General features: G+C 67.1%; 100 protein-coding genes and 3 tRNA genes. 53 read left to right on the top strand and 50 right to left on the bottom strand.

Annotated features, from left to right (window positions below):
* The first annotated feature begins 87 nt into the window (after positions 1–87).
* The 9 genes from bioA (at position 88) to ARC78_RS08260 (ending at position 8,656) form a co-directional block, all read left to right on the top strand.
* The gene (bioA, locus tag ARC78_RS08295; RefSeq protein WP_241772704.1) at positions 88–1,374 is read left to right on the top strand and encodes an adenosylmethionine--8-amino-7-oxononanoate transaminase; all 1,287 of its coding nucleotides are present in this window, start codon (positions 88–90) and stop codon (positions 1,372–1,374) included.
* Positions 1,371–2,021: a dethiobiotin synthase gene (gene bioD / locus ARC78_RS08290; protein ID WP_054660356.1), complete on the top strand. Its 651-nt coding sequence runs from the start codon at positions 1,371–1,373 to the stop codon at positions 2,019–2,021. Before bioA ends, bioD begins: the two co-directional genes overlap by 4 nt.
* A gap of 85 nt (positions 2,022–2,106) precedes the next feature.
* On the top strand, positions 2,107–2,397 hold the full coding sequence (locus ARC78_RS08285; protein ID WP_054660358.1) for a hypothetical protein: 291 nt from the start codon (positions 2,107–2,109) through the stop codon (positions 2,395–2,397).
* 86 nt (positions 2,398–2,483) lie between these two features.
* On the top strand, positions 2,484–3,566 hold the full coding sequence (locus ARC78_RS08280; RefSeq protein ID WP_054660360.1) for an SPFH and helix-turn-helix domain-containing protein: 1,083 nt from the start codon (positions 2,484–2,486) through the stop codon (positions 3,564–3,566).
* The gene (locus ARC78_RS08275; protein ID WP_057506073.1) at positions 3,563–4,768 is read left to right on the top strand and encodes a TFIIB-type zinc ribbon-containing protein; all 1,206 of its coding nucleotides are present in this window, start codon (positions 3,563–3,565) and stop codon (positions 4,766–4,768) included. Before ARC78_RS08280 ends, ARC78_RS08275 begins: the two co-directional genes overlap by 4 nt.
* Before the next feature lie 159 nt (positions 4,769–4,927).
* Entirely contained in the window at positions 4,928–5,074 is a 147-nt protein-coding gene (locus ARC78_RS16760) for a hypothetical protein (protein WP_157722938.1), read from the top strand.
* Positions 5,075–5,364: 290 nt separating this feature from the next.
* The gene (locus tag ARC78_RS08270; RefSeq protein WP_057506072.1) at positions 5,365–6,696 is read left to right on the top strand and encodes a c-type cytochrome; all 1,332 of its coding nucleotides are present in this window, start codon (positions 5,365–5,367) and stop codon (positions 6,694–6,696) included.
* Between the two features lie 11 nt (positions 6,697–6,707).
* Positions 6,708–7,610 carry a c-type cytochrome gene (locus tag ARC78_RS08265; RefSeq protein ID WP_054659880.1) on the top strand — a complete coding sequence of 301 codons (903 nt, stop codon included), beginning with the start codon at positions 6,708–6,710 and terminating at the stop codon, positions 7,608–7,610.
* A 29-nt stretch (positions 7,611–7,639) separates the two neighbouring features.
* Positions 7,640–8,656 carry a hypothetical protein gene (locus ARC78_RS08260; RefSeq protein ID WP_054659878.1) on the top strand — a complete coding sequence of 339 codons (1,017 nt, stop codon included), beginning with the start codon at positions 7,640–7,642 and terminating at the stop codon, positions 8,654–8,656.
* 76 nt (positions 8,657–8,732) lie between these two features.
* On the opposite strand, the gene ARC78_RS08255 is transcribed toward ARC78_RS08260, so the two are convergent.
* On the bottom strand, positions 8,733–9,122 hold the full coding sequence (locus tag ARC78_RS08255; RefSeq protein ID WP_054659876.1) for a DUF6165 family protein: 390 nt from the start codon (positions 9,120–9,122) through the stop codon (positions 8,733–8,735).
* A 146-nt stretch (positions 9,123–9,268) separates the two neighbouring features.
* Here ARC78_RS08255 and ARC78_RS08250 point away from each other — a divergent pair, with 146 nt between their 5' ends.
* Complete coding sequence (locus tag ARC78_RS08250) at positions 9,269–9,706, top strand: hypothetical protein (RefSeq protein ID WP_054659874.1); 438 nt, start codon at positions 9,269–9,271, stop codon at positions 9,704–9,706.
* Between the two features lie 75 nt (positions 9,707–9,781).
* Here the strand turns inward: ARC78_RS08250 and ARC78_RS08245 are convergent, their stop codons facing one another.
* Entirely contained in the window at positions 9,782–9,979 is a 198-nt protein-coding gene (locus tag ARC78_RS08245; protein ID WP_054659872.1) for a heavy-metal-associated domain-containing protein, read from the bottom strand.
* A 135-nt stretch (positions 9,980–10,114) separates the two neighbouring features.
* Between ARC78_RS08245 and ARC78_RS08240 the strand changes: the two genes are divergently transcribed.
* The 3 genes from ARC78_RS08240 to ARC78_RS08230 all read left to right on the top strand — a co-directional run bounded on the left by ARC78_RS08240 (position 10,115) and on the right by ARC78_RS08230 (position 13,857).
* Positions 10,115–12,598, top strand: coding sequence for a heavy metal translocating P-type ATPase (locus tag ARC78_RS08240; RefSeq protein ID WP_057506071.1), 2,484 nt, complete (start codon positions 10,115–10,117; stop codon positions 12,596–12,598).
* 11 nt (positions 12,599–12,609) lie between these two features.
* The gene (gene cueR / locus ARC78_RS08235; protein WP_241772703.1) at positions 12,610–13,080 is read left to right on the top strand and encodes a Cu(I)-responsive transcriptional regulator; all 471 of its coding nucleotides are present in this window, start codon (positions 12,610–12,612) and stop codon (positions 13,078–13,080) included.
* A 204-nt stretch (positions 13,081–13,284) separates the two neighbouring features.
* On the top strand, positions 13,285–13,857 hold the full coding sequence (locus tag ARC78_RS08230; protein WP_057506070.1) for an OmpO family porin: 573 nt from the start codon (positions 13,285–13,287) through the stop codon (positions 13,855–13,857).
* Between the two features lie 94 nt (positions 13,858–13,951).
* Here ARC78_RS08230 and ARC78_RS08225 read toward each other — a convergent pair whose 3' ends face one another.
* Positions 13,952–14,425, bottom strand: a complete 474-nt coding sequence (locus ARC78_RS08225; RefSeq protein WP_054659195.1) for a YehS family protein — start codon at positions 14,423–14,425, stop codon at positions 13,952–13,954.
* Between the two features lie 187 nt (positions 14,426–14,612).
* On the opposite strand from ARC78_RS08225, the gene ARC78_RS08220 reads away from it, so the two are divergent.
* Entirely contained in the window at positions 14,613–14,936 is a 324-nt protein-coding gene (locus tag ARC78_RS08220) for a DUF6122 family protein (protein WP_054659197.1), read from the top strand.
* 16 nt (positions 14,937–14,952) lie between these two features.
* On the opposite strand, the gene ARC78_RS08215 is transcribed toward ARC78_RS08220, so the two are convergent.
* The 3 genes from ARC78_RS08215 to ARC78_RS08205 form a co-directional block, all read right to left on the bottom strand.
* On the bottom strand, positions 14,953–15,390 hold the full coding sequence (locus ARC78_RS08215) for a hypothetical protein (RefSeq protein ID WP_054659199.1): 438 nt from the start codon (positions 15,388–15,390) through the stop codon (positions 14,953–14,955).
* Positions 15,391–15,495: 105 nt separating this feature from the next.
* Complete coding sequence (locus ARC78_RS08210) at positions 15,496–16,707, bottom strand: NAD(P)/FAD-dependent oxidoreductase (protein ID WP_054659201.1); 1,212 nt, start codon at positions 16,705–16,707, stop codon at positions 15,496–15,498.
* Positions 16,708–16,749: 42 nt separating this feature from the next.
* Positions 16,750–17,244, bottom strand: a complete 495-nt coding sequence (locus tag ARC78_RS08205; RefSeq protein ID WP_054659203.1) for a lipocalin family protein — start codon at positions 17,242–17,244, stop codon at positions 16,750–16,752.
* Positions 17,245–17,765: 521 nt separating this feature from the next.
* On the opposite strand from ARC78_RS08205, the gene ARC78_RS08200 reads away from it, so the two are divergent.
* Positions 17,766–20,150: a DUF3772 domain-containing protein gene (locus ARC78_RS08200; RefSeq protein WP_057506076.1), complete on the top strand. Its 2,385-nt coding sequence runs from the start codon at positions 17,766–17,768 to the stop codon at positions 20,148–20,150.
* A gap of 23 nt (positions 20,151–20,173) precedes the next feature.
* Here ARC78_RS08200 and ARC78_RS08195 read toward each other — a convergent pair whose 3' ends face one another.
* Both ARC78_RS08195 and ARC78_RS08190 read right to left on the bottom strand, forming a co-directional pair.
* Positions 20,174–22,276, bottom strand: a complete 2,103-nt coding sequence (locus ARC78_RS08195) for a phosphoglycerol transferase I (RefSeq protein WP_057506069.1) — start codon at positions 22,274–22,276, stop codon at positions 20,174–20,176.
* A gap of 190 nt (positions 22,277–22,466) precedes the next feature.
* Positions 22,467–24,119: an ABC1 kinase family protein gene (locus ARC78_RS08190; protein WP_083468518.1), complete on the bottom strand. Its 1,653-nt coding sequence runs from the start codon at positions 24,117–24,119 to the stop codon at positions 22,467–22,469.
* Between the two features lie 179 nt (positions 24,120–24,298).
* Between ARC78_RS08190 and ARC78_RS08185 the strand changes: the two genes are divergently transcribed.
* Complete coding sequence (locus ARC78_RS08185; protein WP_057506068.1) at positions 24,299–25,210, top strand: DUF808 domain-containing protein; 912 nt, start codon at positions 24,299–24,301, stop codon at positions 25,208–25,210.
* A 151-nt stretch (positions 25,211–25,361) separates the two neighbouring features.
* Here the strand turns inward: ARC78_RS08185 and ARC78_RS08180 are convergent, their stop codons facing one another.
* Genes ARC78_RS08180 through ARC78_RS08170 form a run of 3 tightly spaced genes read right to left on the bottom strand, consistent with a single transcriptional unit; the run spans position 25,362 to position 28,174 of the window.
* Positions 25,362–26,024, bottom strand: coding sequence for a hypothetical protein (locus ARC78_RS08180; RefSeq protein WP_054660574.1), 663 nt, complete (start codon positions 26,022–26,024; stop codon positions 25,362–25,364).
* 10 nt (positions 26,025–26,034) lie between these two features.
* Positions 26,035–26,574 carry an RNA polymerase sigma factor gene (locus ARC78_RS08175; protein WP_096144929.1) on the bottom strand — a complete coding sequence of 180 codons (540 nt, stop codon included), beginning with the start codon at positions 26,572–26,574 and terminating at the stop codon, positions 26,035–26,037.
* Between the two features lie 55 nt (positions 26,575–26,629).
* Positions 26,630–28,174, bottom strand: coding sequence for a GGDEF domain-containing protein (locus ARC78_RS08170; protein WP_057506067.1), 1,545 nt, complete (start codon positions 28,172–28,174; stop codon positions 26,630–26,632).
* Positions 28,175–28,288: 114 nt separating this feature from the next.
* Between ARC78_RS08170 and ARC78_RS08165 the strand changes: the two genes are divergently transcribed.
* Positions 28,289–28,921: a Rossmann-fold NAD(P)-binding domain-containing protein gene (locus ARC78_RS08165; RefSeq protein WP_057506066.1), complete on the top strand. Its 633-nt coding sequence runs from the start codon at positions 28,289–28,291 to the stop codon at positions 28,919–28,921.
* Positions 28,922–28,942: 21 nt separating this feature from the next.
* Here ARC78_RS08165 and ARC78_RS08160 read toward each other — a convergent pair whose 3' ends face one another.
* From ARC78_RS08160 to pdhA, 7 genes are all read right to left on the bottom strand, one after another.
* The gene (locus ARC78_RS08160; protein ID WP_057506065.1) at positions 28,943–29,701 is read right to left on the bottom strand and encodes an SDR family NAD(P)-dependent oxidoreductase; all 759 of its coding nucleotides are present in this window, start codon (positions 29,699–29,701) and stop codon (positions 28,943–28,945) included.
* A 51-nt stretch (positions 29,702–29,752) separates the two neighbouring features.
* A complete protein-coding gene (locus ARC78_RS08155) occupies positions 29,753–30,145 on the bottom strand; it encodes a VOC family protein (protein ID WP_054660678.1) in 393 nt (130 codons plus the stop codon).
* A 28-nt stretch (positions 30,146–30,173) separates the two neighbouring features.
* Complete coding sequence (locus tag ARC78_RS08150; RefSeq protein WP_054660680.1) at positions 30,174–30,515, bottom strand: hypothetical protein; 342 nt, start codon at positions 30,513–30,515, stop codon at positions 30,174–30,176.
* A 174-nt stretch (positions 30,516–30,689) separates the two neighbouring features.
* Complete coding sequence (locus tag ARC78_RS08145) at positions 30,690–32,030, bottom strand: dihydrolipoamide acetyltransferase family protein (RefSeq protein ID WP_057506064.1); 1,341 nt, start codon at positions 32,028–32,030, stop codon at positions 30,690–30,692.
* Positions 32,027–32,380, bottom strand: a complete 354-nt coding sequence (locus tag ARC78_RS08140) for an SH3 domain-containing protein (protein ID WP_054659864.1) — start codon at positions 32,378–32,380, stop codon at positions 32,027–32,029. Before ARC78_RS08140 ends, ARC78_RS08145 begins: the two co-directional genes overlap by 4 nt.
* 1 nt (position 32,381) lies before the next feature.
* Positions 32,382–33,461, bottom strand: a complete 1,080-nt coding sequence (locus ARC78_RS08135) for an alpha-ketoacid dehydrogenase subunit beta (protein WP_057506063.1) — start codon at positions 33,459–33,461, stop codon at positions 32,382–32,384.
* Positions 33,454–34,542, bottom strand: a complete 1,089-nt coding sequence (gene pdhA, locus ARC78_RS08130; RefSeq protein ID WP_054659868.1) for a pyruvate dehydrogenase (acetyl-transferring) E1 component subunit alpha — start codon at positions 34,540–34,542, stop codon at positions 33,454–33,456. The genes ARC78_RS08135 and pdhA overlap by 8 nt, the downstream gene beginning before the upstream one ends.
* Before the next feature lie 285 nt (positions 34,543–34,827).
* Here pdhA and ARC78_RS08125 point away from each other — a divergent pair, with 285 nt between their 5' ends.
* The 4 genes from ARC78_RS08125 to ARC78_RS08110 all read left to right on the top strand — a co-directional run bounded on the left by ARC78_RS08125 (position 34,828) and on the right by ARC78_RS08110 (position 39,335).
* A complete protein-coding gene (locus tag ARC78_RS08125) occupies positions 34,828–35,688 on the top strand; it encodes a tryptophan 2,3-dioxygenase (protein ID WP_054659870.1) in 861 nt (286 codons plus the stop codon).
* Positions 35,689–35,964: 276 nt separating this feature from the next.
* A complete protein-coding gene (locus ARC78_RS08120) occupies positions 35,965–37,476 on the top strand; it encodes a peptide MFS transporter (protein WP_057506062.1) in 1,512 nt (503 codons plus the stop codon).
* A gap of 10 nt (positions 37,477–37,486) precedes the next feature.
* The gene (locus ARC78_RS08115) at positions 37,487–38,083 is read left to right on the top strand and encodes a thioredoxin family protein (protein ID WP_057506061.1); all 597 of its coding nucleotides are present in this window, start codon (positions 37,487–37,489) and stop codon (positions 38,081–38,083) included.
* A 139-nt stretch (positions 38,084–38,222) separates the two neighbouring features.
* On the top strand, positions 38,223–39,335 hold the full coding sequence (locus ARC78_RS08110; protein WP_054659313.1) for a hypothetical protein: 1,113 nt from the start codon (positions 38,223–38,225) through the stop codon (positions 39,333–39,335).
* Between the two features lie 13 nt (positions 39,336–39,348).
* Here ARC78_RS08110 and ARC78_RS08105 read toward each other — a convergent pair whose 3' ends face one another.
* On the bottom strand, positions 39,349–39,843 hold the full coding sequence (locus ARC78_RS08105; protein WP_054659311.1) for a MarR family winged helix-turn-helix transcriptional regulator: 495 nt from the start codon (positions 39,841–39,843) through the stop codon (positions 39,349–39,351).
* 125 nt (positions 39,844–39,968) lie between these two features.
* Between ARC78_RS08105 and hppD the strand changes: the two genes are divergently transcribed.
* From hppD to hmgA, 3 genes are read left to right on the top strand one after another with little or no spacing between them, the layout of a single operon-like run.
* The gene (hppD, locus tag ARC78_RS08100; RefSeq protein ID WP_425478340.1) at positions 39,969–41,078 is read left to right on the top strand and encodes a 4-hydroxyphenylpyruvate dioxygenase; all 1,110 of its coding nucleotides are present in this window, start codon (positions 39,969–39,971) and stop codon (positions 41,076–41,078) included.
* Between the two features lie 32 nt (positions 41,079–41,110).
* Positions 41,111–41,575 (top strand): hypothetical protein, encoded by a 465-nt coding sequence (locus tag ARC78_RS08095; protein ID WP_054659310.1) that lies wholly within the window; start codon positions 41,111–41,113, stop codon positions 41,573–41,575.
* A gap of 41 nt (positions 41,576–41,616) precedes the next feature.
* Complete coding sequence (hmgA, locus tag ARC78_RS08090) at positions 41,617–42,921, top strand: homogentisate 1,2-dioxygenase (RefSeq protein ID WP_054659308.1); 1,305 nt, start codon at positions 41,617–41,619, stop codon at positions 42,919–42,921.
* A 1-nt stretch (position 42,922) separates the two neighbouring features.
* Here hmgA and ARC78_RS08085 read toward each other — a convergent pair whose 3' ends face one another.
* Positions 42,923–43,399, bottom strand: a complete 477-nt coding sequence (locus ARC78_RS08085; RefSeq protein WP_054659306.1) for a hypothetical protein — start codon at positions 43,397–43,399, stop codon at positions 42,923–42,925.
* 130 nt (positions 43,400–43,529) lie between these two features.
* Between ARC78_RS08085 and ARC78_RS08080 the strand changes: the two genes are divergently transcribed.
* The 3 genes from ARC78_RS08080 (at position 43,530) to ARC78_RS08070 (ending at position 45,605) form a co-directional block, all read left to right on the top strand.
* The gene (locus ARC78_RS08080; protein ID WP_096144928.1) at positions 43,530–44,114 is read left to right on the top strand and encodes a lectin; all 585 of its coding nucleotides are present in this window, start codon (positions 43,530–43,532) and stop codon (positions 44,112–44,114) included.
* 75 nt (positions 44,115–44,189) lie between these two features.
* The gene (locus ARC78_RS08075; protein WP_054660106.1) at positions 44,190–45,140 is read left to right on the top strand and encodes a calcium/sodium antiporter; all 951 of its coding nucleotides are present in this window, start codon (positions 44,190–44,192) and stop codon (positions 45,138–45,140) included.
* An 18-nt stretch (positions 45,141–45,158) separates the two neighbouring features.
* Positions 45,159–45,605: a hypothetical protein gene (locus ARC78_RS08070; protein WP_054660108.1), complete on the top strand. Its 447-nt coding sequence runs from the start codon at positions 45,159–45,161 to the stop codon at positions 45,603–45,605.
* A 23-nt stretch (positions 45,606–45,628) separates the two neighbouring features.
* Here the strand turns inward: ARC78_RS08070 and ARC78_RS08065 are convergent, their stop codons facing one another.
* The 7 genes from ARC78_RS08065 to ARC78_RS08035 all read right to left on the bottom strand — a co-directional run bounded on the left by ARC78_RS08065 (position 45,629) and on the right by ARC78_RS08035 (position 52,535).
* Positions 45,629–45,985, bottom strand: a complete 357-nt coding sequence (locus tag ARC78_RS08065) for a Na+/H+ antiporter subunit G (protein ID WP_054660110.1) — start codon at positions 45,983–45,985, stop codon at positions 45,629–45,631.
* Complete coding sequence (locus ARC78_RS08060; protein ID WP_425478351.1) at positions 45,982–46,233, bottom strand: K+/H+ antiporter subunit F; 252 nt, start codon at positions 46,231–46,233, stop codon at positions 45,982–45,984. The genes ARC78_RS08065 and ARC78_RS08060 overlap by 4 nt, the downstream gene beginning before the upstream one ends.
* 29 nt (positions 46,234–46,262) lie before the next feature.
* Positions 46,263–46,769: a Na+/H+ antiporter subunit E gene (locus ARC78_RS08055; protein WP_054660114.1), complete on the bottom strand. Its 507-nt coding sequence runs from the start codon at positions 46,767–46,769 to the stop codon at positions 46,263–46,265.
* Complete coding sequence (locus tag ARC78_RS08050; protein WP_057506060.1) at positions 46,766–48,316, bottom strand: monovalent cation/H+ antiporter subunit D; 1,551 nt, start codon at positions 48,314–48,316, stop codon at positions 46,766–46,768. Before ARC78_RS08050 ends, ARC78_RS08055 begins: the two co-directional genes overlap by 4 nt.
* Positions 48,313–48,693, bottom strand: a complete 381-nt coding sequence (locus ARC78_RS08045) for a Na+/H+ antiporter subunit C (protein WP_054660087.1) — start codon at positions 48,691–48,693, stop codon at positions 48,313–48,315. Before ARC78_RS08045 ends, ARC78_RS08050 begins: the two co-directional genes overlap by 4 nt.
* Complete coding sequence (locus ARC78_RS08040; protein WP_057506059.1) at positions 48,693–51,521, bottom strand: monovalent cation/H+ antiporter subunit A; 2,829 nt, start codon at positions 51,519–51,521, stop codon at positions 48,693–48,695. Before ARC78_RS08040 ends, ARC78_RS08045 begins: the two co-directional genes overlap by 1 nt.
* An 87-nt stretch (positions 51,522–51,608) precedes the next feature.
* A complete protein-coding gene (locus tag ARC78_RS08035; RefSeq protein ID WP_158499980.1) occupies positions 51,609–52,535 on the bottom strand; it encodes a universal stress protein in 927 nt (308 codons plus the stop codon).
* 73 nt (positions 52,536–52,608) lie between these two features.
* On the opposite strand from ARC78_RS08035, the gene ARC78_RS08030 reads away from it, so the two are divergent.
* Complete coding sequence (locus ARC78_RS08030) at positions 52,609–53,514, top strand: NAD-dependent epimerase/dehydratase family protein (RefSeq protein ID WP_054658248.1); 906 nt, start codon at positions 52,609–52,611, stop codon at positions 53,512–53,514.
* On the opposite strand, the gene ARC78_RS08025 is transcribed toward ARC78_RS08030, so the two are convergent.
* Entirely contained in the window at positions 53,508–53,987 is a 480-nt protein-coding gene (locus ARC78_RS08025; protein ID WP_057506057.1) for an Mpo1 family 2-hydroxy fatty acid dioxygenase, read from the bottom strand. The genes ARC78_RS08030 and ARC78_RS08025 overlap by 7 nt on opposite strands.
* A gap of 87 nt (positions 53,988–54,074) precedes the next feature.
* Positions 54,075–55,001, bottom strand: coding sequence for a phosphoribosylaminoimidazolesuccinocarboxamide synthase (locus tag ARC78_RS08020; protein ID WP_057506056.1), 927 nt, complete (start codon positions 54,999–55,001; stop codon positions 54,075–54,077).
* Positions 55,002–55,164: 163 nt separating this feature from the next.
* Here ARC78_RS08020 and ARC78_RS08015 point away from each other — a divergent pair, with 163 nt between their 5' ends.
* The 11 genes from ARC78_RS08015 (at position 55,165) to ARC78_RS07965 (ending at position 64,192) form a co-directional block, all read left to right on the top strand.
* Positions 55,165–55,494, top strand: a complete 330-nt coding sequence (locus ARC78_RS08015; RefSeq protein ID WP_054658250.1) for a J domain-containing protein — start codon at positions 55,165–55,167, stop codon at positions 55,492–55,494.
* Between the two features lie 12 nt (positions 55,495–55,506).
* Positions 55,507–56,181: a ribulose-phosphate 3-epimerase gene (gene rpe, locus ARC78_RS08010; RefSeq protein WP_054658252.1), complete on the top strand. Its 675-nt coding sequence runs from the start codon at positions 55,507–55,509 to the stop codon at positions 56,179–56,181.
* Positions 56,182–56,184: 3 nt separating this feature from the next.
* Positions 56,185–56,676: a GNAT family N-acetyltransferase gene (locus tag ARC78_RS08005; RefSeq protein ID WP_054658267.1), complete on the top strand. Its 492-nt coding sequence runs from the start codon at positions 56,185–56,187 to the stop codon at positions 56,674–56,676.
* 286 nt (positions 56,677–56,962) lie between these two features.
* Positions 56,963–57,892, top strand: coding sequence for a lipid kinase YegS (gene yegS / locus ARC78_RS08000; RefSeq protein WP_054658254.1), 930 nt, complete (start codon positions 56,963–56,965; stop codon positions 57,890–57,892).
* 185 nt (positions 57,893–58,077) lie between these two features.
* Entirely contained in the window at positions 58,078–59,568 is a 1,491-nt protein-coding gene (gene trpE, locus ARC78_RS07995; RefSeq protein ID WP_054658256.1) for an anthranilate synthase component I, read from the top strand.
* Positions 59,569–59,617: 49 nt separating this feature from the next.
* On the top strand, positions 59,618–60,400 hold the full coding sequence (locus tag ARC78_RS07990; RefSeq protein WP_057506055.1) for an SIMPL domain-containing protein: 783 nt from the start codon (positions 59,618–59,620) through the stop codon (positions 60,398–60,400).
* Positions 60,401–60,410: 10 nt separating this feature from the next.
* Positions 60,411–60,995 carry an anthranilate synthase component II gene (locus ARC78_RS07985; protein ID WP_054658260.1) on the top strand — a complete coding sequence of 195 codons (585 nt, stop codon included), beginning with the start codon at positions 60,411–60,413 and terminating at the stop codon, positions 60,993–60,995.
* A gap of 69 nt (positions 60,996–61,064) precedes the next feature.
* Positions 61,065–61,577 (top strand): DUF1543 domain-containing protein, encoded by a 513-nt coding sequence (locus ARC78_RS07980; RefSeq protein ID WP_054658262.1) that lies wholly within the window; start codon positions 61,065–61,067, stop codon positions 61,575–61,577.
* Between the two features lie 14 nt (positions 61,578–61,591).
* Positions 61,592–62,629, top strand: a complete 1,038-nt coding sequence (trpD, locus tag ARC78_RS07975; protein ID WP_054658264.1) for an anthranilate phosphoribosyltransferase — start codon at positions 61,592–61,594, stop codon at positions 62,627–62,629.
* A 52-nt stretch (positions 62,630–62,681) separates the two neighbouring features.
* Positions 62,682–63,476: an indole-3-glycerol phosphate synthase TrpC gene (trpC, locus tag ARC78_RS07970; protein WP_057506054.1), complete on the top strand. Its 795-nt coding sequence runs from the start codon at positions 62,682–62,684 to the stop codon at positions 63,474–63,476.
* Entirely contained in the window at positions 63,473–64,192 is a 720-nt protein-coding gene (locus ARC78_RS07965) for a haloacid dehalogenase-like hydrolase (RefSeq protein WP_054660654.1), read from the top strand. The genes trpC and ARC78_RS07965 overlap by 4 nt, the downstream gene beginning before the upstream one ends.
* Before the next feature lie 6 nt (positions 64,193–64,198).
* Here the strand turns inward: ARC78_RS07965 and ARC78_RS07960 are convergent, their stop codons facing one another.
* Both ARC78_RS07960 and crp read right to left on the bottom strand, forming a co-directional pair.
* Positions 64,199–64,960 carry a sulfite exporter TauE/SafE family protein gene (locus ARC78_RS07960; RefSeq protein WP_057506053.1) on the bottom strand — a complete coding sequence of 254 codons (762 nt, stop codon included), beginning with the start codon at positions 64,958–64,960 and terminating at the stop codon, positions 64,199–64,201.
* Between the two features lie 259 nt (positions 64,961–65,219).
* Positions 65,220–65,909: a cAMP-activated global transcriptional regulator CRP gene (gene crp / locus ARC78_RS07955; RefSeq protein ID WP_054659443.1), complete on the bottom strand. Its 690-nt coding sequence runs from the start codon at positions 65,907–65,909 to the stop codon at positions 65,220–65,222.
* A gap of 152 nt (positions 65,910–66,061) precedes the next feature.
* On the opposite strand from crp, the gene speD reads away from it, so the two are divergent.
* Both speD and ARC78_RS07945 read left to right on the top strand, forming a co-directional pair.
* The gene (gene speD / locus ARC78_RS07950; RefSeq protein WP_057506052.1) at positions 66,062–66,856 is read left to right on the top strand and encodes an adenosylmethionine decarboxylase; all 795 of its coding nucleotides are present in this window, start codon (positions 66,062–66,064) and stop codon (positions 66,854–66,856) included.
* A gap of 144 nt (positions 66,857–67,000) precedes the next feature.
* Positions 67,001–67,315, top strand: a complete 315-nt coding sequence (locus tag ARC78_RS07945) for a DMT family transporter (RefSeq protein WP_054659435.1) — start codon at positions 67,001–67,003, stop codon at positions 67,313–67,315.
* Positions 67,316–67,477: 162 nt separating this feature from the next.
* Here ARC78_RS07945 and coq7 read toward each other — a convergent pair whose 3' ends face one another.
* A complete protein-coding gene (gene coq7, locus ARC78_RS07940) occupies positions 67,478–68,122 on the bottom strand; it encodes a 2-polyprenyl-3-methyl-6-methoxy-1,4-benzoquinone monooxygenase (protein WP_054659437.1) in 645 nt (214 codons plus the stop codon).
* 199 nt (positions 68,123–68,321) lie between these two features.
* Here coq7 and rplM point away from each other — a divergent pair, with 199 nt between their 5' ends.
* Together rplM and rpsI are read left to right on the top strand one after the other, a co-directional pair.
* Positions 68,322–68,750, top strand: a complete 429-nt coding sequence (gene rplM, locus ARC78_RS07935) for a 50S ribosomal protein L13 (RefSeq protein ID WP_054659439.1) — start codon at positions 68,322–68,324, stop codon at positions 68,748–68,750.
* Positions 68,751–68,752: 2 nt separating this feature from the next.
* Complete coding sequence (rpsI, locus tag ARC78_RS07930) at positions 68,753–69,145, top strand: 30S ribosomal protein S9 (protein WP_005411311.1); 393 nt, start codon at positions 68,753–68,755, stop codon at positions 69,143–69,145.
* Between the two features lie 165 nt (positions 69,146–69,310).
* Here the strand turns inward: rpsI and ARC78_RS07925 are convergent.
* From ARC78_RS07925 to ARC78_RS07915, 3 genes are all read right to left on the bottom strand, one after another.
* Positions 69,311–69,385 (bottom strand) — tRNA-Gln (locus ARC78_RS07925).
* 114 nt (positions 69,386–69,499) lie between these two features.
* Positions 69,500–69,574, bottom strand: a tRNA-Gln gene (locus ARC78_RS07920).
* 31 nt (positions 69,575–69,605) lie between these two features.
* A tRNA-Met gene (locus ARC78_RS07915) sits at positions 69,606–69,682 on the bottom strand.
* A gap of 119 nt (positions 69,683–69,801) precedes the next feature.
* On the opposite strand from ARC78_RS07915, the gene ARC78_RS07910 reads away from it, so the two are divergent.
* The 3 genes from ARC78_RS07910 to bfr all read left to right on the top strand — a co-directional run bounded on the left by ARC78_RS07910 (position 69,802) and on the right by bfr (position 71,300).
* Complete coding sequence (locus ARC78_RS07910) at positions 69,802–70,413, top strand: RNA pyrophosphohydrolase (protein WP_057506051.1); 612 nt, start codon at positions 69,802–69,804, stop codon at positions 70,411–70,413.
* A gap of 86 nt (positions 70,414–70,499) precedes the next feature.
* The gene (locus ARC78_RS07905; protein ID WP_054659452.1) at positions 70,500–70,709 is read left to right on the top strand and encodes a (2Fe-2S)-binding protein; all 210 of its coding nucleotides are present in this window, start codon (positions 70,500–70,502) and stop codon (positions 70,707–70,709) included.
* 120 nt (positions 70,710–70,829) lie between these two features.
* Positions 70,830–71,300, top strand: a complete 471-nt coding sequence (bfr, locus tag ARC78_RS07900; protein WP_054659448.1) for a bacterioferritin — start codon at positions 70,830–70,832, stop codon at positions 71,298–71,300.
* 7 nt (positions 71,301–71,307) lie between these two features.
* On the opposite strand, the gene ARC78_RS07895 is transcribed toward bfr, so the two are convergent.
* The 3 genes from ARC78_RS07895 to ARC78_RS07885 are packed head-to-tail and all read right to left on the bottom strand — an operon-like array spanning position 71,308 to position 76,137.
* Positions 71,308–73,632: an ATP-binding protein gene (locus tag ARC78_RS07895; RefSeq protein WP_057506050.1), complete on the bottom strand. Its 2,325-nt coding sequence runs from the start codon at positions 73,630–73,632 to the stop codon at positions 71,308–71,310.
* Positions 73,629–75,458, bottom strand: a complete 1,830-nt coding sequence (locus ARC78_RS07890; protein WP_054659450.1) for an EAL domain-containing protein — start codon at positions 75,456–75,458, stop codon at positions 73,629–73,631. The genes ARC78_RS07895 and ARC78_RS07890 overlap by 4 nt, the downstream gene beginning before the upstream one ends.
* Before the next feature lie 31 nt (positions 75,459–75,489).
* Positions 75,490–76,137 carry a DUF4126 domain-containing protein gene (locus ARC78_RS07885; RefSeq protein ID WP_057506049.1) on the bottom strand — a complete coding sequence of 216 codons (648 nt, stop codon included), beginning with the start codon at positions 76,135–76,137 and terminating at the stop codon, positions 75,490–75,492.
* 168 nt (positions 76,138–76,305) lie between these two features.
* Here ARC78_RS07885 and ARC78_RS07880 point away from each other — a divergent pair, with 168 nt between their 5' ends.
* The 5 genes from ARC78_RS07880 to ampE all read left to right on the top strand — a co-directional run bounded on the left by ARC78_RS07880 (position 76,306) and on the right by ampE (position 79,841).
* Entirely contained in the window at positions 76,306–77,046 is a 741-nt protein-coding gene (locus ARC78_RS07880) for a DUF6776 family protein (protein ID WP_057506074.1), read from the top strand.
* A 2-nt stretch (positions 77,047–77,048) separates the two neighbouring features.
* On the top strand, positions 77,049–77,486 hold the full coding sequence (locus ARC78_RS07875; protein WP_054658944.1) for a bactofilin family protein: 438 nt from the start codon (positions 77,049–77,051) through the stop codon (positions 77,484–77,486).
* A 31-nt stretch (positions 77,487–77,517) separates the two neighbouring features.
* Entirely contained in the window at positions 77,518–77,904 is a 387-nt protein-coding gene (erpA, locus tag ARC78_RS07870; RefSeq protein WP_054658942.1) for an iron-sulfur cluster insertion protein ErpA, read from the top strand.
* A 59-nt stretch (positions 77,905–77,963) separates the two neighbouring features.
* Positions 77,964–78,872 carry an NAD(+) diphosphatase gene (nudC, locus tag ARC78_RS07865; protein ID WP_054658941.1) on the top strand — a complete coding sequence of 303 codons (909 nt, stop codon included), beginning with the start codon at positions 77,964–77,966 and terminating at the stop codon, positions 78,870–78,872.
* Positions 78,873–78,944: 72 nt separating this feature from the next.
* Positions 78,945–79,841, top strand: a complete 897-nt coding sequence (gene ampE, locus ARC78_RS07860) for a regulatory signaling modulator protein AmpE (RefSeq protein ID WP_054658940.1) — start codon at positions 78,945–78,947, stop codon at positions 79,839–79,841.
* Between the two features lie 58 nt (positions 79,842–79,899).
* On the opposite strand, the gene ARC78_RS07855 is transcribed toward ampE, so the two are convergent.
* The 4 genes from ARC78_RS07855 to ARC78_RS07840 all read right to left on the bottom strand — a co-directional run bounded on the left by ARC78_RS07855 (position 79,900) and on the right by ARC78_RS07840 (position 82,982).
* Positions 79,900–80,316, bottom strand: a complete 417-nt coding sequence (locus ARC78_RS07855) for a DUF2752 domain-containing protein (RefSeq protein WP_057506048.1) — start codon at positions 80,314–80,316, stop codon at positions 79,900–79,902.
* Positions 80,317–80,362: 46 nt separating this feature from the next.
* On the bottom strand, positions 80,363–80,644 hold the full coding sequence (locus ARC78_RS07850) for a CD225/dispanin family protein (protein WP_054658939.1): 282 nt from the start codon (positions 80,642–80,644) through the stop codon (positions 80,363–80,365).
* A gap of 21 nt (positions 80,645–80,665) precedes the next feature.
* Positions 80,666–80,899 carry a hypothetical protein gene (locus tag ARC78_RS07845; protein WP_157722828.1) on the bottom strand — a complete coding sequence of 78 codons (234 nt, stop codon included), beginning with the start codon at positions 80,897–80,899 and terminating at the stop codon, positions 80,666–80,668.
* Between the two features lie 193 nt (positions 80,900–81,092).
* Positions 81,093–82,982 carry an MFS transporter gene (locus ARC78_RS07840; RefSeq protein ID WP_054658937.1) on the bottom strand — a complete coding sequence of 630 codons (1,890 nt, stop codon included), beginning with the start codon at positions 82,980–82,982 and terminating at the stop codon, positions 81,093–81,095.
* A gap of 179 nt (positions 82,983–83,161) precedes the next feature.
* Between ARC78_RS07840 and ARC78_RS07835 the strand changes: the two genes are divergently transcribed.
* Positions 83,162–84,355: an MFS transporter gene (locus ARC78_RS07835; RefSeq protein ID WP_057506047.1), complete on the top strand. Its 1,194-nt coding sequence runs from the start codon at positions 83,162–83,164 to the stop codon at positions 84,353–84,355.
* Here the strand turns inward: ARC78_RS07835 and yccS are convergent.
* From yccS to prmA, 8 genes are all read right to left on the bottom strand, one after another.
* Positions 84,352–86,541 (bottom strand): YccS family putative transporter, encoded by a 2,190-nt coding sequence (gene yccS, locus ARC78_RS07830; protein ID WP_057506046.1) that lies wholly within the window; start codon positions 86,539–86,541, stop codon positions 84,352–84,354. The genes ARC78_RS07835 and yccS overlap by 4 nt on opposite strands.
* A 113-nt stretch (positions 86,542–86,654) precedes the next feature.
* Positions 86,655–87,962, bottom strand: coding sequence for a phosphoribosylamine--glycine ligase (gene purD / locus ARC78_RS07825; protein WP_057506045.1), 1,308 nt, complete (start codon positions 87,960–87,962; stop codon positions 86,655–86,657).
* Between the two features lie 22 nt (positions 87,963–87,984).
* Entirely contained in the window at positions 87,985–88,395 is a 411-nt protein-coding gene (locus ARC78_RS07820) for a hypothetical protein (RefSeq protein WP_145974300.1), read from the bottom strand.
* Complete coding sequence (locus ARC78_RS07815) at positions 88,395–89,198, bottom strand: hypothetical protein (protein ID WP_145974299.1); 804 nt, start codon at positions 89,196–89,198, stop codon at positions 88,395–88,397. Before ARC78_RS07815 ends, ARC78_RS07820 begins: the two co-directional genes overlap by 1 nt.
* Before the next feature lie 35 nt (positions 89,199–89,233).
* A complete protein-coding gene (purH, locus tag ARC78_RS07810) occupies positions 89,234–90,817 on the bottom strand; it encodes a bifunctional phosphoribosylaminoimidazolecarboxamide formyltransferase/IMP cyclohydrolase (RefSeq protein WP_054660690.1) in 1,584 nt (527 codons plus the stop codon).
* A gap of 117 nt (positions 90,818–90,934) precedes the next feature.
* The gene (fis, locus tag ARC78_RS07805; RefSeq protein WP_054661077.1) at positions 90,935–91,207 is read right to left on the bottom strand and encodes a DNA-binding transcriptional regulator Fis; all 273 of its coding nucleotides are present in this window, start codon (positions 91,205–91,207) and stop codon (positions 90,935–90,937) included.
* 96 nt (positions 91,208–91,303) lie between these two features.
* Positions 91,304–92,089: a DUF3426 domain-containing protein gene (locus ARC78_RS07800; RefSeq protein WP_057506043.1), complete on the bottom strand. Its 786-nt coding sequence runs from the start codon at positions 92,087–92,089 to the stop codon at positions 91,304–91,306.
* 29 nt (positions 92,090–92,118) lie between these two features.
* Entirely contained in the window at positions 92,119–93,033 is a 915-nt protein-coding gene (prmA, locus tag ARC78_RS07795) for a 50S ribosomal protein L11 methyltransferase (protein ID WP_057506042.1), read from the bottom strand.
* Between the two features lie 148 nt (positions 93,034–93,181).
* Between prmA and ARC78_RS07790 the strand changes: the two genes are divergently transcribed.
* On the top strand, positions 93,182–93,396 hold a 215-nt coding region (locus tag ARC78_RS07790), incomplete at its 3' end, for a hypothetical protein (protein ID WP_425480558.1).

Below are 93,396 nucleotides of genomic sequence, written 5' to 3'. Positions count from 1 at the left end.
GCGGCGCACGTGCGCCGCTGCGGGCGAGGGCGTAAGGTACGCGCCCTGCAAGCCGCCTCCCGCGCGGCGTGGTTCTGGATGATGGTGATGGATCAATTCGACCGTGAGCACCTGTGGCATCCCTACAGTGCGCTGGGCGGCCCGGTGCCGGTGCTCAAGGTCGCCCGTGCCGATGGCGTGTTGTTGCAACTGGAAGACGGTACCCGCCTGATCGACGGCATGGCCTCGTGGTGGTGCGCGGTGCATGGCTACAACCACCCGGTGTTGAACCAGGCCGTCATCGGGCAGCTGGGAAAGATGGCGCACGTGATGTTCGGCGGGCTCACCCATGAGCCGGCGATCGCGCTGGGCAAGGCGCTGCTGGAGATCGTGCCGGCGGGGCTGGAGGCGATCTTCTACGCCGACTCCGGTTCGGTGTCGGTGGAGGTGGCGCTGAAGATGGCGGTGCAGTACCAGGCCGCACGCGGCAAATCCTGCAAGAACAACATCGCCACCACCCGCTCCGGTTATCACGGTGACACCTGGAACGCGATGTCGGTGTGCGACCCGGTCACCGGCATGCATGGCCTGTTCGGTGCGTCGCTGCCGGCGCGCTGCTTTGTGCCGGCGCCACGTACGGGATTTGACGAACCGTGGGATGAGCGTGATATCGCGCCGGTCGCGCAACTGTTCGCCGAGCGCGCTGACACGCTGGCGGCGTTCATCATCGAGCCCATCGTGCAGGGCGCCGGTGGCATGCGCTTCTATCATCCGCAGTACCTGCGCGAGCTGCGGCGGTTGTGCGACGCGCATGACGTGCTGCTGGTCTGCGACGAGATCGCCACCGGCTTCGGCCGCAGCGGGCGGTTGTTCGCCTGCGAGCATGCCGGTATCAGTCCGGACATCCTGTGCATCGGCAAGGCGTTGACCGGCGGTTACATGACTTTGGCCGCGACGCTGTGCACGCGCACGGTGGCCGACACGATCGCCAGCGGCGAGCCGGGCGTGTTCATGCACGGCCCCACCTTCATGGCCAACCCGCTGGCCTGCGCGGTGGCGGCCGCCTCGATCCGGCTGCTGCGGTCGCAGGACTGGCAGGGCACGGTGGCCGCGATCGAACACCGCCTGCACGAGGGGCTGGCGCCGGCACGCGCGCTGCCGCAGGTGGCCGATGTGCGGGTGCTCGGTGCGATCGGGGTGATCGAGCTGAAGGCGCCGCTGCGGCTGGAACGCATCCAGCAGCGCATGCTGGAGGCGGGCATCTGGATCCGCCCGTTTGGACGGCTGGTGTATGTGATGCCGCCGTATGTGATTGAACCGGCGCAGCTGCAACAGCTGTGCGAGGGCATGGTGGCGCTGGTGGCCAGCCTGCAGGACGAGGATATGCGCGCATGAACGGCAAGGTGGTATTCGTCAGTGGCATCGATACCGATATCGGCAAGACCGTGGTCACCGGCTGGCTGGCGCGGCAGTGGCTCGAGCAAGGGGACAACGTCATCACCCAGAAGCTGGTGCAGACCGGTTGCGTCGGTGCGTCCGACGACATCCTGATGCACCGCCGCATCATGGGCTGTGATCTGTTCGAGGAAGACCGCGATGGCACGACGATGCCGGTGCTGTACGCCTATCCGGCCTCGCCGCACCTGGCCGCGCGGCTGGAACAGCGTGAGCTGGATCTTGCCGCGATCGAACAGGCCACCGCGCGTTTGTGCGCGCGCTATGACACGGTGCTGGTGGAAGGTGCCGGTGGCCTGATGGTGCCGCTGACCGCGCAGCTGCTGACCATCGACTATGTGGTCCAGCGCGGCTGGCCGGTACTGCTGGTGACCTCCGGGCGGCTGGGCAGCATCAACCACACACTGCTGTCGCTGGAGGCCATTGCCGCGCGCGGCATCACGCTGCACGGGGTGGCATGGAACTGCCGCGACGACAGCGATGATGAAGTGATCGCCGCGGACAGCCTCGGTTTCATCCGTGCGCATGTGGCGCGCCATTTTCCGCAGGCGCAATGGTACGAGGCGCCGCGGCTGGAGCTGGCCTGACGGCCGCGGCGCCCCGGGGACGCGCTTGCCATTGGCGGCAACGCTGGGTATATGAATGGATCATGTCTGCGGAAGGAGCCCTCTGATGACGTTCGCATTTCCCGCGTTCCACGAACACATCCTGCCCGGTGCACACACTGTCGAAGCCGTGGAAGCGGCCATGCGCAAGGCCGGCTGGCAGGATATCCGCCGCCACGGCAGCACCGTGATCGCCAAGGTCGGGTTGAATCTGTTCTCGTTCGGTGAAACGGTGGCCATCACCCTGGCACCGGGCCACGCGGTATTCCGCAGCACCTGCATCCTGGCCACGCAATGCCTGGACTGGGGCAAGAACCGGCGCAATATCGATACCCTGCTGGCGGCACTGCGCGCCTGATTGCACCGGTACCCGGGGCCGGCGACCCTGCGCTGGCTCTGCTCGTTCCGTCTTAGAATCGGCCCTCAGACGATTCGGGAGGCGGTATGAGCATTCTGGGCTTCATCAAGAAAGAGCTGATCGAGATCATCGAGTGGACCGATGACTCGCGTGACACGCTGTCCTACCGCTGGCCGGACGAGGATCGCCAGATCAAGAACGGCGCGCAGCTGATCGTGCGCGAATCGCAGATGGTGCAGTTTGTCGCCGCCGGCCAGTACGCCGACCTGTTCGGTCCCGGCAAGCACACGCTGAGCACGGCGAACATCCCGGTGCTGTCCACCCTCCTGGGCTGGAAGTACGGCTTCGAGTCGCCGTTCAAGTGCGATGTCTATTACCTCAATACGCGCCTGTTCACCGGCAACAAGTGGGGCACCGCCAACCCGGTGATGATGCGCGACGCCGATTTCGGCGTGGTGCGTCTGCGCGCGTTCGGCACCTACGATTTCCGCATCGTCGACCCGCCGAAGTTCCTCAAGGAGGTGGCGGGTACCGACCAGAATTTCCGTCTGGACGAATTCGCCGACACCATGCGTTCGCGCATCGTCAGCGTGTTCACCGAGGCGCTGGCCAGGGCCGGTGTGCCGGCGCTGGATGTGGCGCAGCGCTATTCCGAACTGGGCGAGGCGCTGCTGCCGATCATCAACCCGGCCATGTCCGGCAAGTACGGCATCGAGATCACCAGCTTCGTGCTGGAGAACGTGTCGGTGCCGCCGGAAGTGGAACAGGCCATCGACAAGCGCTCGAGCATGGGCGTGATCGGCAACCTCAACGACTACGTCAAATACCAGATGGGCCACGGCATGGGCGAGGGCGGTGAAGGAGCCGCTGCCGCCGCGGTGCCGGCGCAGATGGCGATGGGCTTCGGCATGGCGCAGGAAATGATGCGCGGCATGCAGGGCACCGCACCGGCCGCCGCAGGTGCGGCGGTGCCGCCGCCATTGCCGGCCGCCAGCACGGATGCACCGGTGTTGGACGTACTCACCCCCGAGCAGGCCGCGCAGGCCTTGTCGGTGTCGGTGGAGGACGTGATGGCCGCCATCGCCACCGGTGAGCTGAAAGCGCGAAAGATCGGCACGGCCACCCGCATCGCCCGTTCGGCACTGGAAGAGTTCCTGCGCGGCGGATGAACAACGCAACGGTTGGTAAACATCCCTGTCCCGAATGCGGCGGGGATCTGCAATGGAATGCCGGCAAGCAGGCGCTGGCCTGTCCGTACTGCGGCACCGTGGTGCCGCTGGCGCAGGCCGCCGACGGTGTGGGCGATGGCAGTGCCGCTGTGGTCGAACAGGACCTGATGCAGGCGCTGGCGCGGCTGCAGGCGGCCGAGCGCACGCAGCCTCCACCGCTGCCGGCGGAGCAGGCACGCCCGGGTGGTGTGCTGGGCCTGCTGCAGAGCATGGCGGCCACGCCTGCCGCGCAACGCGGCTATGGCGCGCAGTCACGCGAAGTGCAGTGCCAGAGCTGCCATGCGATTTCGGTATTCGTCGCCGGCAAGGTGGCCGACCGCTGCGAGTTCTGCGGCTCGCCCTCAATCATCGATCACCAGTCGTTGGGCGATGCGATCACCCCGCAGAGCCTGCTGCCGTTCAAGATCAGCGACGGGCAGGTCCGTGATGGCATGCGCAAGTGGTACGGCACGCGCTGGTTCGCGCCGAACCGGCTCAAGCGTGCGGCGTTGACCGATACGCTCAAGGGCGTGTACCTGCCCTACTGGACGTTCGATGCGCAGGTGTCCGCGCGCTGGACGGCCGAGGCCGGCTACCACTATTACGTGACGGTGAGTTACCGCGACTCCAACGGCAATACCCGGACCCGACAGGAGCAACGCACGCGCTGGGAACCGGCGGCGGGCTCGCTGCGGCATTTCTTCGATGACGAGCTGGTGCCGGGTACGGTCGGGGTGCATATGGCGCTGCTGCACAAGATCGGCAGCTTTCCGACCACCACCGATCTGAAGGCCTATTCGCCCGAGTTCGTGCGTGGCTGGACGGTGGAGCGTTACCAGGTCGATCTGCGCCAGGCCGCGCAACAGAACGTGGCGCAGATGCAGGCGCAGACAAACGCGCTTTGCGCCGAGCAGGTACCCGGTGATACACACCGCAATCTGCAGGTACAGGCCGATTACAGCGCGCGCACCTTCAAACACATCCTGGTGCCGGTGTGGCTGGTCAGCTACACCTATGGCGCGCGCAGCTACCAGGTACTGGCCAACGGCTACACCGGCGAGATTGCCGGTGAGCGTCCTTACAGTGCGTGGAAGATCTTCTTCGCGGCGGTGACCGCTGCGCTGGCAGTGATGGCATTGCTGTATGTGCTGGGAAATCTCTAGGCCTGCCGGTTGCCGGGATGAGGCTGGCTGCGGCAGCGACCGGACGTGGTCCCGGTGCCGCCGCGGGCGTCTGGTGGTCTCCCCCTTTAAAACCGCTGGAGTGGCCCCCATCTGATCGGCTTGTGGTAACAGCAACAAGGGAGGCTTATGCAAGCCGACATGACTGGATGGATCCAGTGCAGGAAATGCAACGCGGTGTACGAGCCCGCGATCAAGGTGCTTGAGCGGGTGTGTCCGCAGTGCCTGTCGATCAAAACCGTACGTCTGGACGTGGCCACGCTGCTCCAGCATCACGCAATCGCCTGACACCAGGCACAACCGATGGGCCAGGCATTGCCTGGCCTTTTTTCTGCAGCGGCCACGTACCCTCCGGTACCGGTGCAACGCCGCAGGCCAGCCTTCAGTCCGGCGATGTTCCGGCTTTGCCTATGCTGGCGGTTGGATCCTGCGCCGTCCGGGTGGAATGCCGCAACGCCCTTGCCTTTGCACGTTTTGCGCGTTGCGGTGCGGCAGACGCGCGGCGGTGATTGATCTGGATCATGACCCCGCGCAGACGGCCTCGGGAGAATGGCCGCGCTCCCGGTAAGGCAGGTCGCATGAAGAAACTCACGAAGCTGGTGTTGGTGGTGGTGTCGGGGATGGCGGTTGCCTACGGTGTCGCCCGCTCCACGCCACACTGGTTCGCACCGCGGCAGGTGGCCGAGGTCGATATCCACGATCGCGCGCTGATCCAGCGCGGTGAATACCTCTCGCGCGTGGCCGATTGCGCCGCCTGCCACACCGCTCCCGGCGGCAATGCGTTTGCCGGCGGGCTGGGCATGCAGACGCCGATGGGCACCCTCTATTCGACCAACATCACCCCGGACAAGGCCACCGGTATCGGGGGCTACGACTACGCCGATTTCGAACGGGCGGTGCGCCGTGGCATCCGCGCCGATGGCCAGCCGCTGTATCCGGCGATGCCGTATGTGTCCTACATGATCAACTCCGATGAGGAGATCAAGGCGCTGTATGCCTACTTCATGTCCAGCGTGGCGCCGGTGGCGCAGACCAACGCCGCGACCACGATTCCGTGGCCGGCAAGCATGCGCTGGCCGCTGTCGTGGTGGCAGCTGATGTTCGCCCGTCCGCGCGAGCACCGGGTGGATCCGGCACTGGATGCCAGTGCGCAGCGTGGCGCCTATCTGGTGGAGGGCTTGGCCCATTGCGGGGCCTGCCATACCCCGCGCGGGCTGGCGTTCCAGGAGAAGGCGCTGGGCGAGGACGGCAGCGGCCAGTTCCTGTCCGGCTCGGTGCTCGAAGGCTGGTATGCCAAGAGCCTGCGCGATGAGGATATCGGCCTGGCGACGTGGAGCGAGGCCGAGATCGTCGAGTTCCTGCGCAGCGGACGTACCGATCGCACCGCGGCCTTCGGTGGCATGGCCGATGTGGTCCAGCACAGCACCCAGCACATGAGTGCCGAAGATCTGCAGGCGATGGCGCACTACCTCAAGCAGCTGCCGGCGCGTGCCGAACGTGCGCCGCAGTGGAAGCCGCGCGCCGACACCACCACCGCGCAGCTGCGCGCCGGCGACTACAGCCAGCCCGGTGCGCTGGGCTACTCGGAGCATTGCCAGGCCTGCCACCGCGCCGACGGCAAGGGCGCGCCGCGCATCTATCCGGCGCTGGCCGGCAACTCGATCGTGTTCTCCGACGATCCCAGTTCGCTGATCCAGGTGACGCTGGCCGGTGGCCGTACACCGCAGACCGCGCATGACCGCATGGCGTTCACCATGCCCGGTTTCGCCCAGATTCCCAACGCCGAGCTGGCCGACATCCTGAGCTTCATCCGCAACAGCTGGGGCAACCATGCCAGCGAGGTGACGGCCAACGATATCGCCCGCATGCGGCGGGTGATCGCGCACAAGCCCGTGCACTACGTGCCCTAGGAGGCCGCGCAATGAACAAGTCATGGATGGCGGCCGCTGCCGCCCTGCTGCTGGCCGGTGCCGCCGGCGCCTGGCACGCCTACACGCCCCCGGATCTGGATGCGCCCGAGCCGGTGCCGATGGAGGTGCTGGACAAGGATGGCAAGCTGCTGGGCCATCATCTGGCGCCCAGCGCGCAGGAGATCGCCGGGCTGTCCAACGCCGCGCAGGTGATGCTGGGCCGGCGCCTGCTCAATGAAACCGCGCGGCTGCTGCCGGACAACGTCGGCAACGGTCTGAACTGCAACTCCTGCCATATGGCCAACGGCCGCGAGCCGCTGCGCAACCACTACCTCAATACCGGCGGCAACTACCCGCGCTACATGCCGCGGCCGGGCAAGGAGATCGATCTGGCCGAGCGCATCAACGGCTGCTTCGTGCGCTCGATGAACGGCAGGAAGCTGGCGGTGGAATCGGCCGAGATGCAGGGCATGCTCGCCTACATGCACTGGCTGGGCCGCGGGATGGCCAAGGGCGCGAAGGTGTCGGGCAAGACCGAAGGACCGATCGACATGTCGCTGCGGCCCGATCCGGTACGCGGTGAACAGATCTACGCCGCGCAATGCGCCTCCTGCCATGGCAACAACGGCGAGGGCATGAAGGACGCCTCCGGCGACTACCTCTTCCCGCCGCTGTGGGGCGAGGAGTCGTTCAACATCGGCGCCGGCATGGCGCGATTGAGCAAGGCGGCGGCGTTCGTCAAGCACAACATGCCGCTGGCGGTGACCTACGAGCCGCCGTTCGGACAGACGGTACTGCCCGACCAGGATGCGATCGATGTGGCCGAGTACTTCATCAAGCAGCCGCGGCCGGATTTTGCCGGCAAGGTCAACGACTGGCCGCGCGACAACAAACCCAAAGACGCCCGGTACTGATCGTGCCGTTGGCAACCAGGAGTACAGGAATGCAGATTGTTTCCCGCGGAATCCTCGCCATGGCCATCGCGGCCGGCTGCGCGCCGCTGGCGGCGCTGGCGCAGGACAGCGGCCCGACCACGACGCTGTCCACGCAGATCTTCGCCAACGCCAGCCAGCTGGACCGCGATGGTGTGGAGACCGCCGATGAGGGATTGGCGATCGACCTGAAGCGCACCTTCGTGACGCTGGACCACCGCTTCAACGACCGCTGGTCGGCACAGATCACCACCGATGTGCAGTGGAACCGCAACAGCGATCCGACCGATGTGTGGCTGCGCCATGCCTACCTGCAGCGCGGCTTCGGCACGGGCAGCTGGCTGCGGCTGGGTAATGCGCCCACGCCGTGGATCGCGCAGGAGTCCGCGCGCGAAGGGTTCCGGTATGTGGACGCCGGGTTGATCGCACGCACCAAGATGGGCGCGCCGGCCGACTACGGGGTGCATGGCCAGTACCGCCACGGGCCGCTGGTGTATGCGGCCTCGGTGGTGACCGGTGGCGGCTTCCAGAAGCCGCGGCTGGGCAACCGCGCCGATGTGGAGGCACGGGTGGGCTGGACGCCGCTCAAGGGCGTGGAATTGGCCGCCGGTGGCTATCGCGGCACGCGCGCGCAGGATGCCGGCAGCAAGCCGCATGTGCACACCGCGCAGCGCTGGAACGCGATGGCCAGCTGGGTGGGCGAGCGCAGCCGCGTCGGCGCGCAGTACTTCCGTGCCGAAGACTGGACCCGCATCACCGAGCCCGGCAGCGATGACCAGCGCGGTTGGTCGGCGTGGAGCAGCTACCAGTTCACCCCGCAGTACGGCGTGTTCGCCCGCTATGACGAAACCCGTATGAGCCTGGATATCGATCCGATCACGCGCGAGCGCTATCACCAGCTGGGCGTGGAGTGGAAGCCGAACAAGTACCTGCGGCTGGCCGCGGTTGGCAAGCGCGTGGAACAGGCTTCGAAGCAGAAGGCGATGGAAAGCCACGAAGTGGGCGTGTGGGCGCAGCTCGCATTCTGAGCCCGATCAGCGGTGGTGAAACGCGATAGGCCAGCGTTGTGACGCTGGCCTTTGCTTTCCGGACCAGGCCGTGGGCTTACTCGCCCTGGTACTGCTTCTCTTCCACCAGCGCCGAACCGGCCACCCGGTTGATCTGGTTCTTGACCGCCACGCGCTCGCCATTGGTGCCATAGACACCGCGGGCCAAGGCGATGAACTCGGCACCGAAGTCCTGCGCCGCTTCTTTGTCGCGCAGCTGGTCCTGGATGTCCCACATGCGCTCGTTGATGGCCTTGAGCTGGTCCTTCAGCGGCGACAGCTCGGTGCGCGCGCGCTGCTGTTCCAGCCACAGCGGCCACAGGCCATCCAGTTCGGTGCGCACGTTGGCCAGCTTGGCCGCATCGGTGATGCGCTCGGCCTTGATTTCCAGGATAGTGATCTTGTCGATCAGCTCACCGATCGATACCGGGGTCAGGAGGGTCTGCACGTTGCCGCTGCCACTTCAGAAGATGAGGGCCATGATACCGCCGGTCACCGTCGCTTAGCCCCGGAAAGGTTGCCGATGTTTCGGTAGTGGTCGCGCCTGCTTGTGGCCGCGCACAATGCGGGCCCGCCCCTGCCGTGGAGTTGCCGATGTTGTCACCGCGTTCCGTCGCCGTCGCCGTCGCCGTCGCCGTGCTGTTGGGCGGTCTGGCCTGCCTCGCCACTGCTGCCGCGAGCGATGCGCCCGCACTGCAGGGCGCGTGGCAGCTGCAATCGGGTGAATCCGTCAACAAAGAGGGTGCGGTGGTGGACTACGCCAGCCAGAAGCTCGCCGGCACCAAGCTGCTGGCCGACGGCCGCTTCGCCTTCACCACCACCAGCGACGGAAAGTTCTGGGCTGGCGGTTCGGGTACCTATACCACCGAGGGCGGGCGCTACGTGGAAACTCCGCTGATGGCGTCCTATCCGCTGGAGAGCGGCGGCCTCTACGAGTTCCGTTACACGCTGGAAGGCGATGTGTGGACGCTGGAACGCTGGGACGGTGAGCGTCGGGTCGAGCGCGAGGTGTGGCGGCGCGTGGCGCGCTGAAGTGCGCGCATGTCCCTTGCGCCGGACTTGAAGACGGGCTCCGGTGCCGGTTCAGCCCCGACCCACCGGGGCCGGTCAGTCCTGTTGTGCCGGCGGGAAGCCTGCTGCGTCCAGCGCCTCGATGAAATCGGTCGCCGGGTGGCTGGACTGGATCTGCACGGTCTTGCCGGCCAGATCGATGTCGATGGTGGCAGCCGGGTCCACGTCCTTGACGGTCGCGGTCACGCTGCGGGCGCAGCCGCCGCAGGTCATGCTGTCGATATGCAGTTTCATCGGGAATCTCCACTGGGTGGGGGCATGGTGGGGCTTGCCAGTGTGGCAAGGTCAAGCACCGGATAAGGCTTGACCCTGCCATCGTGGGAAGCTTTAAGGTGCCGTCAACAGTAGGCAGGTGGAGATGAGCCGATGATGAGCAAGGTCGATCCGGGCACCCCGCATCCGCCACAACATTCGGAAGAATTGTTGATCGAAGGCATGACCTGTGCCTCGTGCGTGGGCAGGGTGGAGCGCGTGCTGAACGCGCTGCCCGGCGTGCAGTCGGCCAGCGTCAACCTCGCCACCGAACGCGCCAGCGTGCGGACCGACGGCAGTGTCGGGCGGCAGGCGCTGGTGCAGGTCATCCGCAAGGCCGGCTACGAGGTCAGCGCGCCGGCCCCGGTGGAGCTGATGATCGAGGGCATGACCTGCGCTTCGTGCGTGGGCCGGGTGGAGCGCGCGCTGCAGGCGGTCCCCGGCGTGCAGTCGGCCAGCGTCAATCTGGCCACCGAGCGCGCGCGGGTGCAGGGCGATGCGCCGGTCCAGGCGCTGCTGGCCGCCATCGCCAAGGCCGGCTACAGCGCCCATGTGCTGGACCCGGCCGGCAGCGGCGAGGATGCCCAAGCGCAGCGTCACGCCGAGGAGCTGCGCGTGCTCAAGCGCGATCTGTGGCTGGCCGCGGCGTTGACCCTGCCGGTGTTCGCGCTGGAAATGGGCGGGCATCTGCTGCCGGCGTTCCATCATGTCATCGCCACCACGCTGGGTACGCAGAACAGCTGGCTGCTGCAGTGCGCGCTGACCACGCTGGTGTTGCTGCTGCCGGGTCGCCGCTTCTATCTCAAGGGTATCCCGGCGCTGCTGCGCGCCGCACCGGACATGAATTCGCTGGTGGCGGTCGGCACGCTGGCCGCGTACGGCTTCTCGCTGGTGGCGACCTTCGCCCCGCGCTTGCTGCCGGCCGGCACGGTCAACGTCTACTACGAAGCCGCGGCGGTGATCGTGACGCTGATCCTGCTCGGGCGCATGCTCGAAGCCAAGGCCAAGGGCCGCACTTCCGAGGCGATCAAGCGCCTGCTCAAGCTGCAGGCCAGGACCGCACGCGTGCGCCGCGACGGCGGTGTGGTCGAACTGCCGCTGGAGCAGATCGCCACTGGCGATGTGATCGACGTGCGTCCGGGTGAGCGGATCGCCGTGGACGGGCAGGTGATCGACGGCGACAGCTATGTCGACGAGTCGATGATCAGCGGCGAGCCGGTGCCGGTGCAGAAGGCGCCCGGCAGCACCGTCATCGGCGGCACCGTCAACCAGACCGGCACGCTGGGCGTGCGCGCCACCGCCGTGGGCGGGGCCACGGTACTGGCGCAGATCATCCGCCTGGTGGAACAGGCGCAGAGCGCCAAGCTGCCGATCCAGACCCTGGTGGACCGCATCACGCTGTGGTTCGTGCCGATCGTGATGGCCCTGGCGGCGCTGACCTTCGCGGTGTGGCTGTTGCTCGGCCCGCAGCCGGCGCTGATCTTCGGTCTGGTCAACGCGGTGGCGGTGCTGATCATCGCCTGTCCCTGTGCGATGGGCCTGGCCACACCAACCTCGATCATGGTTGGCACCGGCCGTGGCGCCGAGCTGGGTGTGCTGTTCCGCAAGGGCGAGGCGCTGCAGCTGCTCAAGCAGGCGCAGGTGGTGGCGGTGGACAAGACCGGCACGCTGACAGAAGGCCGCCCGGTCCTGACCGACCTGCAGCTGGCCGACGGCTTTGACCGCGCCGGTGTGCTGGCCAAGGTGGCGGCGGTCGAAGACCGCTCCGAACACCCGATCGCCCGCGCCATCGTCAGCGCCGCGCGGCAGGACGGGCTGACGCTGCCTGCGATCAGTGCCTTCGAATCGGTCACCGGTTTCGGTGTGCGGGCCGAGGTGGACGGCGTGCGCGTGGAAGTCGGCGCGGACCGCTTCATGCACAAGCTCGGCCTGGACGTGGCGCTGTTCGCCGATGCCGCGCGGCGGCTGGGCGAGGAGGGCAAGACCCCGCTGTACGCGGCCATCGATGGCGTGCTGGCGGCGATCATCGCCGTGTCCGACCCGATCAAGCACGACACCCGCCCCGCCATCGCCGCGCTGCACGCGCTGGGCCTGAAGGTGGTGATGATCACCGGCGACAACCGCCGTACCGGCGAGGCCATCGCCCGCCAGCTGGGCATCGACGAGGTGGTGGCCGAAGTGCTGCCCGAAGGCAAGGTCGAGGCGGTGCAGCGGCTGAAGGCCACGCATGGCCGTCTGGCTTATGTCGGTGACGGTATCAACGATGCGCCGGCACTGGCCGCGGCCGATGTCGGCATGGCGATCGGCACCGGTACCGACGTGGCGATCGAGGCGGCCGATGTGGTGCTGATGTCCGGCAGCCTGCAGGGCGTGCCCAACGCCATCGCCCTGAGCAAGGCGACGATGGGCAATATCGGCCAGAACCTGTTCTGGGCGTTCGCCTACAACACCGCGCTGATTCCGGTGGCCGCCGGCGTGCTGTATCCACTGTGGGGCGTGCTGCTCTCGCCGGTGTTCGCCGCCGGCGCGATGGCGTTGTCGTCGGTGTTCGTGCTGGGCAATGCCTTGCGCCTGAAGCGCTTCCAGCCGCCGCAGGGTTGACGGAGACGATCATGGAAGAGGGCATTAACATCGGCCAAGCCGCCAGGGCCACCGGCATCTCGGCCAAGATGATCCGCTACTACGAGGACAGCGGCCTGATCGGGCCGGTGGCGCGTACCGATGCCGGCTACCGCCTCTACAGCCCGCGCGACATCCACACGCTGGGCTTCATCAAGCGTTCGCGCGACATGGGCTTCAGCGTGGAGCGTATCGGCGAACTGCTGGCGCTGTGGAAGGACCACTCGCGCCACAGCGCCGACGTCAAACGCATGGCCAGCGAACACATCCAGGTGCTGCGCGAGCGCATCGACCAGCTGCAGGAGATGGTGCAGACGGTGCAGGCGCTGGTGGATTGCTGCGCCGGCGATGGTCGCCCGGATTGCCCGATCCTGCGCGACATCGAAACCGGCGTGCCGCTACACGGTCCGGCGACGCCGACAACCTTCGGCCAGGCCGCTGCGGGCAAGCGCAAGCACACGTAGATCGCCGCGCTCGCTTGAATCCGGCCAATTGCGCTACACGCGCCACGCGTGCCAGAAAAGGCCTGAATAAACGCCTAAAAACAGCGCTTCTCGCGCATGCCGATTTCAGGATGCGTTGGGGTGGCTAACGGAAAACTTACAACCGGACGCAAGCAGTCGCGCTGGCTGCTGTGCCATCTAGTTAGTAATCCAGAGGTTGTACCCATGAAGAATTCGCTGATTGCCCTGGCGCTGCTTGCCGCCGCTCCGTTCGCCGCCTCGGCCGCCGACGGCCTGTCCTACAACTATGCGCAGGCCGATTACGTCAAGACCGACGCGGACGCCGGCAAGGCCGACGGCTGGGGCGTGAAGGGTTCCTATGAATTCATTCCGCACGTCCATGCCTTCGGTGAATACAACCAGCAGAAGGCCGACCTCACCGACGCCAAGACCGACCAGTGGCGCGTCGGTGTCGGCTACAACCGCGAAATCGGCAACAGCACCGACTTCGTCGGCCGCGTGGCCTACAACAAGTTCGACCCGAAGCAGGGCCTGGACTTCAACGGCTACAGCGCCGAGGCCGGTATCCGCACCGCGTTCGGTGCCCACGCCGAGGTCTATGCGATGGCCGGCTACGAGGACTACACCAAGAAGCACGGCATCAACCCGGAAGGCGAGTTCTACGGCCGTCTCGGTGGCCAGGTGAAGTTGAACCAGAACTGGGGCATCAATGGCGACCTCAAGATGAACGGCGAAGGCGACAAGGAATGGTCGATCGGCCCGCGCTTCAGCTGGTAACCGGCTGAGCTGCTGCCCAGACAGAAAAGCCCGGCATTGCCGGGCTTTTTCTTTATGCAACGGTGGGGCCAGTGCCCGCCACGGTGCTGGTGACTCAGCGGTTGCCGCGCAGGCGCAGGGTCAGGCCCTTGAGGAAATTGCGCAGCATCTGGTCGCCGCATTCGCGGTAGTTCTTGTGGTCGGGCTGGCGGAACAGCGCCGACAGCTCCGGCTTGGACACCGGAAAACCGGCGCTCTCGAAGACATCGTGCATATCGACATCCTTCAGCCCGAAGGCCACGCGCAGCTTCTTGAGGACCACGTTGTTGGTGATGCGCTTTTCCGGCGGGCGGGCCGGCTGCGAGTCGTCGCGGCCGCGGAAGTGGTAGATCAGGCCATCGAGGAAGCGCGACAGCACGGCGTCCGGGCAGGCCACGAACAGCGGCTCGTCTTCCTTGCGCAGGAAATCATGCACCTGCGAAGGATCCACGCTGAAGGCGGGATCGGCCAGCAGGATCGTATCCACCACCATGCCGTCGCTGAGATCGAGCATGTAGCGGATGCTGCGCAGTACGTCGTTGTTGATCATTGCCACTCCGGAACCACCGCGGCGGAACTGCCTGCGGGGGCATAGTGTAACGCCGCACCCTGCGGCCCCGGCCTACAATTGGTGCCCGTTCAGACAGCCCGCCGCGCATGCGCCTCGTACCTGCCGTTCCTTACGCGTCCACCGCTCCGCCGGGGAAGCCACAGATGGTGCTCCACCGGAGCAGCCGGTGAGCCTGCGCGCGATCATCCACCTGTGCCTGCATGCGGCGGTGCCGGCGCTGCTGGCGTGGCTGTTCTGGCGCCCGCAGTTCGGCAAGGCGTGGCTGGTGATGTTGCTGGGCTGGGTGATCGACCTGGACCATCTGTTGGCCGATCCGGTCTACGTGCCGGACCGGTGCAGTGTCGGCTTCCACCCGCTGCATACCGCGCCGGCGATCGCGCTGTATGCCGGGCTGGTGGTGCCCCAACGCACGCGTCTGTTCGGCATCGGCCTGGTGCTGCACATCGCGCTCGATGCGATCGACTGCATGTGGATGCGCTGCAGCAGCTGAGCCGGTCCCGGGAGGCTTACCAGCCGCCGTACCAGGGGCCCGGGCCATAACCGTACGGCCCGATGCCTTCCCCCTTGCTGAGGTGGATGTTGAGGTCCACCCGACGGGTCTTGCCCTCGTCGTTGGTGTAGTTCTTGCCCAGGTTCAGATCCACTGCGCTCCAGTGGCTGTTGCCGGTCTGCTTGGAATAGCCGATGCCGGTACTGATCGCGCCATGCACCTGCAGCTTGTCGTCGACAGCTTCGGCGGCGGGCTGGTTTCTGGACAGCCTGCGACCGCTGTGATCGCCGTAGAACGTGCCTGGTGCATCGGACTGGTAGGCCGGATCACCGAGATACCGCAACGGCGCCTGAGGAACGCTCAGATCCAGCGCCCCCGGGGTGACCGCATCGTTCTGCGCCACCGCGGCAGCGGGCAGCAGCAACAGGGCAAGGATAAGGGAGGTTCGGATCATGGCGGGTACCGCTCCGGAGCACGCGGCATCGTCAGTGATGCCGCTGGTGCAAAACTAGCAGATATGGCTTGAATGATGCCTGTCGTTTCCGCCTGCCCGCGGCGCTCACTCCAGGCGCTGGAAGGAAAACAGCGCAGCCAGCCGGTGCTGGCGCCGCTCGATGGCCGCGCGGATCAGGCCGGCGCCGATCATCGAATAGGTGATGCCGTTGCCGCCATAGGCCAAGGCGAACTGCACCCGTGGCCCCCACTGCGGATGCGTGCCGAAGAACGGCAGCCCGTCGCGGGTTTCGGCGAATGTACCGGCCCAGGCGAAGGCCGGTACCAGCTGGAGGTGCGGAAACAGCGCAGTGACTTTGTCCGCCAGCGTGTGGGCCTTGCGGTCGACACGGGCGTCGCGGCGCGCGGGGATGTCCACCGCGTCATCTTCACCGCCGACCAGCAGACGGTGATCGGCGGTGCTGCGCAGGTACAGGTAGGGCCGCGCGGTTTCCCACAGCATCGTTGCGCGCAACGGCCCCAGCGCCGCGACCGGCAGCGGATCGGTGACGAAGGCGTAGCTGCTGCGGTTGCGCGCGACCCGCTGGTCCAGCCACGCCTCGCTGGCGTAGCCGGCGGCCATCACCACGTGTTTGCAGGTGATGGTGACGCCCTGCTGGGTCCGTGCCTGCACCTGGCGCGCGGAGGGCTCCAGCGCGGTGATGCAGGTGCGGTCATAGACCTGTCCGCCGCGACGTCGCAGCTCGGCCAGCAGGTGGTAGGTCATCCGGTACGGATCCACGCTGGCGGCCAGCTCGCTGACAATGGCGCCCGGTGCGGCGAAACCATAGCGCTTCTGGATTCGCGCCGTATCCAGCCAGCGCACCGCAAAGCCGTGGCGGCGGCGTAGTTCGAACTCGTCGATCAGCGCGGGCACATCGCGCCTACGGCTGGCGTAGTACAGGCTGGAGCGGTGCTGGAAATCCGTGCCGCGCAGCCGCGCGGCGACCTGCTGCAATCCGGGGATGGCCTCGGCACAGGCCTGGTAGGCCAGCACCGCCTGTTCTTCGCCGTAGTGTTTGGCCAGTACCCGCAGCGGCGTATCGATTTCGTACTGCAACAGCGCCGTGCTGGCCGCGGTGGAGCCCCAGCCGATATCACGTTGCTCCACCACGGCCACATCATGGCCATGCCGGCCCAGCTCGTCGGCGATCAGGGCGCCGCTGATACCGCCGCCGATCACCAGCACATCGCAGCGCAGCGACTGCTCCAGCTGCGGGAAGGCCCGCATCAACCCGTTGCGGATGGCCCAGAACGGATAGCCGCTTTTAAGATCCATCGTCGTCGTGTTCCTCGCCTGTAGAGGTTCAGTGGTGCCGGTTCAGGCCGTGCGCTGGCCGGTGTGCGGGGTATGGATCAGCGGCTCGATATCGAAGCCCAGTTGGCGTGCCCGTGCCAGGTAGTGCTCGCGGATGGTCGCGTCCATATCCGGTTGCCGGGCCAGCAGCCACAGGTATTTGCGGTCCGGGCTGCCCACCATCGCCGTGGTGTAGTCCGGAGCCAGTGCGATCACCCAGTAGTCGCCTTTGGTGAAGGGAATCCAGCGCAGGCCCTCGGGCAGGAAGCTGACTTCCAGTTTGCTGTTGGAGGCATCCACCGGCGTGGCCCGGCCGATGGATTCTTCCAGCTCACCGTTGTGCAGGCAGCGGTTTTGCACCCGTACGCTGCCATCTTCATTGAGCGAGTAGTGCGCGCTGACATCGGTGGCGTCTTCGGGCTCATGCCGCATCGGCAGACGATCGATTTCATACCAGGTGCCCAGATAGCGCTGCAGCTCCAGCGAGGGCACGGTAGGCAGGGGCGAATGCTCGGTCATGGATAGCGTCTCCTTGGTGATCGCAAGTTCCGGGAGGCAACGCTATAGCCCGAGTGCGGTGAACGGGTTGTGCGCGGCGGCCGCGCGGATTGCCGGTTGCTCCAGGCAGACCGTGACCTGAATCACTTTTGCTCCGCCTGACGTTACTCCGCTCACATAGACCGCTGCTTGACCAGTGGGCGCGTCACGCGCGCGCTGCAAGCAGGTGACTGCGCTGCTCGACGGCGAAGTCCGCTGTTTGCGGGTGCCGGTCCGCGGCCGGACTCTCAGGGCTGCGAGCCCATGGCAGCCTATGCCCACGATCAGCCCACTGTGGAAGCTCTCCCCGCATTCCCGGACGCAACCGCCCTCACCTGGCGCGGTTGCTTCCGCCGTGCTGCGTGTCGCGACGGTTCGCATGATCTGGATGCTGGCTGATCTATAGTCCGCAGCAGGCGCGGTGTTCCGCGCGATCCGGTGCTTTTGCCTTGCTTGCTCAATGCGTTCTACAGCCGCTGCACGTCGTGCTGTTTGTCATTTTGATGGTGGGAACAGGGCTGTCGGTCGAGCCGGCACGCGCCGCGCCGCAAGCCGCGGCCAGCGCCGGGCTGACCCCGCAGCTGCGGATCGAACAGGCCGGCAAGCTGTTCGCCTCGACGCAGCACGCCATGGATGATGCCGACGCGCCGGAAACCCTCAAGACCCTGTCCGAGCAGGCCGCCCAGGCCCAGCGCGAGGCCGAGAGCAGCGTGCAGGCACTGGCGCCGGAGCTGGCCCAGCTGGACGCGCGTATCGAACAGCTCGGGCCGGCGCCGGAAGGGGGCGAAGTGGCCGATATCGCCCGCCAGCGCAAGGCGCTGGAGCGCCAGCGCGACCAGATCGATGCCGCTATCAAGCGGGGAAAACTGCTGGCCGAGGATGCCCGGCAACTGGGCGAGGCGATCGAGAAGATGCGGGCCCAGCAGTTCGGCGAACAGCTCGGGCGCAAGGTCGGCTCGCCGCTGTCGCCGGCATTGTGGCGCCAGTTCTTCGCGCAGTTGCCTGACGATGTGGGGCGCTTCCAGTCGCTGTACCGGCAGGCCGGCAACGGCATGCGCCAAGCCACCGCCCGGCATGGCTGGGCGGCACCGTTGGTAGGCGCGGCGGTGGCGCTGGTGCTGCTGTTTCCGCTGCGGCTGTGGCTGCGGCATCTGGGGCGCCGCTATGCCGCCTCCGAGCGGGCGCCGGCAGGGCGTCTGCGGCGTACCGGACTGGCGGTGTGGCTGCTGCTGGTCGGTACGCTGATGCCGTGGCTGGCGAGTCTGGCGATGGTGGCGGGGCTGCATGAGATTTCAGCCATCGCACCGCGGTTGGAGCGGGTCGCCGAGCAGTTTTCACTGGCAACCCTGGTGGCTGCCTTCATCGGCGCACTGGCGGCCTGTCTGCTGGTGCCTAAGCGGCCGTCGTGGCGGCTGCTGGATATCGATGACCTGGCCGCCTTGCGCCTGCGCCGCTTCGCGTGGGCGGCGGCAGGCTTGACCTGGCTGACGATGCTGCTGCGGGCGGTGAACGCCGCCGCGCGGACCTCGCAGGTAGGCACGGTGACGCTCGATGGCCTGATCGCGTTGACCTATGTGGTGCTGATCATGTCGATGCTGGTGACCTTGGCCGCGCTGCACCGGCGCCGGGCGGCAGAGGCGGCCAGGGTCGAGCAGGAGGATGCCGGCAGTGGGCGCGCGCCGAGTGCGCCGCGCAGCGGCTGGCTGGTGGTGGCGCGTCTGGGCGGTTATCTGAGCATCGGCGCGGCGCTGGTGGCGACCTTGCTGGGCTATCTCAACTTCGCCATGTTCACCGCCCAGCAGATGGTATGGGGCACGGTCGTTGTGCTGGCGACCACCTTGCTGCTGCGCTTTGCCGATGATTTCGCGCTGTGGCTGCTGGCACCGGGCAGTGCCCTGGGACGCATGCTGCGTCTGTCCACCGGTCTGCCGCCCGGCCGCCTGGAGCAGGCCGGCGTGCTGCTGTCGGCGATCTTGCGGATTGCCGTGGTGATGCTGGGTATCACCGCGTTCATCGCTCCGTTCGGCAATGTCAGCGCCCTGTATGGCTGGCTGGAGACGCTGGCCGGTGGAATCCGGATCGGCGACAACCTGCTGCGGCCGTCCTCGGTGCTGTGGGCGATCGGGGTGCTGGTGCTGGCGCTGGCGCTGATGCAGGTGGTGCAGCGCTGGCTGGTGGATACCTATCTGCCCAAGACCGAACTGGATCTTGGTGCGCGCAACTCGATCAGCACCGTCGCCCGCTATCTGGGCATCGTGCTGGCGGTACTGTGGTCGCTGGCGACGCTGGGTATCGGCTTCGAGAAGCTCGCGTTGCTGGCCAGCGCGCTGTCGGTGGGTATCGGTTTCGGTCTGCAGGCGATCACCCAGAACTTCGTGTCCGGGCTGATCCTGCTGGCCGAGCGGCCAGTGAAGATCGGCGACTGGGTGAAGATCGGCGACCAGGAGGGGGACATCCGTCGCATTTCGGTGCGTTCGACCGAGATCCAGGTGGGTGACCGCTCCACGCTGATCGTGCCCAACTCCGAATTGATCACCAAGACCATCCGCAACATGACCACGGCCAATGCACTGGGGCGGATCCAGATCCAGTTCTCGGTGCCGCTGGGCACCGATATGGGCCGGTTGCGCGCGCTGCTGCTGGGCATCTATGCGGCCAACGAGACCGTGCTGGAGCATCCGGAACCGTCGGTGTTCATCGATTCGATCAGCGGTGGCCAGGTGGCGATCAACAGCTTTGCCTACGTGCCCTCCTCGCGCAATGTCTACGGCACCCGCAGTGAGCTGCTGTTCGAGCTGTTGCAGCAAGCGGCGGCGCAGGGCATCGCGCTGGTCACCCCCACCGATATCCATCTGGTACGCGATCCGGCGGCACCGGCGCCGACCTGAGGCGACGCGGTGACCGCTGCAGATCAGGAACGGGGCCGCTGCGCCGGCGTACGCACCAGCGCGTAGTCGTCCACCGCCAGGGTTTCGGCATGGCTGAGCCAGGCGCGGATTTCCAGATCGTCGATGGCGTGATCCAGTCCCAGCGGCATGCGGATGCGCCCGTCGCTGTCGGCCTGCACCCATTGCTGGGCGACCACCACCTTGCGCTGCGATGACACCGCCTCGACCCAGAACGCGCGTTGCGGGCGCTGCGCGGCATAGATCTCCAGCACATACCGGCCCGGTCCGGTGCGCTGCGGCTGGCGGCTGATCATGCGTGACTGGCGCACGCTCGGGCGCGGGCCCTGGAACGGTTGCAGCGGGGCATCCACGGCGATGCCGCGGCGCAACTGGCCGTCGCGGTACAGGCGCATGCCTTGGTCGCTGTCCACCAGCAGCGCGCACCAGTGGCCCTCGGCCGACCCGTCCTCGAACGCGGTGCAGCGGTCCACGTAGGCCAGCCGGTGCTCGGGATCGGCTTCGTCGAACTTGCGCGAGGTGTTCTCCAGATACACCGACTTCAACTCCCACTTGCGGTCGTACTCGAGCAGCACCGGTGGCTGCACGTTCTGCACGCCGACCTGCACGTGGTCGTCCTGCAGACGCAGCATGCGGTTCTGTTCACCCAGCCACAGCGAGCGGGCGAACGCGCGGTAGCGGGTGTAGCCGTCGCCATCGCCGTGCAAGGCCGCGACACTGGCGCTGGGCGCGCGCTGTGGCGCGACCAGCGAACGCCCGAAGCCGATCGCGTCGATCGCCGGATCGATCAGCTGCAGCAAGGTGGCGCCCGAATCCAACGTGGTGCCGGCATCGCTGTGCAGCTGGCGCGGGGCGATATCCGGGCCGAGGAACAACAGCAGGTTCTCGCGGGTCTGCTTCTCCAGCACATGGCTCAGGTGGTTGGGCATGGCCAGGTGGTCGGAGGCGACGATCACCAGCGTGTTCCCGGCAAAGGCGCTGGCGCGGATGCGATCGACCAGCCGCGAAATCAGCCGGTCGCTGCACTGGAGGGCATGGAGCAGGCCGATATCGCCCAGCGCGCTGCGGTAGCGCAGGTTCCTGCAGGCCACCGGCAGATGGCCGGCCGGATGATGGGTGTCCATGGTCAGTGCGGTTAGCATGAACGGCTGGCCGTTGCGTGAGAGCTCCATGAAGCGCTCGAACGCGTGATCGAGCAGCACATCGTCATGCACGCCCCAGTTGGAGAAATGCTTTTGGGCGATATCCTGTTGCTGGAACCAGGCCAGGTCCCGCACCTCGTCGAAGCCGTGCGTGGACAGGAAATCGGCTTTGGCCGCGAACTGGCCGTTGGCGCCCCCCAGGTAATGGTTGCGGTACCCCTGCTGCTTGAGATAGTCGCCCAGACAGAACGCCTCGGGCAGGAAGCTGGCCATGCGGCCCATGCTGTTCTCATCACCCTGTGCGGTGGTCAGCGGCACCCCACACATTGAAGACACCAGCCCGGCGATGGTCCAGCCGCTGCCGTCGGCCGAGGCGATATTGCGCACATCCAGCGCCTGGCCGGCGAGGCGCCGGAGGTTGGGCATCAGTCCGGGAAACACCGCCTCATCCAGATAGGTGCGCTCCAGGCTTTCGCCATAGATCCAGACGATATTCGGGGTGCGTGCCAAAGGCCGGGATGGCACCACGTATTCGGGCGCGACACTGCTGTAGTCGACCGGTTGCATCTGCTGGTAGATGCGTCGCGCATCCGTGTAGAGCGGGCTGCTTGCCATCGTGGCGATCACCAGCGCGATGAATCCGGTCAACACGGCCCCGCCGCCGCGCCTCCGCTGGAAGCGTTTGATCCGCATCAACAGCAGCGGTGTCAGCGACAGCAGTACCAGGGCGAGGAAGCCGGCGATGTACGCGCCGAAATCCCCCACACCGGCACCTTCCATATCGCTGCGCAGGTGATAGAGCGTGGCGGAGTTGATGCCATCGCCACTGAGCCGATCGATCAGCCACCAGCTGCTCAAGGCCAGCAACAGCACGGACAGCAGTCCCGCCTTGAGGCGCAGTCCAGTGGGCGACAACAACAGCAGGACGACAAGTGTCGCCAGATAGAGCCAGATGATCCAATGCATGCGGTCAGGTGGAGAGTGGAACAGGGCAACGGCCGCGGCCGCAGGCTCCCTGCCATCATGCGGTGTCATGCATGTGACGGAGGGATGTCAGCAGAGTGCCTGCGCGAACCTGACTGGAATGTTTTTTTTGGGCGCAACAGTTTGCCGTGCCGCCGCGCCATGAGCGTGGCGGTGGCGGCGTCATTCCGGCTCAGCGATGTCCGCGTTCCTCGTGCGCACGGGCCCGCGTGCGCCGGTCGAACAGCAGGGCGCTGAGGATCAGCCCCAGACCGATCACCACCGCCACCAGGAACAGCAGGATCGCGAAGGCCGGATAGCCGAACAGCGTCACGCGCGTGGGAACCCGCATCAACAGCACCGAGGACAGCAGCAGCGCGGCGGTGATCAGGGCCGCGGCGATGCGGTTGGCGACCTTCTGGATGTTCTCCATCAGCCGCGATTCTTCCAGCCCGGTCACCTTCATCTGCAGCCGGTTCTCGGCGACCAGGCTGAGGATGTCGGTCAGGCGCCGCGGCCCGTTGCGCAGCAGCTGCTGCATCTCCATCGCCTCGCTGGCCAGATTGGCCACCGACAGCGACTTTTTCAGGCGCGCGCGCATCACATGCTGCAGCTGCTTTTCGACCACACCCCGGGTGTTCATCGCCGGCGCGAGCACGCGGCACACGCCTTCCAGATTCAGCAGCGCCTTGCCCAGCAGGGTCAGCTCCGGTGGGGTGCGCAGGTTGCTGGCGGTGGCGATGCGCACCACTTCCAGCACCACATGGCCTTCGGACATGGTGCCATTGGCGGCGTAGCGGGCGATCATCTGCCCGGTCTCGCGCAGGTAGCGCTCCTCGTCGTAATCCTCCAGCCGCGTACTGATGCTGATGATCTCATCGGCCACTTCCTCGCCACGGCCGTCGATGGCGGCAAACAGCAGTTTGAGCAGGCGCTCGCGCAGCCGCGGCGGCACATGCGCCACCATGCCCAGATCGAAGATGGCCAGTTGTCCCTCGGGGGTGACGCGCAGATTGCCCGGATGCGGATCGGCGTGGATCTCGCCATGGACGAAGATCTGGTCCAGGTAGCCGCGGATCAGCGCCGCGGCCAGCGGCTCCATCGACTGCTCGGTGCGCCGCACCTGTGGAATGGCATCCACCCGCACGCCCTGCACCAGCTCCATGGTCAGCACCCGGCGGCTGCACAGGTCCCACACCGGCTGGGGAACCGTCAGCTCCGGATAGGGCGCCAGATGCTGGCCGAAGCGGGCCAGATTGGCCGCTTCGGTTTCGTAATCCAGCTCCATGCGCAAGGTCTTGGCGAACTCGTCCAGCCAGTCGGAAAAGCGCACTTTGCGGCCGACCCGGGTGAGGTGGTCGGCGGCGGTGGCAAAGCTGCGCAACACCGACAGATCCGAACGCAGCTGCGCGGCCACGTCGGGCTTTTGCACTTTCACCGCCACCTGGCGGCCATCACGCAGTTCGGCGCGATGCACCTGGGCGATGGAAGCGCAGCCCAGCGGTTCCGGGTCGAACCAGACAAACAGCTTGGCCACCGGCGCGCCGAGGTCTTCCTCGATGATCGCGCGGATCTGTTCGGCCGGAATCGGCGCCACTTTTTCCTGCATGCGCTCCAAGGCGGTCACATACTCGGCCGGAATCATGTCCGGCCGCGTGGACAGCACCTGCCCGAGTTTGACGAAGGTGGTGCCGAGCGCCTCCAGATCGGCCACGAACTGGGTGGGGTTGTCGGTGGCGGGAATCCGGTCCAGACGCGGCAGTTCGCCATCAAGCTGGAGGCCGGAAAACACCCCCGAGTTCCGGTAGCGCACCAGCAGGCGCACGATCTGCTGGCGTCGGCTCATGCCGCCGATAGTGGTCGCGGTGGTATCGCTGGATGGCTCGGTCAAGGAGGCGTTCCGGGCAGAAGGGAGGGCCAGTGTGGCCGGCGCCGGGTGGTAGAGGGGTGAACACGCACGGCCTCACGCGCGGCAGGCGCTGAATAGGTGAAAATCGCCGCCTGTCCCATTCCTACGGTGTGCCCATGGCTGGAGCCAGCCTGTTTGCCCTGCTCGACGATATCGCCACACTGCTCGATGACGTTTCCCTGTTGACCAAGGTGGCGGCCAAGAAGACCGCCGGCGTGCTGGGGGACGATCTGGCGCTCAACGCGCAGCAGGTGACCGGCGTGAGCGCCAACCGCGAGTTGCCGGTGGTGTGGGCGGTGGCCAGGGGCTCGCTGGTCAACAAGGCGATCCTGGTGCCGGCGGCGCTGGCCATCAGCGCCTGGCTGCCGTGGGCGATCACGCCCTTGATGATGATCGGTGGCGCCTTCCTGTGCTTTGAGGGCGTGGAGAAGCTGGCGCACAAGTTCCTGCACTCCAAGGACGAGGACGACGCGCACAAGGCCGAGCTGACCCGCGCGCTGGCTGACGAGAAGACCGACGTGGTGGCCTGGGAGAAGGACAAGATCAAGGGGGCGGTGCGCACCGACTTCATCCTCTCGGCCGAAATCATCGTGCTGTCGCTGGGGGTGGTGGCCACTGCCCCGTTCGGCCAGCAGGTGACCACGCTGGTGGTGATCGCGCTGGCGATGACCGTGTTCGTCTACGGCCTGGTGGCTGGCATCGTCAAACTCGATGATCTGGGCATGTGGCTGCTGGGCAAGGGCCGCACGCTGGCCGCGTTCGGACGCGGGCTGCTGTATGCCACGCCGTGGCTGATGCGCGGCCTGTCCATCGCCGGTACCGCGGCGATGTTCCTGGTCGGCGGCGGCATCCTGGTGCATGCGATTCCGGCATTGCACCACTTCGTGACCGGATTGGCGCCGGCGCATCTGCAATGGCTGGCCAACGCGCTGGGCAGCGTGGTGGTGGGCATCGGCGTCGGCGCGCTGGTGCTGGTGGCGGTGACGCTGTTCCAGCGGCTGCGCGGCGGCGGCAAGCCGGCGCACTGAGCACGAATGATGGCGTGATGGGTGCCGGTGCCGGTGCCGGCCCGCGCCCTGCGACACCGGTGGGCGCGATCAGCACCGACGTGTCCCCTGAACCACGGCTTCGCCAAACAGGACGAAGCCCGGCCTGGGACAGACCATGCACGGAACGGGGCTAGTGCAGCGGGTCCTGCAGCTCGCGCAGTTCCTGCTGGGCGCGGGCCAGTGATTGCCCGGACAGGGCCTCGAATCCGCGGTGCAGCCAATGGGAGGCGGGTACCCGGTGCAGCGCCCAGTACGCAAGGACGCTGCCGGCCACTGCCGCGACCAGGCCTGCCCCCAGTGTGGCGAGGAACCAGCGCGGCGCCATCGCATACAGATCCAACCCCAGCCACTGCACGCACAGCCACTGCGTGGCCAGCAGCCACAGACAGGCCCACGGCAGCCCCAGCGCCAGCTCGGTGAGGGCGGTGAAGCGGCGCAGCTGCGCCAGCCGGGTGAGCTGCTGCAATACCGGTGCCTGGGTGTACTGCAGGCGCGCGGACAGCAACGCGCGGGTGATCGACACCCAGATCGCGGCGATGCCGTAGCCGTGCAAGACCAGTCCGGTCAGCAGCAGATGCGGCACCTGCCGATGCTCGATCCAGAAGCGGGCGGCCAGTGCGGTGACCACGATCCACACCGCCAGCCACAGCAGCTGCAACGCGCTGAATCCCCGCAGGCGTTTGCGCACGTCGCGGCGACGCGGCTCACGCCAGGCCTCCAGCGCCCGCGCTTCGATCTGGTCCAGACGCCGGGCCTGCTGCGCCCAGGCGGATTTGAGATCGTCCAGTTCCATGCGCGTGTCCTCAGCGGTCGGGGGATGGGTTGAGCCGCTGGCGCAGTTGCTGGCGCAAGCGGTGCAGGCGGGTGGCGATATTGCCCGGACTGAGGCCCAGCACCTCGCTGATCTGGCGGTGGCTGCAGTCGTCCAGGTGCAACAGCAGCAAGGCGCGGTCCAGGGCCGGCAGGCTGCGGATCAGTGCATTGAGTTGGGCCAGACTGGCCGCATCCTCGGCGCTGTCGGCCACCGCAGCGAGGTCATCGATGCGCGCGGCATCGACATCGTGGTGGTGATGCAGGCGCAGGCGCTGGTGGCGCAATTGCGAGATCGCCACATTCAGCGCGATACGGTACAGCCAGGTGCTGAATTGCGCGCGCTCCGGGGCGAAGGCGGGGAACGCACGCCAGGCCTGGATGCTGATCTCCTGGAGCAGGTCCCTGCGCTCCTCGCTGTCATGGCAATAGGCGCGGGCGACCTTGAGTACGATGCCCTGATGCTGTGCCAGCAGCGCGGCGAAGCGCTGCTGCAGATCCTCGCTCGTCCCGGCCATCATGATGGTATCCATGCCCTGATGATTCGCACCAGCGCAGGAAATATCACAGCCTTTTCCAACTTGCCGCTCAGTCGGCCAGGATCGCCAGGTTGCGGCCGCCGCGCTTGGCGGCATACAGGGCACGGTCGGCGCGTTGCAGCAGCGCATCGGCCGTTTCCCCGGCCACCGCGCTGGCGACGCCGGCACTGAAACGGACCTGCACGCGCTGGTCCTCATGCAGGAATGGTCGCTGGACCAGTGCGGTCTGCAGCTGTTGCACCGTTTCCAACGCCGCACCGCGGCCCAGCTCGGGCAGCACCAGCACGAACTCGTCGCCGCCCAGGCGGGCGATATGATCGCGGCCGCACAACCGATGCTGGATCACCGCCACCAGGTGCCGCAGCGCCTGATCGCCGCCGGCATGGCCGTGGGTCGCGTTGGTCTGGCCGAAGTGGTCCAGGTCCAGCATCGCCACGCTCAGCGGCGTGGTGCCGGCGCGCAGTTCCCCGCCCAGCACTTCTTCCAGGCCACGCCGGTTGAGTGCCCCGGTCAGGGGATCGGTCCGCAGCTGACTGCCGACTTCTTCCAGTTCACGTTCCAGTTGCAGCACCCGCTGCTCGGCGGCGACCGCCTCGGCCCGGGCATTGGCCAGGTGGTCGCGCGCGCGCAGCGCCTGCGCCTGCACGCGCGCGGTGTCCTGCAGCACGTCCTGCAGCAGCTGGCTCAGATCGGCGATGCTGCGTGCCTGGCGGACCGAGATGGCGTAACTGGCCAGACGGTCGTGGTAATCGCCGGTATCGGTGGCCATGCCGTCCACCTGCTGGACGAAATCGATCATCAACTCCTTCATCGCCGTCTTGGAGGCGTCGATGCCCTGCTTGAGCAGGCCCTGGCGGTAGATCACCTCCCGCAGGTTGTTGCGGGTGTGCTCCAGCGAGCTGCGATCCAGCGGGCCGCCCAGCAACTGGCGCACCGCGCTGATCTGCCCCTGCAACCAGCTGCCGCCCTCGAGCAGTTCGGCGATGTTTTCCAGCAGCAGATCGAACAGGTTCAGCAGCAGGTCGTGCTGTTCCTGCAGCCCTTCGCTGCGCACGCCGACCTGGTGGCACAGCTCGCGCAGCTGCTGCTCCACCGGTGCCAGCGACTGGCCCGGCTGCCAGTGGCGCAGTTCGGCACCCATCCGTTCGGTGTGCTGCTGCAGTTCCGGCGCCTGTACCAGCAAGCCGGCCAGCACCGCATCCAGGGTGTTGCGCAGCAGGTCGCGCAGCTTGGCGGCATCGCCGTTCGCCGATGCCGGGGTGTCCAGTTCGACCGTGCGGATGTACTTGTCGATGAGTTGCCGCAGCAGGCGGCCATAGCGCTCCCAGTCGCGCTCGGCCTGGGCGCTGTGCAGGCGCTGGCCCATGTCGCCCAGCTCGCCGGGCAGGGTGGCCATGCCCTGGGCGAAGGCGTGCAGCAGCGCTTCGGGCTCGCGGGCGGCGGCGAACAGCAGCTGCAGCTGCGCCATGCCCTGGGCGCCCTCGGCCGGCCGTGGACTGTTCACCGCCGGTTCGGCGCTTGCCGCCTGCCGGCGTGACAGGATGCGTCCCAGCCCGGCGCCGCGGGGAAGGGGAGTCTCGGTGCTGTCGGCCATTGCGGGAGTCCGGGCAGGAAGCGGGCGCGCTGGCGCCGGGAAGGTGGTAAGCAACCCCCATTATCGGCAAGGTGGGGGCCTGCTTGAACGGCAAGCGATCACGGGAGGTAACTCATGCGGGTATTGCTGGCGGGCGCGACCGGGCTGGTTGGTGCGCAGGTGCTGCAGCAGCTGCTGGACGATCCGCGCTGCAGCGGTGTGGTGGCGCCGACGCGGCGGCCGCTGCCGATGCGCCACGCGCGGCTGCTCAATCCGGTGCACGACTTCGCCGCCTTGCCGTTGGAGGCGCCGTGGTGGCGGGTGGACGCGGCCATTTGTGCGCTGGGCTCGACGATGAAACAGGCCGGTTCGCGGGAAGTGTTCCGGCAGATCGACCACGGCTATCCGCTGCTGATCGCGCAGGCGGTCAAGCGCCAGGGCTGCGAGGTGTTCGCGCTGAACTCGGCCGCCGGGGCCAATGCGCGCTCGCCGCTGTTCTACAACCGGGTCAAGGGCGAGCTGGAGCGGGATCTGCGCGGGTTGGGGTTCAGCTCGCTGACGCTGGTGCGGCCGGGCCTGATCGGCGGGCAGCGCCGTGAGCGTCGCCCGGCGGAGCATCTGGCCGGCGTGGTGCTGGGCGCGTTGGCACCGGTGCTGCCGCGCGGCTGGCGGATCAATCCGGCCGCGCATATCGCCACCGCGCTGGTGCAGGCGGCGCTGCAGCCGCCACCGGGAGAGCAGGTGGTCGGCGCCGCGGCGCTGGCCTGAACCGATTACCCGGCGTGGCGCTTACGCCGGCAGCGACTGGCCGCCGTCCACCGCCAGCACCTGGCCGGTGATCCAGCGGGCGGCCGGTGAGCACAGGAACACCGCCGCGCTGGCGACATCCCCGGCATCGCCGAAACCGCCGAACGGAATCTTCGCGCGGATCTGTTCGTACAGCGCCGGCTCGCTGCTGCGCCGGCGGTCCCACAGGCCGTCGGGGAACTCGATCGATCCCGGTGCGAGTGCATTGACGCGGATGCGTTCGCGCGCCAGTTCGGTGGCCAGCGACACGGTGTAGTAGTTCACTGCGGCCTTGGCGGTGGAATAGGCGGCCGCACGCGGGGTCGGCACCGAGGCGTTGATCGAGCTGATGTTGAGAATCGCCGGCATCGTGCTGCCCCGCAGGTATGGCAGCGCCGCGCGATTGGTCCGCACCGCGGCCATCAGGTCGACCTCGAAGCCGGCTTGCCAGCTGGCATCGTCATTGCCGTTGCCAAACCCGGAGGCGTTGTTGATGACGATATCGATGCCGCCCAGCGCCGCGGCGGCCGCTTCCACCCAGCTTTGGATCTGGGCCGGATCGGCCAGGTCGCAGGGCTGCACATGCACCGGTGCGCCCTCGCGCTGCAGTGTCTGTCGCGCGTGCTGCAGGCCCTCGGCGCCGCGCGCGCACAGCGACAGCCGCGCGCCGGCCCGGGCGAACGCCGCGGCGATGGCCAGCCCGATGCCGCGGCTGCCGCCGGCCACCAGCACCCGGGCGCCGGCAAGGGAGGAATCGGACATCGGGGCATCTCCAGCGGAAAAGTGATTGCCATTATCGGCGCGCCGGCGCGGTTACTCCCAGGTGTTGGGGGTCTGTCCGCGCGCCGGATGCTTCATCGCCACCACGCAGAAGCGGTGACCGGTCGGCGCCTCCATCACCCACCAGCGTTTGACGAAGCCGATGCGGCGCGCGCCCAGTGCTTCCAGCCGGTCGGCTTCGGCGTCGATGTCGTCGGCCTCGATATCCAGATGCACGCGCGAAGGGTGGCTGACCCGCTGCACTTCCACCTGCAGCTCACCGGGCGCATCGCGCAACCGCGTGTACTGCGCGCCGTCGCCGTCGCTGTCGGTCTCGGCCGGCAGCGCCTGCAGGCCCAACGCCGCGCTCCAGAAGGCCGCGGCGGTATCACTGTCGGTGTCCTGGCAATCGATGATGAAACCGGCCAGACGGCTGCGGTGGCTCATGGCGATACTCCCGGTCCGGTGGCGACGTTCAGCGGGGCAGGTTGGACAGGAACAGCTCGACCTTGCCGCAGGCCGGGCAGGCATGCAGCTCGAACTCCTCGCGGTTGACGAACAGTTCGCCCAGATCGCCCAGCAGGAACGGCATGGCCTGCGAACCTTCGTGGAAGCGCTTGCGGCCGATGAACTCCATCCGCGAGCCCGGGCAGCGCAGGCACTGGATCAGGCGCGGCGGCTGCAGCCATGGCGCGCTGGCCTCGGGCCGGAATGGCCGTTCCGGCACCGAGCCGTCGGCATGGGTGCCGCAGTTCCAGCACTGTTCGAAGTTGTCTTCGTTGGCTTCCTTGCAGTTGCTGCAGACCCAGCTGTTCATCAGGCGTACCGTCGGAGGTGGAGGTGGATGTGCGCATCCTAGCGCCGTGACCGCAGACCGGGGTGACAGTGCGCAACGCGGTGCCCGCGCCCTCGGCAACGCAAGACCCGGTTCCTCCGCCCCAAAAAAAAGCCCGCATTGCTGCGGGCTGAAGTCTTGCTGCAAACAAACTGCTCAGTGGGCCAGGGCCAGATCGTCGATCATCGCGCGCAGGAAGCGGGCGGCTTCGCCACCGGTGCAGGCGCGGTGGTCGAAAGTCACCGACAGCGGGATCACCTTGTGCGTTTCCACGCCGCCCATCACCGGGGTCAGCTGGAAGCGGGCGCGCCCGGCGGCAACGATTGCCACGCACGGTGGCACCACCACCGGGGTGGCATAGCGGCCGGCGAACATGCCGAAGTTGGACAGGCTGATGGTGTAGCCGCTGAGCTCGGACGGGGCGATGGAGCGGTCTTCCACCTGCTGGCGCAGGCGGTTGATGCCTTCGCGCACGCCGCGGGCGTCGAGCATGTCGGCATTGCGCAGCGCCGGCACGAACAGGCCGTCATCGGTGTCCACGGCGATGCCGATGTCGACCTGCGCGTGCAGGGTGCGGGTGAGGGTGTCACCGTCGAACCAGGCGTTCATCGCCGGCACCGCCTGGCAGGCGGCGACGATCGCCCGCACCAGCCGCGAGGTCATGTCGTTGCCCGGCATCCAGGCATGGATGTCGGCGTCGTCATTGAGCGTGGTGGGCACGACCTTGCTGTGCGCGTCGGCCATGACCCGGGCCATGTTGCGGCGCACGCCCTTGAGCGGTTCCGGCTGGCCCTTGGCGACCATGCCCGGCGGGGCGGTGCGCATCGGCTTGCCGGCGGCCGACAGCGGCGTACGGGTGGTTTCGGCACGTGCGGCGGCGAGCGGGGCGGCGGCCTGCGGAGCGGGGGCCGGCGTGGCGCCGACCTTGGCGGTGCCGGCCGCGGCGGCCTGCTTCACATCGTTCATCGTCACCGCGCCGTCGGCACCGGTGGCGCGCACGCGGGTCAGGTCCACGCCCAGCTTGCGTGCCATCGCCCGCACCGCCGGCATCGCCTTGACCCCGCCCACGGCCACGGCCTGTTCGGTGTGCACGGCGTTGGAGCTGACCATCGCGCCGACCACGGTGCCTTCATCGGCCCGTTCGGCGGCGGCTGCCGCCGGGGCAGGTGCAGCCACCGGCACCGGCGCGGCTTCGGCCGGCGCGCCGTGGTGGTGGCCGGTGTCCTGGCCTTCGGCACGCTGCGGCAGGTTCGGGTCGATCTCGAAGTGCGCCAGCATGTGCCCGGTGACCACGATGTCACCGGCCGCGCCGGCCAGCTTGAGCACCTTGCCGGAGACCGGCGAGGGGACTTCGACCACCGCCTTGGCGGTTTCCATCGACACCAGCGGCTCGTCCAGCCGGATCACGTCACCTTCCTTGACGAACCATTCGACGATGGTGGCGTCCGGCAGGCCTTCGCCCAGGTCGGGCAGGTTGAAGCTCTTGGTCTGGCTCATGTGCAGTTCTCTTCCAGCAGTTCAAGTTCGCGGGCCGGCAGCCAGCCCTGCACGCCATCGGCGCGTTCGGACCACCACCAGCCGCCATGTTCGTGATGCAGTCGCACCTGTTCGCCGCGGTCCACGTCCAGCTCACGCGCGCTGTAGTCACGCAAAGCCTCGGCGCGGCCGTCCCCCAGCGGCCGCAACCAGTCGGCCGGGGCCCAGCCGGCGGTGCCCTCGGCGGTTTTCACCCAGGCGAAGGCCGGCCATTCCTCGTCGCGGACACCGAGTTCGACGATCTGTCCGGTGCGCAGTTGCACCGGGTTGCGGTACTGGTTGCGGTGACTGCCATGCAGGCGTGCCCGCATGTCAGCCCGCCGCCACGGCGCGCTTGGCCGCCGCCACGATCCGCTCCACGCTCGGCAGGTACTTCATCTCCAGGCGGAACAGCGGGATGTGGGTGTCGTAGCCGGTGACGCGCTCGACCGGGGCCAGCAGGTCGTACATCGATTCCTCGGCCAGGCGCGCGGCGATCTCGGCACCAAAACCGGCGGTCTTGGGCGCTTCCTGCACGATCACGCAGCGGCCGGTCTTGGCCACCGATTCGGCGATGGTGGCGAAGTCCAGCGGACGCAGCGTGGCCACGTCGATGACCTCGGCGCTGATGCCTTCGCCGGCCAGCTTGTCGGCCGCTTCCAGCGCTTCCTTGACCTGCGCGCCCCAGGTCACCAGGGTCACGTCGGTGCCGTCACGCAGCACGAAGCACACGTCCAGCGGCAGCGCCTCGCCATCATTGGCGACCACTTCCTTGTACTGGCGGTAGATGCGCTTGGGCTCCATGTAGATCACCGGATCCGGCTCGCGGATCGCGGCCAGCAGCAGGCCGTAGGCGCGCTGCGGGCTGGACGGCAGCACCACGCGCAGCCCCGGCACGTTGGTGAAGATGGCCTCGTTGGCTTCGCTGTGGTGCTCGGGCGCGCGGATGCCGCCGCCCCACGGCACGCGCAGCACCATCGGGCAGTGCAGGCGGCCACGGGTGCGGTAACGCAGGCGCGCGGCATGGCAGATCACGTGGTCGACCATCGGGTAGACGAAGCCGTCGAACTGGGCCTCGGCCACCGGCTTCATGCCCTGCGCGGCCAGACCGACGGTGAGGCCGGCGATGGTGGTTTCATCCAGCGGGGTGTCCAGCACGCGCTGCGCGCCGAAGCGCTGCTGCAGGCCGGCGGTGGCGCGGAACACGCCGCCGTTGACGCCGACGTCTTCGCCCAGCACCAGTACCGAGGGGTCGTGTTCCATTTCCCAGGCCAGGGCCTGGGTCACCGCTTCGATCAGGGTGATGGGCGTTGCGGTCATGGGCTCTTCTCCGCGCGCGGTGGCGGCGCTGTGCGCCGTGCCGGCGTCGTGGCCGGCGGTGGATTCAGGGGCGGTGCGCTTGAGATCATCCATGGCGCTGCTCCAGGGCGATGGCGTCGGCGCGCTGGGCCAGCAGGTCCGGCGGCGGATCGGCATACAGATAGTCGAACATCGCCTCGACCGGCTGCACCGGGCAGTTGAGGTAGGCGTTGACCTCCTCGTCCACGCGCGCGCCGCATTCGGCGATCCAGCTCTTTTCTTCCTCCTCGCTCCACACGCCCTGTGCGGTGAGGTACTTGCGCAGGCGGATCAGCGGTTCCTTCAACCAGGCCGATTTCACTTCCGCATCGTCGCGGTAGCGGCGTGCGTCATCGGCGGTGGTGTGGTCGGACAGGCGGTAGGTGAGCAGTTCCAGCACCGTGCCGCCCTCGCCGGCCAGGGCGCGTTCGCGCGCCTGTTCCATCGCCGCCAGCACCGCGATCAGGTCGTTGCCGTCCACCTGCAGGCAGAACAGGCCACCGGCGATGCCCTTCTGCGCCAGGGTTTCGGCACCGGTCTGGGCCGAACGCGGTACCGAGATCGCCCAGCCGTTGTTCACCACGCACAGGATCAGCGGCAGCTTGTAGGCGCCGGCCGAGTTCACCGCGGCGTAGAAATCGGTCTTGGAGCTGCCGCCATCACCGCACACGGTCACCGCCACCTGCGGCTTGCCCTGCAGCTTGAACGACAGCGCCGAGCCGGCCGCATGCAGGCACTGGGTGGAGATCGGCACGCAGATCGGGAAGTCGCGGACCGCGTCGCTGTTGCGGTCGTAATCGCTGCCGCGCTCGTCACCGCCCCAGTACATCAGCACGTCGCGCGGGCGTACGCCGCGCATGAACATGGCGCCGTACTCGCGGTAGCTGGGGGCGAACACGTCGCCGGGCTTCATGGCCGCACCAATGCCGACGTGGGCCGCCTCATGGCCCAGGCAGGAGGCGAAGGTGCCGAGCTTGCCGGTGCGCTGCAGGGCCACGGCCTTGGTGTCGAACACCCGGGTGGCCAGCATCTGCTTGAACATCGGCAGCAGCGCCCGCGCATCGCGCAGCGAGGCGGGAAGGTCGTCGCGGACCAGGTTGCCGTCGGCATCCAGGTACTGCAGGTATTCGATTTGGAACTGGGCGGAAACCGTCATCGCATCAACACCTTGAACAGATGGTTTCAAATGATAGGAATTGCCCATGGTAAGGACTCGGACCGGAAAAGCCGTCCTGCGGCGCAGCACAAACCGCCGTGCGAGCGTCCGCCGGGGTCGATAGCCACGGGGCAGGCGCCGCAAACTCAACGTATTCAGTCGCGTTGTCGGGCCTACGTATTGTCGCGCCGGGCGCGCTGGCAAGTGTTGTGTTTCCGTTTGCGCGGGGCCGCCGCCAATGGCCGGGCTGCGTTACGCTTTGCGCCCCGCGCACAGGCACGACCGATGACCGTAGAAAAGAACCAGCGTGAGCTCGAAGCCGGTATCCATACCGATCTGCAGGGCCGGCTCACCTACGGCGGCTACCTGCGCCTGGACCAGTTGCTGTCCGCGCAGCAGCCGCTGTCCAGTCCGCCGCACCACGACGAGATGCTGTTCATCATCCAGCACCAGACCTCGGAGCTGTGGCTGAAGCTGCTGGCGCACGAGCTGCGCGCGGCGCGCGGCTTCCTGCAGCGCGACCAGGTCTGGCAGTGCCGCAAGGTGCTGGCCCGCGCCAAGCAGGTGCTGCGCCTGCTGACCGAGCAGTGGGCGGTGCTGGAAACGCTCACCCCGTCCGAATACATGGGCTTCCGCGACGTGCTGGGGCCCTCCTCGGGCTTCCAGTCGCTGCAGTACCGCTATATCGAATTCCTGCTGGGCAACAAGAACGCCGACATGCTCAACGTGTTCGCCCACGACCCGGCCGGGCAGGCGCAATTGCGTGAAGTGCTGGAGGCGCCCAGCCTGTACGAGGAGTTCCTGGCCTATCTGGCGCGCTTCGGCCATGCCATCCCGGCCACCTACGACGACCACGACTGGACCCGGCCGCATGTCAGCGATCCGGCGCTGCGCCCGGTGTTCGAGACCATCTACCAGGACACCGACCGCTACTGGCGCGAGTACTCGCTGTGCGAGGACCTGGTGGACCTGGAAACCCAGTTCCAGCTGTGGCGCTTCCGGCATATGCGCACGGTGATGCGGGTGATCGGTTTCAAGCGCGGCACCGGCGGCTCCTCCGGCGTGGGCTTCCTGCGCCAGGCGCTGGAGCTGACCTTCTTCCCGGAACTGTTCGAAGTGCGCACCAGTATCCGCGCCGACGGCTGAGACGGGCCACGGGCAGCCCCCCGGCGCCGTTGCCCCGCATCGCGGGCGGAGGGCGGTGGGGTGTGCCGCCACGCGCTGGGCGCTGGCGGCATTGCGGCGCATTCATGAGGTTGCGGCGGCGGCCGGGTGGTTTGCGCGGCGGCCATGGCCGTGCGTGACCGGGACCTGACCGGCGCAACCTCTATTTGACGTGAAGCGGACGCTTCTGTGATCCTCGCCCGTCGCGCCGGTTCCGGCCGATTTCTTTACCCAACGAATTGTTCAGGGGAGTCCCGCATGAGCGCTGCCGCGCCGAATTCCGCATCCACCCCGGCGCCCGTGCCGGAGTTCAAGACCACGCTTGGCCATCCGCGTCCGCTGTGGATGCTGTTCATGACCGAGTTCTGGGAGCGCTTCGCGTTCTACGGCATGCGCTGGGCGCTGGCGCTGTACATCGTGGCGCAGTTCTTCAACGGCGACGCCGCCGGTGAGGGCTCGGCCAGCAAGCTGTACGGCGCCTACCTGGCGCTGGTGTACGCGGCGGCGCTGTTCGGCGGCTATGTCGCCGACCGGGTGATCGGCTACCAGCGCTCGATCCTGCTGGGTGCGGTGGTGATGGCGGCCGGCCTGTTCCTGGTCATGGTGCCGAACGAGATGGTGTTCAAGATCGGCCTGGCCACCATCGTGGCCGGCAATGGCCTGTTCAAGCCCAACATCTCGACCATGGTCGGCCAGCTGTATGCCACCGGCGATGAGCGCCGTGATTCGGGCTTCACCCTGTTCTACATGGGCATCAACGCCGGTGCGCTGATCGCGCCGATCCTGACCGGCTGGCTGGCCGAGAACATGTTCGGCGGCTCCTCGCAGATGCCGGCCTACAAGGCGGTGTTCATCGCCTCGGGCGTGGGCATGCTGATCAGCCTGGTGTGGTTCTGGTTTGGCCGAGCCCAGCTCAAGGGCATCGGCCGTCCGCTGGCCGGCGCGGAAGGTTTCGGACGCCTGCTGCTGGTGGTGCTGGGGGTGCTGGTGGCGATCCCGGCGATCTACTTCCTGCTGACCATCGATGCCAACAATCTGCAGGTGCTGCTGACGATCCTGTTCGTGGGCCTGTGCGTGCTGATCCTGCGCGAAGGCTTCGCCAACGGTGCGGTGGCGCGTGACAAGGCGATCGCGATGCTGATCATCTTCGCCTTCAACGTGCTGTTCTGGATGTTCTTCGAACAGGCCGGCAGCTCGTTCAACTTCCTGGCGCAGAACATCGTCCAGCGCGACTTCGGCGGCTGGACGTTCCCGGTGGGCTGGTTCCAGTCGGTCAACTCGCTGGCCATCATCACCCTGGCGCCGGTCATCGCCTGGATGTGGGTCAAGATGGGCAAGGCCAATCCGTCGATCCCGCGCAAGTTCGGCCTGGGCATCATCTTCAACGGCCTGGCGTTCCTGCTGCTGATGTTCGCGCTGTCCAGCCTAGTGGACCCGCAGAGCCTGAAGATCCCGTTCTGGACGCTGTTCATGGTCTACGTGATCCAGTCGGTCGGCGAGCTGTGCCTGTCGCCGATCGGCCTGTCGATGGTGACCAAGCTGGCACCGGTGCGCCTGATCGGCTTCGGCATGGGCGGCTGGTTCCTGTCCACCGCGATCGGCAACAACCTGTCGGGCATTTTCGCCAGCAGCGTCAGCGGCGAAGGCGGCATGACCGTGGCGTCGGCGCAGGCCGGCTACACCTTCGGTTTCTGGGTGCTGATCGGCGCCGGCGTGCTGCTGTTCCTGATCGCGCCGCTGATCCAGAAGCTGATGCACGGCGTGAAGTAAGGCAGTGCCGATGAAGCGGTTGTCCGGGATGGTTGCCTTGCTGCTCACCGCGGCCTTGGCCGGCTGCAATCCGCCGCCGGCCGCCGCGCCGGCAGCGGTGCAGCCGCTGGACACCTCCGAACAGAAGCCGCCGGTGGCCGATATCCGCCAGCCGGTGGCTTCGGGCAATACCCCTGCCGCGGCGGATATCGCCGCGGTGGCCGGGCTCAATGCGCAGTTCGACCCGGCGCGCGATCCGTTCGCCGATCTGGAAACGGCCAAGGTCGAAGCCCAGCGTGGTGGCAAGCGCATCATCCTGGATGTCGGTGGCGAATGGTGCTCGTGGTGCCACCTGCTCGACGCCTTCATGGAAGGCGATTCGCAGCTGCGCCGCTTCCGCGATGCCAACTACGTGTGGATGAAGGTCAATTACAGCGAGGACAACGAGAACATCGCGTTCCTGTCGCGCTTCCCCGGGATTACCGGCTATCCGCACCTGTTCGTGCTCGACGCCGACGGCCGGCTGCTGCACTCGCAGTTCACCGGCGAGCTGGAAAAAGGCAAGGGCTACGATCGCGCGCGCTTCGAGGCGTTCCTCCGCCAGTGGGCCCCACCTGCCACGCCCTAGGCATGCGGTAACCGTCAGCAACAGCGGCGCCGCAGGGCGCCGTTTTTTATTGGGGCACGCCGGGGCTTCATTTCCGTGCACCCCGGCCGCTATCGGAAAGATAGCCCGGCATCCGGCCGGGGACGCCGGCCCTATCCGCATGCACGCTGCTCCGCCTCCTGTTGATGCGCTTGACGAATCCGCCACTGCCGAGGCCGCCGGTGTGAACCTGCCGACGGTGGAAGCACTGCTGGATGAAACGCCAGACATGCCGCAGGAAGTGCCGCGCTACCGCCTGCCGCTGGCCGCCTCACCGCCGAACATCATGCTGCAGTCGGCGATCACCCGGCTGGTCGAACAGAAAGAACGGATCGATGCGCTGGTACGCGACGGCCTGCTGTCCGGCCTGTTGCCGGCCGAATGGAGCGCGCACCCGGGCAACGAGTTGCGTGCCTTCGTCGCCTCGGTGCTGCCGTTCGCCTCCGATGCGGTGCGCAGCGAGACCGTGCCGGCGCGGGTGCCACTGAAATTCCTGCTTGGCCAATCGCACCGCTGGAGCCGGGCCGAGGTGGCCGAGCCGAAATCGCTGGCGGTCTATCTGGCGGCCGACGAGCGGGCAACGGCAGGCAGCGCCGATCAGGCCGAAGTGATGCTGCTCTCGCCGCTCGGTCTGGCCTGGGCGCAGGAGGGACGCAGCCGGGTCGGCTTCCTGCGCGCGCTGGGCGTCGAGTCGATGGCCGCGCGGGTGACGACGCTGGCATATCCGGAAGCGGCGCAACTGGCGCTGTACCAGGTGACGGTCGATGGCATGACGCAGATCTGGTGCGTGCTGGACAACCGCCGACTGCGTGCGCTGTCGGCCCCGTCGCTGACCTTGCCGGTGTTGACCGCTTATGGCGTCGTCGCGCCACAGCCCTGGCCGGCGCAGTGGCCGGAACCGGCCGACGTTGGCGCCGAGCTGGCGCGGATGCGCGGCGGTCGTGGCGTGGTCGAGGTCGATCTGGTCAAACTGGTGGACAAAATAAGACGTGGCAAAGCCGGCGAGGCCTGGGCCAGCGCAAGTCTGATGCAGCTGCACACCTGGGTACCGCGTTGGCGCTTTTTCCTGGCTTCGTTCATCGGCCTGCCGGCGGCCTTGCTGGTGATCGCAGCACTGGCCCTGCCCGGTCAGATCGAAGCGGCCGCGGTGGCTTCGGCGCTGGGTTTCGCCGGAGGCGCCATCGCCGCGCTGGCCGCGCCATGGATCTATGCGCGACGCAAGTACCTGAGCTGATCGCCGATGGCGATCAAGCCTCGTTCATGCGTGCCAGGCCGGCCTCGGCCAGGCGCGTGATCAGGCGTTCCAGCCCCTGTTCTTCCTCCTCGGTGAGGACCGACATCAGGCGCCGTTCCATCTCGATCACCAGCGGTGCGATGGTCTCGTAGACCTCGAAGCCGGCCGCCGACAGCGCCAGCACCGAGCGCCGGCGGTCATCGCCGTGGGTCTCGCGTTTGATGAAACCGCGTTCCAGCAGGCGCGCCACGGCGCGGCTGACCGCGACCTTGTCCATCGCCGTGCGCTCGGACACCTCGCTGGCCGAGGAACCCGGGTACAGCGCCAGGATCGTGATCACCCGCCATTCGGGGATGGCCAGGCCATAGCGCTCGCCATACAGCCGGGCGATGTTGCCGCTGACCCGGTTGGACAACACGCTGATGCGGTAAGGCAGGAACTGCTCGAGATCCAGCAACACGTGCGAGGCACGGATGCTGGTGGACTTGCTGTAATCGGAAGAGCTCATGCTGCAGTGCACCTTGATGGTGGTTTCATGTGAAACTATAACCTTCGGTCCAGGCCCCCGTTCGGGCGGGCCTTCCTGTCTAGCTCGCCGGTGACCGGCGACTGCCCTGCTTCCGGAGCCAACTCATGAATACCCCCAGCGCCACCCACGCGCCCAATCTGGGCATGCAGGTCACCACCTTCGAAAACCCGATGGGCATCGACGGGTTCGAGTTCGTCGAGTTTGCCGCACCGGCCGGGCAGGGTGCCCAGCTGCACGACTACTTCCAGAACATGGGATTCACTGCCGTGCTCCGCCACCGGCAGCGTGCTATTACCGTCTACCGTCAAGGCGGCGTCAACTTCCTCGTGAACGAGGAGCCGGATTCCTTCGCCGCCGATTTCGCCGCCAAGCACGGTCCGTGCGCCTGCGGCTTCGCGATCCGCTTCGGCAAGCCGGCGGCCGAGGTGCTGGCCGCGGCCATCGGCAACGGCGCCGAGGAAGTGACCCTGCTGGCCGACACCCGCGCGGTGCCGGCGCCGGTGATCAAGGGCATCGGCGACTGCATGCTGTATCTGGTGGACCGCTATGGCGCCGCCGGCAGCATCTACGACACCGATTACGAGCCCATCGAAGGCGCCGAGCAGAACCCGGCCGGCTTCGGCCTGACCTTCATCGACCACCTGACCCACAACCTGTACCTGGGCAACATGCAGCAGTGGTCGGACTACTACGAGCGGTTGTTCAACTTCCGCGAGATCCGCTACTTCGACATCAAGGGCGCCAAGACCGGGCTGGTGTCCAAGGCGATGACCGCACCGGATGGCATCGTGCGCATTCCGCTCAACGAGTCCTCCGATCCGAAGAGCCAGATCAACGAATACCTGGACGCCTACAAGGGCGAGGGCATCCAGCACATCGCCTGCTTCACCGACAACATCTATGAGACGGTCGAGGCGATGCGCGCGCGTGGCATCCAGTTCCTGGACACGCCGGACACCTATTTCGACGTGGTCGACCTGCGCATCCCGGACAACGGCGAGGACGTGGAGCGTCTGCGCAGGAACAAGATCCTGATCGATGCCGATCCGGAGACCAAGCAGCGCAAGCTGCTGCAGATCTTCACCACCAACGCCATTGGCCCGATCTTCTTCGAGATCATCCAGCGCAAGGGCAACGAAGGCTTCGGCGAAGGCAACTTCCAGGCGCTGTTCGAGAGCATCGAGCGCGACCAGATCAAGCGCGGCGTGCTGTAACGTTACCGGCCCCTTCCCCCGAGAAACGCGCGATGCTGACCGAGCTGATCACCCTGCTGACCTGTGACGACCTGCAAGGCAAGGACCTGGCCGCCTGCGTGTCCAGGATCAAGGCCTCGCCGATGGATCCGGAGCTGGACTGGATCGACGGCGACAGCCCGGCGGCGTTCATGCAGTTCGCGGTCCTGGCCGAGCTGGGCGATTACCTCGCCATCGGTGACAAGCTCGATGAACTGCACGAGGAGATCAGCGAGCAGTTCGCCAACCCGCTGCCGGCAATGCCCCACCAGGCGCTGTCGGCGGCGGAGTATTTCCAGTGGCTGGACGGGCAGCTGGCCGCCCGTCCGACCCCCTACGAGATACTGCTGTGGGGCAATCCGTTCGACGACAACCTCTACGCCTTCATCGTCCGTCGCCACGACAGCCCGCGCATTCTTGAACTTGCCGGAGAACTGGGTTTGCTGATCGAACCGGCGACCCGGCGTCAGCTGACCTGAAACCACCCCTCCCGTCCGGGCCCATCCAAGCGAGCGCAGCCATGTCCCAGAGCAATACCGCCTACCAGTCCGGATTCGGCAACGAGTTCGCCACCGAGGCCGTACCCGGCACGCTGCCGGTGGGACGCAATTCGCCGCAGCGGGTGGCCCATGGCCTGTATGCCGAGCAGCTGACCGGCACCGCTTTCACCGCTCCGCGCGGCAGCAACCGCCGCAGCTGGCTGTACCGGATCCGTCCGGCGGCGATGCACGGCGAATTCACGCCGTTCGTGCAGCCGCACCTGCATGGCGAGTTCAGCCACGCGGCGGTATCGCCCAACCAGCTGCGCTGGGATCCGCTGCCGTTGCCCACCACGCCCACCGATTTCATCGAAGGCCTGTACACCATGGGCGGCAACGGCGGGCCTGCGGCGCACAGCGGCGCGGGCATCCATATGTATGCGGCCAACACGGACATGCGCGGCCGCTGGTTCTACAACGCCGATGGCGAGCTGCTGATCGTGCCGCAGCTGGGCCGGCTGCGGCTGCGCACCGAGCTGGGCCTGATCGAGATCGAGCCGCAGCAGATCGCGGTGATCCCGCGCGGCGTGCGTTTTGCCGTGGAGCTGCCCGACGGGCAGGCGCGCGGCTATGTCTGCGAGAACTTCGGCGCACAGTTGAAGCTGCCGGACCTGGGGCCGATCGGCAGCAACGGCCTGGCCAATCCGCGCGATTTCGAAACCCCGGTGGCCGCCTACGAGGACCTTGAAGGGCAGTTCGAGCTGGTCGCCAAGTTCCAGGGCCGGCTGTGGCGCGCGGACATCGGCCACTCGCCGCTGGACGTGGTCGGCTGGCACGGCAACTACGCGCCGTACCGCTACGACCTGCGCCACTTCAACGCCATCGGTTCGATCAGCTACGACCATCCGGATCCGTCGATCTTCCTGGTGCTGCATTCGGCCAGCGACACCCCGGGCACCAGCAACCTGGATTTCGTGATCTTCCCGCCACGCTGGCTGGTGGCGCAGGACACGTTCCGCCCGCCGTGGTTCCACCGCAATATCGCCAGCGAGTTCATGGGCCTGATCCACGGCGCCTACGACGCCAAGGCCGAGGGCTTCGTGCCCGGTGGCGCCTCGCTGCACAACTGCATGACCGGCCACGGCCCGGATGCGGCCACCTTCGACAAGGCTTCCCATGCCGATCTGTCCAGGCCGGATGTGATCACCGACACCATGGCCTTCATGTTCGAAACCCGCGGGGTGATCTGCCCGAGCGAGCAGGCGGTGGCCGCGACGCATCGCCAGCGTGGCTACCAGGCCTGCTGGAGCGGCCTGCGCAACCACTTCACCCCGCCCCGGGGGTGATTCACGCCGGCAGCGGTGCCGGTTCCAGCACCGCTGCCAGCTGCGCCTGCGGCAGCACTTCACGCAGGCGCGCCTGCACCCGCTGCGTGTAGCCTTCGGAAGTCAGTGTCGGCAGGTGTCGCAGGGCCAGCGTCAGCGCCTGCACGGTGTCGGCATCCTCACGCGCGGCCTGCAGCACCCGGTGCAGCTGGGTGGCGGTGGGATGGCGCTGCAGGGCCAGGATATCCAGCACATAGATGCGTGCGGCCAGCAGCGAGCGGCGGTGCGGCTCGGCAGGAGCGGGGCGGTCCGTGGCCAGATAGCCCTCGCGCTGCAGCCCGGCGATCAGTGTGGCCGCGTCACTGCCCAGCAGCAGGCGCAGCTCGTCCAGATCACGTTTGCCATCACACAGGATCAGCGCCCGCCGCTGGCGCAGGTCCAGCGCGCCGGAGGGTGTGTGCAGTTCGGCATGGCCCAGTTCGGTCTTGTGCGGCTGCATGGGGACTCGACGCGGCGCGGAAGGAGATGAGCCTGGCGGTCGCCGGTGAAAGCACCATGACAGGGCGTCGCTCACCTGGCGCGGCCGGTGCGGTCGCTAGACTCCGCCAGGACCTGCCCGGAGTTGCCATATGAACCGCGTCGCCTTGTTTTCGCTGATCCTCCTCGCGCTGCCGGCGGCCTGTGAACGCCCGTCCGAGCCGACCGCATCGCCGTCGGCAACCGGCAGCGTGTCCGCACCGGCCGCCGTGGCTGGGCCTGCTGCGACGACTGCCGGTGCCGGCTGGCAGGGCTATGGGCCGGTGCCACTGGGCAGCGATGCCGCGCAGCTGCACGCATCGTGGCCTGGCGAGCTGCAAGGGGATGCGGTCGCCGACGGCGGCTGCTATTACCTCAGTCCGGCCGGCCAGGACGAGGCCCGGCCATTCTTCATGATCGAGGGCGATCGCTTCGTGCGCTATGACCTGCGTAGCACCGCTGTTCCGGCGCCGGGCGGTGGCACGGTCGGCATGGAGCTGGCACAGCTGCAGGCGTTGTATCCGCACGCCGGCCCCCCGCAGCCGCACAAGTATGTGGACGGCGCCCGGATGCTGCGGGTGACGGCGGTCGACGGTGGTCCGGGCGTGCTGGTGTTCGAGCTGGGCGCCGATGGCAAGGTCGGCGCGTGGCGGGTGGGACTGCCGCCACAGGTGGATTACGTGGAAGGCTGCGGCTGATACCCTGCTGCCGCTAACGGTGGGGCACGCGTTCGGCCCTGCAACCGCCGCCATCATTGCCGGGAGAGATGCGGAATGTTTGAAGCAATCGTGTGGTTCGCATTGGGGCTGCTGCTGCTGGCGCTGGGCGGGGACTCCATCGTCAAGGCCGCCTCCGGTCTGGCCCAGCGCTTCGGCGCCTCGCCGTTCGTCGCCGGTCTGCTGCTGGTGGCGTTCGGCACCTCGCTGCCGGAGCTGGTGGTCAATGCCCGCGCGTTCGTGGTCGGCGCGCAGGAGCTGGCACTGGGCAACGCGGTGGGCAGCAACATCGTCAACGTCGGTCTGACCCTGGGTCTGGCGGCGCTGGCGTTTCCCTTGCTGGTGCGCACCCGGCTGCTGTCGCCGCTGCTGGTGCTGCTGGCCGTGGCGTCGCTGGCGTTGATCGTGTTCGGCCTGGATGGCGTGATCAGCCGCAGCGAAGGCATCGTGCTGCTGCTGGGCTTTGTGGCGGTGCTGGCGTTGCTGCTGACGCGCGCGCGGCGCGAGCCGGTGGAGCTGCAGGAGAGCATCGCCAACTACGCCACCACCCGCACGATGCTGTGGCTCAATATGGTCCGCCTGCTGATCGCCGCCGTGGTGCTGTATTACGGCGCACGCTGGGTGGTGCAGGCCGCACCGGTGATCGGCGCCGGCTGGGGGATGTCGCCGTTGCTGGCCGGCCTGCTGCCGGTGGCTATCGGCACCGCGTTGCCGGAAGTGGTTGCGGCCATCGCCGCGGCGCGTCGCGGCCAGGGCGACATGGTGGTCGGTCATGTGATCGGCTCGAGCCTGTTCAACCTGCTGGTGGTGGTGGGCGGTATGGCGGCGCTGCGGCCGATGCCGCTGCCGGCCTCGTTCGTGCGGCTGGAGCTGCCGGCGGCGATCGTGTTCGTGCTGATGCTGTACCCGATGCTGCGCGGCGACCTGAAGATCACCCGCGGCGAAGGTGCGGTGCTGCTCGTGGCGTTCCTGGCGTGGGTGGGGTTGGAACTGGCGCTGTTGTATTGACGGATCAGGGAGACAGTTATGCGCAAGGGGATGGGCGTTGCGGTGTTGTGCGTTGTACTGGCCGGGTGCGCGCTGCTGCCGCGGCAACAGGGGGCCTGGATCGATCCGGCGATGGCGGTGCAGCTGGCCGCGGCCGCCGGTCCCGGCCGTGGCGTGGATGGCGTGTTCGCACTGAACGTGCGTGCTATCGGGGAAGAGGGTGGCCGCCTGTTCCTGGGCTCGCAGCCGGACTACCGTGACCCGCGCAATCTCAGCGTCGCGGTGGATCCGCAGGCGCGGCTGGCGCTGGCCGAGCGGCTGCAGGCCGATCCGAAGACGGTGTTGAAGGGCAAGCCGGTTCTGGTGCGCGGTACCGCGCGCATGGTGCGGATCGACTTTACCGACGGTCAGGGGCAGCCCAGCGGGAAGTACTACTACCAGACCCATGTGCGCGTCAGCGACGTGGCGCAGATCCAGCTGCGCTGACGCCCGCCGGAAGCGCCGCCGCCTCAGTTGGGCGGAGTGTCGGTGTCGGCCCCGCCGTTACCGCCGGTGGGCGGTTCGGGGCGGCTTTCCATCATCAGCGACAGCGCCGCCTTGGCCATCAGGTGCGCGCTGATCGGGGCGGTGATGAACAGGAACACGGTGATCAGCAGCTCGCGCGGCTGCGGGTCTTCGCCCAGGAAGATGTGATAGGCCACCGAGCACGCCAGGATGCAGCCCACCCCCAGGGTGCTGGCCTTGGTCGGCGCATGCAGGCGCTTGAAGAAATCGGAAAAGCGCACCAGTCCCAGCGCGCCGACCAGGATGAAGAAACAGCCGAACACCAGCAGGGCCGACAGTGTGATCTGCAGGAACGTGATCATTCGACGATATCCCGGCGCAGTACGTACTTGCTCAGCACCACGGTGCTGCCGAAGCCGAGCATGGCGATGATCAGCGCGGCCTCGAAATAGATGGCCGAATCCAGGTACATGCCGAACAGCATCAGCAGCGCGATGGCGGTGACCGAGAGCGTGTCCAGGGCGAGGATGCGGTCCGGCACGGTTGGCCCGCGCAGCAGCCGCCACAGCGCCAGCAGCATCGCCAGCCCGACCACATGCATGCACACCATCAGGGTGGTTTCGAATATCAGATGCCCGTTCACGGGAAGATCTCCATCAGCGGCGCCTCGTAGCGGCTCTTGATCTCGGCGATCAGCGCGTCGGCGTCCTCCAGGTGCAGCACATGTACCAGCAGGTGGCGGCGGTCCTCGGACAGCGCGGCCGACACCGTGCCGGGGGTCAGGGTGATGAAGCTGGTCAGCGCGGCGATGCCGTGGATGTTGCCGATATCCAGCGGCAGCCAGATGAACGCCGGTTTCAGGCGGTCTTCCGGGCCCAGCACCTGTGCGGCCACGCGCAGGTTGCAGATCAGGATGTCCCACAGGATCGTGCAGACCAGCCGCGGTACCGGTCGCAAGGTGCCGATGCGGGCGAACTCGCGGTCCAGGCGCGCGGCGAACAGCGGCACCACCAGTCCGAGCAGCAGGCCCAGCAGCAGCTGCCCCACGTCGAAGGTGAAGGACATCACCATCCAGAACGCGACCACGGTGATGGACAGCACGGGCGACGGGAACAGCCGGCGCAGCAGCGGGCGATGTGGACTCATGGCTGCCTCACTTGCGGGAGGGTGCCGCGCACATCCTGCAGGTAGCGGTCCGGCGCCTGCAGTTGCGTGGCGATGGCCTCGGACTGGCGCATCAGCGGCGCGGCGAACACGCTCATCGCCACCACGTAGCCCAGCAGCAGGCAGGCGGCAGCGGTTTCGAACGGCCGCGCCGGGGCTTCGCTGGGCCCGGGGTGCGGCCCGGCCACCTCGTCCTCGGCGCCAGGCACATGCCAGAACAGGCGGATGCCGGTGCGGGTCAGGCCGATGATCACCAGCAGGCTGCTGCCCAGCACCGCGGTCCATACCACGGCGGTGTGCGCGTCGGGCACGGCCGCCAGCAGCGCGGCCTTGGCCAGGAAGCCGGCCAAGGGCGGCAATCCGGCCACCGCGACCGCGCCGACCAGGAACAGCAGGCCCGGCACGGTCTTGCCCGGCAGTACGGTCTGCTCGCCCTCGCGTCGCTGCCCGGCACGGAGGCGCCGGCGGCGGATCAGGTCGGCCACCAGGAACAGTGCCGCCGCGGTGAAGGTGCTGTGCGGCAGGTAGTACAGGCCGGCGGAAAGGGTGCCGGGAGTGCCCAGCGCGAAGGCGATGAACAGCGTTGCCGCCGAGACCACCACCAGGTAGGCGACCAGCACGCTCAGGCGGGTGGCCGCCAGTGCGCCGAGCGCGGCCACCAGCAAGGTGGCGATACCGGCCCACAGCAGCCAATCGCTGCCATAACCGGCCATCGCACCGGCGTCGGCATCGAACCACAGCGAGGTCACACGCAGCACAGCGTACAGGCCGACCTTGGTCATGATCACGAACAGCGCCGCCACCGCCGCCGGCGCGCGGGCATAGGATTCGGGCAGCCACAGGTACAGCGGCAGCAGCGCGGCCTTGGCGCAGAACACCAGCAGCAGCAGGCCCAGCGCGGCCTTGGCCAGCTTCAGGTGGCTCGGCGGCAGCTCGGCGATGCGCTGGCCGATCTCGGCCATGTTCAACGAACCCAGCGTGGCGTAGAGCATGCCCAGCGCGATCAGGAACAGCGTCGAGGCGGTGACGTTGAACACCACGTAGTGCAGGCCGATGCGCATGCGCAGGCCGCGTCCGCCCGACAGCAGCAGGCCGTAGGAGGCGATCAGCAGCACCTCGAAGAACACGAACAGGTTGAAGATGTCGCCGGTCAAAAACGCGCCGTTGAGGCCGACCAGCTGGAACTGGAACAGCGCATGGAAATGCGGCGCGCGCCGGTCCCAGCCGGTGCAGGCATGCAGCAGGCAGGCGATGGCCAGCAGCAGGGTGGTGGCCAGCATCCAGCCCGCCAGGCCATCGGCCACCAGCGCGATGCCCAGCCGCGCCGGCCAGTCGCCCAGCAGGTAGGCCCAGATATGGCCCTGGCTGGTCTGCGCAAACAGCAGCGCCACCGCCACCGCCAGCGCCGCCATGCTGGCCCAGGCCACGCTGCGCTGCACCTTGGGCCCGTAGCGTCGGTGTTCGATGAACAGCGACAGCGCCGCGCCCAGCAGCGGAATCAGGATCGGCAGGATCACCAGATGGTTCATGCGCCGCGCCCCGGTTTGGCGGCTTGCTCAGCCGGCGGCTCGGGCTCGTGTGCATCCACGTGATCACTGTGGTTGTCGCTGCGGCTGCGCATGGCCAGCACGATGCTCACCGCGGTCATCGCAAACGCAATGACGATGGCGGTCAGCACCAGCGCCTGCGGCAGCGGATCGGTGTAGTGCGCCAGCGTGCTGGCGATCCCGTCCTTGAGCACCGGCGCCTTGCCGATCACCGGCCGCCCGGCGCTGAAGATCAGCAGGTTGGTGGCATAGGACAGGAAGGTCATGCCCAGGATCACATCGAAGCTGCGCGCGCGCAGCAGCAGGTAGATGCCGATGCCGGTGAGCACACCGATCGCGCTTGCCAGGGCCAGTTCCATCAGTGCATCTCCCCGGTGCGGGCCGAACGGCGGTGGATATCGATTTCGCCGTTGCGGGCGTTGCGGCTGCGCGAGGGTTTGACGGTGCCCATCATCGACAGGATCAGCATCACCCCGCCGAACACCACCAGGTACACGCCGGTATCAAAACCGATCGCGCTGGCCAGCGGCACCTCGCCGATCAACGGCAGCTGCAGGTCCAGGTGGCCGCTGGTCAGGAACGGTACGCCGAACAGCAGTGAGCCGGCGCCGCTGAGCAGGGCGATCAGCAGGCCCAGGCCGATGCAGCGGATGTAGTCGAAACCGAAGCGCGATTCCACCGAGGCCGAGCCCTGGATCACGTACTGGATCAGCAGCGGCACCGCCAGCACCAGGCCGGCGATGAAGCCGCCGCCGGGGGCGTTGTGGCCGCGCAGGAACAGGAAGATGGACACGGTGAGCGTGAGCGGGAACATGATCTGCGCCAGATCGGCCGGTACCGGCAGCTTCATCGGCGGGCCGGGCATGATCTGCTCCGGCGCCATCCGCGAACGCCGCAGCAGTGCATGCACCACCAGCGCGGCGATGCCGAACACGGTGATCTCACCGAAGGTGTCGAAGCCGCGGAAGTCCACCAGGATCACGTTGACCACGTTGTGGCCGTAGGCCTCGGGCAGCGAGCGCAGCAGCAGTTCGCCGGCCATGGTGTTGGGCGGCAGGGTCATCAGCGAATAGGCCAGCGCGGCGATGCCGGTACCGGCGACGATGGCGATGGCCGCATCGCGGCGCTTGCGCCAGCGCGAGTGTTCCGGCGGCGACTGTGCCGGCAGGTAGTTCATGCCCAGCAGCATCAGCGCCAGCGTCACCATCTCCACCATCAGCTGGGTCAGGGCCAGGTCCGGCGCGGACAGGAACACGAAGGTCAGTGCCACCATCAGCCCGGTACCGCCGATCACGATCACCGCCAGCAGGCGCTGCCGGAACAGGAACAGGCCGGCAAAGGCGCAGGCCAGCATCACCAGCCACAGCATCCAGCCCAGCAACGGGATCGGTTGCGGCGCCGGCCAGGCCGGCATCGCCGGATTGGCGACATAGGGCGCGGCGGCCACGATCACCGCCACCAGCACCAGCGCCAGCAGCATGCGTTGCAGACTGCCGTTGGCCACTGCGGCGGTGAAGCGCTGGGCAAAGCCGAACAGCACCTCCAGGTTGCGCTGGAACAGCTGCTTGCCGACCGGACGGTTGCGCGCGGCGTACAGGTCGGTGAACCGGCGCAAGCCGAAATACAGTGCGATGCCGCCGGCCACGCCGATGACGCTCATCGCCAATGGCAGGTTGAAGCCGTGCCAGACGGCCAGGCTGTACCCGGGCATCGCGTTGCCGAGAATCGCGCTCGCACCGGCTTGCAGCACCGGGGCGACGGTCAGCGCAGGCACGATGCCCACCGCCAGACAGATCACCACCAGCACTTCCACCGGCACCTTCATCCAGCGCGGCGGCTCATGCGGCACCACGTCGATGTCCACCGGTCCTTTGCCGAAAAAGGTGTCGTGGACGAAACGCAGGCTGTAGGCAACGCCGAGGATACCGGCCAGCAGCGCGGCGGCGCTCACCGCATTGCGCATCCAGTCCGGGCCTTCGGTGGCCAGCGCTTCGGTGAACAGCATTTCCTTGGACAGGAAGCCGTTGAGCAATGGAATCCCGGCCATCGCCAGCGAGGCGACGATGGCCAGCGTGCTGGTGATCGGCATCAGCCGGCGCAGGCCGCCGAGCCGGCGCATGTCGCGGGTGCCGGTTTCGTGGTCGATGATGCCGGCGGCCATGAACAGCGAGGCCTTGAAGGTGGCGTGGTTGAGGATATGGAATACGCCGGCCACCACCGCCATCGGCGTGGACAGGCCGAACAGCAGGGTGATCAGGCCCAGATGCGAGATCGTCGAATACGCCAGCAGGCCTTTGAGGTCATGCTGGAAGATCGCGTTCCAGGCGCCGATCAGCAGGGTGATCGCCCCGATACCGCTGACCACATAGAAGAACAGTTCGGTGCCGGCCAGCGCCGGGTGCAGCCGTGCCAGCAGGAACACGCCGGCTTTGACCATCGTGGCCGAGTGCAGATAGGCCGACACCGGCGTCGGCGCGGCCATCGCATGCGGCAGCCAGAAGTGGAACGGGAACTGCGCGCTCTTGGTGAAGATGCCGGCCAGCACCAGCAGCAGCGCCCACGGATACAGCGCGCTGGCGCGGATCAGCTCGCCCGAGGCCAGCACCACGTCCAGATCGAAACTGCCGACGATGCGGCCGATCAGCAGCACGCCGGCCAGCAGCGCCAGACCGCCGCCGCCGGTGACCACCAGTGCCATGCGCGCGCCCTCGCGGGCGTCCTTGCGGTGCGACCAGAAGCCGATCAGCAGGAACGAGCTGATGCTCGTCAGCTCCCAGAACACCATCAACAGCAGCAGGTTGCCGGCCAGCACCATGCCGAGCATCGCGCCCATGAACAGCAGCAGGTAGCTGTAGAAGCGCCGCGCGCTGTCCTTCGCCGAGAGGTAGTAGTGCGCGTACAGCACCACTAGCGCGCCGATACCCAGTACCAGCCCGGCGAACATCCACGCCAGTCCGTCCAGGCGCAGGCTGAAATCCAGCCCGATCTGCGGCAGCCACTGCCAGCTGCTGCGGACGATCCCGCCATCGAGCACGGTCGGGGTCACGCTGCCCAGCAGCGCCAGCCCCAGCACCGGCGCCGCCCCCGCCAGGCAGGCCGCCGCGCTGCGTGGCAGGCGGCCCAGCAGGGCGATGGCCGCAGCCAGCAGGAAAGGCAGCGCGAGCAGCAACGGCAGGACAGGCGTCATTCAGGAATGAAGGTGCAACGGGAGGATTTCGAGTTTAACAGGCGCTTTTTCCCGGCCCGGCGGTTTTTCTGAACGAGCCGTTCGGATTCAGCCTGCAAGTCCAGCAACGGCGGTGTCTGCGGGCAGGGAACGCGGATCGCGGATCAACAGGGTGTCCGTTTCCAGCACCGCGACCAGCCGCCGGGCGACGCTGCCGATCAGCAGCTCAAACAGCGCGCCGCGGCCGTGCGTGGCGACAATGACCAGCTCCGCGCCGCTGTCCCGGGTATACCGCCGCAGTACCGCCGCCGGCGCGCCGGTATCGATGTGGATTTCCGCCATGGCCTGTGCCAGCAGCGGCCGCAGTTCGGCCAGGAGCTGCTGGGCCTGTCCGCGCGCCGCGTCCCGGGCCTGCTCCTGCACGCTGGCGCGATCGCCGCTGAGCAGGGGGCTGCCCGTGGATTCCAGTGCATGCACCAGCGACAGCCGCAGTGGCGGACCCAGCAGCGACAAGGCCTGGCCGGCCGCCCGGTTGGCGCTGTCGGAGAAATCGCTGGCCACCGCCAGGTGGCGATACGGTCCACGTACCCGGTCATGCACGATCAGCACCGGCAGCGGCGAATGCCGGCTCAGCCACAGCACGGTGGAGCCGGGTACCGGCAGTTCAAACAGCATGTCGCTGGCGATGCCGGTGACCAGTAGGCCGCAATTCTCCTCGGCCGCCAGGCGCAGCAGGGCGCGGCCGACATGGCCCTGCGTCACCCGGACGTCGATCCTGCCGCTGTGGTCTTCCCCGTCCAGCAGCCGTTGCAGGCGACGTTCGGCGGTATCCCGTGGGTCCGGCGCTCCCTGTGGCAGTTCCGCGCCGGCTTCCATGGCGGCATCCGGGAGTACCGTGGCCACTACCAGCCGCGCGTTCCATTGCCGTGCCAGCTGCAGGGCGCGTGCCAATGCGCGGTCGCAACGGGCGCTCATATCGGTGGCGAGCAGGATGGCGGAGGGAACGGCGTGGGAGTGGCTTTCAGGAGAGGGCATGGCGTGCTCGGCGTTGTCCGGTTCGAGTCTACCTGCTGCGGCAAATCGCGATTGATCGCCTATCCTGTGCGGCATGGAAAATGACACCCGCGTTGAAACCGGCCTGCGCAAGGCACTGCTGTTTGGTGCCAGTGGCCAGATCGGTGAGCGCGTACTGGCCAACTTGCTGGCCGCAGGCTGGGAGGTGACCGCGGTGTCACGCCACGCGCAGGTGGCGCTGCCGGGAGTGCGCTGGCAGCGCGGCGACCTGTCCGGCACCTGGCAGGGCGAGGAGGGGTTCGACGCCGTTTTCAGCTGTGGTCCGCTGGACCATTTCGCGCGCTGGTATGCCGCATCGGACGTGCACGCACCGAAGGTGGTGGCGTTCGGTTCGACCAGTGTGGACGTCAAGCAGGATTCCCCTGAGCCGGCCGAGCGCGATGTCGCCGGTCGGCTGCGCCAAGCCGAGCAGGTGCTGTTCAAGCGTGCCAAAGAGCGTGGTGTCGCCGCCACGGTACTGCGGCCGACGCTGGTCTACGGTGCCGGCCGTGACAAGACGCTGAGCGTCATCGCCGCGCTGGCTGCGCGTACCGGTTTTTTTGTGTTGCCGCATTGTGCCAATGGTCTGCGCCAGCCGGTGCACGTGCAGGATCTGGCCGACGCGGCCCTGCAGGTAGTGCGGCATCCGGCAGCGGCCGGTCGCGCCTATGCGCTGGGCGGCGGTGAGGTGCTGGGATATGGCGAGATGGTCCAGCGGGTGCTGGCGTCATTGCCGGCCCGGCCGCGTCTGTGGAGCGTGCCGACGCCGTTGTTCCGGCTGGCCTTGCGGCTGGCGCATGCCAGCGGGCGGTTGCAGGGCATGAACGCGGCCACGCTCGCCCGCATGCGCGATCCGCTGGTCTTCGATATCGAACCGGCGCGACGGGACTTCGGCTATGCGCCGCGTCCGTTCATTGCCGAGGCGACGATGTTCACCACGCCGGCGGCGGCCGATCAGTAACGCCAGCCGAACTGGCGGTACAGCTTGGCCAGCACCCAGATCGGGCCGATCAACAGGTAGGTCAGGTCGGTGAGGAAGCTGGGCCGTCGGCCTTCGATCCTGTGGCCGATGAACTGTGCGATCCACGCCAGCACGAACACGCCGATGCCGATGCGCAGCAGCAGCGGAATGCCCAAGCGGTCTTCCAGCAGCCGGCAGATGCAGCCGGCCACGAAGAAAAGCATCAGCATGCCGATGCCCAGCGGGCGCGACAGGCGGTTGTAATAGGCCCAGGTGCCGAACATCGCCAAGGCCGCCCAGATGCCGTGCTGGAACCACGGCAGCAACGGCGGAACGCACCACAGCAGCGCGATCGCCGACCACAGGATGGCCGGTACCGCGACCACATGGATCGCCTGGTTGGTGGCGTTGCTATGGTCGCCGGAATAACCGGCGAAGTAGCGGTCCAGCGGGCGCGCGCTGCGGATGTCCATGGTCTCTCCCGGCCCTTGGTGGGCAGAGCATAGCGCGGCCACCTGGCGGACGCGCCCGGCAGGCCGCGTCCGTCAGGTGGTACGGCCTCAGTCGATGCTGATGCCCGCCAGCTTGTCCAGCGCCTCGGCGTACTTGGCGCGGGTGCGTTCGATCACCTCGGCCGGCAGCGCCGGGCCCGGGGCGGTCTTGTCCCAGTCCAGGGTCTCCAGATAGTCGCGCACGAACTGCTTGTCGTAGCTCGGCGGGCTGATACCGACCTGGTACTCGTCGGCCGGCCAGTAGCGGGAGGAATCCGGGGTCAGCATCTCGTCCATGATGTACAGGCGGCCATCGGCGTCGGTGCCGAACTCGAACTTGGTATCGGCCAGCAGGATCCCGCGCTCGGCCGCGTATTCGGCCGCGAACTTGTAGATCCGCAGCGTGGCGTCGCGCACCTTTTCGGCCAGATCCGCGCCCACCGCCTTGACCATCGCGTCGAAATCGATGTTCTCGTCGTGGTCGCCCACCGCCGCCTTGGTGGACGGTGTGAAGATCGGCTCTGGGAGTTTCTCGGCCTGCTGCAGGCCGTTGGGCAGGGCGATGCCGCTGACCTTGCCGGTGCGCTGGTAGTCCTTCCAGCCGCTGCCGATCACATAGCCGCGGGCGATCGCTTCCACCGGCACCGGCTTGAGCTTCTTGGTCACCACCGCGCGCTTGGCGTACAGCGCCGGATCGACGCCTTCGGGCAGCACACTGGCCACCTCGATGCCGGTCAGATGGTTGGGCATCAGGTGCTCGGTCTTCTTGAACCAGAAGTTGGAGACCTGGCACAGCATCTCGCCCTTGCCCGGGATCGGGTCGGGCAGCACCACGTCAAACGCCGACAGGCGATCGGTGGCAACCATCAACAGGTAGTCCCCGGGAGGCGTTCCAGCGGGCAAACGTTCGCGCGGGATATCGAACACATCACGCACCTTGCCGCGATGGCGCAAGGGCAGGCCGGGAAGATCGGATTGCAACAGCGTGGTCGGCACGGGCACTCCTGGGGCTTGGCAATGATGCCGCCGGCGTGGAGGACCCGGGTCTGGAGACCCGCAGGGCCCGCTGCTGGACGGCGGGCGGCCTAGTGTAAAGCCGGATCGGGTCGCTGTGGCATAAAATGCGCGTCTTGACGGTCCTCAGGCCATTGGAACCTCCATGCGCTGGTACGGAAAACTGCTTGGTTTCATCGCCGGGGCCCTGCTTTTCAGGCCCAATCCCCTGTTTGGTGCGGTGATCGGCCTGCTGCTGGGCCATGCCTTCGACAGTGACTGGTTCCGCCTGGGCAAAGATCTGCCGTATCGCGAGCTGGGGGTCACCCGCGACGCCACCGATGCCGAGATCGACCTGGCCTACCGTCGCCTGATGTCCCAGTACCACCCCGACAAAGTGGCCGGCGCCGCGCCCGAACTGCGCGCCCAGGCCGAAAAGAAGGCCCGGCAGATCAACGCCGCCTACGACCGCATCAAAACCCTGCGCAAGCGCTGAAAGGCTCCCGTCATGTCCAACTGCATCATCGCCCCGTCCATCCTCTCGGCCAATTTCGCCAAGCTCGGCGAGGAGGTCGACAACGTGCTGGCCGCTGGCGCCGACTGGGTCCATTTCGACGTGATGGACAACCACTACGTGCCCAACCTGACCATCGGCCCGATGGTCTGCCAGGCGCTGCGCAAGCATGGCGTGACCGCGCCGATCGACGTGCATCTGATGGTGGAACCGGTGGACCGCATCGTGCCGGACTTCGCCGAGGCCGGTGCCAGCCTGATCAGCTTCCACCCGGAAGCCAGCCGCCACGTCCACCGCACCATCCAGCTGATCAAGTCGCACGGCTGCAAGGCCGGCCTGGTGCTGAATCCTGCCACCCCGGTCGAAGTGCTGGACTGGGTGCTGGAAGACCTGGACCTGGTGCTGCTGATGTCGGTCAATCCGGGCTTCGGTGGCCAGGCCTTCATCCCCTCCACGCTGGACAAGCTGCGCGCGGTGCGGGCGATGATCGACAAGCTCGGCAAGCCGGTGATCCTGGAGGTCGACGGCGGGGTGAAGGCCGACAACATCGGCGAGATCGCCGCCGCCGGTGCCGATGCCTTCGTCGCCGGTTCGGCCATCTTCAATGCGCCGGACTATGCCGGGGTGATCGCGAAGATGCGCGGCAACGTCGCCGCGGCGCGGGGCTGAGTGGTGGGCGCGGCAGAAGTACGTATCCGCCCGGCATTGGCCGATGACGCAGGCCTGATCCTGCACTTCATCCGCGAACTGGCGATCTACGAGAAAGCAGAGTCGTCAGTGCAGACCGACGAGGCCGGCATCCGTGACAGCCTGTTCGGTCCGGATGCCAAGGCGCAGGCGCTGATCTGCGAGCGCGACGGCAAGGCGATTGGTTACGCCGTGTTCTTCTACAACTACTCGACCTGGCTGGGCCGCAACGGTATCTACCTGGAAGACCTGTACGTCAGCCCCGAGGCGCGCGGCAGCGGCGCGGGCAAGGCCCTGTTGCAGCACATCGCCAGGCTGGCGGTAGCGCAGGGCTGCGGTCGTTTCGAATGGTCGGTGCTGGACTGGAACACGCCGGCTATCGATTTCTACAAAGCCGCCGGAGCGGTGGCGCAGGACGAATGGACGGTGTACCGCCTGCAAGGCGAAGCGCTGCAGAAGTTCGCCGCAGGCGAATGATTGGCTGTTTGCAGGAGCGGCGTACGCCGCGAAGCACGGACGAAACCAGGTCGACAAGAGCTCATCCCCTTTGCCGGGCAACAGGCAGGGCGCGGCTCTGAAGATGAAGCAAAAAAAGGCCGCAGCGTTGCCGCTGCGGCTGGGGAATAGTGCGGAGGCTGATCCTGCCTCCATCCGTCGTCCTTGCTATGGACTTCCATACTCCCGGTCCTCGATGACGGAACGGTGACATTCACCCGCCCGCAGTGACGCGCTTGCTAGGCTGCGCGCGTTTCCGGAGAACAGCATGCAGGCAAGTCCGTGGTTTCTGATCCTCAATGGCAAGTCCGCCAACGATGAGGCGGTGCGCGAGGCTGTTGCGCAGCTGCGGCGACAGGGCCGCATCCTTGCGGTCCGGGTGACCTGGGAAGCCGGTGATGCCGGGCGTCATGTGCGTGAAGCCATCGCGGCCAATGCCGCGGTGATCGTGGCCGGCGGTGGCGATGGCACCTTGAGCGAAGTGGCCGAGGCCATGGCGCAGAGCACGCTGGATGCGGCGCAGCTGCCGGCGCTGGGATTGCTGCCGCTGGGTACCGCCAACGATTTCGCGGCCGCCTCCGGCATGGCGCTGGAACCGTTGGCCGCGCTGACGCTGATTGGCGCCACGGCGGCGCGGCCGATCGATCTGCTGCAGATCGACGGTGACGGGCGAAGCCATTGGTGCGCGAATCTGGCCAGCGGCGGTTTCGGTACCGACGTCACCGTGGAAACCCGCGAAGGATTGAAGAAAATGCTGGGCGGGCTGGCGTACGTGGTCACCGGTATTTCGCGGGTGGGCCGGATCGAGCCGATCCGGGCACGGATCCACGGCGGAGACTTCGCATGGGAGGGAGATTTCATCGCACTGGGTATCGGCAATGGCCGTCAGGCCGGCGGCGGCCAGGTGCTGTGCCCGGATGCGCTGCTCGATGATGGTCTGCTGGATCTGACTGTCGTGCCCGAGCTTTCCGGTGAGGTCCTGTCCACCTTGGGCACTTTGTTCAGCGACGGCAAGCACGCGGCACTGGAGCAGGTCGCGGTACGCGCCCGCCTGCACCAGCTGTGGATCGATGCCATGCAGCCGATGACACTGAATCTGGATGGGGAGCCGCTGCAGGCGCGCCGCTTCCATGTGCGCTGTGTGCCCGGCCGGGTACGCATGCATCTGCCTGCGGACACCGCCCTGCTCAGCCACTGAACCGTTGCTGCTGCAAGCAATTGCCGATGTTGCAGATGCACACCACACCGCGATCTTGCGGTAGAGTTGCCCGGTGCCCATTCTGACGACCAAGCGTTCCCTTTCTTCCGCTCGCCGCTGGTGGCGATGGTGGCCCGTTGCCGTCGTCCGTCCCGCCACCGTCGTTTCCCGGAAGGAAAGCCGTCTTGATCACGCAAGAGCAGTTCCAGCAACTGGCCGCTGAAGGCCGCAGCGCACACCCGCACAATTTCGTCCCCGTCGTCCGTGAAGTGCTGTCCGACCTGGACACGCCGCTCTCGGTTTACCTGAAGCTCGCCGACGGCCCGTATACCTACCTGTTTGAATCCGTCGAAGGCGGCGAACGCTTCGGGCGCTATTCCATCATCGGCCTGCCTGCGCGCCGCACGTACAGCTTCCGCGGGCATACGCTGGAAGTCAGTGAGCTGGGCGAGGTGGTCGAGCGCCGCGACGTGGCCGACCCGTTGGCCGAGGTGGAAGTGCTGCGCAAGCAGTACTCGGTGCCGCAGCTGGAGGGCCTGCCGGGTTTCACCGGCGGCCTGGTCGGCTGGTTCGGCTTCGAGTGCATCCAGTACATCGAGCCGCACCTGGGCGCGGGCGAAAAGCCCGACGAACTCGGTACGCCCGACATCCTGCTGATGCTGTCCGAAGAGCTGGCGGTGTTCGACAACCTCAAGGGCCGCCTGTACCTGATCGTGCATGCCGACCCGGCGCAGCCGCAGGCCTGGGCACGCGCGAACCGTCGTCTCGATGAGCTGGCACACCGTCTGCGCCAGGGCGGCGCCGGTTACCCGCAGTCGCAGGTATCCGACGCCATCGACGAGCAGGACTTCCAGTCCTCGTTCACCCGCGAGGAGTACCACGCGGTGGTGCGCAAGGCGCAGGACTACGTGCGCGCCGGTGACATCTTCCAGGTGGTGCCCAGCCAGCGCCTGCGCGTGCCGTTCCGCGCACGGCCGATCGACGTGTACCGCGCGCTGCGTGCGCTGAATCCCTCGCCATACATGTATTTCATCGATGTCGGTGGCACCCAGGTGGTGGGTTCCTCGCCGGAAATCCTGGCGCGCCTGCGCGATGGTATCGTCACCGTGCGTCCGATCGCCGGCACCCGTCCGCGCGGCGCCACGCCCGAGCTGGACAAGGCGCTGGAAGTCGAATTGCTGGCCGATCCCAAGGAGCGTGCCGAGCACGTGATGCTGATCGATCTGGGCCGCAATGATGTCGGCCGCGTCGCCGAGCCCGGCACGGTGAAAGTGGGCGAGCAGTTCGTGATCGAGCGCTACAGCCACGTCATGCACATCGTCAGTGAAGTGACCGGCACGTTGAAGGCCGGCCTGAGCTATAGCGATGTGATGCGCGCGACCTTCCCGGCCGGCACGGTGAGCGGCGCGCCGAAAATCCGTGCGCTGGAGATCATCCGCGAGCTGGAGCCGGTCAAGCGCAACGTCTATTCCGGCGCGGTCGGCTACATCGGCTGGAACGGCGATGCCGATACCGCCATCGCCATCCGCACCGCGGTGATCCAGGACGGTTACCTGTACGTGCAGGCCGGCGGCGGCGTGGTCTACGACTCCGATCCCGATGCCGAATGGCAGGAAACCATGAACAAGGGCCGCGCGCTGTTCCGCGCGGTGGCGCAGGCGGCGAAGGGCTTGTGAGCGTGCATTGTTTGCGCATCGTGGTGCGCAGGGGAATGGGAAAATCGGGATGAAGAGCAGATTCGTGTTGTCGTTGTTGCTGGCCTTGGCGCCGGTGCTGTCGTTCGCACAAGCCAATTCGATTCCGTCGCAGCCCCATCTGCTGGTGAAGGGGCAGGCCGCGCGTACGGTCGTGCCGGATCACTTTACGGTCGAGTTCCTGGTGCAAGCCACGGACATGGCGCCGGAACAGGCGCGGTCGAGGGTCGAGCGGAACGTGGCGGCGGTACTGGCCGCTTTGAAGAAACACCGCGCGCTGGCGGAAAACACCTACGCCTCCTCCCTGTCGATTTCCGCCGAGAACGCGTACGAGAACGGCAAGCAGGTGTTCAAGGGAACCAAGGTTGTCCGTCGCGTCCGTGGCAGTTTCGATGATCTGGAGAAGCTGCGCGCATTGCTGGCCGACGTGGATGCCGGGCCGGAATTGCAGATCACCTCGTTGCGCTCCGGTTACGCGAAGGCCAGCACGTTGCGCGCCGAACTCAAGGCGCAAGCCGCCCGCCAGTCGCGCCATTCCGCCGAAGGGTTGGCAGCGGCCTACGGCACGCGCATCACCGGCCTGTACACCATCTCCGACGTTGCCCCGAACTTTGCCTACGGCGTGCAGGCCGGTACGTGGCAGTCGGCGAGCGAAGATGCCGGGGACGACGCCATCCCGCCGCCGTCTCCGCCGGCTCCCCCTGCGCCTGCGGCAATGGAGGTATCCGGCTCCCGCCTTGCGCCCGAGAGTCTGGAAACCGGGACGATCACCTTCACCGAAAACGTCTACGCGATCTTCCTGATCGCTCAATGAGTGCCATTCCATGCTGTTGATGATCGACAACTACGACAGCTTCACCTTCAACCTCGTGCAGTACCTGCAGATGCTGGGCGCCGAGGTGAAGGTGGTGCGCAACGATGCGATGAGCGTCGAGCAGATCGCCGCGCTTCAGCCTTCGCATATCGTGGTATCGCCCGGCCCGAAAACGCCGAACGAGGCCGGTGTGTCGCTGGACGTGATCCGCCAGCTGGGTCCCCGCATCCCGGTGTTCGGCGTATGTCTGGGCCACCAGAGCATCGGCCAGGTCTATGGCGGTGACGTGATCCGCGCCGGCAACATCATGCATGGCAAGACCTCGCCGATCCGCCATGAAGGCAAGGGCGTGTTTGCCGGCCTGCCGGACCGCTATGAGGCCACCCGCTACCACTCGCTGGTGGTGGACAAGAACACGCTGCCGGCCGCGCTGGAGATCACCGCCTGGACCGAGAACCCGGACGGGTCGATGGAAGAAATCATGGGCCTGCGCCACCGCGAGTATCCGGTCGAAGGGGTGCAGTTCCATCCCGAATCGATCCTCACCCAGCATGGTCACGCGCTGATGAAGAACTTCCTGGACCGTACATGCTGATTGCACGGACGAGGCTGCTTCAGGCCGATGAGGCCGGTTCGATTCGAGCGCTGACGGAACGCCGGTGTCATGGGTGATATCGAACTGCGCCTGTTCGTGGTGATGCTCGGCGGCCGCCATGCGCGTGCCAATACCGAGGTGCACGACGTGGTGTTCGCCGTTGGCCGGGATATCAGGCAGACCTGGCCGCAGCTGCGCGAGCAGTGGTTCGGCGAGGCCGCCGGCCTGCATCTGGATTCATGGATGACGGTCGATGGGGTCGAGGACTGGCAGGTGCGCCTGTCGCAGGACCCGCCTGCCGCGGACGCGCCGACGCTGTTCTTCGTCAACCTCGGCGGTTATGTCGAAGGTGCATTCGGCGAAGACCACCGGTATCTGCTGGTGGTCGCCGCCGACGCGGCCGAGGCCAAGCGCAAGGCGCTGGCGCAGGCCCAGGCGCAGTGGATCAAGCCACACCGCGATGCGCTGCTGGAAGTGGACCGCTGCCTGCCGGTGGGGCCGATCGGTGGCCTGCATGTGCAGCTTCGGCGTGGCGCACACGCCGGCATCCGCAGCCAAAGCGACTACATCGTTATTTCCTGATTTCTGGAGTTGTCATGACCATCACCGCGCAGGAAGCCCTGCAACGCACCATCGAACACCGCGAGATCTTCTTCGACGAGATGGTCGACCTGATGCGCCAGATCATGCGCGGTGAAGTCTCGCCGACCATGACCGCGGCCATCCTCACCGGCTTGCGGGTCAAAAAGGAAACCGTCGGCGAGATCGCCGGCGCGGCCACGGTGATGCGCGAGTTCGCGCTGCCGGTGACGGTAGAAGACAAGACGCATCTGGTCGATATCGTCGGTACCGGCGGCGATGGCTCGCACACGTTCAACATCTCGACCTGCTCGATGTTCGTGGTGGCCGCGGCTGGTGCCAAGGTGGCCAAGCATGGCAACCGCAGCGTCTCTTCCAAATCCGGCAGCGCCGACGCGGTGGAAGCGCTGGGCGCGGTGATCGAGCTGCAGCCCGGGCAGGTGGCTCGCGCCATTGAACAGACCGGCATCGGCTTCATGTTCGCGCCGATGCACCATCCGGCCATGAAGGTGGTGGCGCCGGTGCGCCGCGAGATGGGCGTGCGCACCATTTTCAACATCCTCGGCCCGCTGACCAACCCGGTCGGTGCCACCAATATCCTGATGGGCGTGTTCCACCCGGACCTGGTCGGCATCCAGGCGCGCGTGCTGCGCGAGCTGGGCGCCGAGCGCGCGCTGGTGGTGTGGGGCCGCGACAACATGGATGAGATCTCGCTGGGCGCCGGCACCCTGGTGGGCGAGCTGCGTGACGGCAAGGTGCGCGAGTACGAGATTCATCCTGAGGACTTCGGTATCGCCATGTCGGCCAGCCGCAACCTCAAGGTGGAGAACCCGGAAGAGTCCATCGCCATGCTGCGTGGCGTGCTCGACAACGCGCCGGGCCCGGCCAACGACATCGTCGCGCTCAATGCCGGCGCGGCGCTGTATGTGGCCGGTGTGGCCGACAGCATCGCCGATGGTCTGGCCCGCGCCCGTGCGGTCATTGCCGATGGCAGCGCCCGTGCGCGCATGCAGCATTACGTGGCCGTCAGCCGTATGCTGGCCGGCCACAGTTGAACGCTTCTCCGCTTCCCGCGTCCGCAGCGCCCGCCTTTCAGGAAACAGATCCATGAGTGACATCCTCAACACCATCCTCGCCCGCAAGATGCAGGAGGTGGCCGAGCGCAGCGCCCGCGTGCCGCTGGCCGAGCTGAGGGCGCGCGTGGCCGAGGCGCCGCCGGTCCGCGGTTTCGCCAATGCGCTCAATGCGGCGATCGCCAATGGCGATCCGGCGGTGATTGCCGAGGTCAAGAAGGCCAGTCCGTCCAAGGGCGTGATCCGCCCGGACTTCCATCCGGCCGATATCGCGGTGAGCTACGAGTTCGGTGGCGCCAGCTGCCTGTCGGTGCTGACCGACGTGGATTTCTTCCAGGGCGCGGACGCCTACCTGCAGCAGGCGCGGGAGGCCTGCACCCTGCCGGTGCTGCGCAAGGACTTCGTCATCGACCCCTACCAGGTCTATGAGGCGCGCGTGCTGGGCGCGGACTGCATCCTGCTGATCGTCTCGGCGCTGGATGACCGCCAATTGGCCGAGCTTTCCGGGTTGGCGATGCAGCTGGGCATGGACGTGCTGGTGGAAGTGCACGACATCGACGAGCTGGAGCGTGCGATCCAGGTGCCGGTGCCGCTGATCGGTATCAACAACCGCAACCTGCGCACCTTCGAGGTGTCGCTGCAGAACACGCTGGACATGAAGGATGCGGTGCCGCGTGACCGCCTGCTGATCACCGAGAGCGGCATTCTCGGCCCGGCCGATGTCCAGCTGATGCGTGAGGCAGGCGTCAACGCCTTCCTCGTCGGCGAAGCCTTCATGCGTGTGGAAGAGCCGGGCGAGGGCCTGCGTCAGCTATTCTTCCCGGCATGACCGATTCATACCCCTTGCCTCCGGACGATGCGCAACTGGTCGTCTTCGACTTCGATCACACCCTCTACGACGGCGATTCCGGCAGTCATCTGTTCGCCTGGCTGATCAGGCGCAATCCGCTGCGACTGCTCGCGGCGGTGCTGGCCACGCCCTTACTGGGGCCGCTGGTGGCGATGCTGCCGACGCGGCGCATCGGCATTTCCGGCTATGTCTGGATTGCCACGTTCGGTCTGCATCAGGCGCGCGAGTTCAACAAGGTCATCGACCGGTACGTGCTCACGCACGAGACGCAGATTCGCCAGAAGCTGCTGCCGCACGCGCTGGAGGTGTTTGCCGCGCATCGCCGCGCCGGCGACCGCGTGGTGGTGGCTACCGGCGCACCGCCGGAGCTGGCCCGCGCCATCCTCACCTTCGTCGCCCACCAGGGTGTGCCGGTGATCGGCAGTGAAGTGGGGCCGCGGCTGGGCGCGATGGGCGCCACCCGGCACTGCCACAACGAGGAAAAGATGCGGATGCTGCGCGAGCGGGGCTACGGCGACATCGCCATCGCCTATTCGGACAGCACCGCCGACCTGCCGCTGCTCAAAGCGGCCAGGGCACCGGTGGTGGTCAATCCCAAGCATTCGCGCGTGGCCTACTTCGGCAAGGTGCTGCCGGCGGGAACGCCAATCCTGAACTGGGGTTGTGCCGGTCGCGGCGGTGATCCGCTGCCCTGAGCCGGCTCAGGCGCCGCGCAGCTTGAGCAGCGCGGTGCCGATCTGGAACAGGCTGATCGACAGCACCAGCAGGCCCACGGCAACCAGCACCCAGCGCTCCCGGACCCGCTTGACCAGCAGCGCAGCCACCGGTGCGGCCATCATGCCGCCCACCAGCAGCCCGGCGACAATGGACAGGTGCTGCAACCCCATCGACAGCAGGAAGGTGGCCGAGATCGACAGGGTGACGAGGAACTCGGCCGCGCTGACCGTACCGATGGTGGTTCGGGCCTGAGCGCCGCGCGCAAGCAGGGTCGAGGTCGCCACCGGCCCCCAGCCGCCGCCACCGCTGGCATCGAGCAGGCCGGCGAAGAAGCCCAGCAGGGGTACCCGCTTTATCTCCCGGCGCGGCGCGAAGCGGCCGGCGGCGCGGGCGAGGATGAACACCGCCAGGGTCAGCAGATACAGATAAATGAACGGACGGATGGCCTCGCCCGGCAGCCGCGTCAGCCCATAGGCGCCCAGCGCGCCGCCGATCGCGCCGGGCACGGCCAGGCGCAGGAACAGGCGTCGGTCGACGTTGCCGGCCACCAGGTGCGAGACGCCCGAGGCGCCGGTGGTGAATACCTCGGCGGTGTGGATGCTGGCACTCACCGCGGCAGGCGGCAGGCCCATGCTGAGCAGCACGGAGGAGGAGATCAGGCCGAAGGCCATACCAAGTGCGCCGTCCACCAGCTGCGCACCGAGCCCGATCAGGATGAACCAGTAGAACTCGCTGCCAAATTCCATATCGCCAGCCTGCGGGCAGAGTCCGGAGCGGTCAAGGAAAGCTCCATCGGCAACGGTTCTCCGGCATCTGCGGTGGCCGGCTGCGGGGAAGTCGGGCGGACAGGGGCGGGTATTTCCGCCGCTGTTCCAGCAGATCATCCGGGCCGCCGGGCAGCGGTGTCGCCCAGACAAAAGCCCCCGGTCGAGAGGGGGCTTTTTTGATGGATGCCGCGATCATCGCGCTGATCGCACAGGCGCTGGCGCGATGGTTGAAGGCGTGTCAGCGGGTTCCGTACAGCACCACGGTCTTGCCGCGGGCGTGAAGGATGCCATCCACCTGCAGCTTCTTCAGCACGCGGCCGGCCATTTCACGCGAACACCCCACCAGCCGGGCGATCTCCTGCCGCGACACGCGCAACTGGGTGCCTTGTGGATGACTCATCGACTCCGGCTCCTTGGCCAGATCGTGCAGGGTGCGGATGATGCGGTCAGTCACGTCCAGGAACGCCAGGCGGCTGGCTTTGCGGCTGGTATGCAGCAGGCGCCGGGAGATCTGCGAGCCGATGGCATACAGCAGTTTCGGGGCGTCGGTGGACAGCGGCCCCAAGAACAGCTGGTGCAGGCGTTCATAGCTGATTTCAGCCAATTCACACGGAGTGCGGGTGCGCAGGATGACCTCGCGCTTGTCCGATTCGATGAACAGGCCCATCTCGCCAACAAACTCGCCGGCGCCGAAATAGCCCAGCACCAGTTCACGGTCGTCGTCTTCCTCGGCAATGATGCTGACCGAGCCGCTGATCACGTAATACAGGGTGCCGGCCGGGTCGCCAGGGCGGAACACATCGGTCCGGGTAGGGTAGCGGCGCCGGTGGCTGTGGGCCAGAAAGCGTTCGATGGTGGCTATATCCAGAGCCAGTGGGCTGGAGGCGAGGCGCGCGTTGGACACGGTGGTGGCGTTCCCTTGGCTCATGATGGCGTTCACATGACGAATGAACATGCTTAACGGACAAGCTTAGCGGCGCTGACCCCACCGGGCAAACCGGGGTAATGTGGGTACGTATCGCAGGGGGGGACTTTGCCCCATAATCGCCACCTTTCCCACCATCTACAGGATCGACCGCCGTGGTCAAGCCGTTGCCTCGCCTGAGGTTGCAAGGATTCAACAACCTCACCAAGGCCTTGAGCTTCAACATTTATGACGTCTGTTATGCGCGTACCGAAGAGGAGCGCCAGCGTTATATCGAGTACATCGACGAGGAATACAACGCCGATCGACTCACGCAGATCCTCACCGATGTCGCTGAGATCATCGGTGCGAACATCTTGAATATTGCGCGCCAGGACTACGACCCGCAGGGGGCGTCGGTCACGATCCTGATCTCCGAAGAACCGGTGATCGACAAGAAGGCCGCCGGCAAGGAGTTGATCTCCGATGCGGTCGTCGCGCACATGGACAAGTCGCACATCACCGTTCACACCTACCCGGAAACCCATCCGCAGGAAGGTATCGCCACGTTCCGCGCCGACATCGATGTGGCCACCTGCGGCGTGATCTCGCCGCTGAAGGCCTTGAACTATCTGATCGAGAGCCTGGAATCGGACATCGTGATCATGGATTACCGTGTTCGCGGTTTCACCCGTGACGTGAAGGGCAAGAAGCACTACATCGACCACAAGATCAACTCGATCCAGAACTTCCTGGCCAAGAACATCAAGTCGCGTTACGAGATGTTCGACGTCAACGTTTATCAGGAAAACATCTTCCACACCAAGATGCACCTGAAGGACTTCGACCTGGACCAGTACCTGTTCGAAGAGAAGGCCAAGAACCTCTCGTTCAAGGAGCGCATGAAGATCGAGGCGCTGCTGCGTCGTGAGATCGAGGAGCTGTTCCACGGCCGCAACCTGGCCGAGTGAGTCTCAACGCGGCGGCGGGCGTGCCCGCTGCCGTGACAACTGGCGGGACGGCCCGCCCTGCAGTGGATGCAGACGATTGCCGACGGCGGCCCGGTGCAGACATCGGGCCGCCGTTTTTTTTTGGATTTGTGGAGGAGTTGTGTGATGCCCTGGATCTATCTGCTGCTGGCCGGCGTATTCGAGATCGGGTTTGCCCTGGGCCTGAAGTACAGCGAAGGCTTCACCCGTCTGTGGCCAAGCGTTCTGACGGTGGTGCTTGCCGCGATCAGCCTGTGGTTGCTGACCCAGGCGCTGCGTACCATCCCGGTGGGTACCGGCTATGCGGTATGGACCGGAATCGGTGCGGTCGGCGTGGCGGTGGCCGGGGTGCTGCTGTTCGGCGACGATGCATCGTGGTCGCGGCTGCTGTGCATCGGCTTGATTGTCAGCGGTGTGGTCGGCTTGAAGCTGGTCTCCTAAGCCGATGCCCCCGTTTGGGCTGCCGGCGCTCCTGGAGGGCCGATGTGCGCCGGAAGGCCGGATGCGTTGGCCGCCGCCCGGTGCAGTGTCGGGTAGTCGGCGTCTCCGGATGCCGTGGCCCGCACATTTTCCGGGGTGGATCCAAGCGCGTGGGCGCTTCACTCAGAGCCGGTAAGCCACGGCCTTCATTGCCTTGGACGCCAGCGCCATCGCCGACGGGATCGGAAACGGCAGTTTGCGTGCGCCGGCATGTTCGGCGTGCTCGGCGTGGCGGGCCTCGTCGAGCTTCATCACCTGCAGGATGGCGCGGCTGCGCTGGTCGGCCGGCGGCAGGGTCTGCAGATGCTCATCCAGATGGGCCTCCACCTGGCGCTCGGTCTCCACCACGAAGCCCAGGTTCCAACCATCGCCGCGCAGGCCGGCGAGGGTGCCGATGGTGTAGCTGCCGGCGTACCACAGCGGGTTGAACAGGCTGGGGCGGCTGCCCAGCTCGTGCAGGCGGTCGGCGCACCAGCTCAGGTGGTCGGTTTCTTCCTGTGCCGCTGCGAGCAGATGGCCGCGCGTGGCGGGGTCGCGGGCAACCGCGGCCTGCCCGAAATACAGGCCCTGCGCGCAGACTTCGCCGACATGGTTGATGCGCATCAGTCCGGCCGCATGCCGGACTTGGTCCGGGTCCAGTGCCGCCTCGGGTGTGTCACCGGCGGGATTGGGCCGGACAGCCATTGGACTCCCGAACACCGTGTCCAGCGCACGCTGTGCTTCGGTCAACAGGTGATCCAGGGGTGTCTGTATACGTGCGGTGGGCATGGGCTGCAGGCGGGTAAGCGGATGCCCGATTCTCGCCGCTGGGTCAGGGTATGCCAAGGCGGAGGCATGTGCCCGGTTGCCAGGTTGCGCAGTCCCGTTGCGGCTGGTAGAATCCCGCCTCTTGCGTTTCACCTTCACAACGCGTGGCAGAGTTCCGGTGGTCCATCGCCGCAATGAGCCCGACCTAACAGAGTTCTTTATGAGCACTTTCACTGCAAAGAACGAGACCGTCCAGCGCGACTGGTACCTCGTTGATGCCGACGGCAAGACCCTTGGTCGTCTGGCTTCCGAACTGGCCCGCCGTCTGCGCGGCAAGCACAAGCCGGTTTACACCCCCCACGTTGATACCGGCGACTACCTGGTCGTCATCAATGCAGAAAAGATTGCCGTCACCGGCAACAAGCTGCAGGACAAGATGTATCACCGTTTCACCGGTTACATCGGCAACCTGAAGAGCGAGAATCTGGCTCAGGCGCTTGAGCGTCATCCGGAGCGCGTGCTCGAGACCGCGGTCAAGGGCATGCTGCCGAAGGGCCCGCTGGGTCGCCAGATGTACCGCAAGCTCAAGGTCTACGCCGGCACTGAGCATCCGCACGCCGCACAGCAGCCGCAGGTTCTGGATATCTAATCATGGCTATCACTCAAAACTACGGCACTGGCCGCCGCAAGTCCTCCACCGCTCGCGTGTTCCTGCGCAAGGGTTCGGGCAACATCACCGTCAATGGTCGTCCGCTGGACGAGTTCTTCGGTCGTGAGACCGCGCGCATGATCGTGCGCCAGCCGCTCGAGCTGACCAAGAACACCGAAAGCTTCGACATCCTGGTCACCGCCGCTGGCGGCGGCACCACCGGTCAGGCCGGTGCGATCCGTCTGGGCATCGCCCGTGCACTGGTCGAATACGACGAAACCCTGAAGTCCGAGCTGCGCAAGGCTGGCTTCATGACCCGTGACGCCCGTGAAGTCGAGCGTAAGAAGGTCGGTCTGCACAAGGCCCGTCGCGCCACCCAGTTCTCCAAGCGCTGATTTCCAGTGCTCTGGATCGGGCGACTCCGGTTGCCCGACTGGTTGCGAAGCAAAAGCCCGGCTCGTCCGGGCTTTTGTTGTTTCTGGCGTCGGTGCAGTGTGGGTGCGCGGGTGGGGTCGGGCATAGAAAAAGGCCAGGTCATTCGATCTGGCCTTTTTGGTATCTGGCAGCCCCGGAAGGATTCGAACCTCCGAATGCCTGAGTCAGAGTCAGGTGCCTTACCGCTTGGCGACGGGGCTAGGTGTGGGCCGGATTATCGCATGCCATGCGTGTGGAAGCCAGATTTCGCATGTTTTGACTGGCATTGATAAATAAAAAAAGGCCAGATCATTCGATCTGGCCTTTTTGGTATCTGGCAGCCCCGGAAGGATTCGAACCTCCGAATGCCTGAGTCAGAGTCAGGTGCCTTACCGCTTGGCGACGGGGCTGTGGTTGCGAGAGTTGCCTCTCTGTTCCCTGTGGTGGCTATGGGTGGACTCGAACCACCGACCCCAGCATTATGAGTGCTGTGCTCTAACCGGCTGAGCTACATAGCCTCAGGGAGCCCGCAATTATTCTTGGACGGCCGGACTATGTCAACAGGTTTTTTCCGTGCTTGTGGCCTGAGGGCGGCCATGGCAGAGTCGCTGCAGTAGATTTTTCAGGAGTCCGCATCGTGATCGATCCGGACGGCTATCGACCGAACGTCGGCATTGTGCTGATGCGTGAGGATGGGCAGGTGTTCTGGGCACGCCGCGTGCGCCGGGATGGCTGGCAGTTCCCGCAAGGTGGAATGAACACCGACGAGACGCCGGTCGAGGCCATGTATCGCGAGTTACAGGAAGAAACCGGTCTGTTGCCTGAGCACGTCGAAGTGCTGGGGGCCACGCCTGGCTGGTTGCGCTACCGGCTGCCCGCCAGGGCCATCCGCCATAACGAGCGCCAGGTCTGCGTCGGCCAGAAGCAGGTCTGGTTCCTGCTGCGTCTGACCGGCGATGAAGCGCATGTGCGCCTGGACCTGACCGAGACCCCGGAATTCGACCATTGGCGCTGGGTGGACTTCTGGTACCCAGTCGAGCATGTGGTGATGTTCAAGCGGGGTGTCTATGCGCGTGCGCTGCGGCATCTGGCGCCGCTGGCGCAGGGGGTGGCGGGGGGCGGTATTCAGGCGATGCCGCGATCCGCACAGGAGGCGTGGTTGCCGGGCAGCAGTGCCGGGCATGAGCGGCCACGCAAGCGAACGCGCCGGACCGGGCCCTGGCCGCGGCGACGGCTCCAGGAGGATTAGGGGCGGTTCACCCCGGAATTGACAACTATTCGCGTTTGCGTTTGAATCTCGATCAGCCGCTTCCGGCTGCTCAAGGCCCACGCATCATGTACGTCTGCATCTGCACCGGAGTTACCGATCACCAGATCCGCGAAGCCGCACTGGCGGGTTGCGAAACGGTGGCAGAGCTGACGATGCGTACCGGGTGCGGGTCCAATTGCGGCTCTTGTCTGGAGATGGCGGCCGGCCTGCTGGAGCAGGCCCGCAACACCCGGGCCCTGCCGCTCCCCGTCCTGGGGATGGCCCGCGCCGCGTAAGTCCCAGCGGGGCTTCCCCCAAGGTGAGCCCGTGTTGGGGCTAATGATCACGATTCGCGTTCCTTCATGCGGCATCCGCAAGCGTTACAGTGCCCGCGTTCAACTGCGGGAGCGAGTGCAATGAAGGGCGACGCCAAGGTCATCGAATTCCTCAACAAGGTCCTCTACAACGAGTTGACCGCCATCAACCAGTACTTCCTGCACGCCAAGATGCTGAAGAACTGGGGGCTGAAGGAACTGGCCGAACACGAATACAAGGAATCGATCGACGAGATGAAGCACGCCGACGTGCTGTCTGATCGCATCCTGTTCCTTGAAGGACTGCCGAACTTCCAGGCGCTGGGCAAGCTGCGCATCGGCGAAAATCCCACCGAGATCCTCAAGTGCGATCTGGCGCTGGAGATCGAAGCGGTGACGGTATTGCGCGATGCGGTGGCCTACGCCGAGTCCATCGGTGACTACGTCAGCCGCGAGTTGTTTGTGAAGATCCTCGATTCCGAGGAAGAGCACATCGACTGGCTGGAAACCCAGCTGGATCTGATCGCGCGCATCGGCGAGCCGAATTATCTGCTGACCAAGCTGGACGACTGATCCGGCTTCAGTGGTCGACGGTGCTGTTGGTTTCGCGGATTCCGGCCTGGTAGCCGGTCAGTGCCAGGCGCGCGCGCGCGAACTCGGCGATGATCAGCGCGACCATCACCGCCGGCCTTTCCAGGGTGCCGGCGCGGGCATCCAGTTCCACCCGGCGCGCCGCGGCTGACAGCGCCAGCGCGCCGACATTGGCGCTGGAGGATTTCAGGCTGTGGGCCAGCTCGCGCAACTGGTCCAGATCGGCGTTGGCCGCCGCGTCCTGCAGTCGACGGACCAGCGGTGCGGTGTCATCGAGAAACACCTCGATGATGGTGGCGGTTTCTCCGCCGGCGATTTCCCGCAGCTCATCGAGCACTTCGCGCTCGAGCACCGGCAGCGAAGTGGCCGGCGGCATGCTGGATGGCGTTTCCACCGGAGGGGGGGCCATCGCAGGGTGCATGTCCGGCACCGCGGAAGCAGTGGCTGCGCAGGCCGGTTTGCACCAGCGGCGCAGGCAGGCGGCGAGCTCGTCACGGGCGATGGGCTTGGACAGGTAGTCGTCCATCCCGGCATCCAGACAGCGCTGGCGATCGCCCGCCATGGCGTTGGCGGTCATCGCGATGATTGGCAGTCGGTGCAGGCCCGCAGCGGTCTCGTGCTCGCGCCAGCGGCGCGTGGCGCTGTAGCCATCGAGCACCGGCATCTGGCAGTCCATCAGCACCGCGTCGTAGCGTTGTGCGCGCATCTTCTGCAGGGCGATCTCGCCGTGGACTGCGGTGTCGGCCGCGCAGCCGAGGACGGCCATCAGCTTCTGCGCGACCAGCAGGTTCACCGGGTTATCTTCGACCAGCAGCACGCGTGCTCCGGCCAGTGCGGTGGGGGTGTCCGGCTCGGCCTGGGCGGCTGCCGATTGCGGGGCGGGCGTCGCCGGTGTTGGCGCCTGAATCACCGGCGCCAGCATTGCGCGCAGATCCGCATCCGGGCTTTGCCGTGACAGCAGGTTGCCATGGGCGCGCAGTTCTTCGGCGACCGGCATATCTCCGTAGAGCCAGATCAGGCGCAGGTCGCCGTGCTCGTTGCGGGCGATGGCGCGCTGCAGTGCCAGGGCGCTCTGGCGCAGGGGTTCCAGATCGCCGATGACGGTGTGATAGGCGTTGGATGCGGTGCCATTGCGCAGGCGCTCGAGCGCCTCCTGCACCGTATCCACTGCGTGGACCGCAAAGCCCCAGTGCGGGAGTGCCAGCTCCAGCCGCTGGCGCAGACGCGGTTCGGGTGTGACCAGCAGTACCCGAGTCTTGTTCTCTACCGGAGCCGTCTGGCGCAGATCGCCGATCACCTTCAGCAGGGGAATCTCGAACCAGAACGTGGCGCCGCTGCCCGGGGTGGAAACCACGCCGATGCTGCCGTGCATCAGGTCGATGATGCGTTTGCAGATGGCCAGTCCCAGCCCGGTGCCGCCATACAGCCGCGTGGTGGAGGCATCGGCCTGGGTGAAGGCGTTGAACAGGCGCTCCTGCTGGGCCGCATCGATCCCGATGCCGGTGTCGTGCACTTCAAAGCGCAGCTGGTGCTGGGCATTGGTTTCGCCCAGTCGTTTGACCTGGATCTGGATGCTGCCGCGCTCGGTGAACTTGATCGCGTTGACCAGCAGGTTGCTCAGCACCTGGCGCAACCGTACCGGATCGCCGCGCACCGAAAGCCGTACCGCCGGATCCAGTGCCAACGTGATGCGCAGGCCCTTGTGCTCGGCCGAACGCTGCATCAGTTGCAGCATCGAATCGAGCAGTTCGCGCAGGTTGAAGGTGGTGATCTCCAGCTCCAGCCGGTTGGCTTCAAGCTTGGAGTAATCGAGGATGTCATCGACGATGCGGAACAGCTGGCGCGAACTTTCGCTGGCGGTGTTGAGCATCTCCCGCTGTTCCGGCTCCAGGTGTCCCTGCGCAACCAGTTCAAGCATCGGGATGATGCCGTTGAGAGGGGTGCGGATCTCATGGCTCATCGTGGCCAGGAACTCGCTCTTGGCCAGGGTCGAAGCCTCGGCCTCCTGCTTGGCCTGCAGCAGCTGCTGTTCGAGCCGGGTGTGTCGCTGCTCTTCCTGCCGCAGTCGCAGCAGTTCGCGCTCGCTCTGTAACGCGCGGCTTCGCTGCAGTGCCAGGGTGTCTGCCAGGTGGCGGCTGGCGAAAACGGCGAACAGGGCGGAGGCGCCAGCGCCGAGCATGGCGCCGGTTGCGGCCAGGGCTGCGAAGCGGGGCGGCAGCAGCCAGACACATGCTGCCGCGGCGATCGCCAGCATCGCCGCGGCGATCGCCCATCCGGTGGCTGACGGTGTGTGCTCGGCCGAGCGCCCGCTCATAGCACCGCGTTCTGGAAATCGAAGTTAAGCTCCGTGCCCACCGACTGCACCACGTTGCCCTGGATGAAGTCGACCCCGCTCATCCACATCGCTGCGGCGGCCTGTGGGTCCTCGATCTGCTGGCCGATGACCTGCAGCCCGGCGTGATGGGCGCTGGTGATGGCCAGCCGCAGCTCATCGCGCAGTTTCTGGCTGCCGGCACTGCCGGCGAAGCGACCGGCCATGCGGACGTAGCTCAGCGGCAACTGGCTGAGCAGTGCATTGGCCTCGTCGCCGGGCTCGAACTGGCTCAGGCAGAACTGCACACCTGCCGGCATCAGCCGGGTACAGAACTGCTGCAGGGTGACCGCATGCACCAGTGCGTCGCCCAGGCGGACATCCACCACCAGCGAGCTGCCGGGCACCTGGCGCTCCTGCAGTGCATTCAACAGCCAGTTGGCGAAGCTCTCGCGCGCCAGTGTGCGCAGCGACTGCGAGACAAACAGCCGCATCGGTGGCGTGGCATGCTGGTACAGGTGCAGCATGCCCAGTGCGTGGTCGAGCATCTGCTGGTCGAGGTCGGCGATGCGGCCGGCGGCTTCGGCGGCGGGAATGACCTGCCCGGCGGACAGCAGGGTGCCGTTGCTCTGGCGCAGGCGCAGCAGCACCTGGTACTGGGCGGTGTCGCCACCGGCGACAGCGACGATGGGCTGGTAGGCCAGTTCGATCTGGCCGTCCAGCAGGGCCAGGTGTTCATGCGTGGCGTCTTCGCTGCCCTGGTAAGCCACCAGACCGTCGGGGTGCAGGCGTGCCAGCAGCGCGGTGCGCTCCACCGCCTCCAGCGCGCTGCCGGCATCGGCGAAGCCGTGTGACAGGCCGGCATAGCCGATGGCGCAGCGCAGGTGGACCGATTCGTCCTCGCGCGCGATCAATGGATGGGCCGACAGCGCTTGGCGCACCGCGCCTGCCAGCGGTGCCAGTGCTTCTTCGTCGATACCGCGGGTAAGCAGCAGGAAGCTGTTGTCGTTCAGACGGGCCAACAGATGCGGCCGCGCCGCCTCGGCCAGGCGTCGTCCGGCCTGCACCATCAGCCGTTCGAAGGCGGCATAGCCATAGCGTTCGCGCAGCCCCAGGGCGCTGGCCACTTCGATGAACATCACGCCACCGGGCTGCCGTTCGGCCAGGGCGGTGTCCAGCTGCAGCATCAGGTTGTGGCGGGTGGGCAGGCCGGTCTCGGGATTGTTCATCACCGGCGCGGTGTCGCTGCGTCCTTGTGCCTGCTGGCGTGAGCGGCGGATACGGTTGGAAACCGCTGCCACCAGATGGCGCGGCCGGATCGGTTTGGTCAGGAAGTCGTCGGCGCCGCTGTCGAGCACCTCGAACTGGCGCTCGGGATCCATATCGCCGGTCAGGAACACGATCGGCAGCAGCTGCTGGTCCGGCCGCTGGCGGATCAGCGCGGTCAGGCGCATGCCGTCCAGGCCGGGCATGTGCAGGTCCATCAGGATCAGGTCCGGGCGGTGCTCGGTGATGGCCTGCTGCACGCCCTCCACTTCCATCTGCACGATGGCCTGCATGCCGGCGCCGTGCAGCACACTTTGTGCGAACAGCGCCTGGGAGCGGTCGTCCTCGACGATCAGCACGCGATACGGTGCTTCGCCGGCGGCCTGATGATTGCTGTTCTCGTTGCGGGCCGCCGAAGGCACCGGGGCGGGTGCCTGCGTCTGTTCGGGCTGGGTGATGCTGGCAGGCACGTTCTCCACACTCCAGCGCTGCCAGTAATTGGCCGGTGGGGTTTCCGCGCGGATCGGTCGTGCGGAGGAAATCACAGTGTCGTTGGTGGCCATCGGTACTCCCGGTCGACCGTGGATTATGCGGTCAAGCCGACGGTGGCAGCGAATGATCGCCCGGTGCCGGCGCTTGTGCGGGCCGCGCAGCGGGCGGGGGGGCGGCGAACAGCCGGCGCAATCCGCGCCAGAGCATGCGCCAGATCAGCCATACCGTCAGCGCACCGATCAGGCTGGCGCCGATCACGAACACCAGCGCCAGCCACGGGTTGGCCAGCGCCAGCGCCAGCCCGCCGATGACCACGCCATCCTCGGCGGTGGATGCGACCCAGTTGCTGGCCGGCTCCGGCGAGGTGTTGAGCAAGGCGCGGGTACCGGCCTTCAGGCCGTGGCTGGCCAGCGCGACCCCGGCGCCAGCGGCGAGCACGCCGGTGCTGAGCTCCCCGTCGCCTGACAGGGTCGCCGCGGCGAGGAAGGCGCCGGCCGGCACCCGGGCAAGGGTCTGCAGCAGGTCCCAGATCGAGTCCACACCGGGAATCTTGTCGGCGAAAAATTCGGTGACGGCCAGTGCGCCGGAGGTGCCCAGCACCCACCAGGACTGCGTGGCCTGCAGCGCCGGCGGCAGCTCGACCCAGCCCAGCAGCCCGGCCAGGCCCACGCCGAACACGGTCAGATACACCCGGATGCCGGCCAGCCAGGCCAGCAGGATGCCGATGACAAAGATATGGGCGTCGGTCACGGTCGTCGGTCCATGAGGAAACTGTGAGCAGGGTCCAACTATCGGGCATGGCCGCGGTGAATGCCAGATCCGGCCTGCCGGCGCCCTGGCCGGGGGTCGTTTACACTGCCGTGTCGTTTCGAACGGAGCAGAAGCGCCCGTCTTCACTCACGGGTGCCGGCCACTGCCATGAACAACCGATCGCCTTCCCGTTTCCAGATCACCCCGCGCGGCGCCGGTGGCACCCGCCCGGGCTGGCTGCCCCTTGCGCTGCTGGCCACCGCCTGGCTGTTGTCGCTGCTGCTGGTGGGCTGGCTGGCCGCCCGTTATGCCTCGCCCGATGCGGGTGGTCTGCGCGAGCGCCTGCGCCAGAGCGAGCAGCAGCTGGAGCAGCAGCGCGGGCAGATCGAAGAATTGCGGCAGAGGCAGGCCACGCTCGAGGCATCGGACAAGATCAGCCGCGCGGCCAATACCGAAGTGCAGGCCTCGCTGGCCGAGCGCGACGAGGAAATCGCCGGCCTGCGCGCCGATGTCGCCTTCTATGAGCGGCTGGTGGGGGCCACCAGCCAGCGCAAGGGCCTGAACGCCCATTCGATCGAATTTTCCGCCGAGGCGGCCGGGACCTGGCATTACAGCGTGGTGCTGACCCAGAACCTGAACCGCGGCGCCATCAGCCAGGGCCAGATGCGCTTCTCGGTAGAGGGCGTGAAAGACGGCAAACTGACCACGGTCAGCTGGGATGAGCTGCACCAGCGCAAGGATGTGCCCGGGCAGAACTATTCGTTCCGCTATTTCCAGCAGCTGGACGGGAGCGTGATGCTGCCCCGGGATTTCACCCCGCAACGTGTGCGAGTCTCGCTGTCGGGGCCCGGGGGAGGCGCCACACAGACATTCGATTGGAAGCTCGCCGGCAACGGCAGAGGGGAGTAATGATGTTCAAAAGCAAATCCAACCGCGACAGCCAGCTGGTCGTGGACGCCCTGATCGGGCCGCAGGTGGTGATCCGCGGCGATGTGGTGTTCAGCGGCGGGCTGTACGTGGAAGGCCGCATTCTGGGCAAGGTCGTCGCCGAAGACGGTGCCGAGGCGATGCTGACGCTGGCCGAACAGGGTCATATCGAAGGCGAGATCCGCGCCGCGGTGGTGGTGCTCAGCGGCCGCCTGGATGGCGACGTGTACGCCAGCGAGCGGATCGAGCTGACCCCGAGCGCGCGGGTGACCGGCAACGTCCATTACCAGGTGGTGGAGATGAATGCCGGTGCCCAGTTGAACGGTCGACTGGTCCATTCCGCCAGCGCGGTCGCCGCGCTGCCGTCGCCGGAGGCCAAGCGGGGCGGAAAGATCCGCCAAGCTGAAGCGGCCGAAGCTTGAATCCTCCCGGCCGCGTCCCCATGCTGACCCCATGAGTACGTTAGTGTCCCTGCCCGGCGCCAAGCCGGCACCTGATTACCAGTCGCTTGATCGTCCGCTCAATTTCACCGGTGCGGCCGCGGCCAAGGTGCGTGAACTGATCCAGGACGAGGGCAGTGACGCGCTGGCGTTGCGCGTCTACATCCAGGGGGGCGGCTGTTCCGGCTTCCAGTACGGCTTCGAGTTCGACGAGAACCGCGAGGCCGACGATCTGGCGGTGGTCACCGACGGCGTGACCCTGCTGGTCGATCCGCTGAGCTTGCAGTACCTGATGGGGGCCGAGGTGGATTACACCGAAAGCCTGACCGGCGCACAGTTCGTGATCCGCAACCCGAATGCCCGCACCACCTGCGGCTGCGGCAGCAGTTTCTCGGTCTGAGTCACCGGCCGCACACGGCGCCCTTGCGATAGGGGCGCTTTGTCGGCACGCTCTGGCCGATGTCAAAGCTCTCCCTACCTTCCTTGGCCGGCTACGCGTTTACCGCCAGCTCCCTTGATCGCGCCGATGCGTTGCGCGATGACCCCGATGCGTTGTCCGGCCTGTGGCCGCAGGCCCGCGTGCTGGTGCTCGATACCGATGGCACGGCCTTGTGCGATGACAGCGGACAGCCGCTCCCGCTCAGTGGCCGGGATCTGGGCGGTGGCCCGGGATCGGCGATCTTTCTGGGCGTGGAACAGGGCCGTGCAGTGTTCGTGGTCGAGGCCGGTGCGGTGACGGTAAGCGCGCCGCAGCGGGTGGATCTGCGCCAGGCCGCGGCGAGCTGGTCGCCGGCCGATTCGGCCGCGTTCTGCTATGCCCGTGGCATGTCGTACTGGCATACGCGCACCCGTTATTGCGGCGTGTGTGGCGGCGCGGTGGATTTCCGTCGCGGCGGTTTCATCGGCCACTGCGGACAATGTGGCACTGAACACTATCCGCGGGTGGATCCGGCGGTGATCGTCGCGGTCGAAAACCAGGGGCGATTGCTGCTGGGACGCCAGGCCAGTTGGGCGCCACGCCGCTATTCGGTGCTGGCCGGTTTTGTGGAACCGGGCGAGACCTTCGAGCAGACGGTCAGGCGCGAAGTATTCGAGGAGGCCAAGGTGCGGGTGCGTGAAGCGCGTTATCTGGGTACGCAGCCGTGGCCGTTTCCGGGCGCGTTGATGGTCGGCTTCTGCGCCACTGCCGAGGACGATGTTCCGGCCGTGGATGGCGAACTGGAAGATGCGCGCTGGTTCAGTGTGGATGAAATCAGCTCGGCAATGCAGCGTGATATCGACGATGACGGGCAGGGTATCTTGCTGCCGCCGCGGATTTCCATCGCGCGGACGCTGATCGGGGACTGGTTCGACCGTCAGCGTCGTTGAGCCGCTGCCAGCGCCATCTGCGCCGGTTCCAAGGGGGAAGGCAATGCCGACAATCGTGACAGGAGAATCCGCATGTTCACGACACTGGTAGCGGTGATCGCCGCGCTGGTACTGGGCCATCTGGCGCCGGCGCAGATGGCCGCGCTGCGCGACTGGCGCTGGTTCGGGCGCTGGCTGGCGTGGGTGCAGGGTCAGTCGGAAACGGCGCAGGACAACCGCCATGCTTTGTGGCTGGCGATCCTTCCCTGCGTGCTGGTGGTCGCCGCGCTGCAGTGGCTGTTGTCCGGGCGGCTGTACGGCTTGCCGTCGCTGCTGTTCGGCATCGCCGTGCTGGCCCTGTGCTGGGGGCCGCGCGATCTGGATCGCGATGTGGAAGCGGTGATCGATGCCGAAGATGCAAACGCCTGTGGTGTGGCGATCTCGCAGCTGCAATGCGCCGGCGGCAGCCTGCGCGAGGATACCCCCTCGCTGGTGGATGCCACGGTGATCAATGGATTGCGTCGCTGGTTCGCCCCGCTGTTCTGGTTCCTGCTGCTGGGGCCGTGGGGCGTGCTGCTCTACCGGTTGCTGGCGCAGGCCGTGCACGGCGCGCAGGGCGCGTTGCTCTCGCCTGCGGCGCGCGAAGACGGCAACACCTTTTTGAAAATCCTGGAATGGCCGGTGGCGCAGCTGATGACGTTGGCGATGGCGCTGGCGGGCAATTTCGACACCGTGTCTTCGGCGTGGCGCCGTGCCGGCGGCAGCCGGGCATCGCTGTCCATCGGCTTCCTGGCCGAGGCTGCGCGCGCGAGTGTGGGGGCCGAGCTGGTGGAAGAAGCCGAAGCGGCCGAAGCGGCGCGATTGGAAGGCATGCTGCCGGCCGACGAGCGCTTTCCCGAACTGCGCGATGCGATGAGCCTGGTCTGGCGCATGCTGCTGCTGTGGATGGTGGTGCTGGCGCTGATGATCATCGCCGGCTGGGTCGGCTAGTCCCGCCAACAGGGAGTGCTGCAGGGCCACCGCGCCAGCCGCGCGGAAGGCGGCTGTATCAGCCCGGCGCCAGCAGATGGAACGGATACCAGGGAAGGTTGCGGGTAACCCAGAAGCCGGCAATCAGTCCCATCCACAGCATCGGCCGCGCAACCGGTCGCAGCATCGGCTGAAGTGCTCTCGGCCACAGACCCGCGCCGTGCAGGGCCATCATCAGCATGGGCAGAATCGACACCACGAGCAGTGGGTTCATCGCCAGGGCCTGGGGCAGGTCCAGCTGGACCAGCGCATGCAGACAGCGGGTGCTGCCGCAACCCGGGCACAGGATGCCGGTGAGCATGTAGAACGGGCAGGCGGGCAGGGGATTGCCGGGTGTGTTCGGATCGATCCGGCCCAGCACGGCCACCGCACCGGCCCCGAGCGTGGCCATTGCGGCCAGCGGTGCATAACGCAACAGGTGCGGGGGAAATCTCATGTCACAGAGCGCAGGCCGGCCGCGGACAGCCGACCTGCGTAATGCATCAGTAACCCGATGCGCCGCTCATCGCACCGCCAACACCCAGCAGCACGAACACGACCACATACAGGATCACGACCACGACCCAGGCCAGGGCCGACCAGATGGCCCACTTCTTGGCCTTCTCCGAGGCGTCACGGGCACCGGCGACGTCACCGGCGGCCAGCAGGCCGTTGACCTTGGCGGCGTGGATGATCGAAACGATGCCCAGCGGCAGGCAGCAGAACAGGGTGGACAGGATCGCCCAGACGAGGTTGTTGGAAACGGCGGGACTGCTGGTGTTCACGAAAAACTCCTTGTTGAAAAATCAGCGAGACTTGCAGGCATTTGCCGCGATCAGCGGCGAAATGATCATGGCGGCGATCCAGCACAGGGGCCAGGTGATCCAACCGATGAACAGGAAAAGCAGCAGGAAATTGACGAAGGCCACGGCCCAGTAGCCGAACATGATGAACAGTCCGGTGGCGACATTGCCAGCGTACATATGGCCGATGCCGAACACCTGGAACAGGCCGGGGAGAACTTCCAGCAACGCCGCCACGCCACCGGATTTGTGCGGATGGTAGTAGTGGTGAACCTGCTGCGGAATGGGCGGCGCCGGCGCTGGTGCCGGTACCGGTGGTGTCGCGTTGTCCATGTATCCCCTGGGTGTCCCTTGCGTCGCATTGTCCCCTGCGATGCGTAAGCGCGATAGCGTAGCCAGTTGTCTTACGTCTGGAAAGCGTGGCGTGTGCTCAGGCCTCGCTGCCGCGCAATGCCCGCACCTTGTCCTCCAGCTGCGCGGCACCGGTAGCGGTTCCCTCCACCGGGGGCGCGGCGATGACGCCGATCTGGGCGCGGAAGCGGCGCGGTACCCGCATCCGCCCCAGCCGGGTGTCGCGCCGGCTCCACATGCTCGACCACATGCCGGTGAGCGCCATCGGCACCACGGGTACCGGGCGCCGCGCCAGGATCTTCTCCACGCCGGACTTGAACGCCGCGATCTGGCCATCACGGGTCAAGGCGCCCTCCGGGAAGATGCAGACCAGTTCGCCCTCGGCCAGCGCCGCATCCACCTCGTCGAACGCGCGCTGCATCAGCGCGGCGTCCTCTTTCGGGCTGGCGATGGGAATGGCCTTGGCGGTGGTGAAGATCCAGCGCATCACCGGGATGTTGAAGATCCGGTAGTACATGACAAAGCGCACCGGGCGCGGGATGGTCGCCGACAGGATCAACGCATCCATGTAGCTGACGTGGTTGCAGACGATCAGCGCCGGGCCCTCATCGGGCACGTGTTCCTCCACGCCGGTCACGCGCAGCCGGTACAGGGTGTGCACCATCACCCAGCTCAAAAAGCGCATCAGGAATTCGGGGACGATGGTGAAGATGTAGACCGCCACCACCACGTTGGCGATGGCCAGCGCCAGGAACAGCTGCGGCACGCTCCAGTCGAGCACGGTCTGGGTCAGCAGGCCCAGCCCGGCGGCCAGCACGATGAAGCCGGAGTTCTGGATGTTGAGCGCGGCGAACACGCGCGACATCTCCGACCTGGGCGAACGGCTCTGGATCAACGCGAACAGCGGCACCACGAAGAAGCCGGTGAACAGGCCGATGCCGAGCAGATCGATGACGATGCGCACGCTGCCGGGCTGTTGCAGGAATCCGGCCAGATCCAGACCGGCCACACTGGCCGTGCCGGTGCGGGCGAAATACAGATCGAACAGGAATGCGCTCATGCCGAACGCGCCAAGTGGCACCAGTCCGATCTCGACGATGCGCCCGGACAGCTTTTCGCACAGCAGTGAACCGGTGCCGGTGCCCAGCGAGAACAGTGCCAGCGCCACGATGTACAGCGTGGAGCCGCCGCCCAGATTGACCTCGGCGTAGGTGGGCAGCTGCGAGGTCAGGATGGTGCCGAAGAACCAGAACCATGACACGCCGAGAATGGCGTTGCGGACCGCCTTCTGCTTCTTGGCCAGGCGCAGCACCGCCAGCGATTCGCGCAGCGGATTCCAGTGGATTTTCAGGTCCGGCGCGCCGGCATCCACGCGCGGGATCAGGCGTGCGGCCAGGTTGCCGGCCAACGCCAGGGTGATGATCGCCACTGCCGCGACGATGGGGCCCTGGCTGCCGGCCAGCGCGAAGATCATGCCGCCGGCGATCATGCCGGTCAGGATCGAAATGGAGGTGCCCATCTCGACCAGGCCGTTGCCGCCGGTCAGTTCCTCGGGTTTGAGGATCGAGGGCAGCACCGAGTATTTCACCGGTCCGAACAGGGTGGACTGCAGGCCGGTACAGAACAGCGCGATCAGCAGCACCGGCATGTTCTGGGTGAGAAAGCCGATCGCCGCCAGCGACATGATCACGATCTCCATCAGCGTGGTGATCACGATCAGCCGCTGCTTCTCCAGCTTCTCGGCGATCTGTCCGGCCAGTGCCGAGAACAGGAAGTAGGGCAGGATGAACAGCGCCGGTGCCAGGTTGGTGTAGAGCGTGCGTTCTTCGGTGCTCACGCCCAGATAGAACAGTAGACCGATGATCGCCTGGCGGTAGATGTTGTCGTTGAACGCGCCCAGTGCCTGGACGATGAAGAACGGCAGGAAGCGTCGCTGCGTGAGCAATGAGAACTGGCTGTGGCCGGACATCGGGACTCCTTGGTCTGCGCGGCACATTAGCAGACCGTGATGGCGGCTGAAGTACCATCCAACGCGGCCTAGGCTTCTGGATCACTGTGTCATGGCGGTGTTTTCACCGCCTGCGCGCAAGCTCGGCAAAAATAGCGGCTCTGCCGCGCCGGACGCGGCCTTGTGCGATATGTCCTGTGATGAACAACTCCGCTCCAGTCGCCGCCGCGTCGCGGCCGCTGTCCTCCGCGCTGGTGCTGCTGCTGGCGATCGCGGTTGGTCTGGTGGTGGCCAGCAACTACTACGCCCAGCCGTTGTTGCAGCTGCTGGCCGGCGTATTCGACGTCAGTGCCGGGATGGCCGGCTGGGTGGTGACGGTGGCGCAGCTGGCCTATGCCGCCGGGCTGCTGCTGATCGTGCCGCTGGGCGACAGGCTGGAGCGGCGAGGTTTGATTGTCGGCCTGTTCGTGCTGGCATCGGTGGGCCTGGGGATCAGTGCCAGCGCCGGCAATTTCGTCCAGCTGCTGGCGGGTACCGCCCTGGCTGGGCTGAGCGCGGTGGCCGCGCAGATCATCATTCCGCATGCGGCCACGCTGGCGCGACCGGAGCAGCGCGGGCGCGTGGTCGGCACGCTGATGGCCGGCCTGCTGCTGGGTATTCTGCTGGCGCGGACCGCCTCCGGGCTGCTGGCGGGCATCGGCTCGTGGCACACCATCTACTGGGTTGCGTGTGTGGCGTTGCTGCTGTGTGCCCTTGTCCTGGCCCGGCTGCTGCCGCCATACAGGCCGACGGCCAGACTGTCGTATCCACGTCTGATCGGCTCGGTGCTGGTTCTGCTGCGCGATGAGCCGCTGCTGCGCCGGCGCTCGCTGCTGGGCGCATTGCTGTTTGCCGGTTTCAGCGTGTTCTGGACGCCACTGGCGTTCCTGCTGTCAGGGCCGGCCTATGGCTACTCGATCAGCACCATCGGCCTGTTCGGTCTGGTGGGCGCGGCCGGGGCGCTGGCGGCCAGCCGCGCCGGGCGGCTGAGTGATCGCGGACTGGGGCGCTGGGTGGCGGGCGGCGGCCTGATGCTGCTGCTGCTGTCCTGGCTGGTGCTGGCGCTGGCGCCGGTCTCGCTGGCAGCCCTGGTCGTTGGCGTGCTGTTGCTGGATATCGCGGTGCAGGCGGTACACATCAACAACCAGAGCGCGATCTACCAGCTGGATGAAAACGCGCGCAGCCGCATCACCTCGGCCTACATGACCTGTTACTTCATCGGCGGCGCCAGTGGCTCGGCGCTGGGCACGGCGGCGTGGACGCGATACGGCTGGAACGGCGTGTGCGTGCTGGGCGGCGGCCTGGCGCTGCTCGGCCTGCTGGTGTTCTTCGTGCCGGCGCGCAGGTCGCGCTAGGCCTTTGCCGGGGGCGCGCTGCCGGCAGTGGTTGTTGCCACCGCTTCGGCGGCCACCGTGCGCAGCCGCGGCAGCAGCCGCAGCATGAGCGCCAGCTGGGTACGTACCAGCTGCGATTTCTCGTTGATGTCCTCGGGTGTCTGCTCCAGTGCATCGGCCAGGGCGATCTCGTCTTCCTGCGGCGTGGCGGCCTCGCGTTTGCCCAGTGCCTGCGCCAGTTGCGACAGCGACTGCTGCAGCTGCTGCTGGCCCTGGTGGACCAGCGGATCATCGCTGACCACCACCGCCTGCGCGCGATGCGCCCCCAGTGCCGACAGATAGCCCAGCAAGGTGTTGGACAGGGCGAGGAAGCGGAAACCCGCATCGAGATTGCCGCGGGCATAGCCCGGTTCGCGCAGCATGTTGGACAGGGCTGCCGACAGGGCGACATCGGCGTTGTGCATGTCGCGTCGGGCGATACGGTAGGGCAGGTCATCGCGCATGCCGCTGCGGTACTGGCCCAGCACCTCCTCCAGATACGCCGCGCCGGTCGCCACCACCTGCGCCATCACCTTGTGCAGCCGCCGGCCTTCCCAGTCCGGCAGGATCAGCAGCGAGGCCAGCGCGGCGATGACGCAGCCGATCAGCGTGTCGAGCAGGCGCGGCCAGATCAGCACGAAGCCATCGCCGAGCAGGTTGAAGCACAGCAGTGCCATCAGGGTGATCGCCGCGGTGGCGATCACATAGCGGTCGGTACGGGTGATGAAGAACAGCAGCGCCGCGGCCAGCGCCAGCAACAGCTGCAGGCCGGTACCGGGAAACAGCTGCATCAATGCCCAGGTCACGCCCAGGCCGAGCAGTGTGCCGGCGATGCGCTGCACCAGTCGCAAGCGGGTCGCACCGAAATGCGGGCGGCACACGAACACGATGGTCAGCAGGATCCAGTAGCCGTTTTCCGGATGCACCAGCGCAAGCAGGGCATAGCCGGCGATCAGGGCGATGCCGATACGCACGCCGTGGCGGAACAGCAGCGAGCCGGGCGTGAGGGCCTGGCGCAGGCGCGTGCCGATCTCGCGCAGGGTATGCGGCGAGGAATCGCGCAGGCGGGTGTCGATGCCTTCCAGCGGGGTGTCGGCCAGCGCGGTTTCCGACAATTGCCGCTCGATGCTGGACAGGTTGGCCGCCAGCAGCTGCAGCGAACCGAGCAGGCGCGTCCACTGCGGGTTGTGCTGCGCGCGCAGGTACTGCAGCGAGGACTGCAGGTCCTGTCCGGCCACGCGGGTGCGCTCACCATAGTCAAAGGGCTGGCGCAGTCGGATGGCCTGGCCCAGGGCCTGGCAGGCCTTGCCCTGCAGCGACAGCAGGCGCCGGCAGCGGTAGAGCACGTCGCTGTGGAAGAAGGCTTCGGCCAGTGCCTCATAGGGGTAGTGCGAGGAGCTGGCCCGCTCATGGAAATCCTGCGCCATGTAGTACAGGCGGAAATACAGACCCGATTGCACACCTGGCCGCCCGGAGCGGCCGAAGCGGCTGAGGATCGCGGTCTTGGCGATGTTCAGCGCCCGCACCACGCGCACGTTCTGCTCGGCCAGCGCCAGCTGTCGCGCCTCCAGGTCGCCCTGCCGTACCGGTTCGAACAGGTCGGCCTTGAGCTGCAGGTACTGGCCCAGCTCGACGAACAGCCGCGCCAGACGCTCGCGCACCGGGCGGTTGGCGAACATCGCCGCCCACAGGATCGACAGCAGTCCGTACCACGCCGCGCCCGCCAGCAATGGCAGCACTTCACCCGTCGCCTGCCACTGGCTGCTGCCAGGGTGCTGGTCCAGCGCGATCATCGCGTAGATCGCCAGTGTCACCGTGGCCTGGCCGATGGAGGCATAACGCTCGCCCAGTGCGCCGAGCAGGGTCAGGCCGAACGCGGTCAGCGCCAGCGCGGTAATGAACGGCAGCGGATGCGGGAACAGCACGACCACCGCGGCGGCGGCCGCGACAAAGCACAGCAGCGACAGCAGCACCGATTTGGTGCGTCCCCACCAGTTGTCATCGGTCTCGGCGATGGCGCTGGCGATGATGCCCAGGAACAGCCCCGGGATCGCCCCGATAGGGCCGTCGTACCAGCCGTAGGCCAGAGCGGCGGTGAGCGCGATGAACACCCGCAGCCCATAGCTGGCTTTCTCGTGGGCCCACAGCCGGGTCAGGCGCGATTCCAAGGCGGGTGGCGCTCGATGATGGGATCAGGGGCCATTATTGCCGGTCCCGGGGACAGACCGGCAATCGTCCGGTGCGACCGCAGGGCGAGCGCACCGGTCTGTTTCAGGGGGGATCAGCCCTGATCCTGCTCGCGGGCGATGGCACGCCAGCCGATGTCGCTGCGGTGGAACGCGTGGGTCCAGTGGATCTTCGCCACACCGGCATACGCGTGCCGCTGCGCGGCGGAGACGCTGTCACCCAGCGCGGCCACGCACAGCACACGGCCGCCGGCGGAAAGGATGTTGCCTGCGGCGTCCTGCGCGGTGCCGGCGTGGAAGACCTTGGCGCCGCCGTGGGAAATATCCCCCGGCACGTCCTGCAGGCCCGAGATCACCTCGCCGGTGATCGGTGTTTCCGGATACGGCCGGGCGGCCATCACCACGCCCAGACTGGGACGTGGATCCCAGCAGGCTTCCACGCCAGCCAGCGCGCCGTCGATGGCCGCCTCGAGCAGCTCGACCAGATCCGACTGCAGGCGCAGCATCACCGGCTGGGTTTCCGGGTCGCCGAAGCGCACGTTGAATTCGATGACCTTCGGCGCACCGCTGGCATCGATCATCAGCCCGGCATACAGGAAGCCGGTGAACGGCACGCCATCTTTGATCATGCCGGCCACGGTCGGCTCCACCACTTCGCGCATCACCCGTGCATGCACTTCAGGGGTGACCACCGGAGCGGGAGAGTAGGCGCCCATGCCGCCGGTGTTCGGGCCGGTGTCGCCATCGCCCACGCGTTTGTGATCCTGTGATGTCGCCATCGGCAGCGCGGTGCGGCCGTCGACCATCGAGATGAAGCTGGCTTCCTCGCCCTCGAGGAACTCCTCGATCACCACGCGTGCGCCTGCATCGCCGAAGGCGTTGCCGCTGAGCATGTCGTGCACCGCCGCTTCGGCCTCGTCCAGGGTCATCGCCACGATCACGCCCTTGCCCGCGGCCAGACCATCGGCCTTGATCACGATCGGCGCGCCCTTCTCGCGCAGATAGGCCAGCGCCGGCGCCACCTCGGTGTGCACCGCGTAGAACGCGGTGGGAATGCCATGGCGGGCGAGGAAATCCTTGGCGAAGGCCTTGCTGCCTTCCAGCTGCGCGGCGGCGGCGGTCGGGCCGAAGATGCGCAGGCCGGCAGCGCGGAAGCGGTCCACCACACCCAGCACCAGCGGCACTTCCGGACCGACCACGGTCAGCCCCACCGCCTCGTCCTGGGCCAGGCGCAGCAGGCCGTCGATGTCGGTGACCTTGACCGCCACGTTGCGGCACTTGGCTTCGGTGGCGGTACCGGCGTTGCCCGGGGCGACGATCACTTCGCTCACGCGCGGCGATTGCGCCAGCTTCCAGGCCAGAGCGTGTTCACGGCCACCGGCGCCGATGACGAGGATTTTCATGGGGTCAGTTCCTGTGGGGCATTCAAGGGGAAGGGCAGTCGGAAGCGCTCAGGGCGACTTCGAAAAACACCGCGCCGTTGGCATCGACGAAGCGGCGGCGCACACCGCCACCGGCCGCGTAGACCGGAGCCAACGCCGGTTCCTGGCACAGCTCGGCGATGGCCTCGGCTTCATCGCGGCGCAGCGCGGCGAACAGGTCGGGCTTGGCTTTGGCCATGGCCACGGTGGCCTCGGGAAAACGGATCATCAGCACCAGGTCATCGCCATGGCGGTGCACCGAATCGATCACCAGGCCATCGCGATAGGGTGCGGGCAGTTCCGTGCCCAGCGTGGCGATGGCCGCGCGCTGGGCACCGGTGAGCTGGTCGCTGCCACAGCCGGGCAACAGGGCGCTGCCGGCAACGGCAGCCAGAAGCAGAACGGTCTTGCGCATCAGCGGCATTCCTCGCGTTGCAGGTCGGCCGGGATCAGGTAGCGCGCCTGTGCCGGATCGTAGGTGACGGTATGGGTCCGGTTGGTCCGGCCGTGGCAGTCGCGCCCGCTTTCGGTCACCCGCAGCGGCCAGTAGGGCACGGCGGGCTGGCTGTCGTCGGGCCGGATATCCAGATCCAGCGCCAGCGTGCCGGGCGCGCAATGGCCGGCGGCGTTGCATTCGATGGCGTTGTGGTTGTCCCAGTGCACACGCAGCCAGCCGGCGTCCGCGAGCCTGTCGCCGCCATCGAACAGCAGCCAGGCGCGGTGTCGCGTTCTGGAGCCGACGGCCACCAGCTCGTCGTCGATCTGGTAGGCCCACGCTCCGGCGCCCACCTGCACCGTGCTGATGCTGCCCGGCTGTCCGTCGGCGCCACTGGCGCGCCCGGGCAACTCGGCGGCAAGGCACATGCTGCCGTCGGCGGCCTCATGCAGCACGATGAAATCGGTGGTGCCCAGCTCGATCGAGGTGGCGTTGGCATAGCCGGTGCAGACGGCCAGCATGCGGTAGCGGTTGCCGCCGAGGGTGATGCCGTGGTCGGCGCACAGCGCGCGCTGGACCGGGCGGGCGCTGCCGGTGCCCGGATCCTCCAGCTGCTGCGCCCATTTCCCGGTCAGCTGTGCTGGCGCGCCGTAGCGCTCCTGCAGCAGCGCCCGTACCGCGTCATCGTGGCGCAGTACCGGCTTTTCCGCCCCGGCGCCGGCGGCCGGCGGCGTGTCCTGCCGGCAGGCCGCCAGCAGGACCACGGCGGCCAGGGAAATCAAGCGTGGAAACATCCCCATGGCCATCGGTGCGCGGCTCAGTGACGGAAATGACGCACGCCGGTGAACACCATGGCGATGCCATGTTCGTCGGCGGCGGCGATCACTTCGGCATCGCGCATCGAACCGCCCGGCTGGATCACCGCGGTGATGCCGGCTTCGGCGGCGGCGTCCAGGCCGTCGCGGAACGGGAAGAACGCATCGGAGGCCATCACCGACCCTGGCACCACCAGACCGGCGTCGGCGGCCTTGATGCCGGCGATGCGTGCCGAATAGACACGGCTCATCTGGCCGGCGCCCACGCCAATCGTGCGCTCGTCCTTGGCGTAGACGATCGCGTTGGACTTGACGTACTTGGCCACGCGCCAGGCGAACAGCAGGTCGCGCGTTTCAGCGGCGGTCGGCGCGCGCCGGGTGACGGTCTTCAGTTCGTCGGCGCTCATGCCGCGGTTGTCGGCGCTCTGCACCAGCAGGCCCGAACCGATGCGCTTGGTGTCGTAGTTGTTGCGCGCATCACCGGCCGGAATGCGCAGCACGCGCACGTTGGCCTTCTTGGTGGCGTAGTCCAGCGCGGCCGGCTCGTAGTCCGGGGCGATCAGCACTTCGACGAACTGGCGGTCGAGGATGGCCTTGGCGGTGGCCGCGTCCAGCGTGCGGTTGAAGGCCAGAATGCCGCCGAACGCGCTGGTCGGGTCGGTGTTGTAGGCCATCTCGTAGGCGGCGCCGACATCGGCCGCCACAGCCACGCCGCACGGGTTGGCGTGCTTGACGATGACGCAGGCCGGCACGTCGAACTGGCGCACGCATTCCCATGCGGCATCGGCATCGGCCAGGTTGTTGTAGCTCAGTTCCTTGCCCTGCAGCTGCACGAAGGTGGCCAGCGTGCCCGGCACCGGGTACAGGTCGCGGTAGAACACGCCGCTCTGGTGCGGGTTCTCGCCGTAGCGCAGGTCCATGACCTTGATGAAAGAGGAGTTCATCTGCGCCGGGTATTCGTTGCGCACCGGCACCGCGGCGCTGGTGTCGGTGACGGCCGACAGATAGTTGCTGATCGCCGCGTCGTACTGGGCGACGCGGTTGAACGCGGCCACCGACAGTTCGAAACGCTTGGCCGCCGACAGCTGGCCATCATTGGCCTCCAGTTCCGCCAGCAGCGCGGGGTACTGGTCCGGGCTGGTGGCCACGGCGACGCGGGCGAAATTCTTGGCCGCACTGCGCAGCATCGCCGGGCCGCCGATGTCGATGTTTTCGACCGCATCGGCCAGGGTGCAGTCGGCCTTGGCGGTGACCGCTTCGAACGGGTACAGGTTCAGCACCAGCAGGTCGATCGGGGCGATGCCGTGCTGCGCCATCACCGCGTCATCGGTACCGGCACGGCCGAGCAGGCCGCCGTGCACCATCGGGTGCAGGGTCTTGACCCGACCGTCCATCATTTCCGGGAAGCCGGTGACATCGGACACGTCCTTGACCGGCAGGCCGGCCTCGCGGATCGCCTTGGCGGTGCCGCCGGTGGACAGCAGTTCGACGTTGCGGGCGGCCAGGGCGCGGGCCAGTTCGAGCAGACCGGTCTTGTCGGAAACAGACAGCAGGGCCCGGCGGACGGGCAGCAGATCAGAAGACATGGGGCGTGGGGATCAGCGGAGCGGGCCGATATTGTAGGCCGAGGCGCTGGTTGCGTGCCGGCCGCGCCCTGCGTGCGGCAGCCCGGCGCCGTCTCCGCCCAGGCCCGCCGGGCGGGATCAGGCCAGCCCGTATTCCTTGAGTTTCTTGCGCAAGGTGGCGCGGTGGATGCCCAGCATCGACGCCGCACGGCTCTGGTTGCCTTCGCAGTGGTTGAGGATTTCCACGAACAGCGGGATCTCCATCTCGCGCAGCACGATCTCGTAGACATCGTCGGCGTCGCAGCCGTCAAGATCGCGCAGGTAGCGCCGCACGGACTGGGCAACGTGTTCGCGAAGCGGCGGCTTCGGAGCGCCGCGACTGGTGTCAGGACGTGGAGGGGCAGCGTTCAAGGGAGTTCCCGGATTCAGCAGAGGCGGGCGCGCGGCCCGTCGTGAGGGGAGGGAGTCTAGCGCGTGGGCCGGCGCGCTGCCACGCCGGTACCGCGGTTACTGGAATTCGAAGTTGAACGCGACCGTGGCCGCGGCCGGTTCGCGCAGCCGGAAGGATACCTGCGCGCTTTGCCCCGGCTCCAGCCGTGCCTGGGGATCGGCGCCCTTGCCGAGGTAGTCGGCCGGCAGCAGCGTGCGGCGGCCGATCACCCGGCCATCGGCGTCGGACAGCGACAGCCGCAGCGCCGGCCAGGCCTGCGCCCAGCGGGCATCGTTGCGGAAGCTGGCCTGCACCTGCAGCGCACCGGGCTGACCGGGCACCGGGCGGATATCGCGGCTGAGCATGGCGAAGGCGGCCGGCTCATGCCAGGCCGGCAGCGCGCAGCGCAGCAGCGTGCAGATGCCGCTGATCAGCGGACGGGTACTGGCGCTGGCGGCGAGCGTGGCGCGGTCGGCGATGAGGATCTGCAGCAGCAACACCAGCGCCAGTGCGCCCAGCAGGCCCCACTGCCAGCGCGGGGTGGGCCGGGCAGTGCCGGGCGTGGCGGCAGCACGCAGGAAACTGGGCGCCTCGACTCCCGCTGGCTCCGGCAAGGCCGCTTCCACGGCATCCTCAAACGGAACGACAGCCGGGTCGCTCTCCGGCGGCGGGGTCAGCACGGCGGTGCTGGCCTCACCGGTCACCGCCGGGTCCTCCCCGTGCTGCCCGTCCGCCGGCGAGGTTTCGACCAGGCAGGCGCCGGCCGGCGCGTCACCGGCGTCGTCGATGGCTGCCGTGCCCTCGGGGGCGGCGCGCAGGAAGGTGGCCAACGGCCGACGAGGCGGAGTGGTTTCTTCGGTCATGGGTGGCAAGGCCGGCGCATTGGCCTCATTCAAGCACGGCGCACGCCGGTGATGCGCATCCAGTCGCCATCGCGCACGGCGTCGAGCTGGTCGAACCATGCCGCATAACGCTGCAGCAGCTCGTCTTCCTGGCCGTGCAGGATGCCCGACAGGGCGATGCGGCCGCCGGGCGCCACGCGCGCGGCCAGCAGCTCGGCCAGCGCATCCAGCGCCGAGGCCAGGATATTGGCCACCACGATCGGGTAGGTCCGCACCGGCTCGTCCTCGGGCAGGTAGGCGGCGATCTGCATGCCGTTGCGCTCGCCATTGTCGGCGGTGGCGATCAGTGCCTGCGGGTCGTTGTCCACACCGGTGGCACTGCCGGCGCCCAGCTTGAGCGCGGCCAGCGCGAGGATGCCCGAGCCGCAGCCGAAATCGAGCACGGCCTGGCCGGCCAGCAGGCCGTCGGTCGCAAGCTGGTCCAGCCAGCGCAGGCACAGCGCGGTGGTCGGGTGGGTGCCCGAGCCGAACGCCAGGCCCGGGTCCAGCCGCACCACGGCCGCATCGGCGGCCTGCGCGTCTTCGGGCAGTTCATGGTTCCACGGCACGATCCAGGTGCGCGCACCAAAGCGCATCGGCTGGAACTGGTCCAGCCAGGCGCGCTCCCAGTCCTCGTCCTGGACCGTGCGGAAACTGACCGAACTCCAGTCCAGTCCGGCATCGAAGGCTTCCAGCGCGGCCAGCAGCGCCAGCGCATTGGTGTCGGCCGGGAACAGCGCCGTCAGTACCAGTTCGTTCCACAGCGGGGTCTCGCCCACGCCCGGTTCCAGGATCGCCCGCTCGTTGCTGGTGTCGGCGTCGGCATCGAGCATGGTCACCGCCAGCGCGCCGACGTCGTCGAGTGCATTTTCGTAGCGGGGCTGTGTGGCTTCGGTGCAGCGCAGGGTGATTTCGAGAAATGGCATGGGCGAGGGACAGCGACAGCGGGACAGACCGCGCATCCTAGACGAGGCGGCGCCCGATTGCGCGTTTTCCGCCCGCCGATTCAGCCGTTCCGCCGCTGTGGTTGCTAGACTTCGCATCCTTCTGCCGCAGCGGTCTTCGCCGGTTTCCATGCTTTCCAGCCTGTCCAGAAAACCCTGGTACCTGTTGGTGCTGCCGGCGGCCGCGCTGCTGGCGGTGCTGGGCTATCGCAGCGGGCTGGCACAGAGCGGTGCCGGGGCCGAGCAGGCTGTCGCCGGGCAGGTCGAGGCGGCGCTGGTGGCGAACGCCGCCTCGCCCCGCCCGACCCGCCCACCGCCGGTGCTGCGTGAGCGTTCCACCTCGAT

It is taken from the genome of Stenotrophomonas pictorum JCM 9942 (assembly GCF_001431585.1).
Lineage (GTDB): Bacteria > Pseudomonadota > Gammaproteobacteria > Xanthomonadales > Xanthomonadaceae > Stenotrophomonas > Stenotrophomonas pictorum.
This window is presented reverse-complemented; position numbering and strand designations above follow the sequence as displayed.

Bases quoted from the DNA above. Each gene is read 5' to 3' on its own strand.
- bioA (WP_241772704.1), top strand. From the start codon at position 88: ATGGATCAATTCGACCGTGAGCACCTGTGGCATCCCTACAGTGCGCTG.
- bioD (WP_054660356.1), top strand. From the start codon at position 1,371: ATGAACGGCAAGGTGGTATTCGTCAGTGGCATCGATACCGATATCGGC.
- ARC78_RS08285 (WP_054660358.1), top strand. From the start codon at position 2,107: ATGACGTTCGCATTTCCCGCGTTCCACGAACACATCCTGCCCGGTGCA.
- ARC78_RS08280 (WP_054660360.1), top strand. From the start codon at position 2,484: ATGAGCATTCTGGGCTTCATCAAGAAAGAGCTGATCGAGATCATCGAG.
- ARC78_RS08275 (WP_057506073.1), top strand. From the start codon at position 3,563: ATGAACAACGCAACGGTTGGTAAACATCCCTGTCCCGAATGCGGCGGG.
- ARC78_RS16760 (WP_157722938.1), top strand. From the start codon at position 4,928: ATGACTGGATGGATCCAGTGCAGGAAATGCAACGCGGTGTACGAGCCC.
- ARC78_RS08270 (WP_057506072.1), top strand. From the start codon at position 5,365: ATGAAGAAACTCACGAAGCTGGTGTTGGTGGTGGTGTCGGGGATGGCG.
- ARC78_RS08265 (WP_054659880.1), top strand. From the start codon at position 6,708: ATGAACAAGTCATGGATGGCGGCCGCTGCCGCCCTGCTGCTGGCCGGT.
- ARC78_RS08260 (WP_054659878.1), top strand. From the start codon at position 7,640: ATGCAGATTGTTTCCCGCGGAATCCTCGCCATGGCCATCGCGGCCGGC.
- ARC78_RS08250 (WP_054659874.1), top strand. From the start codon at position 9,269: ATGTTGTCACCGCGTTCCGTCGCCGTCGCCGTCGCCGTCGCCGTGCTG.
- ARC78_RS08245 (WP_054659872.1), bottom strand. From the start codon at position 9,979: ATGAAACTGCATATCGACAGCATGACCTGCGGCGGCTGCGCCCGCAGC.
- ARC78_RS08240 (WP_057506071.1), top strand. From the start codon at position 10,115: ATGAGCAAGGTCGATCCGGGCACCCCGCATCCGCCACAACATTCGGAA.
- cueR (WP_241772703.1), top strand. From the start codon at position 12,610: ATGGAAGAGGGCATTAACATCGGCCAAGCCGCCAGGGCCACCGGCATC.
- ARC78_RS08230 (WP_057506070.1), top strand. From the start codon at position 13,285: ATGAAGAATTCGCTGATTGCCCTGGCGCTGCTTGCCGCCGCTCCGTTC.
- ARC78_RS08225 (WP_054659195.1), bottom strand. From the start codon at position 14,425: ATGATCAACAACGACGTACTGCGCAGCATCCGCTACATGCTCGATCTC.
- ARC78_RS08215 (WP_054659199.1), bottom strand. From the start codon at position 15,390: ATGATCCGAACCTCCCTTATCCTTGCCCTGTTGCTGCTGCCCGCTGCC.
- ARC78_RS08210 (WP_054659201.1), bottom strand. From the start codon at position 16,707: ATGGATCTTAAAAGCGGCTATCCGTTCTGGGCCATCCGCAACGGGTTG.
- ARC78_RS08205 (WP_054659203.1), bottom strand. From the start codon at position 17,244: ATGACCGAGCATTCGCCCCTGCCTACCGTGCCCTCGCTGGAGCTGCAG.
- ARC78_RS08200 (WP_057506076.1), top strand. From the start codon at position 17,766: ATGGTGGGAACAGGGCTGTCGGTCGAGCCGGCACGCGCCGCGCCGCAA.
- ARC78_RS08195 (WP_057506069.1), bottom strand. From the start codon at position 22,276: ATGCATTGGATCATCTGGCTCTATCTGGCGACACTTGTCGTCCTGCTG.
- ARC78_RS08190 (WP_083468518.1), bottom strand. From the start codon at position 24,119: ATGAGCCGACGCCAGCAGATCGTGCGCCTGCTGGTGCGCTACCGGAAC.
- ARC78_RS08185 (WP_057506068.1), top strand. From the start codon at position 24,299: ATGGCTGGAGCCAGCCTGTTTGCCCTGCTCGACGATATCGCCACACTG.
- ARC78_RS08180 (WP_054660574.1), bottom strand. From the start codon at position 26,024: ATGGAACTGGACGATCTCAAATCCGCCTGGGCGCAGCAGGCCCGGCGT.
- ARC78_RS08175 (WP_096144929.1), bottom strand. From the start codon at position 26,574: ATGGATACCATCATGATGGCCGGGACGAGCGAGGATCTGCAGCAGCGC.
- ARC78_RS08170 (WP_057506067.1), bottom strand. From the start codon at position 28,174: ATGGCCGACAGCACCGAGACTCCCCTTCCCCGCGGCGCCGGGCTGGGA.
- ARC78_RS08165 (WP_057506066.1), top strand. From the start codon at position 28,289: ATGCGGGTATTGCTGGCGGGCGCGACCGGGCTGGTTGGTGCGCAGGTG.
- ARC78_RS08160 (WP_057506065.1), bottom strand. From the start codon at position 29,701: ATGTCCGATTCCTCCCTTGCCGGCGCCCGGGTGCTGGTGGCCGGCGGC.
- ARC78_RS08155 (WP_054660678.1), bottom strand. From the start codon at position 30,145: ATGAGCCACCGCAGCCGTCTGGCCGGTTTCATCATCGATTGCCAGGAC.
- ARC78_RS08150 (WP_054660680.1), bottom strand. From the start codon at position 30,515: ATGAACAGCTGGGTCTGCAGCAACTGCAAGGAAGCCAACGAAGACAAC.
- ARC78_RS08145 (WP_057506064.1), bottom strand. From the start codon at position 32,030: ATGAGCCAGACCAAGAGCTTCAACCTGCCCGACCTGGGCGAAGGCCTG.
- ARC78_RS08140 (WP_054659864.1), bottom strand. From the start codon at position 32,380: ATGCGGGCACGCCTGCATGGCAGTCACCGCAACCAGTACCGCAACCCG.
- ARC78_RS08135 (WP_057506063.1), bottom strand. From the start codon at position 33,461: ATGGATGATCTCAAGCGCACCGCCCCTGAATCCACCGCCGGCCACGAC.
- pdhA (WP_054659868.1), bottom strand. From the start codon at position 34,542: ATGACGGTTTCCGCCCAGTTCCAAATCGAATACCTGCAGTACCTGGAT.
- ARC78_RS08125 (WP_054659870.1), top strand. From the start codon at position 34,828: ATGACCGTAGAAAAGAACCAGCGTGAGCTCGAAGCCGGTATCCATACC.
- ARC78_RS08120 (WP_057506062.1), top strand. From the start codon at position 35,965: ATGAGCGCTGCCGCGCCGAATTCCGCATCCACCCCGGCGCCCGTGCCG.
- ARC78_RS08115 (WP_057506061.1), top strand. From the start codon at position 37,487: ATGAAGCGGTTGTCCGGGATGGTTGCCTTGCTGCTCACCGCGGCCTTG.
- ARC78_RS08110 (WP_054659313.1), top strand. From the start codon at position 38,223: ATGCACGCTGCTCCGCCTCCTGTTGATGCGCTTGACGAATCCGCCACT.
- ARC78_RS08105 (WP_054659311.1), bottom strand. From the start codon at position 39,843: ATGAGCTCTTCCGATTACAGCAAGTCCACCAGCATCCGTGCCTCGCAC.
- hppD (WP_425478340.1), top strand. From the start codon at position 39,969: ATGAATACCCCCAGCGCCACCCACGCGCCCAATCTGGGCATGCAGGTC.
- ARC78_RS08095 (WP_054659310.1), top strand. From the start codon at position 41,111: ATGCTGACCGAGCTGATCACCCTGCTGACCTGTGACGACCTGCAAGGC.
- hmgA (WP_054659308.1), top strand. From the start codon at position 41,617: ATGTCCCAGAGCAATACCGCCTACCAGTCCGGATTCGGCAACGAGTTC.
- ARC78_RS08085 (WP_054659306.1), bottom strand. From the start codon at position 43,399: ATGCAGCCGCACAAGACCGAACTGGGCCATGCCGAACTGCACACACCC.
- ARC78_RS08080 (WP_096144928.1), top strand. From the start codon at position 43,530: ATGAACCGCGTCGCCTTGTTTTCGCTGATCCTCCTCGCGCTGCCGGCG.
- ARC78_RS08075 (WP_054660106.1), top strand. From the start codon at position 44,190: ATGTTTGAAGCAATCGTGTGGTTCGCATTGGGGCTGCTGCTGCTGGCG.
- ARC78_RS08070 (WP_054660108.1), top strand. From the start codon at position 45,159: ATGCGCAAGGGGATGGGCGTTGCGGTGTTGTGCGTTGTACTGGCCGGG.
- ARC78_RS08065 (WP_054660110.1), bottom strand. From the start codon at position 45,985: ATGATCACGTTCCTGCAGATCACACTGTCGGCCCTGCTGGTGTTCGGC.
- ARC78_RS08060 (WP_425478351.1), bottom strand. From the start codon at position 46,233: ATGGTGTGCATGCATGTGGTCGGGCTGGCGATGCTGCTGGCGCTGTGG.
- ARC78_RS08055 (WP_054660114.1), bottom strand. From the start codon at position 46,769: ATGAGTCCACATCGCCCGCTGCTGCGCCGGCTGTTCCCGTCGCCCGTG.
- ARC78_RS08050 (WP_057506060.1), bottom strand. From the start codon at position 48,316: ATGAACCATCTGGTGATCCTGCCGATCCTGATTCCGCTGCTGGGCGCG.
- ARC78_RS08045 (WP_054660087.1), bottom strand. From the start codon at position 48,693: ATGGAACTGGCCCTGGCAAGCGCGATCGGTGTGCTCACCGGCATCGGC.
- ARC78_RS08040 (WP_057506059.1), bottom strand. From the start codon at position 51,521: ATGACGCCTGTCCTGCCGTTGCTGCTCGCGCTGCCTTTCCTGCTGGCT.
- ARC78_RS08035 (WP_158499980.1), bottom strand. From the start codon at position 52,535: ATGCCCTCTCCTGAAAGCCACTCCCACGCCGTTCCCTCCGCCATCCTG.
- ARC78_RS08030 (WP_054658248.1), top strand. From the start codon at position 52,609: ATGGAAAATGACACCCGCGTTGAAACCGGCCTGCGCAAGGCACTGCTG.
- ARC78_RS08025 (WP_057506057.1), bottom strand. From the start codon at position 53,987: ATGGACATCCGCAGCGCGCGCCCGCTGGACCGCTACTTCGCCGGTTAT.
- ARC78_RS08015 (WP_054658250.1), top strand. From the start codon at position 55,165: ATGCGCTGGTACGGAAAACTGCTTGGTTTCATCGCCGGGGCCCTGCTT.
- rpe (WP_054658252.1), top strand. From the start codon at position 55,507: ATGTCCAACTGCATCATCGCCCCGTCCATCCTCTCGGCCAATTTCGCC.
- yegS (WP_054658254.1), top strand. From the start codon at position 56,963: ATGCAGGCAAGTCCGTGGTTTCTGATCCTCAATGGCAAGTCCGCCAAC.
- ARC78_RS07990 (WP_057506055.1), top strand. From the start codon at position 59,618: ATGAAGAGCAGATTCGTGTTGTCGTTGTTGCTGGCCTTGGCGCCGGTG.
- ARC78_RS07985 (WP_054658260.1), top strand. From the start codon at position 60,411: ATGCTGTTGATGATCGACAACTACGACAGCTTCACCTTCAACCTCGTG.
- ARC78_RS07980 (WP_054658262.1), top strand. From the start codon at position 61,065: ATGGGTGATATCGAACTGCGCCTGTTCGTGGTGATGCTCGGCGGCCGC.
- trpD (WP_054658264.1), top strand. From the start codon at position 61,592: ATGACCATCACCGCGCAGGAAGCCCTGCAACGCACCATCGAACACCGC.
- trpC (WP_057506054.1), top strand. From the start codon at position 62,682: ATGAGTGACATCCTCAACACCATCCTCGCCCGCAAGATGCAGGAGGTG.
- ARC78_RS07965 (WP_054660654.1), top strand. From the start codon at position 63,473: ATGACCGATTCATACCCCTTGCCTCCGGACGATGCGCAACTGGTCGTC.
- ARC78_RS07960 (WP_057506053.1), bottom strand. From the start codon at position 64,960: ATGGAATTTGGCAGCGAGTTCTACTGGTTCATCCTGATCGGGCTCGGT.
- crp (WP_054659443.1), bottom strand. From the start codon at position 65,909: ATGAGCCAAGGGAACGCCACCACCGTGTCCAACGCGCGCCTCGCCTCC.
- ARC78_RS07945 (WP_054659435.1), top strand. From the start codon at position 67,001: ATGCCCTGGATCTATCTGCTGCTGGCCGGCGTATTCGAGATCGGGTTT.
- coq7 (WP_054659437.1), bottom strand. From the start codon at position 68,122: ATGCCCACCGCACGTATACAGACACCCCTGGATCACCTGTTGACCGAA.
- rplM (WP_054659439.1), top strand. From the start codon at position 68,322: ATGAGCACTTTCACTGCAAAGAACGAGACCGTCCAGCGCGACTGGTAC.
- rpsI (WP_005411311.1), top strand. From the start codon at position 68,753: ATGGCTATCACTCAAAACTACGGCACTGGCCGCCGCAAGTCCTCCACC.
- ARC78_RS07905 (WP_054659452.1), top strand. From the start codon at position 70,500: ATGTACGTCTGCATCTGCACCGGAGTTACCGATCACCAGATCCGCGAA.
- bfr (WP_054659448.1), top strand. From the start codon at position 70,830: ATGAAGGGCGACGCCAAGGTCATCGAATTCCTCAACAAGGTCCTCTAC.
- ARC78_RS07895 (WP_057506050.1), bottom strand. From the start codon at position 73,632: ATGAGCGGGCGCTCGGCCGAGCACACACCGTCAGCCACCGGATGGGCG.
- ARC78_RS07890 (WP_054659450.1), bottom strand. From the start codon at position 75,458: ATGGCCACCAACGACACTGTGATTTCCTCCGCACGACCGATCCGCGCG.
- ARC78_RS07880 (WP_057506074.1), top strand. From the start codon at position 76,306: ATGAACAACCGATCGCCTTCCCGTTTCCAGATCACCCCGCGCGGCGCC.
- ARC78_RS07875 (WP_054658944.1), top strand. From the start codon at position 77,049: ATGTTCAAAAGCAAATCCAACCGCGACAGCCAGCTGGTCGTGGACGCC.
- erpA (WP_054658942.1), top strand. From the start codon at position 77,518: ATGAGTACGTTAGTGTCCCTGCCCGGCGCCAAGCCGGCACCTGATTAC.
- nudC (WP_054658941.1), top strand. From the start codon at position 77,964: ATGTCAAAGCTCTCCCTACCTTCCTTGGCCGGCTACGCGTTTACCGCC.
- ampE (WP_054658940.1), top strand. From the start codon at position 78,945: ATGTTCACGACACTGGTAGCGGTGATCGCCGCGCTGGTACTGGGCCAT.
- ARC78_RS07855 (WP_057506048.1), bottom strand. From the start codon at position 80,316: ATGAGATTTCCCCCGCACCTGTTGCGTTATGCACCGCTGGCCGCAATG.
- ARC78_RS07840 (WP_054658937.1), bottom strand. From the start codon at position 82,982: ATGTCCGGCCACAGCCAGTTCTCATTGCTCACGCAGCGACGCTTCCTG.
- ARC78_RS07835 (WP_057506047.1), top strand. From the start codon at position 83,162: ATGAACAACTCCGCTCCAGTCGCCGCCGCGTCGCGGCCGCTGTCCTCC.
- purD (WP_057506045.1), bottom strand. From the start codon at position 87,962: ATGAAAATCCTCGTCATCGGCGCCGGTGGCCGTGAACACGCTCTGGCC.
- ARC78_RS07820 (WP_145974300.1), bottom strand. From the start codon at position 88,395: ATGCGCAAGACCGTTCTGCTTCTGGCTGCCGTTGCCGGCAGCGCCCTG.
- purH (WP_054660690.1), bottom strand. From the start codon at position 90,817: ATGTCTTCTGATCTGCTGCCCGTCCGCCGGGCCCTGCTGTCTGTTTCC.
- ARC78_RS07800 (WP_057506043.1), bottom strand. From the start codon at position 92,089: ATGACCGAAGAAACCACTCCGCCTCGTCGGCCGTTGGCCACCTTCCTG.
- prmA (WP_057506042.1), bottom strand. From the start codon at position 93,033: ATGCCATTTCTCGAAATCACCCTGCGCTGCACCGAAGCCACACAGCCC.